This window comes from Dictyobacter arantiisoli (assembly GCF_008326305.1).
GTDB lineage: Bacteria > Chloroflexota > Ktedonobacteria > Ktedonobacterales > Ktedonobacteraceae > Dictyobacter > Dictyobacter arantiisoli.
Genome location: NZ_BIXY01000011.1, coordinates 1 through 106,376, shown reverse-complemented (window position 1 = coordinate 106,376; position 106,376 = coordinate 1). Strand labels below are relative to the sequence as shown.

Here is a 106,376-nt window from a genome sequence, read left to right as displayed (position 1 = left end):
GATCATGTTTCCTCCCTGAGAACGGTGTTGTTTTTGTCAATTTCACCTTAACTCTCAGGGATTCTTTTTGTCAATTTGTTCGTCAATTGTCACATTGGTTCACGCTCACTTTGAACCATGCCTTATCATTCCTTTTATTCGAACCGTATTGGGGAGTACCCTCAATCCCCCCGGAAGGGAGGCAATTTTATAGCATATTATAGTAGGGTAAGATATGTCTTATGGTATTGTATTTATCTTCCTATGGAACCGGGCATAGGTGAGCATTGTTGTAAATGTTGGCTTCTGGTACATTTCAATAGCTAGATATATTGTTCATGAGATGACACCATGGCTTCAATTTCATAAAGCTCAGATGATAGGGATTGAGAATTGGAAGGAGTATAGTTTTATGAGTACTTTAAAGCAGCAAAAAGTTGAAATATGTATAGTCTATGCTGAAGAAGATACCTCGATTTTCGATGTCTTCGAGGTTCACTTACGTTCTCTTATTAAGCATGCTATTTGCCAGCAATGGACCTGCCTGCGTCTTAACGCAGCCCGCAAGCCCGATCCAGTCGTGATCAAGGACGCGCAGATCATCTGCTTGCTCATGAGCGATCATTTTATGGATGCTGTGGTGGAGAATACGGCCGTGTTTGAGCTGTTGCTGGAGCGTTACCATAATGGCAGTGTCATTGTTATGCCGATTCTGCTCCACGAGCTTATTTGGGATGCATGGCGTGCCAGCGAACTCAAAGCCTGCCTGGAGCGCTCCCGTCCCATTATCACCTGGTTGGCTGAAGAACACGATTTTGCCTATGTACAGGAAGGGATCGAGATTGCGTGCGAACAGTTAGAAGTTCGCAGTCAACGTGAAGATTCCTTCGCATTCTACCTCAGCGTGCAAGATATGTATGAATCTGTCCTCAGTGATCAGGCCGGTGGCTGCACAAAGACGGACGATGATACTATCACATGCCTGGATATGCTCACTACCTTTTATGTGCGCCGAGCCCTCTATGTAGAAGCTCAACAAACCGCGCAACGAGCACTCCGCCAGCGCCAGAGCATGTCAGGTACAAAGCGCACTGAGATCGTCGCCAGCATGGATAAGCTCGCCTTTATCGAGCTGCGCCTGGGACACTATGACGCCGCCGAAGATTTGTACAAGCAAGTGCTCACGAATGAACCTCTCACCGAACGCAGCATCGCCCCATCGATACATGCTGGCCGCCTTAACAATCTGGGCGTCCTCTATCAGCGCAAAGCCTATTATGCCGAGGCGCAGGCCCTCTTCCAACGCGCTATCGAAATAGCTGAAGGGGAGCGTGACATCGAAGATCACTCCATCGTTCGCAGCATCAACAATCTGATCAGCGTCCTGAAAATCCAGGGCAAAGACAGTGAAATCGCCGCCTTACAATAATATATCTGGAGTGATAAACAGAGAAATATCCAGTTTGTGTAGCGATCCTCTCGTCAGCAAGAGAGCAAAGATCCCGTTAAGATTCAGCATAGAGCCATATGTCCCCTATAATTGAATACAGTCCAGATTATACGTATACTTATATGTGCCGGTATTACCAAAATCTGCTGTATTTAATGAATAGGGGTCTCGCGCATGTCTATCAGCCCACCGTCTGCTGCGATCAAAGTCTTTATATCCTATGCTCGCGTCACTGAAGACGAAGTTTTACTGAAAAAACTGCTTACTCATCTCAAGCCTCTGGCGCTCTCAGGGAAGATTGAATTCTGGCAGCCACTTAATATTCTGGCGGGCGAAGATAAAAATAAAGAAATAGCGGAACACTTAAATCAAGCTCAAATAATACTCTTATTGATAAGTTCAGATTTTATCTCATCAGATTCCCAGTATGGTTTTGATCTGACCCGAGCCATGGAGCGGCGCGCCGAACATACCGCACACGTCATTTCTGTTCTCTTGCGACCGACCTATCTGGATGGAGAGAAGGTTGGCGATCTGCAAGCCTTACCCCAAAACGGGAAGCCAGTGACAAAATGGCCTGATCTGGATGATGCATTTGTAGATATTGTGAATGGTATTGCACGCGTGGTGGAGGAGCAAAAGAAGGTGGTATTAGAGCAGGCCCGGACCATTCAGGAGCCGTTTCATAAGTTAAATAATATCCCATTTGAGCGTAACCGCCTCTTCACCGGACGGGAGGCTTATCTTGCCGATCTACATACCGCCTTACGTGAAGCACAGACCGCGGCCCTGACACAGGCCATCAGCGGACTGGGGGGGATTGGCAAGACGCAGACTGCCCTGGAATACGCCTATCGCTATCAGCACGAATACGAGCAGATTCTCTGGCTCACCGCCGACACCCGTGATACTGTCCTCTCCGGTTTAAGCCGGATTGCGCCGATATTAAAATTGCCAGTCCCGCAGGAATCAGAGCAGACAGTGATTGTGCAGGCCGTACTGCGCTGGCTGGAGGCGCATGAACACTGGCTCTTGATCCTCGATAACGTCGAGAATCTGGCGGACATTAAGGACCTGCCGCCGCAGCATGCGCGGGGGCACACCTTGATCACCACCCGCTCCCAGATCGTCAGCAGACGGGCGCGCCACCTGGATCTAGCTATCATGGACGCAACTGAAGGGGCAACCCTGCTCCTGCGGCGTGCCGAGATCATCGAACAGCGCCAGGAGTTGTCGCAGGCTACCCTGGAGGATCAAGAAGCCGCCAGCAAGATTGTAACCGAACTGGGTGGCCTGCCTCTGGCCCTCGATCAGGCCGGAGCCTATATCTCTGAGACAGGATGTGGACTGGAAAGGTATCGTCAACTCTATCAGCAAAAGCGCCTGACCCTGCTCAAGCGCAAAAGCAGCACTGATCCCGGTGATTATCACGATACCGTAGCCACCACCTGGTCTCTATCTTTTGACAGGGTGCAGCAAGCGAACCCTGCCAGTGTCGAATTGCTCTACCTCTGTGCCCTGTTGGAGCCAGACGAGATCCCTGAAGAGCTATTTAGCAAAGGAGCGACGAAGTTAGGTCCAGTATTAAGTACCCTTTGTTCCGATGATTTCGAGTTCAACGAGCTGATGATACCTTTGCGTAATTATTCATTGATCCGGCGTAATCCCAACCAGATCTTAAGCATCCATCGACTGGTCCAGGTCGTCTTGCAAGAGAGGATGGCTGAGCGTAATTTACGTAAAATCTGGGAAGAAAGAGCTATCGACGCGCTGGCTTTAAGCATACCGCCAGCCGACTACGAGCAAGATCATTGGGCACGCTGCCTGACCTATCTGCCGCAGATTCAACACGCCATAGAACTGCTCGGAGCGCGGCCCACTCCATCCGACATCAATGTCCAGCTATGGCACTGGTATGGGAATGTGCTGGATAAGCAGGCTCGCTATCAAGCAGCCGAAACCGCATATCTACAGGCGCTCACGCTCAGTGAGGATGTCCTGGGCAAGATTCATCCGGTGACCGCACGCATACTCAATGATCTGGCGGAAGTCTCTCGCCTGCAAGCACACTTCCAGCAGGCCGAGCAGTACAATCAGCATGCCTTAACCATGCGCGAGACCCTCTTTGATACTGAACATGCCGAGACCGCGACCAGCCTCAATAACCTGGCCCGCTCTTATCAAGAACAGGCAAAGTACCATGACGCAGAGCCGCTTTATCAAAGAGCCCTGAAGATTAAAGAAGCCATCTTCGGCCCTGAACATGCCGAAACCGCCAGCAGCCTGAACGATCTAGCCACGCTCTATGACGCGCAGGGCAAATATAGCCAGGCGGAAGTTCTGGACAAGAGAGCGTTAGCTATTCGAGAAAAGGTGTTAGATAGCCAGCACCCGGATGTCGCCTTAAGTTTGGATAATCTGGCAGGGTCGTATAAGAGCCGGGGGAAGTATGAGGAAGCGGAGCCGCTGTATAAGCGAGCCCTGAAGATCCGAGAGCAGGCGCTGGGTGGGCAGCATCCCGATACGGCGACGAGCTTGGGTAACCTGGCAGGGTTGTATCAGAGGCTGGGGAAGTACGAGGAAGCGGAGCCGCTGTATAAGCGAGCCCTGAAGATCCGAGAGCAGGCGCTGGGAGGACAGCATCCCGATACGGCGACGAGTTTGAATAATCTGGCAGGGCTGTATCAGAGCCAGGGGAAGTATGAGGAAGCGGAGCCATTGTATAAGCGAGCACTGAAGATCAGTGAGCAGGTGCTGGGTGGGCAGCATCCTGACACGGCGACGAGTTTGGGTAGCCTGGCAGGGTTGTATGAGAGTCAAGGGAAGTATGAGGAAGCGGAGCCATTGTATAAGCGAGCCCTGGAGATCCGAGAGCAGGCGCTGGGAGGACAGCATCCCTATACGGCGACGAGCTTGGGTAATCTGGCAGGGCTGTATGAGAGCCAGGGGAAGTATGAGGAAGCGGAGCCGCTGTACAAGCGAGCACTGGAGATCCGAGAGCAGGCGCTGGGAGGACAGCATCCCGATACGGCGACGAGCTTGAATAATCTGGCAGTATTATATAGAAGCCAGGGGAAGATTAAAGAGGCTATGTCTCTTAGCAGACGAGCCCTGGAGATTCGCGAAAAGACATTGGGTCCGCAGCATCCCGATACGGCTAATAGTTTACATAATCTGGGAATGCTCTATGTTGATCAGCGCTTTTATTCACTGGCGGGACCATTATTGAAGCGATCTCTGGCTATTTACGAGCAGGTCTTGAGTGCTCAACATCCTGATACGATACTGGTGCGCAAACATTATATGGAGTTGCGTGCGCTGATGAGGCCTGTGGGGAAGGGCAGCTCTGCGAAGAAGAAGAAGAATGGGAAGAAGTAGTTCTTTTCTCTTTAGCGGTCGGTTGTTACGGGCAATACCGCTAAAATAAGAGGGATTTTGACGAAAAACGTAGATGCGCCCCGAACGCAAGTGAGGCCCGTTTTCCCGTGAATCGTACGAAACTCCTTTCCCCGTAGCTCCGCATCCGTACCCCAACCAGGAAAGCATGGCGTAGTAGAGAGAGCGTTGGGGTGAGATGGTCTTAATTCTCAACAATTCCGGTCTGTCCATCCATTGTCTGGTGAAACAACACCAGAAGGCCCGAACCCTTGCACTCCCAGTATTCGGATTTTTCTCGGTATTTAAGCGGTATCGGCTGTTACAGGCTATAGGGCATTTTGGGATAGCCTATTAGTACATATATATCTGGTATTACAAGAAACTCTATGGTATACTTTGAGCGTAAATAAGCTACTGTGGGTTCTGCTTCTGCTGGCTAGCTGCCAGCTATTATGTCAATTGTCTCTTGTGTATGGATGGAAGGGTGTTACGGGTGTTGTTGTGGAGGTTGTGGCGGATGTTCCTCGTTGTCGCTGTAGATTGGTCAGTTGGTTGCTCTCCATTGCGTCACTTAGACGGTTTTCTTTTTGGCTATCTGGCTTGACAAGGGCTTTTTGTTTCGTTAGAATTAGAACATAGTTTCTAGATATTGCCAGCATTCAGTTACTGATTGCTAGATGGTCATGGGCAAGAGTTGTTCTTGTCTGAGGTGTTGTTTCTTCATCGGGTATTGGTTTGGTAGGCGTTTTTGTGAGTGGAAAGGGAAGGCGCGCAATGCCGGTTCTTGAGTCTACGGATAAGATTGCACCTAAAAGTATCTTACGGCATCGACCCATTGAGGGTCCGACAAGTCGTGGGAAGCAGCCGAAGTCGTTTGTGTCGGATGCGGCAATTCCTACACCAATCCTACGGGCATCCCGTCGCCTGCGCCAGCACGCTCATGAGGAAGCGGCCCCGGCTGATCGAGCTTCGCATCTTGCGGACCAATCAGCTGAGCTGTTGAGCGATGGCCGAGCCTTGCTGCGTAAAATTGTGCGTAGTCGCCCTGGTCCAGGGTCACGAGCCGTGCGACCTCTTCCGCTCAACACTTCATCCCCGGGGCGGAAGCCACGCCGCATTACCTCTGCTTTTGTGTTCTCTATCGTGCTGGGTATGGCCGGGATGGTGCTGTTGTGGATGCTGTTTGGTCTTGTCTCTAACTGGGGCACGACGCTGTGGGATGATGCCCACTATGGCCGACCGCGTACCTATCAGACTGATGTGCGGGTCGGGCATAATCATGATCAGACAGGTACACCCAGTCATTTTATCGCTCTGAACTTGCAGCGCCGCATCCAGGTGATCGAGTTCCCAGGAGGGGATGCTACGCATACGCGGGTATTTCTGGTCCCGCTGTTAGAGCCACCCAGCACTGATCTGGTCCCCGTGACGCTTACGTTTGTCGATGTCAATAATGATAAGCAACTCGATATGGTTGTGCTGTTTGAGCAGCAACGCGTCGTCTTTCTCAATGATGGGCAGAGCTTTCGTCTCCCCCTGCCGTCTGAACAGGATCAGGTGGCGCAGTCATTACGCCAGTTGGGGCTGTCGCATTGATAAAGTTAGACACCTGATACATACCTTCTATCATGTCGTTGATATAAACTAAACAGCTATCGGCATAGGGATAGCGTGCGCTGTTAGCATAACATGATAGAAGGTAACGTTTCAAATGCGATTAGTGACCGGTACCATTGCGTTGTGCGTCGGCCTTTTTGTTGCTGCGTCCAGCGGATGCATCTAAAGCAGCCTGAGAAAGAACCGCACCAACCGAGAAACCAACACGTTTACGCGCCGGAATCGTGATCTGATCGCCACCGCGAATCGATTTGACACGGCGCGGCGCCACATCCCGCAGGTTCCAGGTGCCGAAACCCATCAGACGCACTTCATAGCCCTTGGCAACGCCCTCACGTACTACTTCGGTGAAGGCATCGATGACTTTATTGGTCTCTTTTAAATTCATGCCAGCCTTGGCCGCAATCTGATGAATCAGCTCGTCTTTACCGACGACAATGTGTTCTCTATCTGGTGAACTGGTTTTCATTAGAATTCTTACTCCTCACAAATGGTGTTTGCAGAGAAAAATAATGCCTCTGCTCATAACGTCAATGCGCTATAGCATTGTCATTGTTATTGATCGGCTACGTGCGGTTAACAGTGCAGTAACCTTGCGCATTGGCATAGTGTTGTCTACCACTTTCACTATACAGACCGCCACCAAATGCTAGAGATTCGCCTTGTGGGAGGCTCCACCTGTCATTAAATAATTGCCTTGAACAGGTGTGCATCTGCCCATCTTTTCTATTGACAACGCCCAATGTTTCTGTTATATTACATCCATCGTTAAATGAATCAATTTCACGTAGCGAAAATGCAACTTTAAGCGCGGGGATAAAGTGTTACGGTAACACATCGCACTCTCATGCGGAATTTCTAGGTTCGACTCCTGGATATCTCCATTTTTACTTTCCACAACTATGACTGATATTCATAAACATTTGCCTAAAATTCTAAAGCTGGTGCGTACCACATTTGAGGCTGCTCCACGCGTTCTCAATGTTGAGACACTGGCTCTTCTCGCACAAGAGATCCATACCCGATTGCTTGAAGCACTGCCGGGCAGCTATGGCGTTGCTCGTAGTTCCCTCACTCATACTGCCTCCACAACCTCGCTACCGATAGATATCGTGCTGTATGATAAGCTGCACAGTGAGGATAACAGGTTGACTGCTAACCAATATGCCCTCAAAAGCGTGCTGGCAGTGATCCAACTCTGTCCTACTATGGAAGAAGCAGGCTTGCGAGAGGCAGTGGAGGCCATAGCCAGTGTCAAAGCATTACGACCTTATCGACCCATTCCGCTGGCGACACAGGCCGTCTCTGATCTGAGTACGCGTGTCGAAAAGATTCCCAAACAGGCTCTGCCTATCGGTATCATCCTGTCTCGGCGCGGTGCTACTGATAAAGCTCATCGTCAAGAAGATACTGAATCTCTGAGTTTACGGTTATACACATTGATCACCGAACAGCCACTGGCGCTGCGCCCCGATTATCTGTTCGCTCTTGATGACGCCCTCTATTATCGCAATCCCGCCTTTGATGGTCGGGTTTTAACAGGCCATGAGACGGGCCTGTATCGAGAGCCTGATCATCCTAATTTTCCTGATTGTTATGTTTGTAAAGAGCGCTTTTTTCGTCAGCACTTTTTTTATCGCCATCTCTGCGCGCGTTGTGGTGATCTCAATTATGCCAGACGTAGCCAGCAGGCGGATTTGCGCGGCTTTGTTGCAGTGGTTACTGGTGCTCGTGTGCGCATTGGCTATGCGGCAGCCCTCAAGCTCTTGCGCGCCGGGGCCAGCGTCATCGTGACGACACGTTTTCCTCACGATGCAGCCGGACGTTATGTGCGCGAACCCGATTATGCTCAATGGTGTGAACGCCTGGATATCTATGGGCTGGACTTGCGCTATCTGCCAGGCATTGAGCGTTTCACACAATATGTCGCGACCCATTATGGACATCTGGATATCTTAATCAATAATGCCGCGCAAACGGTCCGAAGGCCGCCAGCCTACTATGCTCATCTGCTTCCCTTTGAGATGCAGCCCTATGCAGCGTTGCCAGCGTTATTACAGGTTGTGCTGCGTAACGAACAACTTCTGCTTGCCCCGGCAAACGATAGTTCCAATCATGCTCTACAAGTACCTGAGACGATGCCTTTCACCCTGAGCACCTCATCGCCCTCTCATAGCTCTGCCGCGTTCTCACAGCTCTCGATTATGGCGAGTGATGAGCGGATCGATCCACAGCATTTTCCGCCTGATCGCTATGATGAATCCGGACAACAGCTTGATCTACGTCCCGACAATAGCTGGACCAAGCGGCTAGAACAACTGGCGATGCCTGAAATTCTTGAGACACAATTGATTAACTCGATTGCGCCCACAATGCTGATTCAGCAGTTTCAGCCCTTGCTGGCTCGACATCAGCATGCAGGCGCATCCATCATCAATGTCTCCTCGATAGAAGGGCAATTCGCGAGTATGAAAACTGGCGTGCATCCCCATTCAAATATGGCGAAAGCGGCACTAAATATGTTAACCTTAACGATAGCGACCGATTTAGCCCGTCAGGGTATCTACATCAATAGTGTGGACCCGGGTTGGATTTCGCAGCAGGTGCCCTACGCGCATCGTATTCCTGACGAGAAAATACCTCTCGACGAGATAGATGCGGCCGCGCGTATCTGTGACCTGATTTTTCAAACCGCACAGTGTGGACAGTCCGAGTATGGAAAGTTTTGGAAAGATTATCTGATTGCTTCCTGGTAAGCATCTCTGGACGTAAGCATCTCTGGACCTGTTCGTGTAATCCCACCCGGGATGCGCCTTCAGTGCGTATTCAGAAGGTAGTCGTCGTGTACTCTGGATAGATGTTTCCATAGAGATTGTCACAATAGAAAAGGACAACAACGTGAAAGTCGCTTATATTTTCAGTACCACTGGACATACAGTCAGTTACAAATTGGGGAAGATGATCTTGCCTCAGTTGGAGGCTCATCGTCATGGAGCTGAAGTCGTCGGCATGTTCTTCTTTGACGATAATACCTATGCCCTGCGCAAAGGCGATCCGCTGGGTGAGCGTTTGAGCGCCGTAGCGAAAGAGCAAAATATCTTGCTCATGCTCTGCGATCAATGTTCCAGTGAGCGCGGCCTGGCCCGCTCGATTGGCGATGGTAAATTTGAGCCCGTGGATACTGTCGAAGGTGTACACGTCGGTTGCTTCCCTGATCTCTATGCCGCCCTCGAAACCAATCCACCTGATCAGGTGATTACCCTCTAGAAGATACCCGCAAGCTCTTGCCAGGTCCTTATCGGCGATTTTACGTTAATAAGGACCTGGCTTTTTTGGGTGGTCACCCGTGATTTTTTGAGGATATACGCCAAATACCATATACTTCTTTCTACACCTTGTATTTTTAAGATGAGCACTTTGTAAAAACTGACGTTTGTGACTCATACTAGCATTTGTATGTGGTTGAAAAGAAAGAGCTGTAGCAGAAGTTGAAACCTGTGTATTTTATATAGATGACAGATTGCTAGTTTGTTCGTTTGTTCATCTGGCAGCTTAACTAATCCTGGAGTATCTATGGATAATCATAATCAGCATTCTTTGTCTCTACAGGTCAATGAAGATGTGCAGTTGAAACTACTTGAGGAGCGGCATAGCACTGCGTATTATGAGCTTACTGATCGCAATAGACGGTATCTGCGTGAATGGATGGGCTGGTTGGATGAGGAGCGTTCTGTTGAGCAGACATGTGAATACATCGCTATGAGACTTCAACAGTATATTCAACATCAGGGTTTCTTACTGGGAATCTATTATCAGCAGCGGCTGGTTGGCTCAATTGGTTTGCATGCGCTTGATTGGTCGAAGCGCAAAGGTGAAATTGGATATTGGCTCGATGCAGGCACGCAGCGCCAGGGTGTGATGACCGACGCCTGTCGCGCTTTGACGACCTATGCTTTTGACGAATATCAATTGAACAAGGTGGAGATCCATTGTGGAGTGGGGAATCTGCGGAGTCGTAGGATTCCAGAGCGCCTCGGCTATAAGCTGGAAGGGATAGTACGCCAGAATGAATGGCTCTATGACCATTATATTGATCATGCGATCTATGGCATGCTGGCGGGCGAGTGGGACGCAGAAAAAACATTTCGTTAAATGAATACCTGAGAGGCTCTCCAGCTTACCTTCCGGTTAATAGCTCAAAAGCCTCTTCGGGCCTGTTTATGCGTTCTCTGTTAATCGTTCATATTGACCCAGGTGGCACCCTTTTGCGAGCTTTCGACGGCTTTGGTAATAAAATGCATGCCGCGCAGGCCATCATAGACAGTAGGATAGCCGCCGAGTGGCTTTTCGCCTGACTCTACGCGACGAATATCCGCGATGGCTTGCTTATAGATATTGGCAAAGGCTTCGTAAAAGCCTTCGGGATGTCCTCCCGGGAGGCGCGTGGCGGCCTGTGAACTCTCGCTGGTATAGGGGGCGTTGGTGCGATGGATCTGAGCTGGCTGTCCAGGTTGCTTGAAGAGCAAGCTATTTGGTTCCATCTGGTGCCATTCCAGTCCCGCACGGCTACCATACACGCGGATACTCAGATTATTCTCTTCGCCAGCGGCGATCTGCGAACAGGTGAGCAGTCCTTTGGCCCCATTTTCCAGGCGCAACAGCATATTGGCATCGTCATCAAGCTGACGACCAGGGATAAAGGTACTGAGATCAGCGCTGAGCGAGGCGATCTTCAATCCGGTGATAAACTCAAGCAAATTCTCGGCATGGGTGCCAATATCTCCTACACAGCCCGCGATGCCGGATTTGCTTGGATCGGTGCGCCATGCAGCCTGCTTGTTTCCGCTCTGCTCCTGTGGCTCCATCAGCCAATCCTGGATATATTCGACAATGACTTTGCGAATACTGCCGAGGGCTCCACTGCGTACCAGATCGCGTGCCTGACGAACCATCGGATAGCCAGTATAATTGTGGGTCAGGGCGAAGATCAGATTGCTCTTTTCTACCAACTCCACCTCTTCGCGCGCCTCTTGCAGGCTGAACGACATGGGCTTGTCGGATATGACATGGATGCCCTGTTGTAAGAAGGCTTTGGCGACTGGATAATGTAAATGATTCGGTGTTGCGATAATCACAAAATCGATACCATCTGGGCGGGCGGCCTCTTGCCGCGCCATCTCTTCATAACTGGCATAGGAACGATCCAGAAACCAGGCCTGTGCGGACTCGGCGGCGCGCCTGGGATCCGTTGACATCGCGCCTGCCACCACATCTGCCTGACCATCTAGTTCGGCGGCCACACGATGTACGGCGCCGATTAAAGAACCTTTGCCACCGCCTACAATGCCGGCTCGTAAACGACGATGTGCTACATCTCTGCTCATTGCGCTGCTCTCCTCTCTGTGTATCCTTGCATTTATCTTCCACGTTGAAGGTATCTATCCTGTCGTTAATTTTTTACCGCCTGCTAGCTTGTATGGGTCAGACCATGGGTTGTTCCTGAATAGTGTACATGCCCAGACAAGCCAACAGGACAGCATCTGGACGGGAAAACCTAGCGATCCTCGCTCCATTCGTGTTTACCCGCATCCAGTGGCTGAGGGCGCTCACATTGGCTACTGAGTTCGATATGTGTACCCTGATCAGACGCATCATGGAATGACTGCATGATGTCGAGTACGTGGTAGGCCAGATCACCACTGGCACGATGCTGACGACCAGAATTGATAGCATACGCCATGTCCGCCAGGCCGATGCCACGGCTATTTTCCGTGTATGCATGCGTTAATGGCAGATCCTGCCACTCACTATCCTGCGCCTTGCGGATGTAGACCGGACCACCGAATGTATTAGGATCAGGGACAATCAGAGTTCCTTCAGTACCATAGATCTCAATACGTGGCAACTGATGGGACCATACATCAAAACTCGTGATAATTGTCCCGATTGCCCCACTGGCGAAATCCATGATACCAGCGATATGGGTCGGGGTATTCACCTGAATTTTTGAGCCATACTTTGGCTGGCTGGTAATGGTGCGCTCAGGGAAGGTAATGCGGGTTGAGGCGGTGACGCGGCGTACCGGGCCAAGCATTGCGATCAGTGCTGTCAAATAATAAGGACCCATATCAAACATGGGGCCAGCGCCGGGCTGATAGAAAAAGTCGGGATCGGCATGCCAGCCTTCGGGACCATGACTCAGCATAAAGGCTGTCGCCGCGACTGGCTCTCCAATCAAGCCATCATTAATGGCCTTGACACAGGTCTGGATGCCACCGCCTAAGAAGGTATCAGGTGCGCAACCAACGCGTAGGTTTTTTGCTCGTCCTGCTGCCAGCAATGCCTGCCCTTGCTCCCGATTGATGCCTAATGGTTTCTCGCTATAGGTTGCTTTGCCAGCTTCAATTGCAGCTATTCCAATCTCGGCATGTACTTTGGGAATCGTCAGATTCAGCACAACATCGATATCCGGATCAGCTAACAACTCCTCGGGTGTACAAACTTTCGGTACATTATAGCGCTCAGCCTGGGCACGTGCACGGCCCAAATCGATATCAGCGCATGCAGTAAAGCGTAATATATCAAATTTAGCGGGTGCTTCTAAGTAGATTGAACTGATCTGTCCACACCCAATCACACCAACATTCACTTTTGCTTTAGTATTCAAAAATAGACTCCTTCTCTGTCCGTGCCCGCGATTGCTTTATCGGGGCTTTTATCCATTCATTACAAACATCATATCATGGTAAAAAAAGATTAATCAAGGCGTAATAAGCTCTTTTCACATTTCCGGAAAAAAGAAAAGATAGTTAATAAGCATTATTAGATTAATACAAATAATAGCAGTGATTGATGCTTAAATCGGAATATATGATAAGCAAGGGAAGAAGCATCTCGAGTAAGCAGCGTAACATCGGGATGCTCCTTCTCCTGCTAGCAAGAACTTGCAACTTAGCGGCGAGTGTCGCGCAAGGCTTTATAATCCTCCAGACTCAAGCGGATTGTCGCGCTGGCGACATTTTCTTCCAGATGTTTCAACGAGGATGTCCCTGGAATGGGGAGCATGGCACCGGAGCGTCGGAGCAACCAGGCAAGAACAATCTGACTGCTGGTGGCATCATATTTCTTCGTAATCTGGCGTAGCGTCTCGGTTGAACTCAGGGTATCGCCTCCCAGCGGTGCCCAGGGAATAAAGCCAATGCCATTGCGTTCGCAGTAGTCAATCAGTTGTTCGGATGCGCGGTCAGTCGCATTATAGCGATTCTGGACCGTCACAATAGGAACAATTTTGCGGGCGCGGTTCAATTCTTCGGCGTTGACATTTGAGAGCCCAATATGTTGGATTTTTCCCTCTTCCCGCAAGCGAGCAAGCTCGCCCACCGATTCTTCTAATGGCACAGCGGGATCGATACGATGAAATTGATAGAGATCGATACGAGCCAGTTTCAGGCGACGCAGGCTTCCCTCCAGTGCCTCACGCAAATGTTGCGGGCGTCCATTGGGAGTCCACACGCCGGGACCGGGGCGTTCTAATCCGCCTTTGGTCGCGATAACTAATCCTTTGGGATAAGGATAGAGAGCCTCGGCGATCAGTTCTTCACTGACGTTGGGGCCATATGCGTCGGCGGTATCGATAAAATTAACCCCCAGTTCGACAGCACGGCGCAAGACTGCCAGGCTTTCATTCTTATCATTGGGTGGCCCCCAGATGCCCTGCCCGGTCAAGCGCATGGCCCCAAAACCTAAACGATGGATAGGCCGATTTCCGCCAAGAGTAAACGACCCGCAGGCGGCGGCAGGTGACTGTTGAGTATCTGACATCTATAGCACTCCTCTTGTATGTATTTCTTTCTATTATCTCATACGGTATAGTGATCTTTAAAGATGAGCAAAGGCATTCTCTCATTTTATACCGTACTGATGAGATAGCTTTTTTTCTCTTAGTGATTCTCCCTACTGTGTCAATATCTGACAGGCAAATTAATTTCATCTATACATACTATAGCAAACGAGCGCACGATTTGATCATTAGTCCTATCTTACATTGACTTCTATAATTTCTCACCCCCAATTTTCTCATCCAATCCAGGCTCCCATGAATAGATAAGCATGGTATGTGCTCACATGATTGTGCACGTGACTCCTTTTATAAATGGAGAGTTGAGAGAGACACGTAACAAAGAGATTGTATCGTGCGTGTTTCTTATAGTGCTATTCTATTGCGTAGCAGAGGAACTGTTTGCTGTCTTCATGAACAGCAAGTAGAGAGGTCGCAGCAAGAGGAGTGGCGTATAGCACTTGCCTGCTATAGTGGATGTGTGCTCGATTACAGGAGGTAGTTAGATGGATGGACCAGATGACAAGCTTTCTTTGCTGGAAACTGGAAGCGTAAAGCGGTCTGATAGCCAGTCATATGCCGCTCGAATTACCAGACAGCCGAAAATGAGATCTATTCTGCTACGAGCTCTTCTTCTGGCTCTTGTGTTTGGAAGCGGCATGGTTGCTGGCTGGCAGTTTGAAATGCATGATCTATCCGGCAGTGGCTTGCAAACGGGCAGTAATGCGGTTCCGTTGCTGCCTGAAGGACATCCTGATAGCCGAGAAGCGACTCGTGAGCAGGTGATCAAGAACATCCAACCAGCGGTTGTTCAGATTGATGTCAAGAGCGCGACCGGAAGTAGCGTTGGATCAGGCGTGATCATTGATCGGCGTGGCTACATCATCACCAATAATCATGTGATCGAAGGGCAACAGAGCATCCAGGTTGTCATGTTCAATGGTCTCACCTTGTCTGCTCGTCTGATTGGAAGTACACCGGCAGATGATCTGGCGGTCATTAAAATCAATCCTAACCATGCTAAACTATCCGTCGCCATCATCGGAGACTCCTCACGCCTGTTAGTAGGTCAGGATGTGCTTGTGATCGGCAATCCACTGGGTATTACCCGGACCGTCACCAGCGGTATTGTCAGTGCGTTGGGGCGCAACGTCGTTACTGGTGAAAACGGACACATCCTATCCGAAACGATTCAAATCGACGCCGCTATCAATCCTGGCAACAGTGGTGGCGCGCTGATAGACATGCGTGGAAACCTCATTGGTATCCCCACTCTTACGGCTATTGTTCCCGAATACAAAACACCCGCTAATGGAGTCGGCTTTGCCATCCCTTCTAATCGTATTCAAGTCGTCGCGCCGCGCCTCATCAGCGCTGACCGGCATCAAAACAAATTGTGATGCTCTCCTATTTGGATTGATGCATGATTTGTTCGAGCTGCCCCTGCAATAATTTCAGTGCCATATCGGCTGGATAGATTTTTGGTTGTTGGATCGCCAGATAGACATATTGTTGGATAGCATTGGCGACCTGAGGATAGTTTACAAGCTGTGGACGATTTTGCGCCGTTCTCAGGATATCTGGAATCTTCTTGAAAAAAGGATTAAAATCATCGATGTATTGATCGTTGTATATATCTTTTAAGGTCACGGGAAATGTTTCCTTGACGGCAAGATATTGTTGTGCATCCTTCTCTAGCATCCATTTGATGAAGGTCCAGGCATCATCTTTATGGGGAGAAAATGCATTAATACCCAGTTGCCAGCCGCCCAGGCAGGCCCGCGTGGAGGTGGAACCGGCAGGCAAGGCCGTGACATTGAACTGTTCAGCGATCTTTGACTGTTGCGCATCATTACTCCAGAAGATATGGCTTGGCCAGTTACGCATAAAGACAGCTTTCCCATTATTCCAGGTGGTGTTTGAACCTGATTCGTCGTACCCCAGCACTTGCAGGGGCGAGATGGCCTGTGGACCGTGTATCCAATCGATCATGGTTTGCAGTGCCTGGACTGCTTCCGGGTGGTAGATGGTTACTTTTTTGGGATCGTGCGGGTCAAAGAGGTGACCACCAAAACTTGAGAGTACTTCAACAAAATTGCACATCAGCGCCTCGGTTTTGATGCCCTGCCAGACATAGCCATAGGCTGCCTTGCCGCTGCGGGTCGCCTCTAAGGATAGGCTTTTCAATTCATCCCAGGTCGTAGGTGCTGTCTTCACGATGTCCGTGCGATAAAAGAGCACGCCAACATCGGTGTGTAGCGGCGCCGCCCAGATATGCCCATCAAAATTGACAGCCTGCAAGGCATTTGGAAGATAGTTAGCGCGATCCTGAATGGGTTGCCAATAGCGATCTAATGGTTCAAGCCAGCCATTGGTCGCAAATTCTTTCATCCACACCACATCCAGTGATATCACATCGGGACGATATTGATCGCTCTTGATATGGTTCATGACATCATCATGGGGATTATATGGCGATCCCGGTGACAGGCGCATTTGTTGGATCTGGATGTCAGGATGAGTTTCATTAAACTTTCTCGATAAATATTGGAACGAATGATTTTCATCATCCTCGCTATGCCAGTAAAGATTGGCGGGTTGCTGTGTACAAGCGGACAACATGCTTCCCAGTCCAGCACCCAGCATGCCAACCGTAAGCAGCATCTGGCTGCACTGGCGGCGTGTTATCCGGTGGTCATTCCATCCGGCCAGACCTTTTTGAGATGCAGTGTCCATAGTGATACCTCCTGATGAACCTGAATGATGTGACTGTTGTCTCTATCATTAAAAGTAGCCTGCTTCGACCGCGATAGCATGTGTTAATTCAGATTGGATCTGGAGCACCAGAACCGCTTTGTTGTTTGGTGTGCTGGTACCAGGCGTAAAGGCAATCTGCCCACTTAATCCATCTTTAAACGGTTGCGCGGGTGTATACTGCAGAAGCCTCTGCCATAAGGTCGTTGGCGTCAGTTGTGGAAGCTGTTCTGTCGATTTATTGAGTAGTAAGGTGGCATCATAGCCCAGTATCGCCACGCTATCAGATCGTGTATACGTATAGGGATTTCCAGTATGAGTTAGATCTGGATTGAACGCTTGCTTGTAGTCATTGATGAATGCAGGTGCTTGTGCTATCTTTTGGGCGCGCCACTCATCGGGAAATGCATAACTGGTAAAGTACATATTGTCGAATTCGGCCTTACTTGCCTGCGGTGCATGCACAAATTGATAGATATTATCGCCTCCCATGAATTTCATTTTTTGTTGATGTTCATTCAACTTTTCCATCATCAAACCAGCATCTTCAGCCGGGCCGGTAAAGTAAACCAGATCAGGGCTGTTATCAATTAAATCTTGCACCACTTGATCGATACTATAGCTGCTATTATCGGCATAATCTAATGCTGATACTAATGAGCCACCAAAGGCTGTATAGAAGGCTTTCTCAAGGGCCACTGAATAGACATCTGTGCTGCTATAGACGACCGAAACTTTACACACATGCAATGAGTTCTTCATATACTCAAATGCCGATCTGGCTTCATCCTGTAATGAAGGAACGATACTGAGATAATTGGCAATCGCTTTGCTAGAGATCGTAGGAGCGATGGAGATGATAGGGATGCCCTGCCCGCTTAACAGGTTAGTCAGCGTATCAAAGCCAAACGGCAAGCCTACGATGGCATTGATCGTATTTGTTTGCTCCAGTTGATTGATCTGATTGAATAGGGATTGCTGGATGCCGTCCGCCCCGGGGCCCGCAGGATCGCCACCTGCGGCCAGCAAGATCCTGATATGCGTTCCAACAGAATGGCTATCATTGTATTCTTTTTGTGCAATGTAGAGTCCTTGCATGAGATCACGATTGTAATTGAGAATACTTGCATTTGTAGAACTGGCGACCACTGCTAAATAAGTAATGTAGCGACCTGTGAAAGTACTCTTGCACTGCTGATCCTCATAATAAATATTCGCCTCGGCATCGGTGGTATCATATTCTCTGGCCCAATCCAGATAAGAGCAACCCAGTATGGATTGATGGGACTGAAAAGCCTGCCGCGCCTCTATTTTCAGCTGACCATCCATGCGTTGTAGATCAAAACTACAACTGCCATCACAGATGCCATAGTATTCTCCACTATGAATTTCATGTAGTCCCAACCCTGTCGGCGCAAAGGCATGCGTAAGTGCAGGAAGGGCAGATAATAATGGCAAGATCAATAGAATAAAGGTTACTACGATAATTATGACCGTCATGAGCTTTTTACTTATCAGATGTATAGGAGCGAAAAGTAGTTTGGGGGTCTGGCTTGTCGTTTCCGATAGGGGGAAGCGAGCAATAATACCAACAATGATATCTAGCAAAATTACCGTGATCAGCAGGTAACGATTTGAATAGAGTATTTCTAGTAGCGTCCCACGCAAGCCAATTGAAAAGGCGGAAGGTATGGTCAGGAGGCTAGCTAAGGAATTCATCAGGATATCATAGAGAAAGAGTCCCCAGGCGAGCGCCTGCCATTTCCACAGCCTGCGGCACGTTACTATCAACCAGGGTGGCAGCGGTTTTTGATTATCTGCAAGGTTATCTTTGTTTTGCTGATCCATTCTATCGCCTCCTCGCGAAGAGTGTGGCTTCGGGCAATGATCGTGCATAGAAGCTACTCATACGAGAGAAGCTTTCTCTGCAAAGAGGTGAATGTATTCAAAAAGCCACATCTATGGATGACTACTATAGAAGAACGTATAAAAACTTTGAACATCAAATGTAAAGTCATCTAGCAGGAGGGATTTATTGTTATAAGTGATTGATCATAATAAAAGGGGGGCTACATACTTTAGGGTGAAAGCGGGGTGCAGGGGTGGCAGACCCTGACGGAGCGCGAGGCGTCCTCGCACCTTCCCTCTTCCACCACCCGGAAGGACGGAGAGCCAAAGGAGGCCTACTAACAATCATATGTAGTAGGCCTCTTGCTATTTGTTTGTCTGGTTTAGAGGGTATTCCATAAATAATGGGTGGCGTAGGCGCGCCAGGGACGCCACTTTTCAGCATAGGATAGAATGCTACGAGCATCGGTTTTGAGGCCATGTGCTTCAAAAGCGTGACGTAGGCCCAGATCAGTGGCTGGCAGGGCGTTGGGATCACCCAGGGCACGCATGGCGATATAGGATGCGGTCCAGGGTCCTATCCCTGGTAAGGAGAGCAGTTGTGCATTGGTACGCTCTCGCTCCGCGTCTCGTTCCAATCCCAATCCTTCAGTGACGACTGCCCGGGCCAGGGCCTGGATCGCCTGGATTCGTGCCTGTGTTAATCCCAATCCTTGCAGGTCGGCGGCCAGAATTTGCTCTGGTGTTGGGAAGAAATGCGTCAGTGAACCCTGGGGTTCAGAGATTTTTTCTCCGCATCTAGTAACCATACGGGCGCATAGCGTTCTGGCTCCCGCTATGGATACCTGTTGTCCCAGGATAGCCCGTAGCGCCAGTTCAAAGCCATTGATAGCACCTGGAATGCGCAGTCCCGGTTGTGCCTCGACAAGAGAGGCAAGCAATGGATCAGCCCCCAGGATGTCCGCGATAGCTGCTGGATCAGCATCCAGATCGAAGAGTTGGCGGCAGCGCTGCACGATCAGACCAAGCTCACTCAGATCGTTGAGCTGCAGATGAACCAACAAGGCATTTTTGCCAGCAATGGGCTCAATCTCGATAATACCTCGTGAACGCTGAAAGGCTACTGTACGTCGATAGCATCCTGCACTGACCTCTTCGATCCCCGGTAGCGCTCGGCGCTCAAGGTAGGCCAGCAGCGGATCCAGCGCGAGGGGAGGGCGATAGTGTAAACGTAATGTGAGCTTGCCATCTCCATTATTGGCAGGGCAGGTGCGTTGACGCAGTTCTGATGGAGCGCAACCAAACGCCGCTTGCATACTTTCATTGAACTGGCGAATACTGTTAAAGCCAGCGCTGAAGGCAATAGTTGTTAGTGAGAGTGATGTCTGGTCAAGCAGCAGACGTGCTGTCTGAGCGCGCCTGCTACGAGCCAATGCCAGCGGTCCTACGCCAACCTCGGCCACCAATTCGCGATGAATATGCCGTTCGCTCACAGAGAGCCGTTGGGCGAGCCCACGAACCCCTTCCGTATTGACAACGCCATCAGCAATCAAGTGCAGCGCACGGGCCACCAGATCGGCGCGCACATTCCAGTCTGGCGATCCAGGACTGGCCTCAGGATGGCAGCGTCGGCACGCACGAAATCCTGCAGCTTCCGCTGCGGCCGCACAAGCATAAAAGCGTACATGCTGTTCTAGCGGCGTCGTGGCGGGGCAAATAGGTCGACAATAAATGCCCGTTGTGGTCACCGCGGTAAAGAAGCGCCCATCGAAGCGTGCATCACGGCTGAGCAGCGCACGATAGCAAAGATCAAAATCTGTATGAATAGTGCTTGCTGTTTCCATGCATATAGGATACTCGAAAACTATGCCCACGACTAGCGGTTTTCGGACATGACCGTGCTGTATATACTGGCTCATAGAGGATGTAATGTGATGCTCATGTCCGAAAACCGCTAGCCAGAACTTGTCAGATCGGCTATGCTGGAGTACAACCGAATGTCTGCTCGGGTATCGTTATGGTGCCAGCGAGCGACCAGCTACCCATGAAAGGATCAAGGGATGAAAGAGTTACTCTATGATACAGTCGAGTCGCCCATTGGCCCGATTGTGCTTGTTGTGGATGGTGAGCGGCTGTGCTCCCTCGACTATACTGATTACGAGCCGCGCATGCTGAGATTGCTTGAACAGCGCTATCGCTCCATCCATCTGCAGCCCGCGATCGATCCCTGTGGCTTCAGTAGCAGCCTGCGTGCCTATCTGGCAGGTGACTATCACTCCCTGGATACTATCCCTGTCAGCACTGGTGGCACGCCTTTTCAGCAGCAGGTCTGGCAGGCATTGCGCAATATCCCATCCGGCACGACCATTACCTATGGTGAGTTAGCGGCCCGATTGGGCAATCCGACAGCCTATCGTGCGGTTGGCGGTACCAATGCGCTCAATCCTGTCGCCATCGTCCTGCCCTGTCATCGGGTTGTTGGAGCCAATCAATCGCTCACCGGCTATGCGGGCGGGCTGGAGCGCAAGCAATGGCTCTTGCAGCATGAAGGCTATAGCAACCAGCCAAAAAAGACCCGCCGCCAGCTATCCACGGCTGCTCTCTAACAAAGTGTCAGCCTCCTATGGTCTCCATGGTCTCTGTGCATGAGTTTTTGCACCTGCGGTGCTCAAACAGATTTTTATTATGTGATGCAGAAAAGGCTCTTCGAACCTTTTCTGCATCACATAATAAAAAGGGCGCAGGCGCGCACGCGCCTGCCAGCCAGGGAGCCGCAAGATCGCGCTGGTATTGGCCAGATAAGGATGTACTTATAAGCTGACCGGCTGTGGTTAGCTGCGCAGGTTGACGAGCAGGGCGGCCAGATTATCCATAGCCAGACCTACATTGCTGAGGAAGTCGGCTGGCGCATCGTGGTTGGCGGTATCGCTGATGCCGCGTATCTCCAGGAAGGGGATCTGACTGAACAGGCAGGCGCGTGCCACTCCAGCCCCTTCCCAGGCCACCCCAATCGCATCAGTCAGGGCGCGAATCTCCTGAGCGCGCTCGGTCTCAATGATATCCTCATCGCCGCTCGCCATATTGCCATAATGTACGGTGAAGTTAGTGGTTGAGAAGGCTTTCTGCTCCAACTGAGCCAGGATGTCCGGTGACGCGGTGAAGCGTGGCAGGGGGCTCTTGATAAATTTATGTTTAAAGTCGTGCTCAACGGTCTCGCGTGCCACCACCAGATCACCCACTGCAATCTCTTGCGCCAGGGCCCCGGCCGCGCCAGCACAGATCACACCATCTACATGCTTATAATTATCGATCAAATGCTGGGTTTGTACGGCACATTGAGATTTGCCAAGGCCGCCCACCGCCAGGGCCAGATTAAGTTCCGCAAAGAAACGTACAGGCAATTTACCGACCTGTATATCCTGTTTTTCAAAGCCCCGCCTGACCAGACCTTCGGTCAAGGCATCTAATTCAACCAGGAGTGGTGTCACTACAAATAACGTCATGGATACAGCTAAGCTCCTCTATGATTTACCTCAATCATAGCAGGAAAAAGCCCGTTTGTCTCTAGTGCGTCAAAGCTCATTTGAAGGGACTAGAGCGGGGATGCAAGGGACGGCAGCCTCTTGACTGGGGGCTGTGCCCCATTCTCTCTCCCATTCCTTCAAATGAACTGTAACGCAGTACTAGTACTCTGTTTCCTTTCACTCAGGCATAGGACCAACCCATGGCGCGCAGGAGATCCTGCAGGGCGCGTGAGGCCTGGTGGAATAGTTCCGGTCCACTGAAGCCCTGATATTGTCCTGCTGACTGAAGATGCGGTTCGAGGGCCACAAAGCCCGCATAGCCATCTCTGCGCAGACGTTCCAGGATCGCAGACCAGCTTGCCGCTCCATCCCCGGCTACTGCCATCGTGCCGTCGGTTCGTACATCTTTGACGTGGACATATTCCAGCCAGGGCGCAATGGCTTCGTACGCGCCTGGATAGGGAACCTGATCGCATTGCAGGTAGTTCGCTGGATCGAGCACCGCGCGAAAATGGGGATCATTGATGCTCTTGAGCAGGTCCACGTTGCGCTCGATACTGTCACCGTAGATGGCTTTCTCGTTCTCGTGAATCAGGATAATTCCAGCGGCACGTGCCAATCTGGTCATTTCGCGCAGATTGCTGAGCACTTCATCCCGATAGGCCGCTGGATTGCTTGAGCCAGCTTCATCCTGGATGGGCGGATAGAAGGAGAAGATGCGGATGTAGGGCGCTGAGAGGGCCTGGGCGATTTTGAGGGCACGCTCAAAACGGTGCAACTGTTCCTCGAACGAACTATCTATGGGCACCTTGCCGATTGGCGAGCCAATCGCAGCCACACCGATCCTGGCCTCCTTGAGTGTCCGCTTGATATCCTCGATCTGCTGATCTGAGAAGTCAAGCACATTGACCTTCCAGACCGAACGCAGGTCGATATAGTGAATATTCTCGCTGTGCAAAACCGCGATTTGTTCATTCAGGTCAGGTGAGATTTCATCTGCAAAAGCGGATAAATGAATCATGATAATGTTACCTCTTTACCCGTGCGGGCGGATTCATAAATGCCAAGAATGATCTCGACAGGATGACTGGCGGCATATCCATCAACCAGTGGCGTACCATCTTCGCGTATCGCACGCATCATATCCGCGATCTGACGCGCATGGGTGGTCGCTTGTAAGGCTGCTGGATCACTGGCTGTATCCTTCTGGTCTGTTTCAACGTCCGCTTGATGTTTCTTCCCGCCACCATAGGGTCCGGCCTCTTCCGTATCTTCACTGGCGAGACGCAGATATTTGAGCCGGTCATCCTCAATCACGGCTGAGCCGCGCTCTCCAAAGACCTCAATACGTGTGGTAACGCCTGGATAGGCTCCGGTTGTGGCTACAATCGTGCCCAGTGCCCCGTTCTCGAAGCGCAGGATGGCTACCGCCGCGTCCTCTGTCTCCATTTTATGGACGAGCGTATCGGTATAGGCATAAATGCTCTTCACACGCCCCATTAGCCATTGCAGGATATCGATTGAGTGGATCGATTGATTCATGAGCACGCCACCGCCATCGAGTTCCCAGGTCCCGCGCCAGGCCCCACTATCGTAATATTGTTGTGAGCGCCACCAGGGAATGGCGGCATTGCCCATTACAATCCGCCCCAATTCCTTCTGCCCAACCAGTTCATGCAGGCGCTGTGAGGACTCGTCGAAACGGTGTTGACTGATAACTGCCAGCTTCTTTCCCGTCTCACGCTGTACTGCTAATATCTCGGCGATGCGCTCGTGTTGAATCTCCATTGGTTTTTCGATGATCACATGACTGCCCGCGCGCATGATCTGACAGGCATGTTTACCATGCAGGCCGCTGGGTGTACAGACATCGACAATATCGAGCTGCTCTTGCTCAAGCATGGTTTGCAGATCAGTATAGGCCGTCACATGAAACTTGTCCGCCATCTTCTGAGCCTTTTCAGGCACAATATCGGCGATCGCCACCAGTTCTGCATCAGGCAGGGTCTGAATTGCCTCCGCGTGTGTCGGACCGATAACTCCGCAGCCAACGATCCCAAAACGCATTTTCGTTGTCATCTGTTTTTACCTCATGTGTTTTTTTGGATGCATCATCTGAATACTATTTGCTGAGAGGCTTTATGAACGTAGCTCTTGTACCACGCCCCTTAGATAGCCGGTGAGTTGGCTCGCCGCCTGTTGGGCGCTGCCATCGATAACCAGCAAGAAGCATTGGCGGTTTTGTCCGATCATTGCTTGCCAGGTACTCACGGCCTGGGCTAGCAGGAAGGTATCACTGTATGTTCCGAGCTGAATGTGTTCATGTTGATGGAACAGGATACGCAGGCTGACCAGATCAGGCGGCCCATCCATCTCACTCTGCTCGGTAGAATGATAGTCCGCGGGAGCCTGACGCAGCTTGGCAGGGATACCGAGCAAGCGGTTCGCCAGCGGAAAAACGATCTGTGCCAGGGCATCTTTCAGCTCTGGGAAAACCTCGCCGTTGATCGTACAATCCAAATAAGCAGGTCGTACGCGTTTGAGCGTGCTTGCCAGAACCGCTGCTGGCGTTGCCTGTTCTATAACATTAAGCGGTGCATACAGCTTCAGTGAGCCTTCAGAAAAGGTCACAGGCCAGGAGTAGAGGGGCTGTAAAGGATCTGGCAGATTGCGCAGGCTCCGTGCTCCGGCTTTATATGCCTCGACTGCAGGCTGTCCGGCAAAGGTAATGTCTTGCAGATAGCCATAGAGAGCCATACTCAATTGCCAGCCCAGGAAACATGTGGCGACTGCCGCCAGACGGTCAAGGGGATTTGTGGATGCCAGGTAGGGCTGATGGAGCATAAAGCTCGGCAATTCTTCGTGGGTTGTCGTGGTCACTGGCTGAGTATCCGCACTGAGCACGACTCGCAACGTGCCTGTATGCTGGAAATCTGCTGCCTGTGCATTGAGTTCCTGATCCTGGAAAATGACGACACCTTGCTTACCTTTGCCCAGGCTCTCCTCCATCAACTGCTCAATCCAGCTAAAAAGAGTATCCCAGGGGGCGGGCGCGTTGAGCAGCAAGCGGCAAGCTCCCGCGCTGCTTGTATCCGCCAGGGCTGCGGCAAGCTGCACAAAAGGATGTCGGGCTGGCTGGGTCATCGCTTGTTCCAGATTGTGGTCGTTCCAGGCCTTGCTGAGTACCTGACGCAACTTTCCTGCTGTTGGCCCCTGGCGGGATAAATAGAGCGCCGCTGGTAGTAGAAAGACACGGGTAGCAGGCGCGCTCATGCGACCTCCTGTCCCGGTACCGCCATCCAGTTGCAAGGGACGGCTGGGAGCGTGTTGGGCGCGCGCGAAGCGATCCAGATACGAGTCTGGCAGGGTCATCACCAGCAGATGGGCTGCCGGGGATAGCCCTGCTTGTTCCAGCAGTTGCGTAAACCAGGTCAGATGGGTAATCGGTTCTTCTGATGTCATGCCCATCGCTACGCCTACCATCATCACATCCTCCAAGAGCGTCTTGAGCTCACTATTGGATGCCGTGAGGGGCTGTTGTTTGGCCTGTGCAATCTGTTGCAGTATCGTGTTTAAGGCCGCTGGATCAGTGCTATCCAGCGGATAAATGGTAATGCCGGTCTCCGCGCTGGCATCACCGAAGCCCATCTGTTTTAAAACGCGGACCGCCATGATAGAGCCACCCATCCCAGCCCAGATAATATGCCGAATCCCCTGTTCCCAGAGTGCCCTGGCCTCATTTTCCACCGCTTCCAATCCATCTGGATCGGCTAGCAGGCGGGCAATCCCTTCTACCCAATCCAGTTTAAGCTTACCGTCCTCACTGCCCAGTACCGCCATCTTCCCGGCGCGGCCTCGCAGCAGGCCCACGGCATCCTCAGTGACCAATTTGTGCAGTGCTGCGGACTGCTGATGCGGATGTTGCCGATATGTCATAACAAACAACCTCTTCTCGTGATATGTCGCGTTTTGTCTATGCCTCGGCCCATTGGCGCTTGAGTTCGGCCAGGGCTGGATTTAGCTCGCGTTCAAACGCAACCCAGTTACACTCAATCGAGATTCGCTGATCATAGCCAGCCTGCTTCAGGGCTGCGAAATAGGGACGCTGATCCTCTCCAAACCGACCAGGAGCCGCGCGCTCCTGCTTCTCAGCCACATGTACATGGCGCAGCAGCGGTCCATAGGGAATCATGGATGTCGGGTTCTCCTGATTGAGGGCCATATGGTAGGTATCAGCTAACAGACGTGCGCCACTCTCCACAATCCTCTGGACCATCTCGCCACTTTCCGCGACAGTATTGAAGATATTTGTTTCTGCATATTGCAACGGCTCAAGCACAATTTGTACGCCATGATTCCTGGCCCAGCTACTCCAGGTCGCCAGATGTTCCTGAACCTGTTGTTCGGCATCAGCTTTAGGAAAGCCCTCTGGATTGGTACGTGCGACCCCACTGCCAAATACAATGATCCGAATACCCGCCTGTTCGGCGCGGCGCAGCGTGGTCTTCATATAGTTTTCCAGACGACCGGCATCAATCTTGCGTTCAGGGGTTGCGATAATCGGAAGATTAGAAGGTAGGAGTGAATTAGCAGCTTCTACTGGAAATGCTAGCTTTCGCACAGCTCGTAGATTATCCTCGAAATCCTCTTGGGAGCCTTCAGGGAGCAGAAAACGCTGTACAGCCTCTTCAAGATAATCAAATTGAATATCTTGCAGGATCTGAACAGTCCGAATAGATGTGCAGACTCCAAACTTCATTGTAACCTCTTTCCACTTATGCGTGAATGTTCGTGATACGTACAGGATGAATATCCGACAAGACGTAAACGATTGTTCAAAGTGTTCATTCACCTTGAGAGATAAAAGTAGCATAACACAATTCTATTTAGTCTCGTTTCCCAGACTGGCAAGCAAAGAGAAAAGAACGCTTCCTCACTCATTTTATCGACATTTTTCCTGATGATGCATATATACCATCTGAGAGCAATGAAAAAATGAGCGTGCACCTGCCAGTGGAGGGGATTGAGGAGCTATTCTGGTGTGAAGTTTTATGCAACTACAGGCTATCAAATGAGGCGCGTAAAATAAGAAATGTGGTTAATGTTCCTATTAAATAAACTACATAGGCGTGAAAAACAGCCATAATAAAAAAAAGAAAAGCATTACTGTCAGATAACGGAAATGCCTTTCTAGAGCTTATCTTGTTGCTTTTATTGTTGAGTTTGGAATGAAAAGCGGGATGATGCGTGTTACTTATTGCATCCGCAATGAGTAGAATAAAGAGAGTCTTTTTGCTGATTGTTAGACGCATGCTAATGTCTGTGGGAATGCTATCCACCTTATAGACAACAAGGACAAGATAGACAACAAGGACAAGATAGACAACAAGACGACCTGTGTATCTGACAAGCGGCAGGTCGACATATACAAAAGAGCAAGGAAGGGTTTAAGATATGACAAATATACAAAACCAGCCCGCAACTGAGAGTGGAACCTTTAAAATTGGTGGAGATTTACAGGTGTATCGTCTCGGCTATGGCGCAATGCGCATTACTGGCGATGGCATCTGGGGTCAGCCAAAGGATAAGCAGGGCTCACTTGCTGTGTTACGCCGTGCCCTGGAACTGGGTATCAATTTTATTGATACCGCTGATTCTTATGGCCCCAATGTCAGTGAGGAACTGATCGCTGAAGCGCTCTATCCCTATCCAAAGGATCTTGTGATCGCTACCAAGGGTGGCCTGTTGCGTACCGGTCCCAATCAGTGGCCGCAAGATGGGCGTCCTGCTCATTTGCGGGAGGCTCTGGAAGGTAGCCTGCGCCGCTTGCGTGTGGATCACATTGATGTTTATCAATTCCACCGTCCAGATCCCAGGGTGCCTTTTGAGGATTCCATGGGCGAGGTGGCAAAGATGAAGCAAGAGGGCAAGATTCGCCATGTTGGTGTCTCGAATGTCACTATCGACGAACTGGCTCGTGCGCAAAAGATTGTCCCGATTGTGACTGTTCAGAATCGTTACAATCTCTCAAATCACGAATCCGAGCGTATGACGCCTCAACAATCGGATGAGCTGATCGACATCTGTGCCAGGCAGGGCATTGGTTTTATTCCCTGGGGCCCCCTGGGTGGTGGCGATCTGGCCCGACCTGGTGGCGCGTTGGATACCGTTGCTAAAAAACATCAGGTTCAGCCGAGCCAGATCACTATTGCCTGGTTGCTGCATCGTTCACCAACCATCCTACCAATTCCTGGCACCTCCTCGGTCAAACACCTTGAAGAGAATGTCGTTGGTGCAACGATCAAGTTGACACCCGAGGAATTTGAGGCGATCAATCAGGCGCACAAATAAGCGTGAGACACGACACGCGTAAAAATAAGCTTAATAAGCATGGTACAGGCTCGCGGCAAGTATGCGGCGACTCTGTACCAGGGCTTTTTTTTCTCTCTCTCTAGTTAGAGCGGGTTGCCAGGCGTGCGACGAGGGCTCGTTCTTCCTGTCCAAACCAGGGTGGGGTGCCTGCTGCTGCATTTTCGCTGCCATGTTGGATATTTTTAGTGGCTGGAATGGCGATCTGGCAACGCATATCGCTGAGGGCCCACTTAAGGAGTGCCTGACTCCAGGTCGTCACACCAAAGCCTTCCAGTGGCTTTAGATCCTGTGCTGAAGGGATGCGTCGCATCAAACTTCCCTCGCCAAAGGGACGCATTACGATCACACCAATGCCCAGATCGGCTGCCAGCGGCAAAATCTCTGTTTCAACTTCGCGCTGCAATGGATTATAGGGAATCTGGATGACCGAGATACGGCCAGTCCGCATGACTGTGCGCAGTTCTTTGAAGGCGCTGGCACTGTAGTGAGTGGCTCCGATGGCGCGTACATGCCCGCTAGCCTGGTAGCCTTCTAGCAAGGCGAGGTGCTCCAGCCAATTCTCCAGATTATGGATTTGATAGACATCCACCAGATTCTCGAAGCAAGCCAGTGCATATTTAATCTGTGCCTGTCCCTCGCTCCTCGTCCTCGCCCAGACCTTCGTTGCGACCAGTGCGTCACGGCGGCGTCCCCGTAATGTCTCGCCCAGCACATGCTCGGAGGCCCCATACATTGGAGAAGAATCGAAGAATGTCACTTCATGGGCGAGTGCATTATTAACTACCGCGTGGGCGTTCTTCAAAGCAGACTCACCGCGCACATCGAACGTCCGCCAGGTTCCCATGCCAATCACCGGAACGTGCAGTTGACTACGGCCCAAAATACGATATTCCATACATGCCTCTCTTCCTTATTTACGCTATTCTACTCTGTCCTATCGCACAGTATACCTGACCCATGGAAGTCGAAATGGGCCTTTCATTGCTCCTATCTCGTTCAAGATAGAGTAATGGTTTCACAAAAGAAGAGTCCTCTCCACCTCGTATTGAGGGATAGAGAGGACTCTTCTTTTGTGAAACTTGAATGTATTGAATACTATTCAGCCTTGCGTTGCTGGCGATAGTGGTTGATCAGAGTATTGGTTGAGCTATCGTGCTTGAGCTGGGGCTCTGTGGCGCTTTCCAGCTCGGGAATGATGCGGTTGGCGAGCACTTTACCCAGTTCAACGCCCCACTGATCAAAGGAATTGATGTTCCAGATGGTGCCCTGCACAAACACTTTGTGCTCATAGAGCGCGATCAGCTTTCCGAGCAGCGCAGGGGTCAGGCGCTCCGCCAGGATCGTGTTGGTAGGATGATTACCTTCAAAGGTGCGGTGTGCAACCTGGAAGTCGGCGACACCATCGGCGGCCACTTCTTCAGACGTCTTACCAAAGGCCAGAGCCTCGGTCTGCGCAAAGAAGTTTGCCATTAACAGATCATGATGTGGTTTTACCGGATTAAGCGTCTGGCTGAAGCCAATAAAATCAGCAGGAATTAACTTGGTGCCCTGGTGAATAAGTTGATAGAAGGCGTGCTGACCATTGGTACCAGGCTGACCCCAGATGATTGGGCCGGTCTGATAATTGACCACATTTCCTTCCAGGTCCACATGTTTGCCATTGCTCTCCATATCGAGCTGTTGTAAATAGGAACTCAAGCGATCCAGATATTGATCATACGGCAGAATTGCCACGGTTTCAGCGCCGTAGAAGTTGTTATACCAGATGCCGATCAAGGCCAGCAGGACTGGCAGATTCTGCTCAAAAGGAGCGGTGCGGAAGTGCTCATCCATCGCATGGAAGCCAGCCAGCATCTCTTTGAAGTTCTCGGGACCAATGGCGATCATCAAGGAGAGGCCAACGGCTGAGTCAAAGGAATAGCGGCCACCGACCCAATCCCAGAAACCAAACATATTCGCGGTATCGATACCGAATTTAGCGACTTCCTTCTCATTGGTCGAGACAGCTACAAAGTGTTTCGCAACCGCACCGGCATCCTTCAACTTGTTCAGGCTCCAAGCGCGGGCCGAACGAGCATTGGTCAGGGTTTCAATTGTCGTAAAGGTCTTAGACACCACAATGAAGAGTGTCTCTTCGGGATCTAGATCGTGGACAGCCTCGGCAAAGTCGGTGCCATCGACGTTCGACACGAAGCGACAGGTCAGATTGCGATCACTATAATAGCGCAAGGCATCATAGGCCATATAGGGGCCGAGATCAGATCCGCCGATACCGATATTGATAATATTGCGAATGCGTTTGCCGGTATGGCCCTTCCATTCACCGCTACGGACACGGTTCGCAAAGCCAGCCATCTTATCCAGCACGGCATGTACTTCAGGAACCACATTTTGACCATCAACTATAATGGACTGATCTTTGTTGGCGCGCAAAGCCACATGCAATACCGCACGCTTCTCCGTCACATTGATCTTTTCACCACTGAACATCGCATCAATGCGTTGACGCAAACCAACCGACTCGGCCAGATTCAATAATAATTTGAGTGTTTCATCGGTAATACGATTTTTAGAATAATCTAAATAAAGACCTTCCGCCTCAAGAGTGAAACGCGCACCGCGTTTTGGATCTTCGGCAAAGAGTGTCCTCAGATGAAGGTCATGAGTCTTTTGAAAGTGGTCTTTAAGTGCCCTCCAGGAGGGTTGGTCTGTCAATTTGGTTGACATCATTTAATCTCCTCTTCAACTTACTGTTGATCGGGTATTGTATAACGCCCGATCTCTGAGAGTATACCACTCTTTGACACGCTATGACCTGTCTCTTCGCTACATTGCAACAAATTCTAGCGCCGACAATCCTCTTTGTAATTCCGCTTGAGAAGCGAGCAATGAACATCCTGGGGGCCTCCCTGAAAAAGCCCTTCACCTCTTTTAGCGCGTACTTTGACAGATGAAGAGAGAATATAGGATAGTTGTGTGCCAGCTATCTGTTGTGGTAAAATATTCAATATTCTCCTGTTTTAAGGAAGAAGTTCTTGAGATCATTCTATCCCACTCCATATGAATCATCTTATCCTTGAGGTGCCCAATCAGACAAGCGCTGCACATTGATTAGATCTCTTTTTGAATATGAAAGATAAGGCAAAACTGTACGAGGCGACTATGACAACGACACTTGATATTTTTGTTGCTCTGCTCCAGAATTTATTCAAAATACACGCTGTGCTCGATGTACAGAAGAAGACAAATCTGCTACCGGGGCATAGAGATTTTATAAGAGCGCGTGTTATAGCTCCAATAGATGCGTCAATCCAAACGTTACGTATCTATGAGAAAATCACTCGTACGGCTGATGATCGGCTGTGTGCGGATGGACGTTTCCCCCTTGATGTCGCGTCTACACGTTTCTGCATCTCAATTATTCCTGGCAAAACAAATGTAAGTAGTCTCTGTGCCCTCCTTACCGAGTTTGCGGATGCCGGACATACGCTTCAGGTCGTCCTGCGTGGAAAAGATTTCACGCTATTGGAATTATCTTGTATGAAGAGTGATAACAGGAATATAATACAGGGATTATATATCAACCCCGCTTTAAAAGGATGGGTTGAGGGTGACATAGATGAGGTAGAAGGTGAAGCATATGGAGAATTGCCAACCATTCCTCACTCGAGCATATTCTTCCTCCACTACAATATGTCAGAGGCCTGTTATCGATTGTATCCAAACAAGTGCGATGAGGGTTATGAAGACGCCTTTGAACTCTATCAGAACGTGTTCCTGCCACGTATGCGGACTGCACGCATGAATAATGAAATTCCCGGCCTCATTTATCACTAGAGGCTCTTACCTTTTTGCCATAAATCATCCAAACAGATGAGAATAGAGGCAATCATCCTTGCCTCTATTCTCAATTGAACTCTTCCCACTCTCAATGGATAAATAAGGGTGCACGAGAGCGACTATTCGATTTATGGATAGGAATGTTCCAACATTATTGACTAATAGGATTTCCTGTGCCACCGCTGCAGGCGGCTCCGGGCTCCTGACTCTGCGGTCCTTGCTCATATTTTTTTAAGAATTGAGCCAGGCGTGGATCATTTGCATTGTTCACTTTTAATTGTAAGCCCCATGCTGAGGCAACAATAGGTGCTGGCAAGTTGTTATAGGGCGAAAGTATGGCGTATGTATGTCCTTTGACGAGCTGCCGTAGTTGTGCGATCTGGTCATCCGATAAGGTAGACTGGTAAGTAAACCAGACGGCCCCGTGCTCCAGGGCATGGACCGCATTCTCATTTTGGACAGGTTGATCATAGACGCCACAATTCAGCCAGACGGGATTATGATCTCCTCCTACAGGTGGATTTTGCTTATAGTTTACCTTGGTCGTGACGTGGTTGCGCGTCAATCCGCTGTAACTCACGACTCCTGCAATGTCCCCAGGGCTTTGCTGGCTATTGACCGCATAAATAATGATGCCAATGATCAGGACTAACGCAACGGCCACGCCACTCCAAATAGCTATTTCCTTTTTACGCTTTTTTGCCTGTTCTCTGACATAGCGCCGTTGCCGCTGCTGCCGTTGGCCCCCTTCGCGGTTCTCAGCCGCGCTTTTTTTGGTAGTACTTGGCATGTTCCTTTTAGCTTTCTCTAAATCCTCTCATTGAGAGATGCGAAAACACAAATACTGTATGTGTACCCCGGTGTGCGCATACAAAAGTGATAGATGCATATGATTGTATACTAAAATGTTCCATCTAACCAGACAAGAGCCGACTGAATTCATCTGGATCACCTCTGTCGTTCACATTTTATTCACTGCTATGTCTGGCTGCTTGCTCCCCATGCCATCTCTCCGCATGAACTCCTTATTAGTAATAACACTAAATTGAAGATTTTGTTCTTATGCATTGGCGACCCGGACTAATCTCCTGTGTCCGTAGGTGATTCATGATTGATAAGTACGCTTTGTTTGATAACATGGGCCTTCTGTTCTATGCTTTCTTGCTTGCTTGTTGCCCATCAGGCTGGTAATGTTGGATATAGTGGAACTGAACTTTTGCGACACGCGCTGATCGGCTATAACACGGGCTGGGTCACAACGAGCGATCCGAACTGGTTGCGCCAATATTCGGATGAGATCGGGGCGCTGGCTGGCTGGTATCTGACCAATGGTCATCTCTACGATAGCGCATTTACCTGGACCGGCAATACCAACGTAGACCGCAGCCAGCCCTGGAGCTGGGCTTAAGCCTGAATAGTCTATCCTTGAACCCGGGTAAGGTAGCTTTCAAGCGCATCCCAATTCGGGGTCTGGATGTTCGCTTTTTGCTTTAACTCGTTGAAGGCATGCTGTAATGCTATCGCCTCATCGAGTTGTGTCATTGGATCTACCAGCCCGGGGAGCGGGGTCATTGCATATATCTTTATGAGCAGGGAAAGTAACCGTCGTCTCTGGCGAATAAATTGTGCCTGTCTGGCAGGGATGAGCGGATACCCGAGCGTTTCCAATACCCTGTATCCCTCGTCTAAGGCTCCAATGATCTGCTTTAGCAGCTTTTTGTCGCCTGTCGCTTTTTGTAAATTACCATTCCCGGCACAGGTAGCGTAGCTGATTCCCAGAACGGGGATGATATGACTTTTCAGCCAGGCGTCAATTTGCTCAGAAAAAGCCAGTTTATAGCTGGCATGTTGAAAGGCTGCTTCGAGCAGAGGACGCCATGTGAGTTCGCCATCGAGACCACCAATTTCCATCCGTCCGCCTCCACTCACGTTGATGATGCGACCATTTTCCCGCCGTCCTCCGCTGAGTTGAAAGCCAAATGCGATCTGTTTGTCCACCGCATTGTTATCCTTGAGGTATTGCTGTATAGCACGAGCATCAGGATTATTACCTACAAGAACAAGATGGCGGCTTTGATTTTCCGCCAGGGCAGGCAAGACCGCCGGTAAATCTGAATACGGTAGTACCGCAAAGATAAGGTCGTAAATATCATCCGGCCTCAGGGTACTGATGACATGAACTCTGTCAACCGTCGTCTTCCGCTGTAGCGCATGGCGAATGACAAGACCATTGTTCTCCAGTTCTTCAATACGCGTTCCTCTGGCAAGCATGGTGACATCATTGCCTCCTCTTACCAGCGCATGTGCCAGATAACTTCCCAATACGCCCGCGCCATAAATGATTATTTTCAATGATTACTCCTTGTTGTTTATCGTTCTTTTGTTGCTTATTCAACAGCCGTCGTTTACAATAGTAATCTCCAAGTGGACATCAATCAATCAGCAAAGATGAATATTTGTTGGATAGGGAACAACTTTTTGGTGGTATAGATAACTTGACAAGGTGATAGTTCTTTAACTTACTCATAAGTTTTTTGCATCTCAAAGTTTTCCTTTTTTATTTATCTGAAAGAGAATAGAAAGTCAGGCTTGCAAAGAAAATATTGTTCCTGTATAGTATTTTACTATGCGAAGCATAAAGTAGATTTCTTTCTTTTTATGCGCTTTTTTCTTTTACATTTATCTTTTTATATTCCAGCTTTGGAAGGAGTTACATTGATTATGCAACAGCCCAACATTGCCCCCAATTTGCCGACGGAGGTTGCTCAGGCTGCGATGGCGTCCCAGCTTGGCCCATTAAACCATATCTACAAGCCGCGCATTTCTAATCCGCTGGCTGTGATTGGTATCGTTGCTGGCATCATTATTGCCGATATCATCTTGTTTCTTGCGCTTCTCTTCCTGACCGATTATATTTTCTATGCACTGATAATCATTCCCATTATTGCTATTGTGTATGGCATCTATGGGTTAACACATTATAATGTGCGCATTTATGAATTCTCGGCCGGTTTGATTGCTGGTAAAGAGAGCAAACTGGATGCAATACGCTGGGAAAATATTGCAGTTATCTGGCATGATCAGCAACGTACTCGACGTTATGGATCTTATGGCTTGCTTGGTGTCTTTGTTTTGTTGATTTTTAAAGCCAGCGTTCGCGATCGCTATACGCTGCAACGCCAGGATGGCACTACTATTATCGTGGATAACCGAAGGGTATTACATGCGGAAATACTCGGGTCGCGCATCGAGCGTGAAGTTGTGGGATTACATATGCCTCAGGCGCTCACTGCATATAATTCGGGACAGGTGCTCCCCTTCGGTCCGCTTCAGATTAGCCAGCAAGGTATTATCAGAGGTAAAGGAGACCTTTTGCCCTGGCCCCAGGTCGGCAACGTTATGGTTGATCAGGGGCGTCTGCTGATCAAGCAGCAGGGAAAAATGTTCAATTGGGTGGCACTACCATTAAATAAGGTGCCGAATGTCGCTGTATTCACGGAATTAATCAATTATGCTCGTCAGGGTGCAGGACAACCTCTCTACTAAAAGAATATCCTCTTCTACACCGTGGCTCAAAGGTCCCAATTCTCTTGCCTTTCTTGAGAATTGGGACCTTTCTTCTATTTGGGGAAGATTGCGCAAAAATGTTGTTAGCGATTTTCTGGATAGTATCGGCAGGCGTTCAGGTGAGGCCTTGAAACTTCTTTTTTCTGGCTGACGTGAGGGAAAGGAGACTCTTTAACTTTATTGATTGTCGGTCGGGTTGCAGCGTCCTGGATGAGAAGGAGAATGTTTATGCCAATGGGCTATACAAAACCACTCTATATATTGCCGTTTGATCATCGTGCTTCCTATATTACCAGCTTATTTGGCTGGAAAGAACCATTGAATGTTGAGCAGGTAAATGCCGTTGCTGATAGTAAACGCATCATTTACGAAGGTTTTAAGTATGCGGTGCAGCATAGCGCACCCAAAGATGCGGTCGGTATTCTGGTGGATGAGGAATTTGGGATTCCTCTGCTACGTGACGCACACAAGCAGGGATATATTACGGCGGTTTCGGTGGAGAAGAGCGGACAAGAGGAGTTCGATTTTGCCTATGGTGAGGATTTTGGTCGGCATATCGAGGCTGTTGATCCGACTTTTGCCAAGGTCCTTGTGCGCTATAATCCAGAGGGCGATGCGGCTATGAACCAGCGTCAGGCCGAGCGTCTCAAGCGTTTGTCTGACTATTTGCGACAGAAGCAACGCCTGTTTATGTTCGAGTTGCTGGTGCCAGCTGAAACTGCCCAACTTGATCGTCTGGATCATGACAAGAATGCGTACGATCTTCAAATGCGCCCCGCATTGATGATCAAGGCGATTCAGGAGTTGCAGGATGCCGGGGTTGATCCCGATGTCTGGAAAATTGAGGGCCTGGATCGCCGTGAGGATTGTGAAAAGCTGGTCCAGGTGGCTCGCCGCAATGGTCGTGATAATGTCGGTGTGATCGTGTTGGGACGCGGTGCGGAAAGTGATCGCGTGATCCATTGGCTGAAGACGGCGGCCAGTGTGCCCGGCTTTATTGGCTTTGCGGTTGGTCGCACCAGCTTTATGGATGGAGTGGTGGCCTATGAAAAGAAGCAAGCGTCTACCGAGGTAGCTGCTGAGCAGATCGGCAAACACTTTGAAGAATGGATCAGCGTGTTTGAGGCTGGTCGTCAAGGCCACTGACATCTATTCTTCCGTACGTGTTACCTGACGAGGAACCCTGGCGATATCCCCATAGGTGTGAACGCAGGGCTTTTCAAGCGGGATTGCAAAGGGCGGCGAGCCCTTTGCCGGGGTTTGGGGTGTCCCCAAATACCCCTTTTTCTTTTTTTTCTTCTCCGCCGCACGACGAGGAACCCTGGCGATATCCCCATAGGTGTGAACGCAAGGCTTTTCAAGCGGGATTGCAAAGGGCGGCGAGCCCTTTGCCGGGGTTTGGGGTGTCCCCAAATACCCCTTTTTCTTTTTTTTCTTCTCCGCCGCACGCGGAGGTGAGAGACCGGTGCACAGCCCCTGACCCCAGGTTAAGGGTGCAACCCTTAACAATCCTGCTTATGATCGAAAAGGGAAAATTAAATAGCCCTGTATTTTTATCAAAAATATATACAATATGATGTATGTGTGTTATGGTTGAGATGGTGCCCTGTTATGATTATCCACGTGTTATTCCCATAGCTGGAGTGGAGGTACCTATGGAGAAAAAAGCTGCTTCTCAGTATGTATCCGTTGTCAAGGTTGACAAACGTTCTTCTTTTCCTCGTTATGTATTTTCTCTTTTCTTTGCGATCAGTTTTCTGAATTATTTGGACCGCAATATCTTCACTGGTGCTTCAAATGCAATTGCAAAAGATTTGCATCTATCGTTGGATCAAATTGGCTATATTGCCTCTGCTTTTCTGATTATCTATACCCTGGCTACGATCCCGCTGGGCCTGTGGGCTGATCGGGCTCCACGTAAAAACATCGTGGCGCTCTGCGTCACCATCTGGAGTATTGCTACAACTTTTACCGCCTTTGCTGGTGGTTTCCTTTTCCTGTTTTGCTCACGTATGGTACTGGGTATCGGTGAGGCTGGATACTTTCCAGCGGGCACGGCGTTGATGAGTGATTATTTTCATCGCGCACGTCGCGCACGTATTATGAGTATCTGGGGTGTGGCGCAGTATATGGGTATTTTTGTCGGCTTTGTGCTGGGTGGCATTCTGGGAGGAATGGGGCTGTGGCGCGAGGCATTTTTGTTCGCTTCTATCCCCGGGTTGTTTGTGGCCTTTTTGACCTGGCGTATTCGCGAACCCCGACGTAATCAGGCGGACGAAGAAGAGGACCTGCTACATGGGATCGAGGCCAGCGCGGTTATAACACCGCCTCCAGCCGCTATTGAAAGTGGGAAATGGGAGCAAATACGCGGTGTGCTGACTCAATTCAGACAGCTCCTGCACATCAAGACGATTGTAATCCTGATGATCATTCAGATTTTCGCGTTCTTTGTGCTGAGCGTCAATGTGACCTATTTACCCTTATATTTGCAGCAGGTGGATACGTTCCATCTGAGCCAGCAATTTACCGGCATCTATTCCGGCGGGGTGATCGTGATTGCAGGCCTGGTGGGAAATGTCTCGGGTGGTTACGCTGCTGATCTGCTGCAACGCCGTTATGCCGGTGCACGTATCCTGATATGTGGCATCTGTTTTCTGGTGAGCGCTCCGGTCTTTACGGTTGCCATCTTCACACGGAACTTCCCTCTTTTCTCAATCTTCTTTTTCCTCACCGTAGCCTTGCTGGCCGTCTACAATGGTCCCAGTACGGCCGCCACGCAAGATGTTGTTCCTTCGTGGTTACGCTCTTTAGCTGTGGCCTTTACTTTATTTATTGGACATTTGCTGGGAGATGCCTTTGCTCCAGCCTTGATTGGTGTCCTGGCTACCAATCTCGATCCAACGCATGGACAACACTTTGCCCAGAATCTGGCCGGTCAGGATCTTAGCCTGGCAATTGCTGTCACCTGTGTTCCCGCGCTCTTGCTTGCGGGCGTGGCTGGCATTGTTGGAGCACGTTGGATGAAAAAAGATGTTGAGACAGCTATCCAGGCAGAGCTAGCACAATAAGTACAAAGGTATAATTATTGTGCTATAAGAGCTAGCAAGATTGGTCCGGCCGAGCGGTGTGGTGTCTTTGTGCATCCCCGCCAGCTTGGACACTCTCTAAGAGTGTGTCGGACTCCCATGCTCTCCATAATCTCTGTGCATGAGTTTTCGCACCTGCGGTGCTCAAACATCTTTTTAGTGTGTGGTGTCGGAAAAGTTCGAAGAACTTTTCCGACACCACACACTAAAAAGGGTGCAGGCGCGCACGCACCTGCCAGCCAGGGAGCAGCAAGATCCCGCTGGTATTGGGAGGCTGGCACTCTCTAAGGAAACTTATTTGCGCTCGATGTCCAGAATGGCGATGTATTGGCATTCGTCCATGCTGACATTGTAATTTCTGATCTGTCTGGATGGTAGTGTATCCGATACGGCCAGGAGTTCAGGTCGACTCCGATAGACTAACCACCAGTTCATAAAGGCTTCCAGGAACCCTACAGAACGGATATTGGGGACGTAGTTGGCAACCAGCAGGTGTCCACCTGGATTGAGTTTGTTAAATAAGATTTCTGTGACACGTTGGGCCGTTGGTAAACTGAGATAGTCAAAGAGGCCCGCACTATAGATAAAATCAAAGTTAGTGTGGATCAGGTGACCACGGATAATGTCACGCAGTGAGGCTACGACCGTCTCTACCCCTGAGGGACCGAATTCCTTGTCTACTACGGCCAGATTATTTTTATCATGATCGACGGCGATAAAGCGTCCCAGGCTTTTTGTTTGTAGGGCCGTAATATATTTAGCCTCACGTAGATGTCCGCAGGCAAGGGCGAGAATCTGTAGATCGGGTTTGTGTTGCGCTAATTGGTTGATTTTTTCTACAATCACTCTACGCCGTGAACGGACGGCGCGTGGTCCCTCTTCCTGAAGCGAATTGAGATGAATTTTCTGTCCTAGCGGTGTTGCCTGTTGCAGTGCAGGAGGTGTAAAGCCATCTTCAACTGCAAACATAAAGTCGATCAATTCGCCGTCTCCCGCATAACCACGTGGTTGATGAAGCGAACGCCAGATCAAAGGGTCCTGTTGTAGCACCTGGATAATGGAATGGTTGCGGCAATCTTCTTCTGCAAACCGTTTCCATTCTCTCGCAGGGAGTTGCTGACGTATCTGTGCTAGCTCGTTGATTATCAGGTCAAATCCTGATCTGATTTGATCTTGCCTGCCACTTACTATTTTCTCTTCAGCCAGTTCCAGAAAGGATGTATCAGGCATGATATATCGTTCTCCTTCTTGTGCGCGCTATTTTATAAGCTTTTCCTTCTTCAAAGGAAATAAAAGAGATACGCCGTTATATCACTATCTATAGGTTTATATGAAATTGCGTAACGACTGTTTTCCATACGTCGCTTATGCAATTTAAGCCCTATATCTTCTCAGCATCGAGAAAAAGACTGTTCATGTTGGAAAGGCAAATCTCCTCCTAATTGTATATTTGGTATTGAGGCATCAAACCTCTGTAATGGATACTAGCAGCTGTAAATAAGCATAAGAATGATAGTTATTTAGATAGTATCACTTTTGGTCTATACTATTCCACTTTTGTCATACAAATTGTATATTTGTTTTTGAAATGCTTCACCAATATTAGATATGCAGTCCAATTTTGGTACTTATAGAGAGTGGCAACATCCATTTTGAATTGTTCATTTACTGAGATTCATATAGTTATACTGAACGGCGGATCTGTAATAGCTGCAAATTAAGGGACATCTTCTTTTATGGTTGAGGATAAGGACAGGCCCATACAGGTCAGCTTTTTACTTTCGTGGTCGGCTTGCGTTTATTCTACAAAGGAAGGGAAGTGACAGATGGGGATGGATTGAGTGCCTGGAACTACTTGTATCTGGCATGATGGATGATAATGATCGATAATAAAACAGTACAATATAGAGGCTTATTTTGTTTGACGGATTGAAATGAAGGAGTGTGGGATGTCGGATGAGCTAAGCGAACCGATGCAGGTCGAATTGTTTGCTGCGTCGTTGCGTGCCACTAGTGTGGATCTGAATGCTTTTGTGGAGGCTCTGGCGGCCAAGCTAAGTGGATCTTTGCCGTCTCAAACGCAGGTGATACGCCATAGTAGCCTCTTTTCACGAGAGCATCCAGTCAAAGAGATTTTCGTGGCCCTGGGGGATTACCAATATCGTATTACCAGAGAGCGACAGAGACCGCCACAGACCTTTCGCGCAAAAATAGTGCGCGGTATTGTACTCAAAACTGATCTCATACCCATGGACGAATGGATTGAAGAACTGGCGCTGAGCCTGGCCTATGAAGCGGCCCGCAGCTCTCAGACGCGTGCGGCATTGGAACGCTTCCTCTTGTAATCTTATGGGTTTGTGGGTTGTCCTGAATGACATATGGTATTGTTCCTGTGTCAATCTGATTGTGTGAAAACATACTCAGAGTAGAGAATGTAGCTATCTATGCAGCACTATTCAAGGAATGCGTAGCAACCGTCAGGAGGTATACATGCCGTTTTGGAATCGGCAAACACCCGAGGAGAAGCAACGGCTCCTTCAGCAACAACAATTGGCGGATGTCAGTCGACAGTCACTGGAAGCAGGGGGATTGCCTACAAGGGCCCAACAGCGCCTGCAGGAAGAGACCCAGAAAGGGCATTCCCTGTTTACCAGTGATCTCAGTACCAATGAATTGTTGCTGGCACGCGAGCAAGGATATCAACCCCTCAGTCAGGTGATGGGAAGCTCGATCTATCAGGTCGGCTGGCAATATACGCGCCAATATTCCTATAATACACAGGTGCAGGAAATGAGGATGGTCTCCGGAGCCCACCAGGAAGCCGCACGCCTGGCCCTCAATCGCCTGGAGCAGGAGGCCATCATTTTGAAGGCGCACGGGGTGATTGGGGTTCGTTTTGTGCAGCGTGACTATGCATGGGGTAGCAATCTGATCGAATATACCGCGATTGGTACCGCAATCAAGTTGCCTGATACGCCGCTTCACGCCCGTCCTTTTTTAAGCGATCTTTCGGGACAAGAATTCTGGACCCTTTTGCAAGCTGGCTATTATCCCGCTGGCGTTGTCACAGGCTACAGTTCCTATTGGGTCTCGTTAGGGAGCCAACTGACGCAGCAGTTACGTGGTTGGTGGGGAGGTGGTGGTGTCAATCAGGAGATTGGTCCTTTTACCCAGGTCACCTACGATGCTTGCCATCAAGCTATGCAGCGAGCAACCGCCATGGCACATACACTCAATGCAGTCGGCATTGTCGGCATGCATATTGATAATAATCGGCGCATTGAAGAGTACGAAACAGATAATCCAAAACGCAATTACCTCGATCTGTTTGTGCATTTTTCTGTGCTGGGAACGGCTATTATCGCACGGAAAAAGGATCACACCATTCCAACACCCAGACCTACGCTTATGTTTACTGATCTACGGCCAGGACGCTATGGCCAAAATCGCGAACTCACCTTTAATGGATAAGCACAACTTTGCTATAAATCGTATTTATAATGTACTGTCAATAAAAGCTGAAAAACAGCCACAACGTAAGGAGTACGCAATACATGTCACAACAGAATCCCCCCCAGGGAAATGATTTACCCGTTCACGCACGTGAGCGCCTCAGCGCGATGCGTAACGATTCTACCCATCAAGGTCTCTTTACCAGTGATCTCAGTGTCAACGAATTCCTGCTGGTGCGTGAGGCTGGCTTTGATCCAGTTGGACTGGTGGTTGGCAGCTCTATCTATCATATTGGCTATCAAATGGCAAACTGGGGACAGAATCAGGAGATGGATGTGCTGACGCAGGCGATGTATCATGCACGCGAGCTGGCTATGACGCGGATGGAAGAGGAGGCCAATGCGCTGGGGGCCGATGGGATCGTTGGCGTACGTCTGGAGGTTACTCGCCATGAATGGGGCGAGTCATTGGCTGAGTTTGTCGCGATTGGCACGGCTATTCGTTCCCGCAGTGGACAGCATTTCCGCAATGCCCATAATATGCCCTTCACATCTGATTTATCGGGTCAGGACTTCTGGACCTTGCTGCGAGCGGGCTATCGTCCGGTTGGCATGGTGATGGGCAATTGTGTTTATCATGTGTCACGGCAAGGATTAGGACAATGGTTTAATCGTGTTGGGCGCAACGTCGAGATGACCAATTATACCCAGGCATTATATGATGCGCGTGAACTGTCCATGGAGCGTATGCAGGCCGAGGCTACTAGCTTGAGGGCGCAGGGTGTGGTCGGCGCAAAGATCGTTGAGGGTAGTCACGGCTGGGGTTCACATGTGATCGAGTTCTTTGCGGTCGGTACGGCAGTGATCAGTGTTTCTGATGACCATGAGATTCAGCCTCCTACGATGTCACTTCTGCTCAACGATTAGTTGAGGGCGTATACAACTGAAAAGAGAGATAGAGAGAGCATTGGGGCGAGCTGGTCGTACGAGAAATGGGAAAGCGGACCTCCGTTGTGACGTCGGGCCGCACCTACAAAACCCTTCATGATTCTCCTTGCTGAAGCGGTATTGCCCTTTACGGGGAGAGTAATACATAAATCTCCCACCGCAATAGGCCAAATCCTCTAAAATTACGTGTTTGCCTCTCCCCGTAAAGGGGAGCTGTTGTGGCGGTGCACTTCGGCCAGGGTAGGATAAGATTGTTGCGCGCCCAGACGTGTGGTGGCGAGGGCGGCGAAAATAGATGCCTGACGCATGGCTGCTGCTAGATCCAGTGCTGTGTCTGTGCTTTGATTGAGGACGGCGGCCAGTGCTCCCGCAAAGGCATCACCAGCGCCAGTTGAGTCGATGGCCTGGACTTTGAGTGCGGGTTGATAGCCTGTGCCCTGTTCATTGGCCCAGACGGCGCCCTCTGCTCCTAATTTGACCACCCCAAGCTTTGCGCCGCGTTGATGCAGTTCTTGAGCTGCCTCACGTGCCTGTTCAATACTTTCAATCGAATGCTTGAGGACCATTTCAGCTTCGCCACGATTAGGAATAAAGATGTCCACTTGCAAGAGTTCTGCGGGTAGATCGCTGACGCCGGGTGCCGGATCGATAAGTACGGCGGCTCCTTTGCGTCTGGCAATGACGATAGCTTGTTGTACGCTGGTCAACGGAATTTCAAGCTGCATGACCAGGATATCTTTGGCAGTTAAAATTTGTTCCAGGGCCGCTAATCCCTGTGCTTCAACCTGATAATTGGCTCCCGACACGACAGTAATGCTATTCTCTCCCTGCTCATCGAGATGGATGAAGGCCAGACCTGTGGAGCTATCGTTGAGGTGTGCAACATGGCTGAGATCAATCCCCGCTTGTTGTAAAAGGGAAAGGGCAGGCTCCGCAAAGCTATCATTGCCGACCGCGCCAACCATCCTGACTGAAGCTCCCATCTTGCGGGCCGCCAGCGCTTGATTAGCCCCTTTGCCTCCCGGCGTACTGGTAAATCCACTGGCAAGCAGAGTCTCGCCGGGCTGTGGACGATGCTCTACGGTCGCCACCAGATCCAGATTTATACTTCCAAATACAATCACGCTCATTGTTATGCTTATCTTTCTGATCTTCTCTGACACGATTGACGGATAATTAAATCTGTTGGGAGTTCAATTCTCTCTATCGGAGCCAATGGATCTGCCATATAGTCGAGCAATAGCTCTGCCGCCCGTTGCCCCATCTTATTCAGCGGCTGATGGACCGTTGTCAGGGGAGGATGGACCTGGGCCGCCTGAGGTATATCATCAAAGCCCAGGATAGAAAGATCTTCAGGGAGATGCAGGCCACGCTCACGGGCCGCTTCCATTACGCCAAAGGCCATCGAGTCGTTGGAGGCAAAGATTGCGGTCGGCGGATCAGCCAGGTTTAAGAGCGTTTGCGCCCCTTGATAGCCTTGCGGTTGCAAGAATTTACCATAGTAAACAAGCTGAGGATCATAGGGCAGGCCATGATCCTTCAATGCTGCCTGATAGCCTTCCAGGCGTTGTTGGGCACAACCAGTCTCTCGACCCCCGGTGATAAAGCCGATACGTCGATGGTCCAGCTCAAGCAGATAGTTCATCGCATCATAAGCACCCTGGAAATTGGTGGTTGCCACCGAGGGGGCGTACGCGCCATCACTCAAGTAGTCGACCAGCACATGTGGAAAGCGGCGTTGGCGCAGTGCGTCCAGATAGGATGTTGTCTCTTGCGGCAAGATCAGGAGCAAGCCGTCCGCGAGATGGCGAGTGAGACGGGCGACATAGGCCGATTCTTTGGTTTTGCGTGTATGGGTGGTATAGAGGACCAGGTCATAATGATGGGTTTGTAACACCTCGTCGATACCACGCATAATCTCAATAGTATAGCTGGAACTTAAGTAATTGACGAGTAGACCGACGACATGCGATGAGCCACCAGCCAGGCTTCGTGCCTGGAGATTGGCTACATAACCAAGCTGCGCCATTGCTCGTAAGACGCGCTCCCGTTTTTCTGGGCTCACATGGTCTTTATTATTGATGACACGCGAAACCGTGGCATAGGATACGCCAGCTTCATCTGCGACATCCACAATGGTCACATCGTGTAAAGATGTGCTTCTGTCTCCATCGGATTTTTTGCGCACTGCATGACCCGCTTTCTAAAAACGTTTGCATACCAGTCGATGCAAACGTTTGCATATATTTTTACTGTGATACCATAAAATACTTCCTATTGTCAAGTTTAAGCAGCGTTTGTTTGATACTGCACGAATATGTTCATGAGAACATGCTGACCAATTACTGAAGGATGAAGCAAAGGAATATCAATATTAATTGAGTACAACGGAAAAAAAGCGTCTCTATATGTGCCAGCAAAGTACATAACAAAGTGTTTGATTCCTATGGTCTTCGCCATCCTGGCACATGAGTTTTCGCACCGATGGTGCTCAAACATCTTTTTAGTATATATTGTAGAAAAAGTTCGGAGAACTTTTTCTACAATATATACTAAAAAGTGCGCAGGCGCGCAAGCGCCTGCCAGCAGGTGAACTGTAAGATCCCGATAGGATTGGGAATCAAACCCTCTCTAGCTCGACTTTGTACAATTTGAAAATGTGAGCTCGAAAATGCGTCGCACGCGCCCTTTTTCTCAGGCTCAAAAGCCTAAAATTGTATAAAGTCGAGGTAAGAGGTTGACAAAGCCCTTTTTGATAGTGTATACCTGTTCTTATCTCTTGTAAACGTTTGCAGATTTTTGTGTGTGTCTGGCTGTTATGGAAAGGATGATTGCTGGCTTGTAATCAGAATGGCGGGTTTGCTGACAGTTTCTCTCTCTTTTGCTAGAGAGGGGATATTGGTTTACTTTTTGTTTCTCAAGGAAGAAAGGAAACAACTCTCCTCAACCAGTAGTTCTGCGCAGGTGCCCGGTGGATTGCTAGTACCAGTGGGCGATAGTCTTTTTTAGCTGTTCAATAAATAAGACAAGTAGGAAAATATGCGAGAAAGTATTACCTACACGAATCCGGTGCTTCCAGGATTTTATCCTGATCCGAGTGTGTGTCGCGTGGGAGAAGACTATTATTTAGTTACCAGCAGTTTTGAATATTTTCCAGGTATACCTCTCTTTCATAGCCGCGACCTGATCCATTGGCAGCAGATTGGACATTGTCTGACGCGCGCCAGCCAGGTTCCACTCGCACATATAGACAGTTCAACAGGTATTTTTGCCCCGACGTTGCGCTATCATCAGGGGCGTTTTTATATGGTCACCACGAATGTAACGGGCGGCGGAAACTTCTTTGTCTGGGCGCAAGATCCGGCTGGCCCCTGGTCGGAACCCATCTGGCTGGCTCAAGGGGGAATTGATCCCTCGTTGTGTTTTGATGGTGAGCATGTCTACCTGACCAGTAATGGAGATGGTCCAGAGATCGGCATTTATCAGTGTGAACTGGATATCCAGAGCGGCGAGCAGCTTACCGAGACGCGCTATATCTGGCCTGGAACTGGTGGACGTTATCCCGAAGCTCCTCATCTCTATCATATTGGCGACTATTATTATCTATTGATCGCTGAAGGCGGCACCGAATATGGACATATGGCGACGATTGCGCGCAGCCATAGCCCCTGGGGCCCCTTTGAATCCTGCCCGTATAACCCTATTTTGACGCATCGTGATCAGACGATGCATGAGATCCAGGGGACCGGGCATGCTGATTTGTTGCAAGCGCACGATGGCAGTTGGTGGCTGTTCTTTCTGGCCTTTCGTCCCCATGATCGTTTATATCACCATCTGGGACGGGAAACCTATCTTGCGCCCATAACCTGGACCGAGGATGGTTGGCCGCAAGTTTCCGCATCCAAAACGGTTGAACTTCAGATGCAGGCGCAGGCTTTGCCACTGCACTGTTTGCCCCAGGAGTCCCCTCGTGATGATTTCGATAGCGAGCAATTGCGCTTTTCCTGGAATCATTTACGCAATCCCTATCCAGAAGATTGGTCGCTGAGTGAGCGTCCTGGCTGGTTGCGCTTCTATGGTTCGCCTCTGACGCTGGATTCCCTGGATGCCCCAGCTTTTGTGGGTAGAAGACAGCAGCATTTTGTCTGTTGCGTTGAGACACTGTTAGACTTCTCTCCCTCCCAGGAAGGTCACGAGGCAGGTTTAACGGTATTGGCAAATGAGCAGCATCATTATGAAATCGCTGTACTCTATAAAGAAGGGGAACGCTGGATTATTGTGCGGCGTCGTATTGGAGATCTGGTCGCCGTAGTGGCTCAGGAGCCACTTGCTCCTGGATTGGTTACCCTGACCATACAGGCGACCGTTTCTGCCTATTCATTTTGCTATGCACTTGCCGGACAACCCGCACGCCATCTAGCCAGCGCCTCGACGCGCTATCTCTCCACTGAAGTCGCGGGCGGTTTTACCGGTGTTTATTTCGGTTTATACGCCACAAGCAATCACAATGGGCGCACCAGCCCGGCGGATTTCGATTGGTTCACCTATCACGCCGAGCGCTGAGCCATCCCAATTAGGGCAATACCTCTCAAAGAACGAGAATGTGGAAGAAAAACGTAGGTGCGTGCCAAGGCCGCAGCCGAGGTGCGCTTTCCTCTTCCTCGTACCGACATCTCGCCCCAACGCTCTGTAACGCTCCCTGGCATGAGGGTTGCGGTATGGATGGGCCTACGGGCGGGATGGTGATACGTGAACAGGAAAGCGTACCTACTGCTTTGCCCATTTGTGTTTTTTCCCAAATCATTCATTTTCCTGATGCGGCGTTGAGGAAGATGGTCGTACGATGGGCAAAATAGGGTAGTAATTTGTCTTGTGATAAGTGATATATTCGGATATAATTAGGTTGTCAACTTAATTTAGTATAATTTTTATAACTAATTGGCATTATCTCTTATTGTATATCCTGAATAGCGGAGGCGAGCAAATGAACAGCGCGTCTGTAACTGAGAAAAAGCTTTTGCATGCTTTAATGCAGTTTAAACGGCTTGGATGGCATGAACAGTTCATCAGGGGATATAAACCAAGCGAGATTCGTGTGCTCGTCTGCATCAAAAGAGGCATGGACCTTGGATATCCTGACATCAAGGTGTCAGAGATTAGTAAGCGTATGCAAGTGACCTCTCCCACGGTTACTCAGCTCGTGAAGAGCCTGGAAGCCCATGGATTGGTTGAGCGCAATAATGATCTTGTGGATCGGCGTTCGGTTGGCGTGAGGCTGACCGAAAAAGGCGAAGAGGTGGCCCGACAGGCACTGGAAACCTTTTTAGCGACGATGAGCGGATTGATTGAGTATTTGGGTGAAGAACAGAGCGAACAGTTTATTGAACTGTTGCTGAACGTATCACGCTACTTTCGTGAGCGGGAGGCCGATATGTTGTACTTCCAGGGAATTGGAGACGATGAGGCATGATTAAATTGTTACGGCTCATTAGGCCGTATCGCATTATTCTGGTAGTGGTGCTGGTGCTGGCCTTTGCGCAGGCCATGGCAAATCTCTATCTGCCGAATTTGATGGCTGATATTGTGGATAATGGTATCGTCAAAGGTGATACCGATTATATCTGGCGCACAGGTGGTTTGATGTTGCTGGTGGCTATCGGGGGCACGATTTGCGCAATTATTGGTGTTTATTATTCTTCACGTATCGCGGTGGGCTTCGGTAAGATTGTGCGTGAGAAAATCTTTACTCATGTCGAACAATTTTCATTGCATGAGTTCGATTCGTTGAGTACCGCATCGTTGATTACCCGTACAACCAATGATACGACGCAGGTGCAGCAGGTGCTGGTTATCGCTTTAAACATGATGATCACGGCTCCTATGATGTGCATCGGCGGTATCATTATGGCGGTGCGGCAGGATGCTGCGCTCTCATGGATTCTGGTGGCGATTATTCCTATTCTGGTGCTGGCGATTGTCATTTTGATGTCCAATGCGATCCCTTTGTTCCGTGTGATGCAGTTGAAACTTGACCGTCTCAATCTGATTGTAGATGAAGGATTGACGGGTGTGCGTGTCGTACGTGCCTTTGATCGCGTCAAGCATGAGGAGCAGCGTTTTGATGATGCAAATCAGGATCTGACCAATGTCGCTACTCGCGTTAATCGCATGATGGCATTCTTGATGCCGATTATGATGCTGGTTCTGAACGTGTCTAGCGTGGCAATTCTCTGGTTTGGTAGTCTGCGCATCGATACTTTGCCCGTTGCGCAGAGCGTGACGGAAGTGGGCAGTTTGATGGCCTTTCTGCAATATGCGATGCAGATTCTCTTCTCGTTGCTGATGGTTTCGATGATGTTTGTGATGCTTCCGCGTGCCGCCGCTTCGGCTGATCGTATCAATGCCGTGCTGGATGTGCAGCCAGAAATCAAAGAGGTTGCTGAGGGTCAGGTGTCACAGGGCGTGCGTGGCCTGGTTGAGTTTAAGCATGTGACCTTCAGCTATCCAGGGGCTGAGGAGCCTGCTTTACATGACATCTCGTTCACATCCCGCGCCGGTGAGGTGACTGCGATTATTGGTGGCACTGGTTCCGGCAAATCAACGCTGGTAAGCCTGCTGCCGCGCTTCTATGATGTGGATAACGGGAATGTGCTGATCGATGGTATCGACGTGCGAGAGATGTCTCAGTCCTATCTGCGCTCGAAGATTGGCTTTGTGCCTCAGAAGGCGGTGCTCTTCTCAGGAACGATCAGCGAGAATCTGCGCTATGGAAAAGAAGATGCCTCGGAAGAGGAAATCCGTCACGCGGCTGAGGTTGCGCAGGCCAATGAGTTTATCTCAGGCATGCCAGATGGGCTGGATTCTGTGATTGCACAGGGCGGTAATAATGTGTCGGGTGGACAGAAGCAGCGCCTTTCTATCGCCCGTGCTCTGATCCGCAGGCCGGAGATCTATGTGTTCGATGATAGCTTCTCGGCTCTGGACTTTAAGACGGATGCTCGCTTACGTGCCGCGCTCAAAAAAGAGACCCTGGATGCAACAATGTTTATTGTCGCTCAGCGCGTCAGTACTGTCATGGATGCGGATCGCATTATTGTCCTGGATGAGGGACATGTTGCTGGTATTGGTACCCATCGGGAATTAATGGAGACATGCACTGTCTATCGTGAAATTGTCTCCTCACAGCTTTCTGCGGAGGAAATCGCATGAGTGCAGAGCATAAGAAAATGCAGCAGGGACAGATGATGAATCGTGGTCCGATGGGCGCGATGGGTCGACCAGTGGAGAAGCCGAAGGATTTTAAAAAGACCTTCAACCGTCTCCTGCGCTACTTCTTGCCACAGAAGTACCGCATGCTGATCGTGCTGATCGCGGCGATTCTCAGTACTGTCTTCAATATTGTGGGTCCAAAGATTCTTGGTCAGGCGACTACCCGTCTCTTCGATGGATTGAAGAATAAGTATATTGCTTTTATTATGCATCGACCTGGACCCGCTCCCAGCATCGATTTTGGCTATATCGGTCAGATTCTCTTGCTCTTGCTGGTTCTCTATGTGATTAGCTCGATCTTTGGCTATGTTCAGCAATATGTGATGGCGGGCGTGGCACAGAAAACCATTTATCGCTTACGGCGCGAGGTGGAGGAGAAACTGTCACGCTTGCCGTTGAAGTACTTTGATGGCCGCACGCATGGTGAAATCCTGAGCCGTGCCGTCAACGACATGGACAATATGAGCTCAACCTTGCAGCAGAGCCTGACGCAGTTGATCACCTCGGTCGTCACGCTGGTTGGCGTGATTGTGATGATGCTCATCATCAGTCCTCTGTTGTGCTTGATTGTGATCCTGACGCTCCCTCTGAGCCTGGTGGTCACAATGAGCATCGCCAAACGTTCACAGAATTACTTCCGGCAGCAACAGCGTTCATTGGGACAATTGAATGGACATGTTGAGGAAATGTATACCGGGCATAAGATCGTGAAGGCGTTTGGGCACGAGGATAAAGCGCTGGCTGAATTTACAGAGTTAAATGAGCAGTTGTATGAGGCTGGCTGGCGTGCGCAATTTGTCTCAGGTATGATTATGCCTCTGATGCGCTTTGTCGGTAACCTCGGCTATGTGCTAGTGAGCGTCGTAGGTGGTATCCTGGTCACACAGGGGACGATCTCAATCGGTGATGTGCAGGCTTTTATCCAGTATGCACAGCAGTTTACGCAGCCGATTACGCAACTTGCCAATATCGCAAACGTGATTCAGTCAACTATGGCTTCTGCTGAGCGCATCTTTGAACTGCTCGATGAGCAGGAAGAGGTTCCAGAGGACGCAAACGCGCTGGCGATCGAGAATCCTACTGGCGCGGTCGCCTTTGAGCATGTGCGCTTTGGTTATAAAGAAGATGCAATCCTGATGGAGGATATGAATATCGATGTCAAACCTGGACAGATGATTGCAATTGTGGGTCCGACCGGCGCCGGAAAAACGACGTTGGTGAATCTACTGATGCGTTTCTATGAGCTGAACGGTGGCGCAATCCTGGTTGATGGCGTCGATATTACACGCATCAAGCGCGGTGTATTGCGACGTATGTTTGGTATGGTATTGCAGGATACCTGGCTGTTCAATGGCACTATTCGTGAGAATATCGCTTATGGACGGGAAGATGCCAGCGAAGAGGAGCTCATCCAGGCTGCGAAGGCTGCTTTTGCCGATCACTTTATTCGTACACTGCCAGAGGGCTACCAGACGATCTTGAATGAGGAGGCGACGAATCTTTCACAGGGACAGAAGCAGCTTCTGACGATTGCGCGTGCCTTCCTGGCTGATCCAGAGATCCTGATTCTGGATGAAGCGACCAGTAGTGTGGATACGCGTACCGAGATGCAGATCCAGATGGCGATGAAGGAGTTGATGAAAAACCGCACCAGCTTTGTGATTGCCCATCGCCTCTCGACAATTCGGGATGCGGATCTGATCCTGGTTATGAATCATGGCACGATTATCGAGCAGGGAACGCACGAAGAATTGCTGAGCAAGAACGGCTTCTATGCTGATCTCTATAACAGTCAGTTTAGTGGTCGTGCGCTGGAAGAAGCGGTATAAAGCGTATCGGTCGTGTAGTACTGACAACCGAAAAATAGCGCTTATTGTGACGAAAACGTCTCAATCAAGAGAAGGACAGGTAGCCGTTTGTCTGGCTTTCCTGTCCTTCATTCGTAACTGGCAGGAGGAAGTGCTTTCTATGCTTACAAATAGTCAAGATATGGTCAGCGTTGTGCGTTGTCACTGGGCGCTACATAGTCCCCTGGAAACGGTCTATCACGATCAGGAGTGGGGGATGCCGATTCACGATGATCGCATCCTGTTTGAGTTGTTAGTGCTGGAGACGGCTCAGGCAGGTTTGAGCTGGTCAACGATCTTGCAGAAGCGTGCTGGCTATCGTCGCGCGTTCGCTGATTTTGATCCCGTGCGTGTGGCTCGCTTTGATGATGCCATGTGCCAGTCGTTGTTGCTGGATACTGGTATCGTGCGGCATCGACAGAAAATCGCTGCCTGTGTGCAGAATGCGCGGGCCTTTTTGCAGGTCCAGGAGCAGTTTGGTAGCTTTGCGGCTTTCGTCTGGCGCTTTGTGGATGGTCAACCCATTCAGAATAATCTGCTCCATCGCGCAGATGTTCCGACGCGCACTCCCATTTCAGAGGCCTTGAGCAAGGATTTGAAGCGGCGCGACTTTGCGTTTGTTGGTCCCACGATCTGCTATGCATTTATGGAGGCGGCCGGTCTGGTCAATGATCATGTACAGGAGTGTGTACGCTGGCAGGCGGTGCAATCTGAGGCGTATCTGCGCCATGTGGCATCTTTACAGAGCTCACAGAGCGCTCAGGAATTGGAACGTCGCACGGCTGTGGATGCTTTGGGCGAACTGGCGGACATTCGCGCTATCCCTGCTCTGGTTGCGCTCCTGCACGATGTGGATGAGGGCCTGCGTGTGCGTGTGGTGCGCTCTTTACGCCAGATTGGGAGCCCATTTGTCTTTGATGCCCTGCGTGAAGCCTTACACGATCCCGCTCCCGCTGTACGACGTGCCGCTGTAGTCGCGCTTGGCAAACTGCCTGATGAGCGCAATCTACCAGTTCTTCTGGAACTGCTACAAGATACGGATGAGCGTCTGCGTGCTACAGTGGTGCTGACAATAGGTGAACTGGGCAATCCACAGGCTTTGCCAGCGCTGCTCCACTTGCGGCAACAGGATGGGTGTTCTGAACAAACACGTGCGTATATAGTGCACGCCATCCAGCGCATAAAAGGATAAATAGCGAAGGATACTATGTAGAGGTTTAATAGGTATAGTAGTGTCATCCCTGATCCCCCTTCGTACCGCTGATGCGAACCAATATGTGGGACATCCCCTTTTCATCTTTTTGTGGAAGGATTGTACAATAGGATGTGAGTTTCTGCATCCATAGAGTCGGGTGCATTATTTTCTATAAGGATAATAGATGCCACGTCAATTTCGTCATACCTATACTGTGCGCTACAATGAGTGCGATTGCTATGGTTTTTTGACTCCCGCTGCCTTTGTACGTTATATGCAGGATATTGCGCTGTTGGATGCCGAGGATGTGCGGTTTACCCAATCTGGTTTTTGGATTGTCAAGCGCTCTGTGATTACGTTCCATACTCCCGTGCCGATGCATACTGAACTGGAATTAACCACGTTTGGCATGGGTTTTACCCGTATTACAGGTCAGCGTGGCTATGATGCCCGCCTGGTCGGTGCAAGCGATGGTCCTCCCATTATCAGTGCACGCACGCTCTGGGTGTATGTGGATCAGCGTGGGAGGCCGATTCGCATGCCTGAGGGAACGGCTGAGGTCTGGTTGCCTGATGGTCCACAAGCCATACAGGCTGAGCCTGCTCTGCCCGCTTTTCCCGAGCAGCCACCCGCTATGAGCAGTGCCGCCGTGCGTTTCTCGGATACCGATCTGATGCGCCATATGAATAATGCAGCTTATGTAGAAGTATTGGATAATGCGGCCTGGGAAGCATACAGCCAGGCCGAGATTACCGCTGAGACCGCCACATTATGTGCCCTGAGCTATGATATCGAATATCTGGAGAGTGCGCTGCTCGGCGAACAGCTTGAGATCCAGAGCTGGTTTGATCCTTTCCCTCAGGCGGGACAAGAATTTACTCGTCTGCAACAGATCACACGAGCCGGGCGCGTCCTTGTACGCACAGGTTCACGCTGGATCTGGCGCCCAACCGCATAAATGGTTGCAGCAATACCGGGGCTTGCAAACGAGCAAGCCCCGATATTGCTGCAACCATCAAGATCAGCTTTATGTGTTATAGAGAGAGAGCACGAGGGAGAAGACGCTCTATGTTTGAAGAGTTAGATGGTCTATTTGATGGATATGCTTTACCACTTGTTGAGTTGCGTTTCATTCAAGAGTTGAGGCAGTTAATACAGAGTGATAATCCTGTTGGCGTGCCAATCGTTATACTGTCATTGGATGAGATTGCTGGTTGTGTGGATGTGATAGGGTGCGCGCTGGAACATGATACTATTGTTGGATTATCTATCCGCTATTGTGGATTGAGGGCGCTGCCAGAGTCGCTTTGTAAACTATCCCATTTGCGACAATTACATGTGACCGGGAATAGTCTGACGGCGTTTCCAACCTCTTTGGGATCGTTGAGACATCTGGAGGCTATCTATGCGGATCATAATCATCTGGCAGCTTTGCCTGCTGGCATTGGCGATCTGAGGCGGCTTGAGGCGCTCCATCTGGATGGGAATTGGTTGACGGCTCTGCCTGAGTCTATTGGTCAGCTGACACAGCTCACCACGCTACAGCTCTATGACAATCAAATGACCTTGCTACCGGAGAGTATCGCTCACTTAAGGCAACTCAGGGATATCAGTGTGGGCCATAATCAGCTGCATGTGCTTCCAGAGGGCCTCTGGCAGTTGCATAATCTTAACGTGCTCAATATTGCTGAGAATCAATTATCCAACCTTCCTGAAGGCATCGGGCAGTTGACGCAGTTGAAGATGCTAGATCTGGCCCATAATCAGTTGGATACTTTGCCCGAGTCGCTTGGAAAGCTAAGGCAGCTTGAGTTCCTCTATATGAGCAATAATCGCCTGACCGATCTTCCGGCCACGCTCGCCAATCTGAGTCAACTGATTTATTTAAATTGTACTGATAATTGTCTAACCACTCTTTTTCCTGCTATTGGCAAGTTGCAGGGTTTGAGAGAATTACGCCTATACAATAATCAGTTAGAGTCTCTGCCCGCTGAATTGGGTACTTTAACCTGGTTAAGAGAATTGCACTTATCCAATAATCGCTTTGTTGCGCTGCCAGAAGTATTGGGCAAGCTAACAGGACTGACCTATCTAGATTTGCGCAATAATCGTTTGCTTCGTTTATCAATGGTCATTGGTCAGCTCAGCAATCTGACCTATCTGGATCTGCGTGCTAATCGGTTGGTTGTACTTCCTGATCTGTCTGGGGATCTGTTGCGGCTGAAAAAAGTAGATCTGCGCTGGAATAAGATTGCATCTTTTCCTCAATGGCTGCAAAGACTTGAGGAAAATGGATGTATTGTTTATCATTAAGGTATACCAGACGTTTTAGATGGCTCTGTTTTTAATCTATCGACAGGGCAGGTTGGAGGTCTGATGCTGAATCCAGATGTTGATGGGCGTGCTTTTGCTGAGCCTGGTGAGGATATCTTTGCTCTTGTAACTGCTGGTGTCACGTATATGGAGCAGGTGATGCCGCGTTTTGTGGATGATTTGCAGGCTCTCTGTCTGCTTGAATCGCCTTCGGATAGTCCCATTGGTTTGAACGCGCTGGCGGATCAGTTACATTTATTGCTGGAGCGTCTGGAGATTGGTGGCAGGCTGATAGAGCATCCACGGGGCAACGCGTTTGTTGCGACATGGGAAGGGAATAATCCAGCGGCTCCTGTGTGTCTGTTGTTGGGACACCATGATACAGTACATCCTCTGGGCGTGGCTGAGGTGCGCATGCATCGGGATGGCGATAGATTTTATGCGCCCGGGACGGTGGATATGAAGGGTGGTCTGCTCCAGGGTATCTATGCTCTGGAGGTGTTGAAGCAGGCGCAGTTTCAGGATTTCCATAAGATCATCTTTTTGTCGGTATCGGATGAGGAGATCTCCACACGCTATCATGTCGAGTTGATCAAACAGATTGCCCGGGAGCATCCTATTGTGCTGGGATTAGAGGGGGCCGGGGCGCTGGGGAATGTGGTGACGAGGCGTAAGGGTTGCTCCCATTATCGATTGATTGCCAGAGGGAAGGCGGCGCATGCCGGGAGTAATCCTGAGAATGGACGCAATGCTGTGCTGGAACTGGCTCATCAGATTGTACAGGCACAGAGCCTGGCAAATTTACGCAGTGGAGTCACGATCAATGCAGGACCGCTCTCAGGTGGATCATGGGCCAATGTCGTATCTGACTTCGCCGAAATCCTCTTTGACGTGCGCTTCTTACATCCTGAGGATCGGCTGGCAGTTGAGGCGCGCTGGCAGACATTATTACAACAGCAATTGGTGCCGGGCGTCAAACTGGATTTACAGCCCGAACCGGATGTGATGCTGCCGATGGTCGCGACCAAGCAGAGCCTTGCCGTAGCTGATACAGTACGCTTGATTACTGAAAACATCTTCAAAACCAGCTACCATCCCGAAATGCGTGGCGGAGCATCAGACTGCTGTACAACGGCTGCTGAAGGCTGTCCATCGATAGATGGCCTGGGCGCTATCGGAGGCGGAGCGCATACCGCCGACGAATACATGCTCCTGGCGCCTGTCCCCAACCGTGTAGCCTTGCTAGCCGGGCTCATCGCCTCCATCTCCATAACCTGAACCAAGGGATATGCAAATAAATTTTGTATTTTCCTCTTCTCAATATTTTCTCTATTCGTGCCAGCGATAGCCAGTGTTCAGGGCTGCTTGATAGGCTAGCTTGAGATGATGACGGCTGGCAAAAGCTTCTAGCATGGCAAGATGGGTGGCCTGTGGCTCATGGAAGCCGGTCAGGAGCGCATGGACACTGCGGGTGTCGCCGCGCTCGGGGCTGACAATGATGCTGGTCCAACCTTCACCAGGATGAGTGCTCCCCTGGTCATCCATAACGGTTTCCAGCGTGCGCACGACGGTGGTTCCAACCGCGATCAAACGCCGTCCGTCGGCCCTGGCGGTCGTGATCAGGCGCGCTGAGGTGCTGGAGACGCGATAGTATTCTTCATAGGGTGGTTCATGGCTTTCCAGGCTGGTCACGCCGGTATGCAGCAGGGGATAACCTGGACTCCCTGGGCCAGCAGGTTGGTGAGCAGTGATGGCAGTGGATCTGGCATCATATGGATCAGTAGTATCAGGTCGAGCGCGATTGGAGGAGTCCCGCGATGAGTAGCTCAACCATGCGGCGGGCATTGTAGCGCGAGTCGTTGTCGGCGCCAACGCAGAGGTTGCCGATGCCATGCATCAGTTCGAGGGCATCAATATCGGCGTTGATCTCGCCAGCTTCAGCGGCGGCGGCGAGCAACTGAGCGCAAACGGGCACGAGGCGGTCAATGAAGTAGGCATGCAGCGCGTCGAAGCCGGCGCTGTCGGGTTGCAGGGCCGCGGCGAGTCCATGCTTCGTGACCAGAAAATCAACGAAGAGGTTGACCCACTGACCGAGCGCAGCGTGTGGCGAGCCACCATTCGCCAGCAGGGCCGGACCAGCCTCGGCGCAGGCCTCGACCTGATGGCGGTACACGGCAACAACGAGATCTGCTCGCGTCGGGAAGTGGCGGTAAATCGTCCCCATCCCGACGCCAGCCGCAGCCGCGATGTCACGCACTGGCGCGTCGACACCGGACGTGACGAACACGGCTGCGGCGGCGGCGAGCAACGCCTGCTTGTTGCGCTGCGCGTCGGCCCGCTTCTGTCGGGCTGGTTGCCCCGCTCCCTCGTCATTGGTGGTCATCGCTTCATTCCCTCAAAAATAATTTTACAAACAGAACGTTGTTCCGTATAATATTAATCAGAGCACTGCTCCGATTAATATTATACCATGGAGGAATACAATCTATGAACGAATCAGAGATGGCGGTGACGGAGAGGCTGACACTCTCTAAGAAGCGCGGTTTCCATGGGTTGAAGATCTTCAGGGTGCTCTGGATCTAGGAGACTATGGTGATGACGGTGTCGCTGGGATTTTCGACGCCCGTGGGACCGACGGCAAAGATGGCATAGGCGATGCCAGTTGTGCTTTTTTTTGCGGTTGTGGATGCATCAGTATAGGTGGGGCCGCTGGCGTTGCCGATGAGCTGATATTGCTGATCGACGTTAGGGATCAGGCGGTAAATATCATATCTGGTGGCGTGTTGACCGGCTGTCCAGGTGAGGGTTACGGCTTTGTTTTGCGCGAGCCGATAGGTTCCTCTGGTGGGCGCGGTGGGGATGTCGCTTCCGGCGACGCGGGTGATGGTGGTGGTAAAGGCGACGGTGACGGTGCTGCTGGACATGGCGATGGGATCGGTTGGGGTGGCTGCACCACTGTATTGTTGCTGATAGGTGACGCTGACGTTATTTCCAGTGAGCAGGCAGTTGAAGACAGTGGTGACCGAGTTGATGACCTGGGTGTATTGGATGGCGGTTCCACGCTGGGCCAGCTGGGTGATCTGGGTTGAGATGGGCGCGGTGGCTCCTGGCGTGTAGACTTTGACGATGTCATTATGGTCGGCCACGAAGAGGAAGCGTTTGAGTTCACTGCTGATCGCGCTCTGGACCGTCTGTGGGGACAGTTGTGTCTGTGTCCCTCCATTGTCGGTTACTGTGCCGCTGGCCTGCGAGAATTTGAGTGGTGTGTGCAGCAAGAAGTTGGTTGGACCATGCAATTCCTGCGCGATGAAGACCTGTTGTTGAGGCTTCTGTCTGGGTGTTGCGGTCACTTGAGGAGTTGTGGTTGACGGCTGTGATCCCATCACAACAGGCGTGTGAGTGGATTTTGCCTGTGTCTTTGGCGCTGTGGAGGGCGTGGCACAGGCTACCAGATTAGCGAGTAGCCAGAGGCAGATAAAAAGTGTGATCAGATGTGCTGTGTAGGTATAGATTTTTGTATAGCTTCCTGCTCGTATATTCACAAATACAACTCCTTTGTCTTGCGCTATGATACCTCTTTGTATGCCATGTATTCTATTATAACTCTTGTCTGCTTCCGAACGAGTTTAACCCTCTCAGGTTGTATGTAGCATTAAAGATAATGCCTGTCAATGGCGTTAAGCGGCGTGAATAAGAACTGACTAGAATAGCGTGGTGAGCTTATAGGAGCGTTGAGAGCACATGTAACGCTTGAATTCAAGGGCGCTGGCTAAAGAAAGTGTTCAGTTTTTCTTCAATCTCGGAAATGGCTTATCCCGCTACTCTATTCACATTGACAAGGCTCTTGAGGCTAGACATAATTGCAATTGATGCTTGATTTGGCAAGCATTTTCTGATAGCATAAGCACTATAAATGAAGAAAAGATAAAGGAGGATTCTATTATAACAGGAGCTATTTGAATGCACATTTCAGACAGAAGCGTATTGTGCGATGTCACACAGTGTTTTTGTCGTTGTCAGCAGAAGGATCTGCTGTTCTGGATGGCTGTGTTCTAAACAAGGAGGTTATCATGACCCGACGAAGTGGCAGGTCAGTATGGCTACTATTGCTGGTTGTACTGCTTGCTGTCAGCGGATCCATGAGTGTTTCACAATTGGCTAAAGCTGCCACGGCACCGACCTGTAAGGTTCAATATAGCCTGATAAGTCAGTGGAGCGGCGGTTTTACTGCCAGTGTCAATATCACCAATACAGGGACAGCGGCGATTAATGGCTGGACCCTGGGGTTTGGCTTTCCGGGTGATCAGAAGGTAACTCAAGGATGGAGTGCTAACTGGTCTCAAACGGGTGCTAATGTAAGTGCGACCAATCTGTCCTGGAATTCGACGATTGGGGCCAATCAAACGATCAATGTTGGATTCAATGGTGCGTATGTCAATAATAACACCGCGCCGACCGCTTTTACGCTTAATTATGCAAGTTGTAATCAGAATCCACCAACTGTCTCGATTACCAGTCCTGCGACTGGCGCGAGCTATGCGGCACCAGCGAATATTCCCATTCAGGTCACGGCCACTGATGCCAATGCGACTATTTCTCGTGTTGAATTCTATAGTGGTACCTCTTTATTGGGAGCTGTCACGACTGCACCGTACACCTATTCCTATAATAATGTGGCGGCCGGTACGTATAGTTTGACGGCCAAAGCCTATGCGAGCGATGGCTCAAGCGCGACCTCAAGCCCTGTGAGTGTTACTGTAACTCAGCCTACGACACCACAGCTCTTGACCAGTACCGCCAGTCTGAATGTTACGCCGGGCGCGACCACCCAATTTGGCGTCGATCTGTCGGCACAACCGTCGGGAACCGTCACAGTCACAGTCGCCAATACAGCCGGTTCAACCAATCTGAGTGTGAGTAGTGGTGGCACCCTGACTTTCACTCCGGCGAACTGGAATACTCAGCAAACGGTGAAAGTGGCGGCTGCCGCGACCGCAGCGGCTGGTGATAGCGCGACCCTGACGGTATCGGCGACTGGTTATACCAGTACGACCGTGAAAGTTACCGTCCAGAGCGCCACGACAGGGACCTATGCGCAGCACTTCCTTGATATGTATAACAATATCAAGAATCCTGCGAATGGCTACTTCAGCTCCCTTGGTATCCCTTACCACTCCGTAGAAACCTTGATCGTTGAAGCACCAGACTATGGTCATGAAACCACCTCGGAAGCATTCAGCTATTGGATCTGGCTGGAAGCGACCTATGGTGAGCAGACCGGCAACTGGCAGCCCTTCAATAATGCCTGGGCCACCATGGAAAAATATATGATCCCCTCCCATGCGGATCAGCCTACCAACGCGGGTTATAATCCCAGTAGCCCGGCACAGTATGCACCTGAGTCGCCCAATATTACCGACTATCCAGCTCAATTGGATACCAGTGTTACCGTGGGACAAGATCCACTGGCGAATGAGTTGACGCAGACCTATGGTAATCCCGATGTCTATGGCATGCACTGGCTGTTGGATACTGATAATTGGTATGGCTATGGACATTGCGGTGATGGCACCACCAAGCCTTCCTATATCAATTCCTACCAGCGTGGCGCATCTGAATCCGTCTGGAAAACCGTCGTGCAACCGGACTGTGATACCTTCAAGTTTGGTGGTCCCAATGGTTTCCTGGATCTCTTCACCAAGAATTCTGCCGGTAGCGCGTATGCGCAGCAGTGGAAATACACCGATGCCCCTGATGCCGATGCCCGTACTGTTCAGGCCGCATACTGGGCCTATACCTGGGCGAATGCACAGAGCAAAGGTGCCGATGTATCCGCTACAATTGCGAAAGCCGCGAAGATGGGCGACTATCTCCGCTATTCCTTCTACGACAAATACTTTAAAAATCCAGGTTGTACGAGCCTGAGTTGTCCTGCTGGTACTGGCAAGAGCAGTTCCAATTATCTATTGTCCTGGTATTACGCCTGGGGTGGCGCGCTGCCCTCAGCAGGTAACTGGGCCTGGCGTATTGGTTCGAGTGCCTCACATCAGGGCTACCAGAATCCTCTGGCGGCCTGGGCATTGAGTTCGGTTCCCGCGCTTGAGCCACTGTCCCCGACCGCTCCAACAGACTGGGCGACCAGCCTCACGCGTCAGCTCCAATTCTATCAATGGTTACAGTCGTCCGAAGGAGCCATCGCAGGTGGTGCCACCAATAGCTGGAATGGGCATTATGCCACGCCGCCAGCCGGTGATTCAACCTTCTATGGCCTGTCCTATGACTGGCAGCCAGAGTATCATGATCCACCCAGCAATAACTGGTTTGGCTTCCAGGCCTGGTCAATGGAACGCGTGGCGGAATATTACCATGAGACCGGGAATGCGACCGCCAAAGCTGTCCTGACCAAATGGATTGCCTGGGCGACCGCCAATACCAAGCTGAATGCTGATGGAACCTATTCTATTCCATCAACTATCAACTGGTCTGGACAGCCCGATACCTGGAATGCCAGTAATCCTGGCACGAATGCTGGACTGCATGTCACGGTGGTTGACTACACATCCGATGTCGGTGTCACGGCTGCCTATGCCAAAACACTGATGTACTATGCGGCCAAAGCGGGCGATACGAGCTCACAGACGTTAGCGAAAGCTCTGCTGGATCGTATGTGGACCAACTACCGCGACACGATTGGCGTCTCCAATCCCGAAACCCGTACTGACTACAGCCAGTTTAACGATTCCGTCTCGATTCCGGCTGGTTGGACCGGTAAAAATGGACAGGGAGCCACGCTCAACTCGTCCACCACCTTTATCACCGAGCGTCCAAGCTACAAGTCAGATCCGGCATGGCCGAAAGTCCAGGCCTACCTGAACGGTGGTGCAGCTCCAACCTTCACCTATCACCGCTTCTGGGCGCAGTCTGACATTGCGCTAGCCTATGCGGATTATAGTATCTTGTTCCCGTAAGCGTTCAATGTAGATTGTAAAGATGAGCTGCGCAGGGAGGCACAGCTCATCTTTACCCTTTTTTGCTTTAGAGCAATCGATATCTCTCTCTGCTCGTATCAACAAAAAGATGAGCGAAGAACATCTTTTTGTTGGGAAGGAATGCGACTATGTGGTCATTTGAGAAATATACATCGGGCCGGCGAAGAGGCTGGCTTACCAGCATGGCAGCGTTTACTGCTGCACTATTTGTGTTTGCCTGTAGCCTATCCTCCTATGCCCTGCCCGCCATCAATGCTGCTACCACAGCCACACCTCATGCCAGCGGCAGCGGAGCCTTTAATTATGGCGAAGCCTTACAGAAATCCATTTATTTTTATGAAGAGCAATCATCAGGACCCAGGCCCGCCTGGAACCGCGTCCCCTGGATCGGCGATTCCGCGACGACCGATGGCTCGGATGTTGGACTTGATCTGACCGGCGGTTGGTATGATGCAGGTGATCATGTCAAATTTGGCTTGCCAATGGCCTATTCCGCTACTATGCTTGCCTGGGGCGTGATTGCGAATCGCCAGGCTTATACAAATGATGGACAGCTTACCTATATGCTCAATAATCTGAAGTACGTGAACGATTATTTTATCAAAGCACATCCCGCGCCCAATGTGCTCTATGGACAGGTAGGCGATGCCAGCAGCGATCACGCCTTCTGGGGGCCCGCTGAAGTGATGCAGCAGGTTTTGACGCGACCATCCTATAAGATTGATGCCAGTTGCCCTGGCTCAGATCTGGCGGGCGAAACCGCCGCTGCTATGGCTGCTTCCTCAATCGTCTTCCAATCGACCGATCCAACCTATGCCGCGACCCTGCTCACGCATGCCAGGCAGCTCTATTCCTTTGCCGATACCTATCGCGGCAAGTATGATGCCTGTATCACCGCCGCCAGTGGCTATTATACTTCTTATAGTGGTTATAATGATGAGCTGGTCTGGGGCGCAGCCTGGCTCTATCAGGCCACGAAAGACGCCAGTTATCTCACCAAAGCCGAAAACTATTACGCCAATCTTAGCAACCAGTCACAGACTACCACCCACTCCTATCAGTGGACCATGAGTTGGGATGATGTATCCTATGGTTGTTATGTCCTCATGGCTGAAATCACCGGACAGCAGCAGTACAAGGATGACGCCCAGCGCTTCCTGGATTGGTGGACGGTTGGCGTCAATGGATCGAAGGTTACTTATTCGCCTGGTGGAGAAGCCTTCCTGGACCAGTGGGGATCATTGCGCTATGCCGCTAACACCGCCTATCTGGCCTTGAGCTACGCGGATTACCTGGGATCAACCGATCCATTATATTCACGTTATCACGACTTCGCCGTCAAGCAAATCAACTATATATTGGGAGCCAACCCCCGCAACTGTAGTTATATGGTCGGATTTGGCAGTTGTTATCCCCAGACGCCGCATAGCCGCGAGGCTCATGGCTCCTGGACCAACAACATCAGTGATCCTACCTACGAGCGCCACATCATTTATGGAGCCGTCGTCGGTGGACCATCTACAGCGGATGATTCATTTACCGATAGCCGGCAAAACTATACCTCAAATGAGCCGGCGGATGACTATAATGCTGCGCTAACGGGAGCTCTGGCACGTCTCTATAACGAATATGGAGGCAGTCCGGCCAGCTCAATGCCTGACAAGCCCAAAGATGACGATGAAATCTATTCACAGGCAGCCATTAATGCCTCGGGAACCAACTTCACGGAAATCAAAGCCATCTTTATCAACAAGACGGGCTGGCCTGCGCGTGTCACCAGCAACCTCTCCTTGCGCTATTACTTCACCTTAGAGTCGGGTGTCACTCCCAGCATGCTCACGCTCACCATGAACTATACTGAATGCGGCAACCATATCAGCGGACCGACGCAGTATTCAGGTAGTATCTACTATGTCACTGTCAGCTGTGCTGGCACGCCCATTTATCCTGGTGGGCAAAGTGCCTATCAGAAGCAAGTTCAATTTCGTATTGCCAGTTCGGGAGCCTGGGACCCCACTAACGACTGGTCCTATCAAGGTGTTGCCGCCAACGGAACCACGCCTGTCAAAATGACCAATATTCCCCTTTTCGATGGTAGTACCCAGATCTGGGGCCAGACGCCCTCTGGTGGAACTGGCGGTGGGACACCAACTCCCACTCCAACCAGCACACCAACTCCAGGCATCACCCCGACCCCTGGCACGACGCCAACGGTGACGCCAACACCCGCTATAACTCCAACGGTGACGCCAACCCCTGGAACCACGCCGACCGCTACAGCCACGGCCACACCTGGGGCCGCCTGTAAGATCAGCTATACTATTCAGAACCAGTGGACTACTGGCTTCACCACCAACATCACCATCACCAATACCGGCACCAGCGCTCTGAGCAGTTGGAATCTTGCCTTTGCTTTCCCTGGCAATCAGCAAGTCACCCAGGGATGGAGCGGGACATTCACCCAACAGGGCAACAAGGTCAGCGTCGCTAATTTAAGCTATAATGGCTCACTGGCAGCCGGAGGCAATATCAGTGTGGGTTTCAATGGGACATACAGCGGCACCAATAGCGCACCCACAGTCTTCACGCTCAACGGAGCAACCTGTAGTGTCTGATCATTAAAGTGATCCTGATAATCTATCAATCAAATAGCGAGGCATCTTCCACCACCTGGGAGATGCCTCTTTTTTCTATGCGCTCTCTCAAAAAGTGGGATTGCGAGGAGGCCAGCAGTTTATTCCTTCGCATGCTTTTGTTTGAATTCATGGTGAAAGATTTGTGTAAACATTTGTGTATAGGAACGCAATTAAGATATAGTAAATAGAGGTAGGTTTGCATGTCACAGGACATGTGTAGAGAAGAAGCAACGTTGCCAATCGTGGGTAGAGGCTCATCCTTGAAGAACCTGCCGCTGTTTAGAAAGGAATATCTGGTGCAAGTAGCGCTTTTTATTACCTGTTTTAATGATACGTTATTTCCCAGAGTGGGCATTGCGACGACGCAATTGCTGGAACGCCTGGGCCAGACGGTTACTTTCCCGGAAGCCCAGACCTGTTGTGGGCAGATGCATTTCAATACAGGCTATCAGCACGAGACGATCCCGCTTCTGCAGCACTTTATCGATACCTTTGCGGATGCTGATGTGATTGTCGCTCCTTCGGCATCGTGTGTCGGTATGGTCCGTGAACTCTATCCCAAAGCTGCCGCGCTGGCTCAGGATGCTGGCCTGAGTGCGGCGGTGCAGCAACTTGTTCCACGCGTTTATGAACTTTCGGAGTTTTTGGTGAAGCGCCTGCACGTCACTGATGTTGGTGCCTATTATCCCCATCGCGTAACCTATCATCCAACCTGTCATAGTCTGCGTGTATTGCACGTGGGAGATGCGCCCTTGCAACTGTTACGTGCCGTCAAAGGGATCGATCTGGTGGAATTACCCAATGCCAATGAATGTTGTGGCTTTGGAGGCACCTTCGCCATTAAGAATCCCGATACATCGCTGGCGATGCTCAGTGATAAGGAGCGCTGTATCCTGGATACCAGGGCCGAGATCGTTTGTTCCGCTGATACCTCCTGTTTGCTCCATATTGGTGGAGGTTTAGCGCGTCAGCGGGCCGGTGTCGCCACGCGGCATCTGGCCGAGATCCTGGCCTGTACCGAGAGGGAGGTGTTCTGATGCCTGCGAGAGCTTTACCGATGTTTCCACAGGCGGCCAAACGTGCGCTCGAAAATACCCAGCTACGGCGCAATATGGGCAATGCGACCTCGACTATCCGCCAGAAGCGTGCGAACGTCGTGGCAGAGGTAGTTGATTGGGAAGCACTACGCAGCGCCGGTTCGGCGATCAAGCAGCGGGTGATGCGCCATCTGGATGAGTATTTACTGCAACTTGAAGCGGCTGTACAGCGGGCAGGTGGACAGGTTCACTGGGCAAATGATGCTGCCGAAGCCAATCGCATCATTACGGATATTGTACGAGCCACTGGTGTGGAGCGCGTCGTCAAGGTCAAGTCGATGGCGACGGATGAAATCCAACTCAATGAAGCCCTGGCGCGGCATGGCATCCAGGCCATCGAAACCGATCTGGCTGAATTGATCATCCAGCTAGCGCACGAAAAATCCTCGCACATCCTGGTACCGGCGATCCACAAAAATCGCAGCGAGATTCGCGATCTCTTTCGCAGTACCATTGCCAGAGGACAGGAGCTCTCGGATAATCCCAAAGAGCTTGCGGCGGCGGCTCGTCACTATTTACGGGAGCAATTCTTCACCGCTCAGGTCGCCATCAGTGGCGCGAATTTTGGGATCGCTGAAACTGGCTCGATCTGTGTCGTCGAGAGTGAAGGCAATGGGCGCATGTGCCTGACTCTGCCTCAGACCTTGATCACCGTGATGGGCATCGAGAAAATCCTACCGAGCTTTGAGGATCTGGCAGTCTTCCTGCAACTCTTGCCGCGCAGTTCAACCGGGGAGCGTATGAATCCCTACACCAGCATCTGGAGCGGTGTCACACCTGGGGATGGTCCACAGACCTTCCATCTGGTCCTGCTGGATAACGGTCGTACGAATGTCCTGGCTGATGAGGTGGGGCGACAGACATTGCACTGTATCCGCTGTAGCGCCTGTCTGAATGTCTGCCCGGTCTATGCACGGACAGGCGGACATGCCTACGGTTCGGTTTATCCTGGTCCAATTGGAGCGATCCTGACGCCACAACTGCTGGGTATTGAGCAAGCCAAATCTCTACCCTATGCTTCAACTCTCTGTGGAGCCTGCTATGAGGTCTGTCCTGTAAAAATCAATATCCCTGAAGTATTGCTATACTTACGAGGCAAGATTACAGAGAAGGCTTCAGCGCTGAATCCAGAAAAAGTAGTAATGCGGCAACTGGCCCATATCTTCGCCAGTCCCAGACGCTATGCGCAGGCCCAACAACTGGCCCGCACCGGACAATCCTTCTTCATACATGGACAGGTCATCGACCGCTTGCCCGGTCCCCTGGCAGCCTGGACCGTTGCCCGCGATCTGGCTCCCATCCCCAAACAGAGCTTCCATGATTGGTGGAAGCAGCGTCAGTCCGAACAGGTTCAGGAACCAGGAGCAGGCAGCGCGAGCATGAGCAGCACAATAAACCAGCAGGAGGATCAGTAAGGAATGAGTGAGAGTGTGAAAGCAATCATGCTGGCACGTATCCGGCAGGCCATTGCCGCCGCGCCGGAGCCCGAACCGGTTCAGCCCGACTTTCAGGTACATGATGAACGGGATGTCGCTACCATCCGGGCTGACTTTACCCAAAATCTGCTTGATTATAAAGCCAGCGTTATCAACACCACTGCAGCGGAGCTATCCCGGCAGATTGCTGAACTTTGTCTGCAAGAGCGCATACAGCGTCTGGTTCTGCCTGTGGATGTGCCAGTATCCTGGCTTCCCGCGCATATTCAGGCATTGCGCGATGATCCGCCACTGGCACTGAGGGATCTGGATGCGTGCGATGCCGTTTTGACAGGTTGTGCGGTCGCCATTGCCCGGACGGGCACGATTATCCTGGATGGTGGTGAGCGGCAGGGAAGGCGCATCCTGTCTCTGGTGCCGGATCGCCACCTCTGCGTGGTCTATGCCAGCCAGATTGTAGGACTTGTTCCAGAGGCCATCGCTGCGATCCAGGAGAGGGCTGGACATCCAATCACCTTGATTTCTGGTCCTTCGGCTACCAGCGATATCGAGTTGAGCCGCGTCGAAGGCGTCCACGGTCCACGCTCACTCTCTGTCCTGATCGTGCAGGACCGTTGAAGTCTTGTCCTATTGTCCCGATGGTGATTCCCATGGTCTTCGCCATCCTGGTGCATGAGTTTTCGCACCTGCGGTGCTCAAAACTGTTTTTATTGTGTGGTGCAGGCGCGCAGGCGCCTGCCAGCCAGTGAGCAGCAAGATCCCGATGGTGATGGGAATCAAACACTTTGTTAAACAAAAGGAGTAGCAAGTGACCATTACGATTACTGGTGTGAATGCTTATGATATCCGTTTCCCAACCTCACGCATGCTGGATGGCTCGGATGCCATGAACCATGATCCCGACTATTCAGCGGCCTATGTGATCCTTCAGACAGATAGTCCCGATGGCATGGAGGGACATGGCCTGACCTTTACGATTGGACGGGGCAATGAAGTCTGTGTGGCGGCGATCCAGGCGTTGGCACCGCTGATTGTAGGTCGGACGCTTGATACATTTACCGCCAATATGGGAGCGTTCTGGCGGCACATCACGGGCGATAGCCAGTTGCGCTGGATTGGTCCCGATAAGGGTGCGATCCATCTTGCCACTGCGGCGGTTGTCAATGCGGTCTGGGATCTGTATGCCAGAGTTGAGGGGAAGCCACTCTGGAAGTTGCTGGTCGATATGACACCTGAACAACTGGTCGCCTGTATTGATTTTCGCTATATTACCGATCTCTTGACGCCTGAAGAAGCGTTGACCCTTTTACGGAAGCAGGCCTCTGGCAAGCAGGCACGCGCCTCCGAGATGATGCAATTCGGCTATCCCGCCTATACGACCTCGGCTGGTTGGTTGGGCTATTCTGATGAGAAGTTACGCTATCTCTGCCAGGAAGCTATCCAGCAGGGCTGGACGCATTTTAAGCTCAAAGTGGGCGCGAACCTGACCGACGATATCCGGCGTGCCGCCCTGATGCGCGAAGTCATCGGACCCGATTCGCCATTGATGCTGGATGCCAATCAGGCCTGGGATGTCGCTGAAGCTATCGCCAATATGAAACAACTGGCCCGTGTTAACCCCCATTGGATCGAAGAGCCGACCAGTCCCGATGATGTACTGGGACATGCCACGATAGCGCGTGCGGTCGCTCCCATCCGTGTCGCCACAGGAGAGCATGTCCAGAACCGCATCATATTTAAACAACTCCTGCAAGCGCAAGCCATCGGCTTTTGTCAGATCGACGCCTGCCGCCTGGGTGGAGTCAATGAAGTTCTCGCGGTCCTCCTGATGGCCGCAAAATGTGGCGTCCCTGTGTGCCCGCACGCTGGTGGTGTCGGACTGTGTGAATACGTGCAGCACCTCTCTATTTTCGATTATATTGCTGTCAGCGCCTCTCTCGATGAGCGCCTGATCGAATATGTTGACCACCTGCACGAACATTTCATCAACCCTGTCATCATCCGTAACGGCCACTATATGCCACCCGTCGCCCCTGGATATAGCATCGAAATGAAACCCGAAGTCTTCACTACCTACCTCTATCCATCGGGAGCCGCCTGGCAACAAGATAGGTAATCTCCAACACATTCGGGTGAATGCTTCCACGTTCACCCGAATGTGTTGGACTTGATGTAGTTAGCTGTGAAGCATGACCTTTTGTCCGCTTTCAGCGCTCTCGATGGCGCCAAAGACCATTGCCAGGCTCTTGAGATTATCGGCGGCATTGGTTTCGGGCTGGGTGCCGTTCTGGATGCAGGCGAAAAATTCGCGTATAATCCCGGCATGTCCGCCAATATTCTCTGCCTGATAGGCAGGGATTTCGATATCCTGATGCGTGGAGGTGAATGTGCCTGTAGCAGCCACGACTTGCGCCTGGATTACCTGTGCGCCATTCCAGGTTGCGCTCCCCTGTTGACCGATAAAGCGCCAATCGCACTCCCAGGTGGTTGGTAGACCCTCGGCACACCAACTACCACGATAGGTATAGATCAGTCCATTCGACATCTCAAAAATCGCGATGGCCGAAGCATCATGTTCATACCACGAGCCTGCCGGATTCCATTCCTGACAATACACCGAAACAGGATCTGCTCCGGTCAACAGGCGGGCCGCATCAAAGGAATGGATCGCCATATCGAGCAAGATCACGTGCTTCATCTGCTCGCGGAATCCGCCGAAATGAGCGCCAATATAAAAGTCGCTATTGACCGTTGTCAGTGGGCCCAGCGCGCCCGTGGTCAGGAAATGGGCCATACGCCGAATCTGAGCATCATAGCGTCGATTCTGGATGACCGCAAAAATCTTGTTCGCTTGCTGTGCCGCCTCAACCAATATCTTCCCCTGCTCAAGCGAATTTGCCAGCGGCTTCTCACTCAGAACATGGCAACCATGCCTTAACGCCGCCAGCGTAATCGCATAGTGCGCCTCAGGAATCGTACAATTAAAAACCACATCGGGTGCAGTCTGTTCCAGTACAGATTGAAAATCAGACCCGATCACAGCCTGTGGCAGATGAAAATCAACCGCCCGCTTGCGAGCCGCCGCCTCAACAATATCCACCAGCCCCACGATCTCCACATCTGGCAAGGTCAGAGCAGCATCCAGCCACGCACCACTCATCCCACCACAGCCCACCAGAACCGTCCGCATTTTCTTCGATAATTGCATGTCATATCCTTCATTATAACTATATCCACAGAGAGCAGCGTAGAGGATGAATAGAACTGCTCTCTTTTATTGTAAGCCTCGCTGTCCATGAATATCCATCAGCCAGGATCTCAAGAGATTGTATCGGTTCTCTGTTATTCAAGAGTATATAGTTATAGAGATGGCTACAATGGTGTTACGGCTCATGGCTGAGTTTTCATTTAGGAGCAGCATGATGAAACGAAAGATTACTTCTTTTATTCCTGTTGTGCTTGTACTTGGGATGTTGTTATTAGCGGCCTGTGGTACCGATGGAGGTACTGGCAATACGGATATGCATGGGAACAATGGGGTAAATCAGCAGGGTATTGCGAGCGGGAATAGCTATATTAATTGTCCGGGCAGTACCAATACGACGGCGGCGTCGGCGGAGAGCGGGACGGTGACGCTGACCGTGTCGGGCTGGACCTCGACTCCTGCTGAGGATGCTCTGGTACAGAAGAATTTGCAGAATTTCGAGGCGTCCCATCCGACGATTAAGGTGAAATGGTCGCCGATTTCTGGTGATTACACGACAAAGATGCGTGCCAATGTTGCCAGTAATAGCGTGCCGGATGTTTTCTATCTCCAGCCATCCATGTCCAGTGCTTACATTTCGGCTGGCAAGTTGCTCAATCTCTCTCCCTATATGGCGCAAGATAATGTCAAGGCCAGTGACTACTACGCGGCGCTGAGCAATCCTTTTGTGTGTAATGCTGGACAGGTCTTTGGCTTGCCGAAGGACTGGAATAGCCTGGGCGTTTTCTATAATACACAGATGTTCAAGGACGCTGGCCTGGCCGCGCCCACGGCCAACTGGACCTGGAGCGATTTGCAGAAAGATGCCAAAGCATTGACAAAAAATGCTGGCAAATCCGACGCCACCTATGGCCTGATCCTCTCCGCCGATCTCTCCCGCTTTGGTCCTTTCCTGCTGGCAAACGGTGGTTCGATTCTGAATAAAGATGGCTCACAGGTGATCTTTAATAAACAAGCAGGCGTCGATGCCTTGAATTATTATGATAGCTTCTTCAAAAATAATACGGCTACATTACCGACGACGGTTGGCGCGACCTGGAATGGGGATGCCTTTGGCAAACAAAAGGGTGCGATGACCATCGAGGGTGGCTGGTTGATCCCTTCTTTGCAGAGTACCTATCCCGAAGTCAAGTATGATATAGCTCCTTTACCCAGAACGGCTAGCGGCAAGCAGGCAAATCTGACCTTTACCAATGCCTGGGCCGCATCATCCAGCACGCAGCATCCCGAGGCAGCGTGGGAGTTGATCAAGTATATGACTGGCTCGACGGTGCAGGAGAGTCAGTTGAATGCTGGTTTTGCTTTGCCAACCCTCAAAAGCCTGGCGAATGCCCCCTACTTCGCCACCCATCCTGGCTTCAAGACACTCTTTGATGCCGCATCCTATAGTTATGCCGACTACTATGGCGCGCAAGATTCTACGATTCATACTGTTCTCTCGAACGCCATCGATGCCGTCATTTTAAACAAGCAGAATGCGCAGTCGGCCCTGGATGATGCCGCAGCGAAGATCAATAATCAGTTGCAGAGCAGTTAATGCCGGTCGTCGGGATGCATAGCATATGAAGCTTCATAATGACCGATCAAGTCGTCGGGAGTATATGAAGCTTCATGGCGCAGGTAGAAGGAGCAAATTGATGGCTACTCAACCAGCAGGTCCATCCATAGCCAGCGCGCAAGCGGGACTGGTCAAAGAGGGGGGCGCGCTGCCAGGAAGGAAGCGCAGGGGCAGCGCGAAGCAGCGTTCGGAAACACTGGCTGCTTACCTTTTTCTGACGCCCTATCTCTTTGTGTTGTGTCTCTTCTTTTTCTTTGTCTCACTTTATGGGATTGGCCTGAGTTTCTTTCGGATCGATCTGGGATTTGGCGCAGCGACCTTTGTGGGCTTTAAAAACTACATCCAACTCTTCAATCAACTGGCGAATCCTGGCCTGAGCGACTTCTGGACCTCCATGTGGAATATCTTGAAGTTCACGGTCTGTGTCGTAATCGGACAAACCATCCTGGCGCTGCTGCTGGCGTTGCTCTTACAGACCATCAAGACAGGCAAGAGCGCCTTCCGCACCATGTTCTATGTACCCGCCGTCACCTCCTCTGTGGCGACCTCATTGATCTTCCTCTGGCTCTACAATCCCAATGGCTTGATCAATTATGTGCTATCGCTGGCAGGCATCCACGGGCCGGACTGGCTTAATAACGTCTTCTGGGCCTTGCCCGCCTTGATGTTACTCAACATCTGGAGCACGGCAGCGACCTTTATGATCTACTTCCTGGCCGCTCTACAGGATTTGCCTACCGATGTGTTGGAGGCTGCTCAGGTAGATGGTGCTGGCCCCTGGCAATCCTTCTCTTTGATCACGGTCCCGCTCTTGCGCCCCACCATCTTCCTGGTTGTCGCGCTGGGAACGATTGGGGCTTTCCAGATGTTCGATCAGGCCAAGTTTATGACGAATGGTCAACCGCTAAACTCAACCTTAACACCGATGCTTGAGATCTATAACGAGGCTTTCAATAATGGGGGATTTGGGCAGGCGTCTGCGATGTCGGTGATCCTTTTCCTTATCATCTTCGTCATCACGATCCTGCAACGACGTATGATTGATCCAGGTGCACAGCGATAAAGAGGAAGGAGGGCGTATCTCATGGCGCAAACACAGGCAACCGTGCGTCCCACCCGGGAACGCAAGCCCATTCAAGCCAGGAAGCATCCATATGCATGGCTGAAAGTGATTGTCTATCTGTTTTTACTCATTTTCACCATCACGTCGGCGGGGCCACTGGTTTTCACGCTTGTTTCCTCCTTCAAGAGCATGCGTGACGTGCTGGCATTTCCGCCCACCCTGCTTCCAAATCCCTTTGTCTGGAGCAACTATCAGGTCGTCTTTGGCAATCCTCTCTTCATACGCTGGCTGCTCAATTCCGTGATCTATGCGGGCGGCGCGACGATCCTCAACATGCTCTTTTCTGCCATGGCTGGCTATGCGCTGGGACGGCTCAATTTTCCTGGTAAGAACAGCATCTTCCTGATCACTCTGGGCATCATGATGATCCCAGGCGCCATCACCTTGATTCCCAAGTTTCTGGTCGTCAACAATCTGCACATGGCGAACACCTTCTGGGCACTGATCCTGCCTGCCATGGCGCAGCCCTTCTCCGTCTTCCTGATGGTCCAGTTCATGAAAGTCCTGCCGAAAGAGCTAGAGGAATCGGCCATGATCGATGGTGCATCGCGCTGGCGCACGTTTTATCAGATCATCCTGCCGCAGGTCAAGCCAGCCCTGACCGCAGTCGTTATTCTCACGTTCCAGGGAGCCTGGAATGACTTCCAATGGCCGCTGGTAGCGTTGGGAACGCAGAACATGTACACCTTGCCGCTCGGCTTATTCTTCTTCAAGAGCACCTACTATACCCAGTACAACCTGTTGCTGGCGGGCTCCATGTTCAACACCATCCCGATCTTGATCCTCTTCTTCATCTTCCAGCGCTACTTCATGGAAGGTGCCGTTTCCTCAGGCGTCAAAGGCTAAAAGAATCATAGCGCCCTGGCGAGAGGAGGGCTGCTTAAGACAATAAGCAGCCCTCCTTTTTTGCTGCAAATAGCCGGGAATTGCGAATGATCGATTCGAAGAATTTTACACTGAAATGTGTCGAAAATAAAACCGCTGTATAGATTTATGCACATAGCTTGCTAGATGCCATTTTTGTGGTAATCTGATGCATACAGGCAAATGTATTTAATGTCTTCTTCACTTTTACGCTCTATCATTAGTCTATGAGATATGCAGTGGATTGAACATAGCATACCTTATAAGGAAATTTTGTTCTTTTTAACAGTTACTTTTGTTGGAAGTAGTGACAGGAGAAAATGGTGGTTGTAGCTGATTTTTATACCAATGGTGAGTATCTTCAGAATAATCCTGATTGGCACATCGATGCTGGAAAATGGAAGGCTCAGAGTGTCTTGCAGATCATGGCACGCAATGGATTGACTCCACTTTCTGTATGCGAGATAGGCTGTGGGGCCGGAGAAATTTTACGTCTCTTGCAGCGGAATCTGGCGGAGGATACGACCTTTGTGGGTTATGATATTGCTCCTCAGGCGATTGAGCTGGCGAAGCGGCGCGAAAATGAGCATCTCCATGTCCATCTGGCAGATTTTTTTCAGGAAGCAGACGATACCCATTATGATGTCATACTCTTAGTCGATGTGTTAGAGCATTTTGAGAATTGTTTTCAAGCCCTGCGCGATTTAAAGACAAGAAGTACCTATAAGATTTTACAGCTTCCACTCGATCTTTCTGTGAATTCTATTCTCGGCAATAAACTGGTTGATTATCGACATGCCACCGGCCATCTCCATTTTTTCACTAAAGATATCGCTATTGAGATCCTTGAGGCTGCCGGTTATACCATCCTTGACTCTTTTTATAGTCGCCAACCGCTGGATAGCACAAGTTGGAGCAAAGCCAGGACGCCCGGACAGTTTATTATCAAGCTCTTGAGGATGGGCAAACGCGAGCTTTTCCGTCTGCCTGCCCAGATCTGTTATGCGTTCCGTCCCGATCTGGCGGTCCGCATCTTCGGCGGCTGGCGTCTCATGGTCCTCGTAGCATAACGCAAATGCAGCGTAAGTGCGGGCCAACGTCGCAACGGAGGTCCGCTTTTCCTTTGCTCATATGGAAATCTTGTTGCTCGTATGGAAATCTTGCCCGTTTGCCTATTCGCCAAAAAACACATTGGGAGAGTTGGTTATTTTGGGGAATCCTACAAAAGCCGGAAATGTTTTCCGCCATGATGTATGGAGGCAGGCGAGTGAAAACACCCATTAATTGCGGCGGCTATCTGGTCATGCTGTGATTTGATATGGTAAGATGTGCATAAACTTGTTATCTATGGAGTAGTATTATGCCACTCGATCCCTATTTTCAGGCGTTGTTGGATCAGAGACAAATATCAGCCGCTCATCCGCAGCAGGATACTGAGCTGTTTTTGTTTACTGCACGGGCGAAGGCGAAAAAAGATGAGGCACTGGCTCAATCCAGTCGCACGGAGCCGCTTGCGCGGGTTGAAGATCGTACGATCCCCGGTCCTGATGAGGCCATTGCGGTCCGCATCTATATTCCTGAAGGAGAAGGACCGTTCCCCATCCTGGTCTATTTGCATGGTGGTGGCTGGATATCGGGAAATATCAATCTATTTGATCATGTCTGCCGTAGCCTTTGCCATGGAGCGCAGTGCCTTGTGATGTCTGTTGGCTATCGTCTGGCTCCCGAAATCAAATTTCCTGGTGGCCTGGAAGATTGCTATGCGTCTATCTGCTGGATCGCTGAGAATGCCGAACTGTTTAACGCTGATTCTGAGCGGATTGCTGTTGGTGGGGATAGTGCTGGTGGGAACCTGGCCGCCGCCGTGACGCAAATCATCCGCGACCTGGGCGGACCCGCGCTTGCCTTCCAACTCCTCTTCTATCCTCTCTGCGATTTTCGTCTTAGCGCGCCCTCCTGGGAAGAATTAGAGCACTACTTCTCGTCCCGTGCCACCATAGCCCGCATCCGCGAACTCTATTTAAACAACGAAGCCGAGCAACTCAATCCCTACGCCTCCCCCTTGCTGGCTGAGGATCTCAGTGACCTCCCGCCTGCCCTGATCATCATCCCCGAATATGATCAACTGCGGGATGATGGAACATTGTATGGACAGAAATTGCAGGCGGCAGGCGTCCCCGTACACATCTCGCACTATGCGGGAATGATCCATGGCTTCATGAGCATGGGTGCGGTCGTGCCTCAGGCCCAACAAGCCCTCAGCGAAGCCAGCGCCGCTTTGCGCACCGCCTTCGCCATCCCCACTCTCTAGCAGTCATACTCTCTCATACCTCGACTTTGTACATTTTTAGGCTTTTGAGCCTGCGAAAAAGGGCGAGTGCGACGCATTTTCGAGCTCACGTTTTCAAAAATGTGCAAAGTCGAGTATACGGCCCTTGAGTATTAATGGATACTGTTGCTAAATTGTTTTTCTGTGCTCAGCGTGAGTGTATATTTCCTCATCGATCTCAGCCGGGCAAATGAATTTAGCAACAGTATCATTAATGGAACGAAAAACAACGCTAAGGAATTTGCCCTTCTGTGAATGCGACAATTGGCTCTGGTGAGACTCCAGCAGTATCAGCATATTCAGAGACATATTGCTAGAGTTCCTCACGGAGCTTGCGCTTATTGATATAAGTATTGAGAGCAAGATGGTTGGAACAGTCCAGTAGTTTGGCAATTTTGCGAACGGAGAGCCCTAATTTGAGTAACTCTTTGATCCGCTCCCGATCTTTGTCAAACTTACTTTTTGAATAGCACCTTTCGGCTTTCCTAATCTTATACCTTGCCGCTTTTTTGCAGCAAGCGCTTCTTTCGTACGGAGACTAATCAAGTCTCGTTCTAATTTGGCTGACAAAATGTCTATGAGCATTCTGCCAGCCATTTTTGTACCATATTATGAGAACGATTTCCTTAGCGTTGTTTTTCACTTCATTTATACTCAAAAGCTTACTCCAACCTTTTTTCTGAATAATGCTTGTATGCTTCTAGCATTTTTTACTCGATTTATTAATTCGGCCTCAAATAGTAATCATAACATTTATACTAGCAAGAAAAGCCATATCGAGTTTCTACTTGGATAATTCTTAAAATAAAGGCGTGTATGTATTGACATTTATAAATACATACATTATAAATTAAAAGGAAGCTTTAAATCGTTTAGAAGTTTGATAAATGTAAAAACTATGTTGCTTCACTTCTATACATCATAACGTAATTTGCTTCCAATATCTCTTGCACCTTCAGGTAATTATGCAAGAGAGGGCGTATGTATACCTTAGTAATCTAAAGGAGTAAGAAACATGCAATCTTTTAAGAATGCACATCCAGCCTGGAAGCGGACTAAGCAAGTACTAGGGAAGCTAATGATCGGTTTTCTGCTTTTATCTGCGCTATTCACATCTTTTGGGAGCGGCATTGCCTCTGCACACAGTGCTAAAACAGCTGATAAACTTTCAAACGGTGTGACATATACCATGTATGTAGATTGTTCGAAAGGATCTGCAGCTGTCAGAGCCCGTGAAATAAAAAACCATGAGTGCCCTGCGCAAACAAGGATAGGAACTAATGGTGTACTACCACAAAATCAAGTAGGTGGGCCTTGTGGAACTTCGTACATTTACGGCAGTGGTGCTGGCTTTGGTTTTGCCAATTTTGCTGTTGGAGGAAAATCAACCCTAGGTGGAATTATCGCTGTTGCGTATACCATTACTTGGTATGGCGGTTTAGCAGGGCCAGGTTTAACTACAGGAGCGCTATCTCCATTCGGATCATCAATTTGGAACGATGGACAAGAAGTACTTACAGGAAGCGGGCGTATTACTGCAGTGCTCAGCGGAGGTGTTACCCTCAAGAGTGGAACTATTTGTACATTCAACAATCCAAACACGAATTTTAACGCCTAAACTTCTCACGTTCCTTCTTTTCTGAGAACTAACATTTTTATGCCAAGTATTAAACCCCTTTCATGAACATCCCGACCACAGGCCATTGACGAATTGATACTATTCGTCAATGGCCTGTGGTCATATGGTATAATGATAGGCAAGACGTGTTTGGTAATAGTGATAGGCAAGACGTGTTTAATGATCAGATGATATATAGGCTACTACCTGATTCAAAAAAGATCTTAAAAACAGAGCGGAGTGTTCGTAAATCATCAACGCCAGTTCAAAAAACCATGCAGAAGTGAGGCGATCACTTCTTTTTGAAAGGAAGGTGAGAGCACATTATGGATCCTTTAAGTACAGGTCCTTCATGGACCTACTCGAGTGGTTTCAATGCGGCGATCGATTTTTGTATTTGGATATTAGAAATCGACGGCATACATATACCTCCCTTTGACCTTCATCCTGAAGGGAACGGATCACTGAGAGCAAAGGGGTTAGATACCAACAATTGGCGAGCGTGGTTTGCTCGTGTTGTCACATCCCAGGATCAACGGCAATCCCCTGCAACTCTTTGGATGAGTGGATCTGAAATGAGAGAAGCTCTCGAAAAACTGTGGGAAGCATATCTTCTCTTATCAGATCAACGTGGAAGTTGGGATGAAAAAATAGGAATGAAACAGAACACTGTATGGCCAAATCTGTGGAATGATCTCAAACCGTACCATACAAGTCTTGATGCACTTACTATTCATCTGGTGAATTACTCAAAAGAGATGGTAGAAGTTTTCCCTCCTACTTCGGTAGTTTTGTCGATTGTGAATGGAGATATCAGCACTGAGTCTTTTACTGCATACACGTTGGACGCTGCCCGAAAGCTTGCTTCACAATTTCCTTCGCACCGACCAAAGAGTATCAACACGGCCGGACAAGAAGTGTCTCAAAACCAGGAACGCATGAACAGCCCACGACTCTCTGTTCAAAATCAAGAGGCGGTCTTTAAAGAATTTCGCAGTTTACAACCTGGAGATACAAAAAAATGTAAGATAAGTAGATTTCTAGATCCTTTCGTTATCCTCGATATCGATGGTATGGAAATGGCAGCGATTCCTGAGGGTATAGAACATCAGCCTGATAAGGAACTAGAAGTTGGTCAAGAGGTTGAGATTCGTGTGCTTCCGAGGTCCACACAAGACCAGATTGCAATGGCATTTAAGATAATCGAAGGAAATTGATTTTCGTTTAGCATTACGCTAATAAGCTGTCAAGCATATAGCCAGCAAATGATGATGTTAGAAAAGGGCACTGCAACTCTGCAGTGCCCTTTGTGGTTCTATAGCGCTATGACCGTTATCAACAAGTGATTGAACTTCGCTCGCAAGGATTTGAGCAGGCAGAGAGCGCTCATCATGTGGGTGTATTAGCGCCGATATATACTGGCTCATGAAACTTTTTGGTGAATGCCTGGCAATTGGGCTCAAACAGGCACCATCTAGATGATCATCGCATCGCCGGCTTCCCGCCGTTCTTTGGCGACAGCCACCGCCAGGTGGAACAATGTCCGATGGAGCGAGGAGAGCGAGGATTTTTATTCAAAAGAGTCTATGAAAGATGCTCATCCATTCTTATTCACCCTTCAGAAGAGAACAATTTCCTTAGCGTTGTTTTTCGTTCCATTAATGATACTGTTGCTAAATTGTTTTTCTGTGCTCAGCGTGAGTGTATATTTCCTCATCGATCTCAGCCGGGCAAATGAATTTAGCAACAGTATCCATTAATACTCAAGGGCCTATACAAAGTGTTTGATTCCCACTCCCAGCGGGATCTTGCCGCTCACCTGCTGGCAGGCGCCTGCGCGCCTGCGCCCTTTTTATTGTGTGGTGCAGAAAAAGTTCTCCGAACTTTTCTGGACCACACAATAAAAACAGTTTTGAGCACCATTGGTGCGAAAACTCATGCGCCAGGATGGCGAAGAGCATGAGAATCAGGCTCTCCGTCCTTGCGGGTGAAAGAGGGGTGCAGGGGCGGCAGCCCATGACGGAGCGCGATGGCAGGCATGCCGGGGGCATGACAGTCCTCGCAAACTCCCCCTCCTCTCAATCCCCCGGAAGGATAGAGAGCCGGGAATCAAACACTTTGATAGTGAAAATTACCGGAAATAGAAGGCATAGACTTTTGTGCCTTCTATTTCCGGTAAATTTTTTCTGGACTTCACTGAGCAATATGTGCTACATTTAGTTTATTCAATGAAGGAATGAACCAGAATAGTGATCAGCGATGGTTCTTTTTCTGGGCAATCAGGTAATCAGTCAGTAGGAGTTCATAGCATGTCAACCCCTCTTTATAAAGATGCTCAAGCGGCCATTGAAGATCGCGTTGAGGACTTACTCAATCAAATGACGTTGGAGGAAAAGCTGGCGCAGCTTCAATGTCTCTGGAGCATCGATTTTGTACGCGAGAGCGTATTCGATACCGAGCATACAGCTGAGCTGTTGCGCAATGGGATTGGTCAGATTACGCGTATTGGTGCTGCAACCTCGCTGCATCCTCATGAGAGCGTGAAATTCTTGAATGCCATCCAGCGTGTGGCTGTCGAGCAGACCCGGCTGGGTATTCCCGTTATCCTGCATGAAGAATCGGTCGGTGGCCTCTGCCAGCGGGATGCCACGGTTTTTCCACAGGGTATTGCGCTGGCCTCTACCTGGGACCCGGAGCTGGTCAAGAATATTGCCGGTGCTATCCGTGAGCAGATGCTCTCGATTGGTGCGCGTCACACTCTCGCTCCCGTGCTCGATGTGGCCCGCGATCCGCGCTGGGGCCGCGTTGAGGAGAGCTATGGAGAAGATCCAGTCCTGATTGGTACCATGGGCGTGGCCTATGTGCAGGGTTTGCAGACTGAGGATCTGCGCAATGGTATCGCAACCACGGGCAAGCATTTCCTGGGCTATGCGATGTCTGAAGGCGGCCGTAACTGGGCACCTGTGCAACTGGGATTGCGCGAACTCTATGATATTTATGCCGAGCCCTTTGCCGCTGTAATCCGTGATGCCAATATTGCTACTATCATGAACTCCTATGCCTCGGTCGATGGCCTGCCCTGCGCGGGTAGCTATGCTATTCTCACCGAACTGTTGCGCGACAAACTTGGCTTTGATGGTCCTGTCGTCGCGGATTATTCTTCGGTTGAGCTCTTGAAGACACATCATAATGTCGCTAGCACATTGGGTGAAGCTGCCAGTCTGGCCTTACAGGCGGGATTGGATATGGAACTGCCCGCCACGGTGTGTTATGGAGAACCCTTGAGAGCCGAAATTGAGCAGGGACGAGTACCATTGTCGGTTATCGATACATCAGTACGACGGGTATTGAAGCTCAAATTCCAGCTCGGCATCTTCGAGCATCCTTATGGGAATGAAGAAGCTGTCGAACATGTCTTTGAGACGCCGGAGCAGCGTGCACTGGCACGTGAAGCCGTCGCGAAATCTACCATTGTCCTGACCAATGATGGCATCTTGCCATTGAAAGCAAATATCAAGCGTCTGGCCTTGATCGGACCTGGGGCTGATGACGAGCGCCTCCTGCAAGGTGATTATCACTATCCATCGCATGCTGAGATCACCTATCTGGCTCCTGAGAAGATCAAAAGCGAGGGTGAATTGCTAATGCCCACGCCCACTGTGGCAAGTGGTAACGGCTCTTACTTCCCAGGTCCCTATTTTACGCCTCACGTCACGCCTCTGGCCGGATTGCGCTCGGCTCTGGGTAACGATGTTGAGATCAGCTACGCCAAAGGCTGCGAAGTACTGGGAACAGATCGTTCAGGTTTCGCTGCAGCTGAGCAAGCTGCCAGTGCGGCGGATGTTGCGGTCGTTGTCGTAGCTGGCAAGAGCGGTCTGCTCCGGCCTGTAACCGTTGGTGAAGGAAACGATGCCACCAATCTGGACCTGACTGGCGTGCAACAAGAGCTTATCAGTGCCATCGCCAAAACAGGTACACCGCTGGTCGTCGTTGTCCTGAGTGGACGTGTCCATACGCTTGCGCAGATCGCAGAGCAGGCCAACGCCTTAATTCAGCTCTTTCCGGCTGGTGAAGAAGGTGGAAATGGTCTGGCAGACATCCTGACAGGAAAAGTCAACCCCGCTGGACGCCTGCCAGTCACCCTGCCACGTTCAGTCGGCCAGATTCCAATCTATCTCGGTATGCGTGCCGGTGGGGATTGCGCCATGTTCTTCGATGATTATATCGACTCACCCACTACACCGCTCTTCCCCTTTGGACATGGACTGAGCTATACCACGTTTGCATACAGCAACCTCGGTGTACAGGCTAGCAATACCACGCAGCCCATTGAGATTGCCATCGAAGTACGCAACAGCGGTGAACGCGCCGGTGAAGAAGTCGTCCAGTTGTATGGCAAAGATGTTGTGGGATCGGTCGCGCGTCCCATCAAATCCCTGCTGGGTTTCAAGCGTATCGCCCTGGCGGCAGGAGAGTCACGGACCGTCACCTTCACCGTCCATCCATCGCGTCTCGCCTTCCACGATGCCAGAATGCGCTTCGTCACCGAGCCAGGAGACTTCACCTTCAGCATTGGAGCCTCCTCAAGTGATATCCGAGCGGAACAGACCATCCAACTCAGCGGCGAGATCGCCTTCTATCAGCAAAAAGAAGTCGTCGCAACCCGCGTCACCATTGCATAACAAAGAATTTGATGTTCCTTCCACAGAGATTGTGCTGCTCGCTTGTAGGCAGGTGCTTATGCACCTGCACTTTTTCTGTAATAATAATTGTGCTGCTCGCTTGTAGACAGCTGCTTACGCACTGCACCTCTTCTACAATATATTGCATAAAATGTTTTTCAAGCATTTTATGCAATATATTGAGAATCTTTTGAGCGCCTTGAGCGCGAAAACTCATGTGCGAAGACCATTGAATATGTGTCAAGCCCTTGATGGCTCTCATCACGCTTGACCAAAAAGATATGGCATATCAGCGAGCCTCTCAGGCGTATTCACAAGGATAAGTAGCCCAATATGGCTATGTTTCAGGGTGTAATTTGGTGTATCAGTTTTTCTATGTTAAGATATCAATATGTTAAGGCTGATCCACTCATTGATCCTTTTCGCGAGAGGATAGTGAGTCAAATAGCTCCTCAGGTGAACACTGCCGTATCAACAGGTATCGAGCACATCAGCATTTTCCTACTGGAGTCAGACAAAAGGTTCCTCCAGTATCGGGTCCTCACAAACGGGTCCTCTCTTGTAAATTCCGTTGTCAATAGTTACTAATTTGCACCCTTATAGGAGTATGTGTTGAATTTACACCAGAACGTACAAATTACCTCTAAAAAACAAAATACCCTCTTCATCAAAGTAAGCATGGCTCTTCTCTTGAGCATGACATTACTGGCTGGTGTCCTGGGTTTCCATGCCCCACAGACGCATGCCGCCACCAATGATGCCTATGTTACCAGTGCTATCAATGATGCCTTTGGATCATATTCAGGTCAGGCTTTACGTATTGCGCAGTGCGAGTCAACCATGAATCCCGGTGCCACCAACTCTATGGCGATTGGCAACAGCCACGCTGAAGGACTGTTCCAGATCCTTTATCCCAGCACCTGGAGCGGGACATCCCAGGCTGGCGCATCCCCTTATGATGCTCGTGCCAATGCCCGCGCCGCCTTTGAAATCTTCAAACGCGATGGTTACTCCTGGAGAGAATGGCAGTGCCAGCCGTAATCTATCAATCAGGCTACACCTCGGCTGTACCAGGAAACTGTGCTCTGAAGAAGTACAAATCCACACAAGCAGGGGTGCAGGGATGCAATCCCCTGGCTTCTCACCTGCGTAGCGGGTGAGCAAGAACTCAAGAGAGCCGGTATGCTATCTTAGCAAGACAGCATACCGGCTCTCTTTGTGACTTTATTTTTAGGAGAACACACATTTTTAGGAGAACTGATAGAATAAAGAGAGCTCATAAGCATAGGAGTACTGAAATGTGATTATAAATAGCAGAGAATTATTAGAAATAGCTTAACGATTTTATTGCTGACTTGTATTCTGCTAAATAATAGGTTACTATATTTATGTGTACTGACTCCTGAGCATAAGTACTATAAAAAAGCCTGAATTTTCCCGTTAAATCGTACAAGTTCTAATTGACAAGTAAAACATCAGCCAAGGAAACTGCATGAATACATACAACCGTAGCGGGTATCGTGTAACTATTCCTACGCCTGAAAAATCTAGTTTTACCTGGGAAGACGAGGTTGTTCACTCCCTTACCACTCATCGGCAAGCATTGGAGCTTGCTCTTCATTCACTTTCCTTAGATCCACAGCATCTCGCAGAAGCCGTACAGCGCCTGATCAATACTCTGCAATCGGGCCATCGTGTGCTGGTGGTAGGAAATGGCGGTAGCGCGGCTGAGGCGCAACATTTTGCCGCCGAACTGGTTGGACGTTTTAAGCGTGAACGCAGGCCTTATGCTGTACTGGCGTTGACCACTGATACCTCAATCCTGACCGCGATTGCCAATGATTATGGCTATCAAGATATTTTTGCGCGTCAGGTCTACGCCCTTGGTCAGCCGGGCGATATGTTACTGGCCTTCAGCACCAGCGGTGAATCCGCGAATGTAATCAGTGCCGCCCATGCTGCCTGTCAGTGTGGTATGCAAACTATCGCCATCACCGGTAATTGCACAAACCAGCTGGCCGAGATTGCTGATGTGACGATTGGAATTGCAGGGATCGCTGAGATTGATGTGGCAACGGCCCAGGAATTGCATATGGTGGTGACGCATATTCTCTGTGATCTGACTGAAGCCTGGCTCTCTGCTGAAGACGCTGAGAAAGGGCCTCATTACCCTCAGATAGAAGCGCAGTAGCGCAGCAGGTAAGCGTGGAGGAAGTTTGTGATGACGAAACGCCGTGCTATCTTTCTGGATCGGGATGGGACCCTTGTCCATCCTTATCATTATCCTTCTCGTCCCGAACATTTGCGTTTGTATGCTGGTATCGGACCAGCCTTACGGCGTATGCAGGATATGGATTTTGCCCTGGTGCTGATCACCAATCAAGCGGGCATTGCACGTGGGTATTTTACGGTTGCCGACCTGGATGTGATGCATACCTATTTAAAGGAGCAGTTAGCCGAGGCTGCTGTCACGCTGGATGGTATCTATTACTGCCCTCATCATGTGGATGGCGTGATTCCCGAACTGTCAATCCGCTGTCAATGTCGCAAGCCACGGCCCGGAATGCTCTTGCAGGCGGCACAAGAACTGGCTATTGATCTCTCATCCTCCTGGTTTGTGGGGGATATTCTGGATGATATTGAGGCTGGCAATCAAGCTGGTTGTCATACCATCCTGGTGGATGTAGGGACCGAGCATGCCTCTTCCGCAGCGATCCGCACGCCGAAGTATATCGCGCGCGACACTATCCATGCCCTGACGATCATCAAAGCCGTGACGCTGCTGGAAAGCGATGTATCCCTGACCTATCGTCCTCCGCAATGGTCGCAGCCAGCCAGTTCCGAGGAGGTCGTATGCAACAGCTAGAGGCCACCGAACTCGTGCGGCGTTTCCGCGATCTGCACATCCTGGTGATTGGCGATGCAATGCTGGATTCCTATCTTGAAGGTGATGCCGACCGTCTCTGTAGCGAGGGACCGGTGCCCGTGGTGCGGAAAACGCGAGAATTGCGCATTCCAGGCGGGGCCGCAAATAGCGCGGCGAATATCAGGGCACTGGGCGCGCAGGTCGATTTCCTGGGTGTGATCGGCAGCGACCTTACCGGGACACTGCTCCGGCAGGCTTTGCGCGACCGTGGTATCAGTGATCAATGGTTAATCGCAGATTCATCCATTTACACTATTCATAAACTGCGTATTCTCGCTAATCAGCAATATGTGGTGCGCTTTGATGAGGGTGATAGAAATGCTATCAATCATTTCCTCACTGAAAAAGGTGGATTGCAGACATTGCTGTCACATTTAAATTGTTTGTATGCACATTGTGACGCGGTGCTGATCTCCGATTATTGCTATGGCCTGTTTACGGATGCAGTTATTGATCAGTTACAGGATTTGTTGATCAACCAGCCGAAACCTGTGCTGGTCGATTCTAAAGCTTTATGGCGCTTTCAAGCTTTGCCAGTCACTGTTGTGACTCCGAATGCGCTCGAAGCTCTGCTGCTGGCAGAACGCATGGCAGAACGCATGCTTGAATGTACAACCACTGGCTCTCATGAGCATATCGATGTATTTGAGATGAGCGAGCTGGTCCAGGTTGAATATGTGGCGCAGCAGTTGCTATCTGTCCTCAATACTCAATATGTGGCGCTTACGCTGGCCGAGCGCGGGGTGTTTGTGCTGGATCGCTGTCAGCATACGCTGCATGTCCCGGCTCATCCGGTTGCGCATGCTAATGATGTGGGCGCTGGCGATTCCCTGGCTGCGACAATGATCCTGGTCCTGGCGGCCGGTGGAGATATTGAAGAGGCCGCGCGTATCGGGATTGATGCCGCTGGTATTGCGGTCACTAAACAGTATACCGCAGCCGTTTCGCAGCAGGAATTATTACAACGCGTCAGCCTGAGAAGCTATGCCAGTGGATTGCAGGAGCAGGATTCCCGGCAGGAACTGGCGTCACTGACATCCCAACTGGAGCTTGCTCGTATGTCAGGGCAGACGATTGTCTTCACCAATGGCGTCTTTGATATCTTGCATGCGGGACACATCCAGTTTCTGCGGCAGGCGAAGCAACTGGGCGATGTGCTTGTCGTGGGAATTAATAATGATGCCAGCACCCGTGCTCGTAAGGGGCCCGGTCGACCCATCAACAGCGAGAGTGATCGTCTGGCCCTGGTGGCGGCCCTGGATATGGTGGATCATGCCATCCTCTTCTCAGAGGCTACTCCGAGCGCTTTAATTCGGACCCTGCGACCACATATCCATGTGAAGGGGGGCGATTACACGGAGGAAGAGCTTCCAGAGGCCCGCACGGTGCAAGCGGTTGGTGGCAAGGTTGTTATTCTACCCCTGGTCAACAATCTGAGTACCAGTAGTATGATTGATCGGATTGTCTCGCTATCTGTTCTGCATGAATAAAGGATGTCAGGACGTGTCTGTAAATGTCGTTAGCGGAGTGAGAATTATGTTGGATGAACGTTGGGCCGCGCTCAAAAATGTTTTGCTGGTACGCCTCGATAATCTAGGGGATGTCTTAGTAACGACGCCTGCTTTCCATGCTGTCAGGACAGCGCTACCTGCGGCCTATCTGACATTATTAGCCAGTCCTATTGGTGCTCAGGCGGCGGCGCTTAATCCTGATATTGATGATGTGCTTGTCTATCAGGCTCCCTGGATGGACCCCTGGCATGTTCGTCCACAGGATAGCATGTTAGAACAGCGGGTCATCGCCATGTTAAAAGAACGCCAGTTTGATGGAGCCATTATCTTTACCTCTTTTCGCCAGAGCTCTTTGCCCGCCGCCTATCTCTGTTATCTGGCGGATATCCCACTGCGCGCTGCCGCCTCGATAGATGGTCCCGGCGCGCTTCTCACCACGCGGCACAAACATCCCGAAAAGATGATGCATGAGGTTGAGCGTGGCTTGGATCTGGTGGGCGTTCTGGGGATGACTACCTCTGAAACCGATCTGGTGCTCAAGGTTCCCGTTACCGCCAGGGCCGCGCTTGCCGCCCACTTGCCTGCTTCGTTTCAGAATCCACAGCGCCTGCGCATCATCGTACATCCTGGATGTAGCATGCCCGCTCGTACATATCCCTGGGAAATGTATGCGCAGGTGATCACGTTACTGGTAGCGCAACTTGATGCAGAGGTGCTGCTCACGGGTATGCCTGATGAACGGGAGCTGGTGGACAAAATAGTGGCGCAGATAGAGAGCAAATATCATGCGTCGATCCTATCGCTGGCTGGCGGCTTAGATTTTCCAGAATTGTGCGCCCTGATCCAGAGTGCTGATCTCACCATCACCAATAATACCGGGCCAATGCATATCGCGGCGGCTGTCAAGACTCCCATTGTGGCTCTCTTTGCGCTGACCAATCCACCTGAGCAGTGGGGACCGTGGCACGTTCCTCATCGACAACTCTATCATGATGTCTCCTGCCGCATTTGCTATAGCCGTATCTGTCCCTATCAGCATGAATGCCTGCGTCTCGTGTCACCCCAGATGGTGATCAATGAGGCCCGCTCATTACTGTTGTCTGTATCTCAATCTGCTCCTTTATCCCTGAATCTTGAGCTTGCGAGCGGTGAAATAACCGGGAGAGGAGTGGAAAGCCTTGGATAGCACTCTTTGCTCGATTGCTATATTTCGTGCTTTACAACTGGGTGATCTGCTGGTTGCCGTGCCAGCTTTGCGTGCGTTACGAGCGCAATTCCCGGCTGCTGAGATTACCTTGATCGGTCTGCCATGGGCGGCGGCGTTTGTCGAGCGCTATCGCTGCTATCTGGATCACTTTGTCGAGTTTGCTGGCTATCCTGGTCTCAATGAAGTAGTTGTAGATGAGGAAAGGACGCAGCGTTTTATCGAGGAGCAGCGTGCGCGCAACTATGATCTGGTGCTACAGATGCATGGCAGCGGACAGAGCAGCAATCCTCTGGCGCTGGCCCTGCATGGCAAGAGAACCGCTGGCTATTACAAAGGACGTCCGCCGAGCGGTTTAACACTGGCGGCTGAATATCCTGAAACTTTGCCAGAAGTACAGCGCAACCTTGGGCTGGCGGCCCTGGTAGGCTGTAGCGAGCTTGATCCCCGGCTGGAATTTCCGTTGCAGGCGCAGGATCAATGGGAGGCGGCTGCATTGCTGGCTCCACTGGTTGCTATAGATCGTCCTGTGATTGGTCTGCATCCGGGAGCGCGTCCAGCGGCGCGCCGCTGGCCTGCCGAGTACTTTGCCCGCGTAGCTGATACGCTCGCACAGAGATACGCTGCTCAAATCATCTTGACCGGTGTTGAAGCTGACGAGACAACAGTACTGGATGTGCTTTCATATATGCATGTTCCCGCTCTGAATCTGGTCGGCAAAACCTCGTTGGGAGGACTGGCGGCGCTGCTCAGTCGCCTGGATTTGTTTGTGAGTAATGATACAGGACCCGCCCATATCGCCGAGGCCGTGTGTTGTCCTGGGATCACGCTGTTTGGTCCTGCTGACTACCGACGCTGGGCACCGCTGGATCAGACCATCCGTCACGCCTTGCGACGCCCGGTCCCCTGTAGTCCCTGTGATTACTGGGAATGCCCGATTGATCATCGTTGCTTACGCTGGCTTGCGCCATCTGAGGTTATTGCCAGCGCGGAAAAACTGCTCGCAACCTGTAGCCGTGACAACCGTGACAACCGTGGCATGCAGCGGTCGCATGCCTGATCTTTCATAGCGTGAGGAAGTGGAAATGCGAAGATTGAAAATCCTGATCTGGCACATTCATGGCAGCTATCTCAATACCCTGGCGCGTATCGAGCATGATTGGTATCTGCCCGTCAAGCCGGACCGCCCCGAAGGCTACGGTGGCAGAGGTCCTACCTTTGATCTACCTGCTTATGTGCATGAAGTGCCCGCCCAAGAGGTGCGCAACCTTCAGCTTGATCTGATTATCTTTCAGACGCCTAAGAACTATTTCGAGGATCAGGACGAGATTTTAAGTCCGCAGCAGCGCCAACTGCCCAGGATCTATCTGGAACATAACACGCCGCGACCACATCCCGTTGACACCTGTCATCCTATTGACGATCCCGCAGTCTTGCTGGTTCATGTGACGCACTACAACCGTTTGATGTGGGACAATGGCCGCACGCCAAGCAGGGTAATTGAACATAGCGTCGCGATTGATCCTGCTGTCAGCTATAGCGGTCATCTCGAACGTGGCATCACTATGATCAATGGTATCCAGAAGCGCCCACGCATTGCTGGATATGATCTCTTTTTACAGGCGCGCCAGGCCATTCCATTGGATGCGGTGGGTATGCAGACCGAAGAGTTTGGTGGTCTTGGAGATGTCGCCTATCGCCATCTTCATCAGCGCATCTCCGCCTATCGTTTCCTGTTCAGTCCTATTCGCTATACCAGCCTGCCGCTGGCTGTGATTGAAGCCATGACGATTGGTATGCCTGTTGTGGCCCTGGCGACAACCGAGCTACCGACCGTGATTGAAAACGGCAAGAGTGGTTATATTTCCTGTAATAGCGAAGAATTGCTTGAGCATATGCGCCACTTGCTGGCGTATCCAGAAGATGCGCGCCGCATGGGCGAGCGAGCGCGTCAGGTGGCCCTGACCCGCTTCAGTCTGGAGCGATTTAGTCGGGATTGGAATGCCGCATTTGCCCTGGTCACAGGTGAGCGCGAACAGCCTGTAGCCTCCCAGCGTAGTGTGTTCTAAACAAGGATTGCGAAAAGATGGATAGAAGAATACAAAGAATTGCTTTTTTGAGCGAGCATGCCAGCCCCCTCGCGCTACGCGGCGGAGCGGATGCAGGCGGCCAGAATGTTTATGTCAGTGAGGTCAGTTCTCAGCTTGCCTCGTTTGGCTATCAAGTAGACATATTCACACGCCGCGATGCTGCGGCCATCCCAGAGATTGTGGATTGGGCACCCGGCGTCCGCGTGATCTCGGTCATCGCTGGCCCTCTGGATACGCTCCCCAAGGATCTCCTCTGGCCCTACATGCCAGCTTTTCGCGATAATATCCTGCACATTATTGACCGTGAGCAGAGCAGCTATGATCTGATCCATAGTAACTTCTGGATGTCGGGCTGGGTGGCAATCGAGTTGAAGCAACGACTGGGCATCCCTGTTGTCCACATCTTTCATGCTATGGGCAAAACCAAGCAGCGCAACCAGGGCGACATGGATAGCAGTCCCGGTGAGCGTATCGCCGTCGAAACGCAAATCATCCAATCTGTGGATCGCCTGCTTGCCCAATGTCCCAGCGAGGAGCAGGAACTGATTGAAGATTACGGGGCCGATCCCCAAAAAGTCATCGTTATCCCTTCAGCCGTCAATACTGAAATCTTCCATCCTGTCGAGCGCGCAGAGGCCCGAAGTGTGGTGGGGCTTGATCCTTCTGCTTTCGTCGTTGCCTATGTTGGTCGCCTGTTGCCCCGCAAAGATATCCGTAATGTGGTACGTGGCGTCGCTCAGCTGATCGCTACCTGTGAAGCCAGGCAGGCGGGATCTGCCGCACGGATCAAGTTGCTGATTGTGGGAGGCGAAACGGTTGAGCCAGATCCCGTGGTCACACCAGAGATTGGTGTCCTCCAAAAGCTAGCTGCCGAGCTGGGGATTAGTGAGCATCTTCATTTTATCGGCAAACGCCAGCAGGATGTATTGTGTTACTACTATGGCGCGGGCGACGTGGTCGTTACTACCCCCTGGTATGAGCCATTTGGCCTGACTCCTCTGGAAGGTATGGCCTGTGGGCGTCCAGTCATTGGCTCCGCAGTGGGAGGCATCACCTACACCGTCGTTGATAACAAGACCGGTTTTCTCATCCCTCCCAAAAATCCTGCGGCCCTGGCTCAGCGCCTGCAACAACTCCTGCAAGCTCCAGAGCTTTGTCTCAGCATGGGACAGACGGCGCGCCAACGCGTCGAGCAATCATTCTCCTGGTCAACCACCGCGCTACACACAGCTATTGTCTATGCAGATCTGCTGATAAGCAGCCTGTCGGAGTCGGAGCAACAGTCAGAGTTGCGCTCCCCACGCGTAGCAGTAGCAGTGTCTGATCCTGAATATTGATGCGCGACTGTTTTTGTCCTGGCAGCTATATATATTGATTGTTCTTTATCTACTTATGATCTTGAAGGAGAGAGACTGATGGTTAAGCAAACATATTCTCTGGCGGGAAAAGTGGTATTGATCACGGGCGCGGGCAGCGGTCTTGGTGAAGCCACGGCCCATGCTTTTGCCGCTGAGGGCAGCCTGATTGCCTGTATTGATCTCAATGCGTCCGCCGTCAAACGTGTGGCGGAAGAACTGCAAGCCAGAGGCACGCAGAGTATTGCCCTTCCCTGTGATGTAAGTAATGCCCAGGCAGTCCTTGCTACCGTACAGGCGGTTGTAGAACAGCTAGGAAGATTGGATGTCGTGGTCAACTGCGCTGCGATTGACCATACTGTATCGGTCGAGGAAATGAGCATTGAACAATGGGATCAAGTGATCGGCGTTAATTTGCGCGGTCCATTCTTATTTTCCAAGGCGGCGTGGCCTCACTTGAAGCAGCAGGGTGGTCATATCATCAATGTCGCCTCTACGGCGGCCCTGCGCTCCTGGGGAAATGCCTCGGCCTATCATGCCTCCAAGCGTGGCTTGATCGGCTTCGGGCAGGGATTGGGGGTGGAAGGACGACCACATGGTATTCGCGTCACCACAGTCATTCCTGGAGGTATGAAGACTCATTTCTTTGACCGCTTTGCCACACAGGACATTCCTATGCCTGATCCACAAAACTTGCAGGAGCCTGCTACCGTGGCTGAGACGATCGTCTTTGCGACTCGAGTGCCAGTCGAGTCTAACATCCAGGAATTGCTGATTACACCCGCGACCGAAACCAGTTGGCCTTAGATACGGGTTTAGAGAAAGGGAAATGTATGATCATCGCACGTGCTCCTGTCCGGATCAGTTTTGGCGGTGGTGGAACAGATTTAGCAGCCTATTATGAGCGTTTTGGCGGTCTGGTGCTCAGTACCGCCATTACGCGCTACTGCTATGTGTTTATCAGCAAGCGTTCAAGGGCAGGCATCGGGATCAATTCCGCGAGTACACAGGAGTGGACAACCTGTCAAAGCGGCAGGATACCACTGATTGCGCGCCCGTTGGCCTTGCCCAGGGCTGCGCTGGCCTGGTTTATGGAACAGGGATGGTTACATGATGATATCGATCTTTTCCTGACCTCAGAGGTCCCATCTGGCAGCGGACTCGGCTCCTCAAGCGCGCTGGCCGTTGCTCTTATCGCCGCGCTGGGAACCTATTGCGGTCGAACCCTGCGCCCAGCAGAGATTGCCGAGCTGGCCTGTCAGCTAGAAATTGAGCGTTTGCAGATGCCGATTGGTAAACAAGATCAGTATGCCAGTGCCTATGGGGGGTTGAACACCCTTGAGTTCAGTGCTCAGGGAGTTCAGGCCAGGCCATTAGCGCTTCCTGCTGACATCCTGCAATCCCTTAATGCGCACTTGCTGCTCTTTGCCACCGGCCTGACCCATAACTCAAGTACCATCCTGGGAGCGCAGCAGAAAAGTACCCGTGAGGAAGCAAAGACACAGGACACATTGCATGCTATGAAGCAGCTGGCGGCACAGATGCGAGAAGCACTCCTGGCAGGCCAGCTGGATCACTTTGGTCACCTGCTTGATCAAGGTTGGCAGGCCAAACGCAGCCTCTCAGGAGCCGTCACCACCTCGGATATTGATCACTGGTATGCGTTGGCTCGCCAGTCTGGTGCTATCGGGGGTAAGATCACCGGCGCGGGCGGAGGAGGCTTCCTGCTCCTCTATTGTCCTCTGCCGCAACAGCAAGCAGTCAGAAAAAACCTGACGCAACAGGGACTCCAGGAGCTAGAGTTCGAGTTCGCTACCTTCGGTCCGCAAGTAAGCGAGCACGCATGGTAAGCGGGATAAGGATAGTACCAAAGGAAGGAAGGATGTGTTATGTATGACGATATACGGCAATACTGGCATGAGCTGGCCTGTTCAATAGATGAGATGCCTGTATACCTGCTCAATCAAGCAGCCGAAATACTTCTGGCATGTTATCAGCGCGGAAATACAATATTCTTGCTGGGCAATGGTGGCAGTGCCGCGACTGCCTCTCATTTTGCCTGCGATCTGACAAAAGGAACCCAGATTGCAGGCATACCAGCCATTCGCGCCATCGCCTTAACCGATAATGTTGCGCTGATGACCGCCTGGGCCAATGACACCACCTACGAGCGTATCTTTTCCGAACAACTCGCTGCTTTAGTCAGGCCCGACGACGTTGTAATCCTTATCAGCACCAGCGGTCAATCGCCCAATATTTTGGCCGCCGCTCATCAAGCCCGACGGACTGCTGTACCGATCATCGCCCTGACTGGTCCTCATGGAGGACAACTGGCCGCGCTGGCCGATTTAACGATCCGTGTACCCGGACCTTCCATCGAGCAGGTTGAAGATGAACACATGATTATCGCCCATAGCCTCTGTGTCGCCTTGCGCAAGCATCTCCGTGCCCAGAACGCATTTCTGACCCGGGTAACTTTACTACAAAATAGCGATGGTATACCCTTGAGCGATGGTATGCCTTTGTAAAAAGCGAACCAGACATTCCGACATTCAGATATGCAGAAAGATATGAAAGGGATAAACCGATAAAAGTCTGAAAAGAATGGAAGCCAGCAAAGACATAATCATTAGTTTGATATTATCATAAATCTATCATCCGGCGACCCGGTGCAGAGCACTCTTTCCTATAGCTCTGCACTGGCTATGTTTGCCCCTACGTCTCTTTTTTTATACTGCTATCGTTTGTTCACGACTGTGAAGATGTCATCATACCTCTATTTGTTGAATTTGCTGTTATTTCTACCCAGGCATCATAGGTTGCCTGCCCACCAGGGATGCCGGGGACGATATCATTCGCGCTGAGAGAGACAATAGGGGCGCCGCTGGTAACGCTATTGACCCCGATCCAGCCGTCGCGCATCCAGACCACGCCGGGCAGGATATCGTCGGTGACGTGCGCGGTAGCTTCAAATTGGCCGCGCTGATTCGAGATCGTAATAGGCGCACCATTGGCTATCGTGCGTCTCTCTGCGTCCTGAGGATGTATCCAGAGCTGCGGTCCCGGATTGGCCTTAGCAAGCGTCGGGAGTGCCTGTCCCTCATCAAAGAAGGCATGGAAGGCCGTGAGCGTGCGTCCCTGACAGAAGCGCAGTGGATATTCCTCACGTTCGGGAGCTGTGTAGGATGGTAGGGGAGATAATCCAGCCTCCCGGGCGCGCTCACTCCAGAACTCGATCTTGTGGGAGGGCGTTGCATAGCTGTGCTCCTGGTAAGCGATATGCGAAAGACCATTCTTCTCCCGGTATCCTCCGTGCTGGCGCAGTATCTCTACTGTCAGTGGTGCGCCAGATGCGGTGGTTTGTTTGCTCAGGAAGGCATTGATATAATCCTCCTCATCCTGCCAGGGAAAGAAATTGGCTATCTTGAGCCTCTGTGCCAGCTCGCGCAAAATGCTAATCAGGGAACGACACTCGCCCGCTGGCTTGAGCGCCTGCTCCATCAGATAAATATGGCTGCCAGTCTGCTTCAATCCGATACTTTCCAGCCAGGCGGTGGCAGGCAAAACAAGATCAGCGAACCGCCGGGCCGTCTCGTTCATAAAGAGATCATAGGAAACAACCAGCTTGACCTGGTCCAGTCCACGGGCGAGTTTGTTGGTATCGGCAAACGTGGAGAGCATATTGCTCCCAAAGGAGAACAGTACATCAAGCTGACCAGCAGTCAACGCCTCTGTAATGCTTGTCATATGGCTGGGGATCGCCAGCTCATCAGGCAGCATTGAGGACACATCTGTCAGGGGACTGGCAAAGCCGATACTCTCTGGACTGCCGCCGTGGCGTTGTCCCATCCCGCCGCCCGCAATTCCCACCTGTCCGGTAAGAGCAGGCAAGCAGGAGATGGTTCGGCTCGGCTCCCAGCCATGTTGGTGTTTAAACATAGAACTGCCGCCCAGCACGATGGTTGCGGGCCTCTGTGTGGCATAGCGGCGCGCGAGATCATGAATGCGCTCCGGCTCAATGCCCGTGATCGTGCTCGCCCATTCTGGTGTGTACTGTTCAAGATGGGTAGCAAAAGCCGCGAAACCAAGGGTGTGTTGATCAATAAATGCTTGATCATGAAGCCCTTCTTGCACGATCACATGTGCCAGTGCCAGAGCGAGCGCGGCATCGCTACCGGGCGGGAGCAGGATCACCTCATCGGCATGACGGGATGTCTCGGTGCGGCGTGTATCGATCTGAATCACATAGGCCCCACGTTTACGCGCCTTGATGAGGTGTGGCGCGAGATCAGGTTGGCTCGCTAGCGTCGCGCCCCAGAGTACAATCGTCTGCGCATGAGCCGCCATATCCTCTTTCGTATTCGTCTTCAACAAGCCTGTCAGGCCCAGGCCATAGCCGCCCATCGCCCAGCACACAATCGCAGTTACCCACTGCTGGAAACCGCCCAGCATGCCAAAGCGATTGAGCAACGTACCATTTATAGGCCCTGTTGTACCTATGCCATGTCCCCGCCAGAGTCCCACGCGTTCAGGCTGTGTCTGCTGGATCGCATCGACCATCATGGTATATGCCTCATCCCATGAGCAAGCCTCCCATTTATCCTCACCCCGAGCACCCACGCGGCGTAGCGGACGTAGCAGCCGTTTCGGATTCTCAAAGATCTCCTGTGAAGCTTGCCCCCTGATACAGAGAAAGCCCCGGCTATCTGGATTCTCTTGATCACCCTTGAGCGACAAAAGCCTGTTATCCTCAACCTCAACCTTCATGCCACATTGAGTAGGCGTACAATTCATTGGACACATCGTCGTAATCTGTCGTCTCCCGCTCATCTTCTCTCCTTCATATAGCCATAAATGGATACATATCCTCTTCTCAAGCATAATTGACGAATATCGTTATGGCAAGAGCCAATAGCTTATTTATAACCAGACCAATACTTACTGAGGAACGGTGACCGCTGCGGCGGCTTCGGCCTGCTGATGATGGTAGTTTTCCTCAACCATCGAACACTTTTGCCAATATCCTTCTAGCTAGTTAGGAAGGTAGCGCATCTCTTGTTGTTCTGGCGAACAAACGCCAACAAAGAAGGGTGTGCCATACGGCACACCCTTGCAAGCTCACCCTGTTTCCCTTTCCGCAAGAGGATTACTGGTGGTTTGGTTTTCGCGCACGAACAAAGGCACTTACAAATTTTCCATTGACCTCTTCGCGCTCACGATCAGAAAGAGCCGCGATGGATGCGCCTGCTCCACTCGCTGCAATCTCATCGAGCGAATAGCGCCGGGTGACCTCAACCTCGATATCGACAAACCCTGTGGCCTGCAACAAGGAGTGGTAGGTGCCTTCTTCGAGTGCTCCAGCCACACACCCGGCCCAGGACTCCATATCGCGCCGGAGAACCGGTGGGAGATCACCTTGTACGACAATATCGGAGACGGCAAAACGACCACCAGGAGTCAGCACTCGATATGCTTCACGCAAGACCTGCCCTTTGTCTGCTGAGAGATTGATCACGCAGTTGGAGATCACCACATCTACGCTGTTCTCAGGCAACGGGATGGCCTCGATAATGCCCTTCAAAAACTGAACATTCTCGATCCCTGCCTCTTGCCGATTGCGCTCTGCAAGTTCTAACATCGGATCGGTCATATCCAGGCCATAGGCAAAGCCGCTTGGCCCAACTCGTTTGGCCGATAGCAGCACATCAATCCCTCCTCCACTGCCCAGGTCAAGGACTTTCTCACCAGATTTGAGTTCAGCGAGCGCAGTCGGATTGCCGCATCCAAGCGAGGCAAGAGCCGCCGCAACTGGGATCTCGCCCAACTCCATCTGGGTGTAGAGATCAGAGGTAATGGGATTCCCCTTGCCTGCCTCTGTCGTACAACACTCTGACTCACAGCAGGAGGAGGCTTGTGACACAGGTGCAGGCGTTAGCTCTGCCACCGAGGCTTTCCCACAACAGTCTGACCCACAGCAGGAAGCACCTTCAGAAGGTGTTCCAAGGACCTGTAAGGCGGTTCTCCCATATCTGGCGCTCACTTCTTGCCGTAACTGTTCATCAGTTTGGGGAACGATTTTCATTTGCTTGTTCCTTTCCATTGCTCACCACGAGAAGAGCACTGCGCCCCTCTCGATAGCCTTCGTTTGAAGAGACGGAGTTCGGCAAAAAAGGACGCAGTGGCTGGCGCGTGTCTCCATTCGCGTCCTGGAAACAGGAGGATTGCTCACAGCAGTCACTGCGTGGCTGATAGTCCAGGATGTGTCCACGACGATCTAGCTCAAAATGGCAACAGGCTAGCAGTTCTTGCTTGAGTTTTTCTCGTGCGCGTTGGACACGCGATTTCGCGCCAGAAAGCGAGAGGCCCAGGCGCTCTCCCAGTTCTTTTTGCGTGAGTCCCTGATACTCCGTGAGAATCAATGCTTGGCGATCCTGGCCGGGAAGCGAGAGCACCATTGCCCGAACACACGGAAGCAACTCACTCACGATGTCATCATCGGGAAGCTCCTCTGGGAGGTCAAGCGCCTCCACATCATCCAACGTCGTCATCTGGTGACGGTGGCTGCGATAGTAATCAATGATAAGGTTGCGCGTGATCTGATAGATCCAGCTTTCCATGCGTCGAGCATCTCTAAGACTACCCCTTTGTTGATGGATTTTGAGATACACATCTTGTAACAGGTCCTCCGCTGTCGCATCATCAGCGACCCGGCGACGAATGAACTGGTACAAGGGTGTATGAAATGCTTCCCATGCTTGCTCAGTCGTGGTACTCATCACACTTTCCACGTCCTTTCCTGTTTCTCTCAAGAGATGACGGAGAGACTGCCAAAAGGACGCACAATGCGTCCTACACAGCATCCAGATGCAACACCATCGCCTGTGCGCTCACGGGACAGGCCCTCGTCCATTCCACCGACAGCTGAATGGCTGGTGCCACGGCTGCTCGGTTAATCATCCGAAACCCAAAGCGTGGGAAATAGTTGCTGGCCGTCTCAGTGAGTAGATAGACCTCAAGGAGACCGAGCTGCTTCGCATGAGCAAGCATGGCCTGGACGAGGTGCTGGCCGAGCTGCTGATCCCGATAGGCTGGGTACAGGGCGACCGAGCGCAGCAATGCCACCATTCCATAGACTTCTAACCCGGCACAGCCAATGAGACGCTTCCCTTCGCGTGCGACTAGCATCGTCGGAATCACTGCATCTGCTCCTTCTGCTGGTAAGGAGCAGGCTGAAAGCAAGCTGAGCACTGCTGGCAAATCGGTCAGTTGTGCCCATGCAAACGTGACTGTGTGCTCTTTTCCATCCATCATAGTCTCCTCTCTACACGCCGCTTCCACTCTTGTGCTCCCATCTGCTCCAGATCCCAGGGACTGCCGAGTGGCGGCGTGTAGGACAGGTCGAGATCAGAGAGCGCCTCGACTGTCATCTCATGAAACAACGCCGTGGCAATGATGTTAATGCGTTTGGCAACTTCTGTCTGCACCAAATCTCCCATCTGAGCGCCCAGGAGGCAACCTGTTCTGCTCACCCGTAGCGCTCCCAGACTCATGCCTGCTGCTCCTCCGCTTTGGCAGCCGCATACAACTGGGTGTACGAGAGTGCAGGCTTGCGCTCAAGAAACTGGTCGATTTTCGTAGCAATCAGATCGCGGATATGGCGAAACGCGGCGAGACGCTCTTGCTCGGTGCCAGTGACACGGCTAGGATCGGGAAAGCCCCAATGTACCTGACGATGTGCGCCCGGAAAGACCGGACAGCTTTCTTGCGCCTCGTGGCACACCGTCACCACCAGATCCATTGGAGGCTCGCTTGTGAATGCCTTAATACCTTTGGCGGTCTGACTGCTAATATCAATGCCCAGTTCCTGCATCGCTTTGATTGCCAGGGGATGCACCATGCGTGGCTGGGTTCCCGCGCTCAAGACCTCGAACGCGGAGCCGCCACGAGCACGCAGAAGCCCTTCAGCCATCTGGGAACGCGACGAGTTGTGGGTACAGAGAAAGAGCACCCGCAGCGGATGTTCAAGAGGGATTGAATGTTCAGACATAGGTCTTCTCCTCTGTTGTTGGTGCGTGTAGAGAGGTCTCATCAGTTCCAGTTGCTGTTGCCTGGAGGCTGGCCTGGCGGAGCCATCGATAGATCAGGGCTCCGACGACAGCTCCCAACAGTGGCCCCAGCACATAGACCCATTGCGCCGTCCAGGTCCAACTCACCAGAGCAGGACCAAGCGACCGGGCAGGATTCATCGAGGCTCCCGAAATGGGTCCGGCAAAGAGGGCTTCCAGGCCCACCGTTGCTCCAATAGCGAGGGCCGCCGCCTGCCCGACGGCGCGGGTATCGGTCGCCATCGCCATGATCACGATCATGAGGAAAAAGGTCAGCAGGGTTTCAAGCCCAAAGGATTGCCACGCCCCTCCATTGCCTGCCGGAAGTGTGCTGCCAAGTACGGCAACGTTGCCCAATAGAAGCCGTAAGCATCCTGCGGCCAGCAGCGATCCCAGCAATTGTGCCAGCCAGTAGCCAGGAAGCCGTCGCATCGGGAAGTGACGAGCAACCACGAAAGCCAGCGTCACCGCCGGATTGAAATGGGCACCGCTGATATGCCCAAAGGCGTAGATCATCACAGTAATGACCAGGCCAAAGACCAGGCCAACACCAACATGCGTAATGGTTCCATGCGAGAGCGTATCAATCATGATGGCTCCACAGCCTGCAAAGACGAGTCCAAAGGTGCCTAGTCCTTCGGCAAGCAAGGCGGCCCAGGTCCATCTTTGTTGAGCAGCAGCTTGTTGCGAGGGAGAAATGGGTGCTCTCGCCTGTTCTGTCATGGTCTCATCGCTCACTGCTTCTCTCCTTCTGTTCCAAATCCGTCAACAAGAGATTCACTCGCATCGCGAGCAGTTCTACCGTTTGCGCAAACGCTTGATCCACCTTCTGGTCCGATCCAACGGTTTCCACAGGATCGGGGATACTCCAGTGGATACGACGCGGAGCGCCAGGAAACGAGGGACACACCTCACGCATACGATCACACACCGTGACTACGAGATCAAATCGCTGATGCGTGACCTCATCAACATATTTCGAGCGGTGCTGGCTGATATCAATGCCGATCTTTGCCATCGCATGCACGGCGGCGGGATGAAGAGCGGTTGGTGTACTTCCTGCGCTTTCTACCATCACGTGTCCGCCGCTCAGATGACGGAGTAGTCCTTCCGCGATCTGAGAGCGTGCGCTGTTCTTGGTACAGAGAAAGAGAATCCGTCTGGATGGAGAAGGCAGCTGCCAGGTTCCTGCATCACGGACCATGACACCTGCACCAAGCACAGGGTGGATCGCTGCCCCAGTGGCAAGAAAGTGCTGGCGAAGCGTTTGAAGATCAAGGCTGTAATACATATCACGACCGTCAGCAGAACTCCGTCTCTCGGTCACCAAATGGCCTCGACGAAGTTGTTTCAGGTGATAGGACACTAGATTTTGAGGCAGATGTAATGCGCCGACCAGATCTTGTACACGCTCGTCGCTGTGCGAAAGGTATTGCACCAGATTCCAACGAACCTCATGCGAAATCTGTTTCAGCACATCCGGTAAGGGAAGAAGGTCGTCCACCGTTTTCTCCAATCAAAATTGATACAAAATAGATTGATGTATTTTCAAGAAGAGCATAGCAGAAAAGGATGGGAAAAATCAAGGGACGTTCTTGTCTCTTTTTTTCGTCAGGGAAGCTGGTGATCAGGCAAAGAGTGAGGTTGAGGGAAAATACCAGTTGATGAGTGCTGGACAAAAGAGAATGGGAAGGTCCTTCTTAACTTTGACGTTAACGTTAAAGATGTTATATACTATTGGTGAACCAACAAAGGGATGAATAAATGAGCACATCTTTGAAGAGAAAGAGAACCATGATGGTCGATACGTCAGAATCTCAAATTGAAATGGATAAGCATCCTTCCTGTTTTACGATTGAGCAGGTGGCTTCTCGTACCGGCCTGACCAGGCGCACCCTGCGTTACTACGAGGAAGTAGGTCTATTGCCAGCTGCCGAGCGGACTGAAGGAAATTATCGCCGCTATAGCGAAGAGGATATCCAACGCCTGGAGCACATCAAGGCTTATAAGAATCTATTGGGCTTTTCCTTGCATGATATCCGGGTCTTGTTAGCGACAGATCAGGAACGCGAGGTGATCAAGGAGGCCTATCGGCAGGAGACTGATATTGAGACGAAGATTGCACAGCTCGCTCAAACTGATGTGCTTATTGAGCAACAACTGCAACTGGTCGATCAAAAGATCGCTGGCTTGCTAGAGATGAAAGCATCCTTACAAGAGCGTCTTGCGCGGCATGCAGAGACGCGTAAACGCTTGCAAGATAGCTAATATATCGTGTATCGGGATGCCCTTTTTTGATGGTGTGTCCTGACAGAGTAGAAGCCCGTGGCAACCGTAAGCTGGTGCTCCTATGCTGTCAGGCTAAAGACTATTCCTGATGGAATAGAAAAGGTTGGTTTTTATCGCGGATAAGAAAATAGAAAATTATGTATAGTATTACATAAACACACATGGATTGGAAAACAATAGATGCAAACTACTACAGGGAAGATCGTAGCGGTCTCTGGTCAGGTTTCCGAGTCTTATACAAAGAAAGTACGCTTTCCAGCGCTTCATCAACGCAACTTTCGATTATTCTGGTTTGGGCAGCTTATCTCACTCATCGGCACATGGATGCAAACCACCGGTCAGTCCTGGTTGGTCCTGCAACTTACTCACAACTCCTTAGCACTGGGAACAGTTGGCGCATTACAATTTCTCCCCATTTTACTGTTCACCCTGTTTGGCGGAGTTCTCGCCGATAGGCTACCCAAGCGGAGGGTACTCTTATGCACCCAGGTCTTTGCCGCCTTGCTGGCAACCACCCTGTGGATTCTTTATACTACCCATACCGTTCAGATCTGGCATATCTCTATTCTCGCCTTCTTGCTGGGACTCAATAATGCTTTTGACATGCCCACCCGTCAGGCCTTTGTGGGTGAGATGGTTGGACGTGAGTCATTGCCCAACGCCGTGGCTTTAAACTCATCAGTCTTCAATATGGCAAAAATTGTGGGACCTGGCGTGGCGGGTCTGATGATTGCTCGCTTTGGTGAAGGACCACTGTTTCTTGGCAATGCTCTCAGTTTCATTCCCGTCCTTATTGGTCTATCCTTTATCGATACCAGTAAATTATTCGTACAGCCTCGTAAGGTGACTCAGCCCCAGGTTGGTGCGCTGACGAGCCTGCAACAGGGACTTCACTACGTGAAGCAGACGCCAGCAATCTTCTTGATCATTGCGGTCGTCGGGGTTGTCTCCCTGTTCGGTGTAAACTTTAACGTCGTCGAGCCACTCATCAGTACTGATCTCTTACATCAGGGTGCGCAAGGATTTGGCTTGATCTCCTCGTCCTTCGGCTTTGGAGCCTTGATCGGTGCTCTCTCAATTATGGCGAGCAACAAGAGGATCAGTTTCAAGAAAATGTTTATCCGGGCTGCTCTCTTCTGTCTCGCGCTGGGCCTGGTTGGCTTATCCCACTGGTATCTGCTATCGATAGTGCTGGCAATGGTAACTGGTTTTTGTATGATCACTTTTACCGCAAATGCCAATACTGCGCTACAAACTATCGCCCCTGATCATCTGCGTGGGCGTGTCATGAGTGTCTACATGCTCGTCTTCAACGGCACTACTCCGGTGGGAAATCTCTTCACCGGCTGGCTAGCGGGACTGATCGGTATCTCATTGACCCTGCTGGTCAATGCAGCGGTAAGCCTGATTGCTGTCATGGTCGGTTGGATCAAGCGCGGACCGGCTGAAGTAAACCTGCATCAGGAAATGCGTTATAAATAGGAATTCCTTAGCTATGAATTATAGAGAAATGGCCCGGACGTCGCTATCAACATCCAGTGTCTGATAGCGACGTCCGGGCCATTTCTTTTATGACTGCACTTCTATTAGTAGGTGATCACACCTTCCAGCGTCTCGTCGATGCGTTTGAGATCGCTTTCGGACAATGTGATGTCGAGCGATTTCAGATTTTCATCGATCTGCTCAGGGCGCGAGGCTCCAATAATGGCGGATGATACATTGGGACGGCCGAGCACCCAGGCCAGTGCCAGTTGGCTCAGCTTATAGCCACCCTCGTCGGCCAGTTTCTGCAAACGCTGCACGGCGGCTAAGGTTTCGTCCTTCAATAAATGTTGCATAAAGGTATTGGTCTGCTTGTTGGCAGCGCGTGTATCTGAAGCCGGTTGCTGTCCGGGTTTGTATTTGCCGGTCAAGACACCTTGAGCCAGTGGTGAGAAGACAATCTGGCCGATTCCCTCGCGCTCACACAGTGGCACAACATCTGGTTCGATATGGCGGTCCAGCAAGCTATAGGATGGTTGATGCGATACGATTTTATCGAAATTACGTTTCTCAGCGGTGTGAACAGCATCAGAGATATTTGTCGCGGTCCATTCTGAGACACCCACATAGTTGACTTTACCCTGGCGTACCAGATCATCCATTGCCCGCAGAATCTCATCCATCGGGGATGCGGGATCGTGGCGATGACATTGGTACAGATCGATATATTCCACACCCAGGCGTTTCAGGCTGGCATGGCACTGTTCCATGATATGTTTGCGCGAGAGGCCACGATCATTGGGACCTTTGCCAACTGGAAAATAGACCTTGGTTGCCAGGAAATAAGAACTGCGTGGATACTCTTTTAATGCCTGTCCGACAGCTTTCTCTGCCTCACCATTATTATAATTATTGGCCGTATCAAAAAAATTGACGCCCGACTCATAGGCGTGGTGAATACAATCGATGGCCGTTTGCTTTTCTACGGCTGTTCCATAGGTAAGCCAACTCCCCAATGCAATTGAACTCACGCGTACACCAGAGCGACCTAAGTGACGATATTCCATTGTTCTTTGCCTCCGTACAAGCTATATATGACAATCGTTCTGTATAAGTATATTACAAAGTCTCTACTATTTGTGTCTGTTTATGATACGGAACTATAGCTAGCTACGGATACTGATAGAAAGACTAAAACCTGGGATTCGGATGAGAGCAACCCGAATCAACGCAGCAACTACCCTTCGTGGACAATAGTGCTTCAATAAGAGGAATATGGAAAAAAAACAAAAATGATGGGGTTTCGTCGTAATTCTCGTTATTGAAGCGCTATTGCCCGTGAAGGGCACCTACTCCAACAAATGAATGGAAAGAGGGAGCATGGGGAACGCCGATGCATCCGTAGGAGCCACCCTTCAGAACTTATCCGAAAACCTACAAGGAGGAAACGCGATCACATTGTTGAAAGCAAATGAGCGCACAAGCCAAGCACAACAAGGTCTGATAGGAACGCGGGCGCTTCTCCCAGCGGATCAGCAGAC

Annotated in this window: 84 protein-coding genes, 1 tRNA gene and 1 pseudogene; 53 read left to right on the top strand and 33 right to left on the bottom strand. The window is 50.8% G+C overall.

Translation table 11 applies throughout. The features are described from left to right. Positions 1-391: 391 nt before the first annotated feature. The 3 genes from F1593_RS05780 to F1593_RS05770 all read left to right on the top strand — a co-directional run bounded on the left by F1593_RS05780 (position 392) and on the right by F1593_RS05770 (position 6,403). Positions 392-1,408 carry a tetratricopeptide repeat protein gene (locus F1593_RS05780; RefSeq protein ID WP_172631892.1) on the top strand — a complete coding sequence of 339 codons (1,017 nt, stop codon included), beginning with the start codon at positions 392-394 and terminating at the stop codon, positions 1,406-1,408. A gap of 195 nt (positions 1,409-1,603) precedes the next feature. Beyond that, the gene (gene fxsT / locus F1593_RS05775) at positions 1,604-4,807 is read left to right on the top strand and encodes an FxSxx-COOH system tetratricopeptide repeat protein (RefSeq protein ID WP_149400596.1); all 3,204 of its coding nucleotides are present in this window, start codon (positions 1,604-1,606) and stop codon (positions 4,805-4,807) included. Between the two features lie 774 nt (positions 4,808-5,581). Continuing rightward, on the top strand, positions 5,582-6,403 hold the full coding sequence (locus tag F1593_RS05770; RefSeq protein ID WP_149400595.1) for a hypothetical protein: 822 nt from the start codon (positions 5,582-5,584) through the stop codon (positions 6,401-6,403). Between the two features lie 121 nt (positions 6,404-6,524). Here the strand turns inward: F1593_RS05770 and F1593_RS05765 are convergent, their stop codons facing one another. Then, positions 6,525-6,893: an HU family DNA-binding protein gene (locus tag F1593_RS05765; RefSeq protein ID WP_149400594.1), complete on the bottom strand. Its 369-nt coding sequence runs from the start codon at positions 6,891-6,893 to the stop codon at positions 6,525-6,527. Positions 6,894-7,236: 343 nt separating this feature from the next. Between F1593_RS05765 and F1593_RS05760 the strand changes: the two genes are divergently transcribed. From F1593_RS05760 to F1593_RS05745, 4 genes are all read left to right on the top strand, one after another. Beyond that, positions 7,237-7,308, top strand: a tRNA-OTHER gene (locus F1593_RS05760). A 60-nt stretch (positions 7,309-7,368) separates the two neighbouring features. Next, on the top strand, positions 7,369-9,180 hold the full coding sequence (locus tag F1593_RS05755) for an SDR family NAD(P)-dependent oxidoreductase (protein WP_172631891.1): 1,812 nt from the start codon (positions 7,369-7,371) through the stop codon (positions 9,178-9,180). 142 nt (positions 9,181-9,322) lie between these two features. After that, positions 9,323-9,691: a SaoD/DsrE family protein gene (locus F1593_RS05750; protein WP_149400592.1), complete on the top strand. Its 369-nt coding sequence runs from the start codon at positions 9,323-9,325 to the stop codon at positions 9,689-9,691. A gap of 306 nt (positions 9,692-9,997) precedes the next feature. Beyond that, positions 9,998-10,576 carry a GNAT family N-acetyltransferase gene (locus tag F1593_RS05745; protein WP_149400591.1) on the top strand — a complete coding sequence of 193 codons (579 nt, stop codon included), beginning with the start codon at positions 9,998-10,000 and terminating at the stop codon, positions 10,574-10,576. 80 nt (positions 10,577-10,656) lie between these two features. Here the strand turns inward: F1593_RS05745 and F1593_RS05740 are convergent, their stop codons facing one another. The 3 genes from F1593_RS05740 to F1593_RS05730 all read right to left on the bottom strand — a co-directional run bounded on the left by F1593_RS05740 (position 10,657) and on the right by F1593_RS05730 (position 14,245). After that, on the bottom strand, positions 10,657-11,808 hold the full coding sequence (locus F1593_RS05740) for a Gfo/Idh/MocA family protein (RefSeq protein WP_149400590.1): 1,152 nt from the start codon (positions 11,806-11,808) through the stop codon (positions 10,657-10,659). A gap of 170 nt (positions 11,809-11,978) precedes the next feature. After that, entirely contained in the window at positions 11,979-13,091 is a 1,113-nt protein-coding gene (locus tag F1593_RS05735) for a Gfo/Idh/MocA family protein (RefSeq protein ID WP_149400589.1), read from the bottom strand. 284 nt (positions 13,092-13,375) lie between these two features. After that, positions 13,376-14,245, bottom strand: a complete 870-nt coding sequence (locus F1593_RS05730) for an aldo/keto reductase (protein ID WP_149400588.1) — start codon at positions 14,243-14,245, stop codon at positions 13,376-13,378. Between the two features lie 522 nt (positions 14,246-14,767). Here F1593_RS05730 and F1593_RS05725 point away from each other — a divergent pair. Then, entirely contained in the window at positions 14,768-15,661 is an 894-nt protein-coding gene (locus tag F1593_RS05725; protein WP_149400587.1) for a S1C family serine protease, read from the top strand. A gap of 7 nt (positions 15,662-15,668) precedes the next feature. Here F1593_RS05725 and F1593_RS05720 read toward each other — a convergent pair whose 3' ends face one another. From F1593_RS05720 to F1593_RS05710, 3 genes are all read right to left on the bottom strand, one after another. Next, positions 15,669-16,997, bottom strand: a complete 1,329-nt coding sequence (locus F1593_RS05720; RefSeq protein WP_149400586.1) for an ABC transporter substrate-binding protein — start codon at positions 16,995-16,997, stop codon at positions 15,669-15,671. Between the two features lie 48 nt (positions 16,998-17,045). Beyond that, positions 17,046-18,863, bottom strand: coding sequence for an ABC transporter substrate-binding protein (locus F1593_RS05715; RefSeq protein WP_172631889.1), 1,818 nt, complete (start codon positions 18,861-18,863; stop codon positions 17,046-17,048). Between the two features lie 383 nt (positions 18,864-19,246). Next, positions 19,247-20,707 (bottom strand): DNA-3-methyladenine glycosylase 2 family protein, encoded by a 1,461-nt coding sequence (locus F1593_RS05710; RefSeq protein ID WP_172631888.1) that lies wholly within the window; start codon positions 20,705-20,707, stop codon positions 19,247-19,249. Between the two features lie 216 nt (positions 20,708-20,923). Between F1593_RS05710 and F1593_RS05705 the strand changes: the two genes are divergently transcribed. Further along, positions 20,924-21,469, top strand: a complete 546-nt coding sequence (locus F1593_RS05705) for a methylated-DNA--[protein]-cysteine S-methyltransferase (protein ID WP_149400584.1) — start codon at positions 20,924-20,926, stop codon at positions 21,467-21,469. Between the two features lie 225 nt (positions 21,470-21,694). Here F1593_RS05705 and F1593_RS05700 read toward each other — a convergent pair whose 3' ends face one another. From F1593_RS05700 to F1593_RS05680, 5 genes are all read right to left on the bottom strand, one after another. Further along, on the bottom strand, positions 21,695-22,366 hold the full coding sequence (locus F1593_RS05700) for a 5'-methylthioadenosine/S-adenosylhomocysteine nucleosidase (RefSeq protein ID WP_149400583.1): 672 nt from the start codon (positions 22,364-22,366) through the stop codon (positions 21,695-21,697). A 202-nt stretch (positions 22,367-22,568) separates the two neighbouring features. Then, a complete protein-coding gene (locus tag F1593_RS05695) occupies positions 22,569-23,408 on the bottom strand; it encodes a sugar phosphate isomerase/epimerase family protein (protein ID WP_149400582.1) in 840 nt (279 codons plus the stop codon). Next, complete coding sequence (locus F1593_RS05690) at positions 23,405-24,466, bottom strand: Gfo/Idh/MocA family protein (protein ID WP_149400581.1); 1,062 nt, start codon at positions 24,464-24,466, stop codon at positions 23,405-23,407. Before F1593_RS05690 ends, F1593_RS05695 begins: the two co-directional genes overlap by 4 nt. Positions 24,467-24,526: 60 nt before the next feature. Then, positions 24,527-26,323: a hypothetical protein gene (locus tag F1593_RS05685; protein ID WP_149400580.1), complete on the bottom strand. Its 1,797-nt coding sequence runs from the start codon at positions 26,321-26,323 to the stop codon at positions 24,527-24,529. A 37-nt stretch (positions 26,324-26,360) separates the two neighbouring features. Then, positions 26,361-27,146 carry a sugar phosphate isomerase/epimerase family protein gene (locus tag F1593_RS05680; RefSeq protein ID WP_149400579.1) on the bottom strand — a complete coding sequence of 262 codons (786 nt, stop codon included), beginning with the start codon at positions 27,144-27,146 and terminating at the stop codon, positions 26,361-26,363. A 695-nt stretch (positions 27,147-27,841) separates the two neighbouring features. On the opposite strand from F1593_RS05680, the gene F1593_RS05675 reads away from it, so the two are divergent. Next, entirely contained in the window at positions 27,842-28,738 is an 897-nt protein-coding gene (locus F1593_RS05675) for an aldo/keto reductase (RefSeq protein WP_149400578.1), read from the top strand. Between the two features lie 100 nt (positions 28,739-28,838). On the opposite strand, the gene F1593_RS05670 is transcribed toward F1593_RS05675, so the two are convergent. Next, positions 28,839-29,654 carry an aldo/keto reductase gene (locus F1593_RS05670; protein ID WP_149400577.1) on the bottom strand — a complete coding sequence of 272 codons (816 nt, stop codon included), beginning with the start codon at positions 29,652-29,654 and terminating at the stop codon, positions 28,839-28,841. Positions 29,655-29,854: 200 nt separating this feature from the next. Then, a complete protein-coding gene (gene pgi, locus F1593_RS05665; protein ID WP_216368790.1) occupies positions 29,855-31,489 on the bottom strand; it encodes a glucose-6-phosphate isomerase in 1,635 nt (544 codons plus the stop codon). 432 nt (positions 31,490-31,921) lie between these two features. Between pgi and F1593_RS05660 the strand changes: the two genes are divergently transcribed. Beyond that, the gene (locus tag F1593_RS05660; RefSeq protein ID WP_149400576.1) at positions 31,922-32,596 is read left to right on the top strand and encodes a hypothetical protein; all 675 of its coding nucleotides are present in this window, start codon (positions 31,922-31,924) and stop codon (positions 32,594-32,596) included. Positions 32,597-32,750: 154 nt separating this feature from the next. Here the strand turns inward: F1593_RS05660 and F1593_RS05655 are convergent, their stop codons facing one another. Next, a complete protein-coding gene (locus tag F1593_RS05655) occupies positions 32,751-33,389 on the bottom strand; it encodes a thioredoxin-like domain-containing protein (protein ID WP_149400575.1) in 639 nt (212 codons plus the stop codon). A gap of 363 nt (positions 33,390-33,752) precedes the next feature. On the opposite strand from F1593_RS05655, the gene F1593_RS05650 reads away from it, so the two are divergent. After that, positions 33,753-34,007: a hypothetical protein gene (locus F1593_RS05650; protein WP_149400574.1), complete on the top strand. Its 255-nt coding sequence runs from the start codon at positions 33,753-33,755 to the stop codon at positions 34,005-34,007. Positions 34,008-34,018: 11 nt separating this feature from the next. Here F1593_RS05650 and F1593_RS05645 read toward each other — a convergent pair whose 3' ends face one another. Next, positions 34,019-34,951 (bottom strand): ketopantoate reductase family protein, encoded by a 933-nt coding sequence (locus tag F1593_RS05645; RefSeq protein ID WP_149400573.1) that lies wholly within the window; start codon positions 34,949-34,951, stop codon positions 34,019-34,021. Between the two features lie 369 nt (positions 34,952-35,320). Here F1593_RS05645 and F1593_RS05640 point away from each other — a divergent pair, with 369 nt between their 5' ends. The 3 genes from F1593_RS05640 to F1593_RS05630 all read left to right on the top strand — a co-directional run bounded on the left by F1593_RS05640 (position 35,321) and on the right by F1593_RS05630 (position 39,234). Beyond that, entirely contained in the window at positions 35,321-36,145 is an 825-nt protein-coding gene (locus tag F1593_RS05640) for a DUF6585 family protein (protein ID WP_149400572.1), read from the top strand. A 249-nt stretch (positions 36,146-36,394) separates the two neighbouring features. Next, a complete protein-coding gene (locus F1593_RS05635; protein ID WP_149400571.1) occupies positions 36,395-37,312 on the top strand; it encodes a 2-deoxy-5-keto-D-gluconate 6-phosphate aldolase domain-containing protein in 918 nt (305 codons plus the stop codon). Between the two features lie 509 nt (positions 37,313-37,821). Beyond that, the gene (locus tag F1593_RS05630) at positions 37,822-39,234 is read left to right on the top strand and encodes a spinster family MFS transporter (protein WP_172631887.1); all 1,413 of its coding nucleotides are present in this window, start codon (positions 37,822-37,824) and stop codon (positions 39,232-39,234) included. Between the two features lie 312 nt (positions 39,235-39,546). Here F1593_RS05630 and F1593_RS05625 read toward each other — a convergent pair whose 3' ends face one another. Further along, positions 39,547-40,482, bottom strand: coding sequence for a class I SAM-dependent methyltransferase (locus F1593_RS05625; RefSeq protein ID WP_149400569.1), 936 nt, complete (start codon positions 40,480-40,482; stop codon positions 39,547-39,549). A gap of 719 nt (positions 40,483-41,201) precedes the next feature. On the opposite strand from F1593_RS05625, the gene F1593_RS05620 reads away from it, so the two are divergent. The 3 genes from F1593_RS05620 (at position 41,202) to F1593_RS05610 (ending at position 43,631) form a co-directional block, all read left to right on the top strand. Then, a complete protein-coding gene (locus F1593_RS05620; RefSeq protein WP_149400568.1) occupies positions 41,202-41,597 on the top strand; it encodes a hypothetical protein in 396 nt (131 codons plus the stop codon). 145 nt (positions 41,598-41,742) lie between these two features. Then, positions 41,743-42,723, top strand: coding sequence for a heavy metal-binding domain-containing protein (locus tag F1593_RS05615; protein ID WP_172631886.1), 981 nt, complete (start codon positions 41,743-41,745; stop codon positions 42,721-42,723). Between the two features lie 83 nt (positions 42,724-42,806). Further along, a complete protein-coding gene (locus F1593_RS05610) occupies positions 42,807-43,631 on the top strand; it encodes a heavy metal-binding domain-containing protein (RefSeq protein ID WP_172631885.1) in 825 nt (274 codons plus the stop codon). Between the two features lie 203 nt (positions 43,632-43,834). Here the strand turns inward: F1593_RS05610 and rbsK are convergent, their stop codons facing one another. Continuing rightward, the gene (gene rbsK, locus F1593_RS05605; RefSeq protein WP_149400566.1) at positions 43,835-44,782 is read right to left on the bottom strand and encodes a ribokinase; all 948 of its coding nucleotides are present in this window, start codon (positions 44,780-44,782) and stop codon (positions 43,835-43,837) included. An 8-nt stretch (positions 44,783-44,790) separates the two neighbouring features. Further along, positions 44,791-45,840 carry a LacI family DNA-binding transcriptional regulator gene (locus F1593_RS05600; protein WP_149400565.1) on the bottom strand — a complete coding sequence of 350 codons (1,050 nt, stop codon included), beginning with the start codon at positions 45,838-45,840 and terminating at the stop codon, positions 44,791-44,793. A gap of 851 nt (positions 45,841-46,691) precedes the next feature. Here F1593_RS05600 and F1593_RS05595 point away from each other — a divergent pair. The 8 genes from F1593_RS05595 (at position 46,692) to F1593_RS05560 (ending at position 57,554) form a co-directional block, all read left to right on the top strand. Then, positions 46,692-48,215, top strand: a complete 1,524-nt coding sequence (locus F1593_RS05595; protein ID WP_149400564.1) for a glycoside hydrolase family 43 protein — start codon at positions 46,692-46,694, stop codon at positions 48,213-48,215. Between the two features lie 421 nt (positions 48,216-48,636). Beyond that, a complete protein-coding gene (locus F1593_RS05590) occupies positions 48,637-49,122 on the top strand; it encodes a MarR family winged helix-turn-helix transcriptional regulator (protein WP_149400563.1) in 486 nt (161 codons plus the stop codon). After that, positions 49,119-50,861 carry an ABC transporter ATP-binding protein gene (locus F1593_RS05585; RefSeq protein WP_149400562.1) on the top strand — a complete coding sequence of 581 codons (1,743 nt, stop codon included), beginning with the start codon at positions 49,119-49,121 and terminating at the stop codon, positions 50,859-50,861. Before F1593_RS05590 ends, F1593_RS05585 begins: the two co-directional genes overlap by 4 nt. Next, entirely contained in the window at positions 50,858-52,750 is a 1,893-nt protein-coding gene (locus tag F1593_RS05580; protein ID WP_149400561.1) for an ABC transporter ATP-binding protein, read from the top strand. The genes F1593_RS05585 and F1593_RS05580 overlap by 4 nt, the downstream gene beginning before the upstream one ends. 139 nt (positions 52,751-52,889) lie before the next feature. After that, on the top strand, positions 52,890-53,960 hold the full coding sequence (locus F1593_RS05575; RefSeq protein WP_149400560.1) for a DNA-3-methyladenine glycosylase I: 1,071 nt from the start codon (positions 52,890-52,892) through the stop codon (positions 53,958-53,960). Between the two features lie 187 nt (positions 53,961-54,147). Next, positions 54,148-54,921, top strand: a complete 774-nt coding sequence (locus F1593_RS05570) for an acyl-[acyl-carrier-protein] thioesterase (protein ID WP_149400559.1) — start codon at positions 54,148-54,150, stop codon at positions 54,919-54,921. Positions 54,922-55,031: 110 nt separating this feature from the next. Continuing rightward, positions 55,032-56,276: a leucine-rich repeat domain-containing protein gene (locus tag F1593_RS05565; RefSeq protein ID WP_172631884.1), complete on the top strand. Its 1,245-nt coding sequence runs from the start codon at positions 55,032-55,034 to the stop codon at positions 56,274-56,276. A 63-nt stretch (positions 56,277-56,339) separates the two neighbouring features. Further along, on the top strand, positions 56,340-57,554 hold the full coding sequence (locus F1593_RS05560; RefSeq protein ID WP_149400557.1) for a M20/M25/M40 family metallo-hydrolase: 1,215 nt from the start codon (positions 56,340-56,342) through the stop codon (positions 57,552-57,554). Positions 57,555-57,605: 51 nt separating this feature from the next. Here F1593_RS05560 and F1593_RS05555 read toward each other — a convergent pair whose 3' ends face one another. The 3 genes from F1593_RS05555 to F1593_RS05545 all read right to left on the bottom strand — a co-directional run bounded on the left by F1593_RS05555 (position 57,606) and on the right by F1593_RS05545 (position 59,818). Beyond that, positions 57,606-58,169: an S-adenosylmethionine:tRNA ribosyltransferase-isomerase gene (locus F1593_RS05555; protein WP_235932498.1), complete on the bottom strand. Its 564-nt coding sequence runs from the start codon at positions 58,167-58,169 to the stop codon at positions 57,606-57,608. Further along, positions 58,063-58,659: a TetR/AcrR family transcriptional regulator gene (locus F1593_RS05550; protein WP_149400556.1), complete on the bottom strand. Its 597-nt coding sequence runs from the start codon at positions 58,657-58,659 to the stop codon at positions 58,063-58,065. The genes F1593_RS05555 and F1593_RS05550 overlap by 107 nt, the downstream gene beginning before the upstream one ends. 196 nt (positions 58,660-58,855) lie before the next feature. Further along, complete coding sequence (locus F1593_RS05545) at positions 58,856-59,818, bottom strand: hypothetical protein (RefSeq protein ID WP_149400555.1); 963 nt, start codon at positions 59,816-59,818, stop codon at positions 58,856-58,858. A gap of 528 nt (positions 59,819-60,346) precedes the next feature. Here F1593_RS05545 and F1593_RS05540 point away from each other — a divergent pair. From F1593_RS05540 to F1593_RS05515, 6 genes are all read left to right on the top strand, one after another. Continuing rightward, positions 60,347-63,244, top strand: coding sequence for a glycoside hydrolase family 48 protein (locus F1593_RS05540; RefSeq protein WP_149400554.1), 2,898 nt, complete (start codon positions 60,347-60,349; stop codon positions 63,242-63,244). 149 nt (positions 63,245-63,393) lie between these two features. Beyond that, entirely contained in the window at positions 63,394-65,880 is a 2,487-nt protein-coding gene (locus F1593_RS05535; RefSeq protein WP_172631883.1) for a glycoside hydrolase family 9 protein, read from the top strand. A 317-nt stretch (positions 65,881-66,197) separates the two neighbouring features. Beyond that, complete coding sequence (locus F1593_RS05530; RefSeq protein WP_149400553.1) at positions 66,198-66,938, top strand: (Fe-S)-binding protein; 741 nt, start codon at positions 66,198-66,200, stop codon at positions 66,936-66,938. After that, complete coding sequence (locus F1593_RS05525) at positions 66,938-68,413, top strand: LutB/LldF family L-lactate oxidation iron-sulfur protein (RefSeq protein WP_149400552.1); 1,476 nt, start codon at positions 66,938-66,940, stop codon at positions 68,411-68,413. The genes F1593_RS05530 and F1593_RS05525 overlap by 1 nt, the downstream gene beginning before the upstream one ends. 3 nt (positions 68,414-68,416) lie before the next feature. After that, entirely contained in the window at positions 68,417-69,052 is a 636-nt protein-coding gene (locus F1593_RS05520) for a LutC/YkgG family protein (RefSeq protein ID WP_149400551.1), read from the top strand. A 190-nt stretch (positions 69,053-69,242) separates the two neighbouring features. After that, entirely contained in the window at positions 69,243-70,550 is a 1,308-nt protein-coding gene (locus F1593_RS05515) for an L-fuconate dehydratase (RefSeq protein WP_216368787.1), read from the top strand. Between the two features lie 60 nt (positions 70,551-70,610). On the opposite strand, the gene F1593_RS05510 is transcribed toward F1593_RS05515, so the two are convergent. Then, on the bottom strand, positions 70,611-71,642 hold the full coding sequence (locus F1593_RS05510) for a Gfo/Idh/MocA family protein (protein WP_149400550.1): 1,032 nt from the start codon (positions 71,640-71,642) through the stop codon (positions 70,611-70,613). Between the two features lie 211 nt (positions 71,643-71,853). Here F1593_RS05510 and F1593_RS05505 point away from each other — a divergent pair, with 211 nt between their 5' ends. The 5 genes from F1593_RS05505 (at position 71,854) to lipP1 (ending at position 77,555) form a co-directional block, all read left to right on the top strand. Further along, on the top strand, positions 71,854-73,236 hold the full coding sequence (locus F1593_RS05505) for an ABC transporter substrate-binding protein (RefSeq protein WP_235932497.1): 1,383 nt from the start codon (positions 71,854-71,856) through the stop codon (positions 73,234-73,236). Positions 73,237-73,336: 100 nt separating this feature from the next. Continuing rightward, positions 73,337-74,320 (top strand): carbohydrate ABC transporter permease, encoded by a 984-nt coding sequence (locus F1593_RS05500; RefSeq protein ID WP_172631882.1) that lies wholly within the window; start codon positions 73,337-73,339, stop codon positions 74,318-74,320. A 21-nt stretch (positions 74,321-74,341) separates the two neighbouring features. Beyond that, a complete protein-coding gene (locus F1593_RS05495; RefSeq protein ID WP_149400548.1) occupies positions 74,342-75,226 on the top strand; it encodes a carbohydrate ABC transporter permease in 885 nt (294 codons plus the stop codon). Positions 75,227-75,564: 338 nt separating this feature from the next. Beyond that, positions 75,565-76,314 (top strand): class I SAM-dependent methyltransferase, encoded by a 750-nt coding sequence (locus F1593_RS05490; RefSeq protein ID WP_149400547.1) that lies wholly within the window; start codon positions 75,565-75,567, stop codon positions 76,312-76,314. A 290-nt stretch (positions 76,315-76,604) separates the two neighbouring features. Then, entirely contained in the window at positions 76,605-77,555 is a 951-nt protein-coding gene (lipP1, locus tag F1593_RS05485) for a LipP1 family hormone-sensitive lipase (RefSeq protein WP_149400546.1), read from the top strand. A 331-nt stretch (positions 77,556-77,886) separates the two neighbouring features. Here the strand turns inward: lipP1 and F1593_RS29795 are convergent. Continuing rightward, positions 77,887-78,137 (bottom strand): annotated as a pseudogene (locus tag F1593_RS29795) (recombinase family protein); the annotation flags it as partial. A 451-nt stretch (positions 78,138-78,588) separates the two neighbouring features. Between F1593_RS29795 and F1593_RS05475 the strand changes: the two are divergent. From F1593_RS05475 to F1593_RS05410, 14 genes are all read left to right on the top strand, one after another. Next, on the top strand, positions 78,589-79,191 hold the full coding sequence (locus tag F1593_RS05475; protein ID WP_149400545.1) for a hypothetical protein: 603 nt from the start codon (positions 78,589-78,591) through the stop codon (positions 79,189-79,191). 326 nt (positions 79,192-79,517) lie between these two features. Further along, positions 79,518-80,408 carry a hypothetical protein gene (locus F1593_RS05470; RefSeq protein ID WP_149400544.1) on the top strand — a complete coding sequence of 297 codons (891 nt, stop codon included), beginning with the start codon at positions 79,518-79,520 and terminating at the stop codon, positions 80,406-80,408. A 1,092-nt stretch (positions 80,409-81,500) separates the two neighbouring features. Next, on the top strand, positions 81,501-83,873 hold the full coding sequence (locus tag F1593_RS05465) for a glycoside hydrolase family 3 N-terminal domain-containing protein (protein ID WP_149400543.1): 2,373 nt from the start codon (positions 81,501-81,503) through the stop codon (positions 83,871-83,873). Positions 83,874-84,485: 612 nt separating this feature from the next. Beyond that, positions 84,486-84,914: a transglycosylase SLT domain-containing protein gene (locus tag F1593_RS05460; protein WP_235932496.1), complete on the top strand. Its 429-nt coding sequence runs from the start codon at positions 84,486-84,488 to the stop codon at positions 84,912-84,914. Between the two features lie 451 nt (positions 84,915-85,365). After that, on the top strand, positions 85,366-86,064 hold the full coding sequence (locus F1593_RS05455) for a D-sedoheptulose-7-phosphate isomerase (protein ID WP_149400541.1): 699 nt from the start codon (positions 85,366-85,368) through the stop codon (positions 86,062-86,064). Between the two features lie 30 nt (positions 86,065-86,094). Beyond that, complete coding sequence (locus tag F1593_RS05450; protein WP_149400540.1) at positions 86,095-86,739, top strand: D-glycero-alpha-D-manno-heptose-1,7-bisphosphate 7-phosphatase; 645 nt, start codon at positions 86,095-86,097, stop codon at positions 86,737-86,739. Beyond that, positions 86,727-88,289 (top strand): D-glycero-beta-D-manno-heptose 1-phosphate adenylyltransferase, encoded by a 1,563-nt coding sequence (rfaE2, locus tag F1593_RS05445; protein WP_149400539.1) that lies wholly within the window; start codon positions 86,727-86,729, stop codon positions 88,287-88,289. Before F1593_RS05450 ends, rfaE2 begins: the two co-directional genes overlap by 13 nt. 46 nt (positions 88,290-88,335) lie before the next feature. Beyond that, positions 88,336-89,496 carry a glycosyltransferase family 9 protein gene (locus F1593_RS05440; RefSeq protein WP_149400538.1) on the top strand — a complete coding sequence of 387 codons (1,161 nt, stop codon included), beginning with the start codon at positions 88,336-88,338 and terminating at the stop codon, positions 89,494-89,496. Then, entirely contained in the window at positions 89,489-90,574 is a 1,086-nt protein-coding gene (locus F1593_RS05435; RefSeq protein ID WP_149400537.1) for a glycosyltransferase family 9 protein, read from the top strand. The genes F1593_RS05440 and F1593_RS05435 overlap by 8 nt, the downstream gene beginning before the upstream one ends. A 25-nt stretch (positions 90,575-90,599) precedes the next feature. Further along, positions 90,600-91,583 carry a glycosyltransferase gene (locus F1593_RS05430; protein ID WP_149400536.1) on the top strand — a complete coding sequence of 328 codons (984 nt, stop codon included), beginning with the start codon at positions 90,600-90,602 and terminating at the stop codon, positions 91,581-91,583. A gap of 17 nt (positions 91,584-91,600) precedes the next feature. Further along, positions 91,601-92,941: a glycosyltransferase gene (locus tag F1593_RS05425; RefSeq protein WP_149400535.1), complete on the top strand. Its 1,341-nt coding sequence runs from the start codon at positions 91,601-91,603 to the stop codon at positions 92,939-92,941. Between the two features lie 78 nt (positions 92,942-93,019). Beyond that, positions 93,020-93,766 (top strand): SDR family oxidoreductase, encoded by a 747-nt coding sequence (locus F1593_RS05420; RefSeq protein WP_149400534.1) that lies wholly within the window; start codon positions 93,020-93,022, stop codon positions 93,764-93,766. A gap of 26 nt (positions 93,767-93,792) precedes the next feature. Further along, entirely contained in the window at positions 93,793-94,809 is a 1,017-nt protein-coding gene (locus F1593_RS05415) for a GHMP family kinase ATP-binding protein (protein WP_149400533.1), read from the top strand. A 39-nt stretch (positions 94,810-94,848) separates the two neighbouring features. Then, positions 94,849-95,487, top strand: a complete 639-nt coding sequence (locus tag F1593_RS05410; protein WP_149400532.1) for a D-sedoheptulose-7-phosphate isomerase — start codon at positions 94,849-94,851, stop codon at positions 95,485-95,487. Between the two features lie 220 nt (positions 95,488-95,707). On the opposite strand, the gene F1593_RS05405 is transcribed toward F1593_RS05410, so the two are convergent. The 8 genes from F1593_RS05405 to F1593_RS05370 all read right to left on the bottom strand — a co-directional run bounded on the left by F1593_RS05405 (position 95,708) and on the right by F1593_RS05370 (position 102,568). Beyond that, the gene (locus F1593_RS05405) at positions 95,708-97,789 is read right to left on the bottom strand and encodes a molybdopterin-containing oxidoreductase family protein (protein WP_172631881.1); all 2,082 of its coding nucleotides are present in this window, start codon (positions 97,787-97,789) and stop codon (positions 95,708-95,710) included. Between the two features lie 316 nt (positions 97,790-98,105). Then, positions 98,106-99,041: an arsenite methyltransferase gene (gene arsM, locus F1593_RS05400; protein WP_216368786.1), complete on the bottom strand. Its 936-nt coding sequence runs from the start codon at positions 99,039-99,041 to the stop codon at positions 98,106-98,108. Beyond that, a complete protein-coding gene (gene sigZ / locus F1593_RS05395; RefSeq protein ID WP_149400530.1) occupies positions 99,019-99,735 on the bottom strand; it encodes an RNA polymerase sigma factor SigZ in 717 nt (238 codons plus the stop codon). The genes arsM and sigZ overlap by 23 nt, the downstream gene beginning before the upstream one ends. A gap of 73 nt (positions 99,736-99,808) precedes the next feature. Next, positions 99,809-100,270: an arsenic resistance N-acetyltransferase ArsN2 gene (arsN2, locus tag F1593_RS05390; RefSeq protein WP_149400529.1), complete on the bottom strand. Its 462-nt coding sequence runs from the start codon at positions 100,268-100,270 to the stop codon at positions 99,809-99,811. Further along, entirely contained in the window at positions 100,267-100,509 is a 243-nt protein-coding gene (locus tag F1593_RS05385) for a hypothetical protein (RefSeq protein WP_216368785.1), read from the bottom strand. Before F1593_RS05385 ends, arsN2 begins: the two co-directional genes overlap by 4 nt. Next, the gene (locus F1593_RS05380) at positions 100,506-101,006 is read right to left on the bottom strand and encodes an arsenate reductase ArsC (RefSeq protein WP_149400528.1); all 501 of its coding nucleotides are present in this window, start codon (positions 101,004-101,006) and stop codon (positions 100,506-100,508) included. Before F1593_RS05380 ends, F1593_RS05385 begins: the two co-directional genes overlap by 4 nt. Beyond that, the gene (locus tag F1593_RS05375; RefSeq protein ID WP_149400527.1) at positions 100,999-101,802 is read right to left on the bottom strand and encodes an MIP/aquaporin family protein; all 804 of its coding nucleotides are present in this window, start codon (positions 101,800-101,802) and stop codon (positions 100,999-101,001) included. The genes F1593_RS05380 and F1593_RS05375 overlap by 8 nt, the downstream gene beginning before the upstream one ends. Continuing rightward, complete coding sequence (locus tag F1593_RS05370; RefSeq protein ID WP_172631880.1) at positions 101,792-102,568, bottom strand: arsenate reductase/protein-tyrosine-phosphatase family protein; 777 nt, start codon at positions 102,566-102,568, stop codon at positions 101,792-101,794. The genes F1593_RS05375 and F1593_RS05370 overlap by 11 nt, the downstream gene beginning before the upstream one ends. A gap of 290 nt (positions 102,569-102,858) precedes the next feature. Between F1593_RS05370 and F1593_RS05365 the strand changes: the two genes are divergently transcribed. Both F1593_RS05365 and F1593_RS05360 read left to right on the top strand, forming a co-directional pair. Beyond that, on the top strand, positions 102,859-103,332 hold the full coding sequence (locus F1593_RS05365) for a MerR family transcriptional regulator (protein WP_172631879.1): 474 nt from the start codon (positions 102,859-102,861) through the stop codon (positions 103,330-103,332). A gap of 201 nt (positions 103,333-103,533) precedes the next feature. Further along, the gene (locus tag F1593_RS05360) at positions 103,534-104,835 is read left to right on the top strand and encodes an MFS transporter (protein ID WP_149400524.1); all 1,302 of its coding nucleotides are present in this window, start codon (positions 103,534-103,536) and stop codon (positions 104,833-104,835) included. 104 nt (positions 104,836-104,939) lie between these two features. Here the strand turns inward: F1593_RS05360 and F1593_RS05355 are convergent, their stop codons facing one another. Beyond that, a complete protein-coding gene (locus tag F1593_RS05355) occupies positions 104,940-105,902 on the bottom strand; it encodes an aldo/keto reductase family protein (protein ID WP_149400523.1) in 963 nt (320 codons plus the stop codon). Positions 105,903-106,376 lie beyond the last annotated feature (474 nt).

Coding starts and splice junctions, on each gene's coding strand:
- F1593_RS05780 (WP_172631892.1), top strand. CDS start 392: ATGAGTACTTTAAAGCAGCAAAAAGTTGAAATATGTATAGTCTATGCT.
- fxsT (WP_149400596.1), top strand. CDS start 1,604: ATGTCTATCAGCCCACCGTCTGCTGCGATCAAAGTCTTTATATCCTAT.
- F1593_RS05770 (WP_149400595.1), top strand. CDS start 5,582: ATGCCGGTTCTTGAGTCTACGGATAAGATTGCACCTAAAAGTATCTTA.
- F1593_RS05765 (WP_149400594.1), bottom strand. CDS start 6,893: ATGAAAACCAGTTCACCAGATAGAGAACACATTGTCGTCGGTAAAGAC.
- F1593_RS05745 (WP_149400591.1), top strand. CDS start 9,998: ATGGATAATCATAATCAGCATTCTTTGTCTCTACAGGTCAATGAAGAT.
- F1593_RS05740 (WP_149400590.1), bottom strand. CDS start 11,808: ATGAGCAGAGATGTAGCACATCGTCGTTTACGAGCCGGCATTGTAGGC.
- F1593_RS05730 (WP_149400588.1), bottom strand. CDS start 14,245: ATGTCAGATACTCAACAGTCACCTGCCGCCGCCTGCGGGTCGTTTACT.
- F1593_RS05725 (WP_149400587.1), top strand. CDS start 14,768: ATGGATGGACCAGATGACAAGCTTTCTTTGCTGGAAACTGGAAGCGTA.
- F1593_RS05720 (WP_149400586.1), bottom strand. CDS start 16,997: ATGGACACTGCATCTCAAAAAGGTCTGGCCGGATGGAATGACCACCGG.
- F1593_RS05715 (WP_172631889.1), bottom strand. CDS start 18,863: ATGGATCAGCAAAACAAAGATAACCTTGCAGATAATCAAAAACCGCTG.
- F1593_RS05710 (WP_172631888.1), bottom strand. CDS start 20,707: ATGGAAACAGCAAGCACTATTCATACAGATTTTGATCTTTGCTATCGT.
- F1593_RS05705 (WP_149400584.1), top strand. CDS start 20,924: ATGAAAGAGTTACTCTATGATACAGTCGAGTCGCCCATTGGCCCGATT.
- F1593_RS05700 (WP_149400583.1), bottom strand. CDS start 22,366: ATGACGTTATTTGTAGTGACACCACTCCTGGTTGAATTAGATGCCTTG.
- F1593_RS05695 (WP_149400582.1), bottom strand. CDS start 23,408: ATGATTCATTTATCCGCTTTTGCAGATGAAATCTCACCTGACCTGAAT.
- F1593_RS05690 (WP_149400581.1), bottom strand. CDS start 24,466: ATGACAACGAAAATGCGTTTTGGGATCGTTGGCTGCGGAGTTATCGGT.
- F1593_RS05685 (WP_149400580.1), bottom strand. CDS start 26,323: ATGACATATCGGCAACATCCGCATCAGCAGTCCGCAGCACTGCACAAA.
- F1593_RS05680 (WP_149400579.1), bottom strand. CDS start 27,146: ATGAAGTTTGGAGTCTGCACATCTATTCGGACTGTTCAGATCCTGCAA.
- F1593_RS05675 (WP_149400578.1), top strand. CDS start 27,842: ATGACAAATATACAAAACCAGCCCGCAACTGAGAGTGGAACCTTTAAA.
- F1593_RS05670 (WP_149400577.1), bottom strand. CDS start 29,654: ATGGAATATCGTATTTTGGGCCGTAGTCAACTGCACGTTCCGGTGATT.
- pgi (WP_216368790.1), bottom strand. CDS start 31,489: ATGATGTCAACCAAATTGACAGACCAACCCTCCTGGAGGGCACTTAAA.
- F1593_RS05660 (WP_149400576.1), top strand. CDS start 31,922: ATGACAACGACACTTGATATTTTTGTTGCTCTGCTCCAGAATTTATTC.
- F1593_RS05655 (WP_149400575.1), bottom strand. CDS start 33,389: ATGCCAAGTACTACCAAAAAAAGCGCGGCTGAGAACCGCGAAGGGGGC.
- F1593_RS05650 (WP_149400574.1), top strand. CDS start 33,753: ATGCTTTCTTGCTTGCTTGTTGCCCATCAGGCTGGTAATGTTGGATAT.
- F1593_RS05640 (WP_149400572.1), top strand. CDS start 35,321: ATGCAACAGCCCAACATTGCCCCCAATTTGCCGACGGAGGTTGCTCAG.
- F1593_RS05635 (WP_149400571.1), top strand. CDS start 36,395: ATGCCAATGGGCTATACAAAACCACTCTATATATTGCCGTTTGATCAT.
- F1593_RS05630 (WP_172631887.1), top strand. CDS start 37,822: ATGGAGAAAAAAGCTGCTTCTCAGTATGTATCCGTTGTCAAGGTTGAC.
- F1593_RS05625 (WP_149400569.1), bottom strand. CDS start 40,482: ATGCCTGATACATCCTTTCTGGAACTGGCTGAAGAGAAAATAGTAAGT.
- F1593_RS05620 (WP_149400568.1), top strand. CDS start 41,202: ATGTCGGATGAGCTAAGCGAACCGATGCAGGTCGAATTGTTTGCTGCG.
- F1593_RS05615 (WP_172631886.1), top strand. CDS start 41,743: ATGCCGTTTTGGAATCGGCAAACACCCGAGGAGAAGCAACGGCTCCTT.
- F1593_RS05610 (WP_172631885.1), top strand. CDS start 42,807: ATGTCACAACAGAATCCCCCCCAGGGAAATGATTTACCCGTTCACGCA.
- rbsK (WP_149400566.1), bottom strand. CDS start 44,782: ATGAGCGTGATTGTATTTGGAAGTATAAATCTGGATCTGGTGGCGACC.
- F1593_RS05595 (WP_149400564.1), top strand. CDS start 46,692: ATGCGAGAAAGTATTACCTACACGAATCCGGTGCTTCCAGGATTTTAT.
- F1593_RS05590 (WP_149400563.1), top strand. CDS start 48,637: ATGAACAGCGCGTCTGTAACTGAGAAAAAGCTTTTGCATGCTTTAATG.
- F1593_RS05585 (WP_149400562.1), top strand. CDS start 49,119: ATGATTAAATTGTTACGGCTCATTAGGCCGTATCGCATTATTCTGGTA.
- F1593_RS05580 (WP_149400561.1), top strand. CDS start 50,858: ATGAGTGCAGAGCATAAGAAAATGCAGCAGGGACAGATGATGAATCGT.
- F1593_RS05575 (WP_149400560.1), top strand. CDS start 52,890: ATGCTTACAAATAGTCAAGATATGGTCAGCGTTGTGCGTTGTCACTGG.
- F1593_RS05570 (WP_149400559.1), top strand. CDS start 54,148: ATGCCACGTCAATTTCGTCATACCTATACTGTGCGCTACAATGAGTGC.
- F1593_RS05565 (WP_172631884.1), top strand. CDS start 55,032: ATGTTTGAAGAGTTAGATGGTCTATTTGATGGATATGCTTTACCACTT.
- F1593_RS05560 (WP_149400557.1), top strand. CDS start 56,340: ATGCTGAATCCAGATGTTGATGGGCGTGCTTTTGCTGAGCCTGGTGAG.
- F1593_RS05555 (WP_235932498.1), bottom strand. CDS start 58,169: ATGGCATCGGCAACCTCTGCGTTGGCGCCGACAACGACTCGCGCTACA.
- F1593_RS05550 (WP_149400556.1), bottom strand. CDS start 58,659: ATGACCACCAATGACGAGGGAGCGGGGCAACCAGCCCGACAGAAGCGG.
- F1593_RS05540 (WP_149400554.1), top strand. CDS start 60,347: ATGACCCGACGAAGTGGCAGGTCAGTATGGCTACTATTGCTGGTTGTA.
- F1593_RS05535 (WP_172631883.1), top strand. CDS start 63,394: ATGTGGTCATTTGAGAAATATACATCGGGCCGGCGAAGAGGCTGGCTT.
- F1593_RS05525 (WP_149400552.1), top strand. CDS start 66,938: ATGCCTGCGAGAGCTTTACCGATGTTTCCACAGGCGGCCAAACGTGCG.
- F1593_RS05520 (WP_149400551.1), top strand. CDS start 68,417: ATGAGTGAGAGTGTGAAAGCAATCATGCTGGCACGTATCCGGCAGGCC.
- F1593_RS05510 (WP_149400550.1), bottom strand. CDS start 71,642: ATGCAATTATCGAAGAAAATGCGGACGGTTCTGGTGGGCTGTGGTGGG.
- F1593_RS05505 (WP_235932497.1), top strand. CDS start 71,854: ATGATGAAACGAAAGATTACTTCTTTTATTCCTGTTGTGCTTGTACTT.
- F1593_RS05500 (WP_172631882.1), top strand. CDS start 73,337: ATGGCTACTCAACCAGCAGGTCCATCCATAGCCAGCGCGCAAGCGGGA.
- F1593_RS05495 (WP_149400548.1), top strand. CDS start 74,342: ATGGCGCAAACACAGGCAACCGTGCGTCCCACCCGGGAACGCAAGCCC.
- F1593_RS05490 (WP_149400547.1), top strand. CDS start 75,565: ATGGTGGTTGTAGCTGATTTTTATACCAATGGTGAGTATCTTCAGAAT.
- lipP1 (WP_149400546.1), top strand. CDS start 76,605: ATGCCACTCGATCCCTATTTTCAGGCGTTGTTGGATCAGAGACAAATA.
- F1593_RS05475 (WP_149400545.1), top strand. CDS start 78,589: ATGCAATCTTTTAAGAATGCACATCCAGCCTGGAAGCGGACTAAGCAA.
- F1593_RS05470 (WP_149400544.1), top strand. CDS start 79,518: ATGGATCCTTTAAGTACAGGTCCTTCATGGACCTACTCGAGTGGTTTC.
- F1593_RS05465 (WP_149400543.1), top strand. CDS start 81,501: ATGTCAACCCCTCTTTATAAAGATGCTCAAGCGGCCATTGAAGATCGC.
- F1593_RS05455 (WP_149400541.1), top strand. CDS start 85,366: ATGAATACATACAACCGTAGCGGGTATCGTGTAACTATTCCTACGCCT.
- F1593_RS05450 (WP_149400540.1), top strand. CDS start 86,095: ATGACGAAACGCCGTGCTATCTTTCTGGATCGGGATGGGACCCTTGTC.
- rfaE2 (WP_149400539.1), top strand. CDS start 86,727: ATGCAACAGCTAGAGGCCACCGAACTCGTGCGGCGTTTCCGCGATCTG.
- F1593_RS05440 (WP_149400538.1), top strand. CDS start 88,336: ATGTTGGATGAACGTTGGGCCGCGCTCAAAAATGTTTTGCTGGTACGC.
- F1593_RS05430 (WP_149400536.1), top strand. CDS start 90,600: ATGCGAAGATTGAAAATCCTGATCTGGCACATTCATGGCAGCTATCTC.
- F1593_RS05425 (WP_149400535.1), top strand. CDS start 91,601: ATGGATAGAAGAATACAAAGAATTGCTTTTTTGAGCGAGCATGCCAGC.
- F1593_RS05420 (WP_149400534.1), top strand. CDS start 93,020: ATGGTTAAGCAAACATATTCTCTGGCGGGAAAAGTGGTATTGATCACG.
- F1593_RS05415 (WP_149400533.1), top strand. CDS start 93,793: ATGATCATCGCACGTGCTCCTGTCCGGATCAGTTTTGGCGGTGGTGGA.
- F1593_RS05410 (WP_149400532.1), top strand. CDS start 94,849: ATGTATGACGATATACGGCAATACTGGCATGAGCTGGCCTGTTCAATA.
- F1593_RS05405 (WP_172631881.1), bottom strand. CDS start 97,789: ATGAGCGGGAGACGACAGATTACGACGATGTGTCCAATGAATTGTACG.
- arsM (WP_216368786.1), bottom strand. CDS start 99,041: ATGAAAATCGTTCCCCAAACTGATGAACAGTTACGGCAAGAAGTGAGC.
- sigZ (WP_149400530.1), bottom strand. CDS start 99,735: ATGAGTACCACGACTGAGCAAGCATGGGAAGCATTTCATACACCCTTG.
- arsN2 (WP_149400529.1), bottom strand. CDS start 100,270: ATGATGGATGGAAAAGAGCACACAGTCACGTTTGCATGGGCACAACTG.
- F1593_RS05385 (WP_216368785.1), bottom strand. CDS start 100,509: ATGAGTCTGGGAGCGCTACGGGTGAGCAGAACAGGTTGCCTCCTGGGC.
- F1593_RS05380 (WP_149400528.1), bottom strand. CDS start 101,006: ATGTCTGAACATTCAATCCCTCTTGAACATCCGCTGCGGGTGCTCTTT.
- F1593_RS05365 (WP_172631879.1), top strand. CDS start 102,859: ATGATGGTCGATACGTCAGAATCTCAAATTGAAATGGATAAGCATCCT.
- F1593_RS05360 (WP_149400524.1), top strand. CDS start 103,534: ATGCAAACTACTACAGGGAAGATCGTAGCGGTCTCTGGTCAGGTTTCC.
- F1593_RS05355 (WP_149400523.1), bottom strand. CDS start 105,902: ATGGAATATCGTCACTTAGGTCGCTCTGGTGTACGCGTGAGTTCAATT.